This is a genomic window from Actinophytocola oryzae, from assembly GCF_004364325.1.
Taxonomy (GTDB): Bacteria; Actinomycetota; Actinomycetes; order Mycobacteriales; family Pseudonocardiaceae; genus Actinophytocola; species Actinophytocola oryzae.
On record NZ_SOCP01000024.1, the window covers coordinates 1 to 114,667 of the forward strand.

The following is a 114,667-nucleotide window of genomic DNA, read 5'->3' on the forward strand; positions in this document are numbered from 1 at the left end:
CTCCAGGGACGCCGTCTCATGACAGTCCTCGCAGGACAAGCGAAGCAAGCGTTCCCCGGAGGTCCCGGCCATGAACGAAGGTAGTCCTATCAGCGAGGAGGACGTGCGGGGCGGGTTGCGTGACGCCGTCGCGGACGAGCCGGCACTGGACTTCGACCCCGACGCGCTGGTCGCCACCGCCCGGGCGCAGGTCAAGCGGCGCCGCTCGTTCGTCGGGGCGGGCCTGGCGACGGCGGCGGTCGTCGTCGCGGCCGTCGCGATCCCGGTCGCGCTCGGCCGTGTCGGTACGACGCAGGTCGGACAGCAGCCACCCGCCACGAGCACCTCAGCGAGGCCGTCCACGACGGCGTCGACGCAGTGGCCGCCCTCGGAAGTCTCGACGGTCGACCACTCCGAGGCCGACCTGCGCGAACGCAGTCAGGAGATGGCCACCCACTTGCGCGCGGCCGTGCCCGCGGCGATCGGCAACGCGTCTGAGTTCGAGTACGGCCAGTTCGGCGGGGAGGCCGCTGGCGACTTCTACGACGGCCAGAACTACGTCGACGCGCCGGTCACCTTCACCATCGACGACGTCCGGTACTCGATCTTCCTCACCGTCTGGGCACCCGGCGCTCCCCAGGTGTCCCCCGACACCGTGTGCGGGACGGGCTACACCTACTGCAAGCCGGGCGGCGTGCGTGAGGGCGGCCAGCTCGTGGTCAGGGCCGAGGACCTCGGCGAGGAGGTCATCACGACCGTCTACCACTTCAGGAAGTCCGGCGCCGTGGTGCAGGTCGCCGCCTACAACTACGACATGACCGGCAACTCGCTGCCCAAGTACATGCCGGACACCCCCGTCACGATCGACCAGCTGACGGCGCTCGCGACCGACCCGGAGCTGGGACTCTAGGCTTGGTCGCGTGACGTCCAAGCCCACCATCCCCAACGTCCTCGCCGGCCGCTACGCCTCGGTGGCACTCGCCGAGCTGTGGTCGCCGGAGCACAAGATCGTCCTGGAGCGGCGGCTGTGGCTCGCCGTGCTGCGTGCGCAGGCCGAGCTGGGCATCGACGTCCCCGACGGGGTGGTCGCCGACTACGAACGGGTGATCGACCAGGTCGACCTGGCGTCGATCGCGGCCCGCGAACGGGTGACCCTGCACGACGTCAAGGCCCGCATCGAGGAGTTCAACGCGCTCGCCGGGCACGAGCACGTGCACAAGGGCATGACCTCCCGCGACCTCACGGAGAACGTCGAGCAGCTGCAGATCCGCAGGTCGCTGGAGCACCTCCGGGACCGCGTGGTGGCGGTGCTCGCGCGGCTGGCCGCGTTGGCGGCCGAGCACGGCGAGCTGGTGATGGCGGGCCGTTCGCACAACGTGGCCGCGCAGGCCACGACACTCGGCAAGCGGTTCGCCTCGGCGGCCGACGAGCTGCTGGTGGCGTTCGACCGGCTGGACGACCTGGTCGACCGGTACCCGCTGCGTGGCATCCAGGGTCCGGTCGGAACCGCTCAGGACATGCTGGACCTGCTGGGCGGCGACGAGTCGAGGCTGGACACGCTGCAGCGGACCATCGCGGGCTACCTCGGGTTCTCCCGTGTCTTCGACAGCGTCGGCCAGGTGTACCCGCGGTCGCTGGACTACGACGTGGTGACCGCGCTCGTGCAGGTGGCCGCCGCCCCGTCGAGCCTGGCGAAGACGATCCGCCTGATGGTGGGCCACGAGCTGGCGACGGAGGGCTTCCGTGCCGGCCAGGTGGGCTCGTCGGCCATGCCGCACAAGATGAACACCCGGTCGAGTGAACGCGTCAACGGCTTCGCGGTGATCCTCCGCGGTTACGCGTCGATGGTCGGCGAGCTGGCGGGCGACCAGTGGAACGAGGGTGACGTGTCGTGCTCGGTGGTCCGCCGGGTGGCGCTGCCCGACGCGTTCTTCGCGCTGGACGGCCTGATCGAGACGTTCTTGACCGTGCTGGACTCGTTCGGCGCCTACCCGGCCGTGATCGCGCGGGAGCTGGACCGCTACCTCCCGTTCCTCGCCACGACGAAGGTCCTGATGGCGTCGGTGCAGGCGGGGATCGGCCGCGAGACGGCCCACGAGGCGATCAAGGAGCACGCGGTCGCGGTGGCACTGGCCATGCGTGAGCAGGGCGTGGAACGCAACGACCTGCTGGACCGCTTCGCCGCCGACGCCCGGATCCCGCTGGACCGCGCGGCGCTCGACGCGCTGCTTGCCGACCGACTCCCGTTCACCGGTGTGGCGAGTGCCCAGGTCGCGGCCGTGGTGAAGCGGGTGTCGGACGTGGTGGCGCGGTTCCCGGACGCGGCGAGGTACGTCCCCGGTGCGATCCTCTGACCCCCGCGAGGCCGTTACCCTCGGGTGCGTGGCAACTGTCTCGGACCTGATGCTCTACCCGGTGAAGGGCTGCGCAGGCTCGCCGCTGACGCGTGCGCGGGTGCTGCCGACGGGCGTGCTGCACGACCGCTCGTTCATGTTCGTCCGCGAGTCGGACGGCGTGTTCCGCAGCCAGCGCACCACTCCCGGGATGTCGGTCGTCTACCCGGAGCTGTCGACGGACGCCGACAAGCTGACTCTGTCCGCCCCGGACACGACGGCCCTGGTACTGGACGTGCGCCAGGAGGGCCCGAGGCGGGAGGTGGAGATCCACCGCATCTGGCGTGGCGAGGCGGTCGACCAGGGCGACGAGGCCGCCGACTGGGCGAGCACCCTGCTGGGGGAGCCGGTCCGGCTGGTGCGGGTGGCGCCGGACCACGAGCGCGCCGTGGACGAGTGGCACGGGGTCGTCACGTTCACCGATTCGACACCACTGCACCTGACGTCGGTGTCCTCACTGGACGACCTCAACGCCAGGATCAGGCGGAAGGGCGCCGACCCGGTGCCGATGGCGCGCTTCCGGTCGAACATCGTGATCGAGGGCTGGGACACCCCCTACACCGAGGACTCGCTGCGGGACTTCGTCATCGGCACGGCCCGCCTGCGTTGGGTCAAGCCGGACATCCGCTGCAAGGTCACGATGGTGGACCAGCTGACCGGGCACTCGGCGGGCCCGGAACCCCTCCGCACGCTGGCCGACTACCGGCGGGAGCCCGAGGGCGGCGTGAGCTTCGGCATCAAGGTCGCGGTGACCGCGCCCGGCGAGATCCAGGTGGGTGACGAGCTGGTGGTCGGGTGATCCGGCCGTCACCTCGCGAACAGGAGCACTACCTGGTCGCCGACCTTGCCGCCGAGCTCGCGTGCCGCTGAGCCGCGGTTCACCGCCAGTGCCACCCTGGCGCCCGAGTCGACGTAGATGACCAGCCCGTCGCCGGTCGAGTCGGCGAAGGTGCGCCCGACGGTCGCCGTCACGGAACGGCCGTTGAGGTTGGCGTGTGCCGTCGTGCCTGGCTCGGCGCCGCTCGCGTCGAGGTCGGCGCCCGTCGCGGCCAGCTGGAGGTTGCCGAACGTGTCGACGTACCGGATCTCGGTCGTGAGCCTGCCCTGCGTCACGGACGTCGACGGTTCCGGAAGCCGCACCAGGGTGGCCGGGTCCACTTCGGGGCCGAACCTGGCGGCGGGGACCCCCTCGGCGAGGTGCGCGGCCGCAGGCGCGAACACGTCCCGGCCGTGGAACGTCGCGGACACCGTCGGCAGGCGGTACGCGGGCTCGGTCAGCTCGTAGGCCGCCCGGAGGCCGCCGAGCGCCTCCGCCGCGGCCACCAGCAACCCGTTGTCCGGCCCGACCAGCGCACCTTCTGCCGCGACGAGCACGAGACCCCGCCGGTCGGTCCCCACCCCCGGGTCCACCACCGCGAGGTGCACCGCGGGCGGCAGGTACGGGACGGCCTGTGCGAGCACGGCGGCTCCGCGTCGCACGTCCTGCGGCGGCACCGTGTGGCTGAGGTGGATGACCCGAGGCCCCGGCGCGATCCGCGCGACGACCCCTTCACACACGCCGACGAACCCGTCATCGATCCCGTAGTCGGTCGTGAACGAGATCCAGTCGTAGCTCATCGGCAAACTCTACGGTCGGGCAGACCGGAAAATGTCCCTCGTCGGTGGCAGGCGTGAATTCCGGGTGAAAGCGTGGCGTAGTTCGGCAACACGTCACCCACAGGTCGGCTCGGTGTCACCAACGCATGTCGTCATGGGTGACGTGTCCGCCCGACTGATGGTGTCGCTCTCCGGCATCAACGCATGGACCCTGGAACGCAGCGCCGACCTGAGCAGGGAACTGGCCGCCCGTGGTGTGCCGCTGTCGATGTTGTTCGCCCCCAGGATCGCCGGGGTCGACCAGCAGGCGGTGGTGCTGAACTGGATCCGTGAGCAGCAGGCAGCGGGCAACGCCCTGCTGCAGCACGGCTACGACCACGCGGCAGATCCCCGGACCCGCACGATCCGCAGACGCGCGGAGTTCGCCTCCCTCCCCGCCTACGAGGCGAAGCTCCGCCTGACCGCGTCCGCCACCGCGATGGAACGCCTGAACCTGACCTCGGCCGCCTTCGCCCCGCCCCGGTGGGTGGCGTCGCCTGGCACGATGCTGGCGTTGCGCCACAAGGGTTTCACGCTGTGCGCGGACCTGGTGGGCATCCGCGACCTCCGCACCGAGACCGTCCACAGAGGACGTGTGCAGGGCTTCGGCGTCGGCGAGCGAGCTGAGCCGTGGTGGTGCTTCGCCCTGGTGATGGGTGCCGCCCGCGCGGCACGCAGGGGCCAGCTCGTCCGCCTGGCCGTCGACACGGCCGACCTCGCCAGGTCGGGACCGCGTCAGGCCCTGCTGGACGCGGTGGACATCGCCCTGCACCACGGCGCGACCGCGCTCACCTACCCGGAGCTGCTGGCTCCCCGGACCGCCCGCGCCGCGTGACGGTCAGCGGCGTTTGCCGTGCAGCAGGGTGATCAGCTTGGCCACGGTCGCGTCGGTCTTGGCCGAGCGGTTGAACGTGGTCAGCACCAGCGGGGCGCGGAAACGCTGCCTCGCTATGGCCTTCGTCCTGGCGAACTCCTTGAGGCCCTCCTGGCCGTGGATCCGACCGAAGCCCGACTCGCCGATGCCGCCGAACGGCAGCGACGGGATGCCCGCGAACGAGATCACGCCGTTGACCGAGGTCATGCCGGACCGCAGCCTGCGGGCCAGCTCCATCCCCCGCCGTTTCGAGAAGACCGTCGACGCCAGCCCGTACTTCGAGTCGTTGGCCTTCTCGACCGCCTCGTCCATGTCGGCGACCTTCGCGATCGTCAGCGTCGGGCCGAACGTCTCCTCACGCACCGCGGCCGAGTCCTCGGGGACGTCCACCAACACGGTCGGCTGCACGAAGCGGTCACCCACCGCGTCCTCGCCGCCCACCAGGGCCCTGCCGCCCCTGGCCAGGGCGTCCTTGATATGCCTGCGGATGACGGCCAACTGGCCCGGCATGGTGATCGGGCCGATCTGCGCCTCGGCGTCGCCGCCCGCGCGGACGTCACCGGCGATCTTCACGACCTTCGCCACGAAGTCGTCGTACACCCGCTCGTGCACGTACACGCGCTCCACGCCGACACACGTCTGACCCGCGTTCGACATGCCGCCCCACACGGCCGCGTCCGCCGCCTCGTCGAGATCGGCGTCGACGTCCACCAGCAGTGCGTCCTTGCCGCCCGCCTCGATCAGGACCGGGGTCAGCGTCTCGGCGCACGCGGCCATGATCTTCTTGCCCGTGGCGGGCGAGCCGGTGAACGCGAGCTTGTCCACACCCGACCGGCACAGCGCCGCACCCGTCTGGCCGTAGCCCGTGACCAGCTGGAACACCGGGTGCTCCGGCACGGCCTCCGCGAAGCTGTCGACCAGCCAGCGCCCCACCCCCGGGGTGTACTCGCTCGGCTTGAACACCACGGCGTTGCCCGCGGCCAGCGCGTACGCGATCGAGCCCATCGGGGTGAAGACCGGGTAGTTCCACGGGCCGATCACGCCGACCACGCCGAGCGGCTGGAACTCGACCGACGCGGCCTGGTTCGCCATCAGCATCCCGGCGGGCCTGCGCTTGCGGCCGAGCACCTTGGCCGCGTTCTTCGCCGCCCACGCCGTGTGGTCGATGGCCAGCACGATCTCCAGCATGGCGTCGGCGTGCGGCTTGCCCGTCTCGGCGTGCACGACCTCCGCGAGCTGCGCGGCCCGGCGCGTGATCACACCCTTCCAGCGCTGCAGCCGCTCGGCCCGGCCCGCGAACCCGAGGCCCGCCCACCACAGCGCCGCCTCGCGAGCCCGTGACACGGCCGAGGCCACGTCCTCGTCCGAGTTGACGGGGTAGGTGCCGACGACCTCGTCGGTGGCCGGGTTCAGCGAGTCGAACGTGTCCTGCTTCGCTTGGACGGCGGTCATCACTGGCCTCCCTGGTGGCGAGTTCCGCCGCTCACGCTACCCGCCAGTAGCGATTGCCGGTACTAGCCTGGGCCCGTGCAGATCGTTCATCACGGCCATTCCTGCGTGCTGCTGTCGACCGACACCGCGCGCCTGCTCTTCGACCCTGGCGCGTTCTCGACCGGCTTCGAGTCGGCCCGCGAGCTGGACGCCATCCTGATCACCCACCAGCACTTCGACCACCTGGACGGGTCCCGCCTGCCCGCCCTGGTCGAGGCCAACCCCGGCGCGGCGCTCGTCGTCGACGAGGACAGCGTGCCGGAGCTGGAGAAGGTCGGTCTCACCCCGACGTCGGTCGCCCGGCCGGGTGACACGTTCACCTTCGGTGGCACCTCGGTCTCCGTCGTCGGCGGCAGGCACGCGACCATCCACGAGGACACCCCGACGCCTGCCAACGCGGGCTACATCGTGGACGACGGCGCCTTCTACCACCCCGGCGACGCGTTGTTCGTGCCGGAACAGCGGATCGACGTGCTCGGCCTGCCGATGGCCGCGCCGTGGATGAAGACCAGCGAGGCGGTCGACTTCCTGCGTGCGGTCAGGCCCAGGGTCGCGGTGCCGATCCACGAGGCCCTGCTGTCCGAGGTCGGCTTCCAGGTGCAGCAGAGCTTCGTGACCGGACTGGCGGCCGACCCGGAGTTCCTGGCGCTGCCCCGGGACGTGCCGACCCTGGTCTGACCGTTTGTCCACACTTGTGGACAACTCTGTGGATGGGTCGAACGCGTGTTCGGGACGAGTTCATCCACAGGTGTGGACAAACCTGTGGATGAATCGAACATCAGTTCTCAGCGGAGCAGGGCTCGGCCCCTGACCAGGTCGGCGGTCCTCTCCGCGACCATGATCGTCGGGGCGTTGGTGTTGCCCCGGGGGACCGTCGGCATGACCGACGCGTCCACGACTCGCAGACCGTCGACCCCGTGCACCTTCAACGTCGGATCGACCACGCTGAGTTCCCCTTCGCCCATCGCGCACGTCCCGACCGGGTGATACAGCGTCTGCGTGTGTGCCCGAGCGTGCTCGACCATGTCCGCGGCCGGCAGGAACAGCTCGGTCAGGTACTTCGCGAGTGGTCCGACCGCCGCGATCTCCTGGAGCGTGTGCAGGGCCGACACCATCGCGTCGAGGTCCTCTGGCGCCGAGAAGTACGCGGGGTCGATCTCCGGGCGCCAGCGCGGGTCCGCCGAGCGCAGCAGGACCCTGCCGCGCGACTGCACGTCCACCAGCGTCGCGCCCGCCGTGAAGCCCGCGGCCGTCGGCTCACGCATGCCGTTGTCGTAGAACAGGCTCGGCGCGACGTGGACCTGCATGTCCGGGCCTGCCAGGCCGTCGCGGGTGTGGAAGAACCCGCCGGACTCGCCGATGTTCGACGCGAACGGGCCGCGCCCGGTCGCCTGCCAGCGGAGCAGCCGCGACGGCGTCAGTACCGACACGAGGTCGGTGGTGTCCCTGGTGCGCCAGAGCAGCGGCGCGGCCGGGTGGTCGTGCAGGTTCTCGCCGACGCCGGGCAGGTGCGCGACCACGTCGATGTCGAGCGAGCGCAGGTGGTTCGCCGGGCCGACACCGGACAGCATGAGGATCTGCGGCGAGTTGATGGCGCCGCCGCACAGCAGGACCTCGGTCGCGCCGACCTCGTGGTCGGCGCCGCCCCGCGAGTAGGCGACCCCCGAAGCGCGGGTTCCGTCGAACAGGATGCGGTTGACCAGCGCGGACGTCCGGACGGTCAGGTTCGAGCGGCGGAGCGCGGGCCGGAGGTAGGCGTCCGCGGTCGACCAGCGCCTGCCGCGCCTGCACGTCACCTGGTAGAGGCCCGCGCCCTCCTGGGTGACGCCGTTGAAGTCGTCGTTCGGTTTCATGCCCCACGTGACCGCCGAGTCCACCCACGCCTGCGACAGCGGGTGGGTGTACCGGCGGTCCTCCACGTGCAGCGGGCCGTCGGTGCCGTGCAGTGGCCCCGCCAGGCGCGAGTTGGCCTCCGAACGGATGAAGTACGGCAGCACCTCGTCGTACGACCAGCCCTGCGGCCACGCGTCGTAGTCCGCGCGGTTGCCCCGGATGTAGATCATCGCGTTCATCGACGAGCAGCCGCCGAGCACCTTCGCCCTCGGCCAGTACGTGCGGCGGTCGCCGAGGTGCTTCTGCTCGACCGTCTCGTAGTTCCAGTCGTGGCGGGTCTTGAACAGCGTGGAGAAGGCGGCCGGGATGTGGATCTCGTCGGCGTCGTCCTCGCCGCCCGCCTCCAGCAGCAGCACCCGGGCCGACTCGTCCTCGCTCAGCCGGTTCGCCAGCACGCAGCCCGCGCTGCCGGCACCGATGACGACGTAGTCGAAGCTCTCGGCCATCCCCCGAGGGTGCCACCCCGGCTACAGCTTGGCGAGAACCTCTTTCTCCTCGGCGAGCGAGAGACCCGCCTTGCGCTCGCGGTCGAGGCCCAGCTCGCGCTCGCGCTCGAGTGCGTCGTTGACCACGTCGGCGAAGGGCCGCACGGGCATGCCCGCCGCCAGCGAGGGCGCGGGGTCGTGGGTCTTCATGCCGTCGTGGCCTTCCGGCAGCCACAGCGGCAGGGAGCGCGGCCCGGCCCACGGGTTGACGCCCGCGGCCTCCAGCTGCTCGTTCGACGCCGCGACCAGCTCGCCGTCGAAGCCGACGACCTCGGCGATCTCCTCGATCATGGCGCGCACCGGCCGGATCGGGCCGGACGCGTCGTAGGTGCCGCCGATGCCCTTCTCCCCGGCGTCGACGATCCAGCTCGCGAAGTCCCTGACGTCGATGATCTGCATGGGTCCGTCCGCGGCGGGCACGACGACACGGCCGCCGCGTGCGAACCGCCCCGGCCAGTAACCGAACCGGTCACTGCGGTCCCACGACCCGGTGATGAGGCCGGGGCGCACCACGAACGCACGGTCACCCATCGCGGCACGCACGGCGTTCTCGCTCGCGACCTTGATGCCGCCGTAGAGCGCGACGCCTGCCTCGCCCTCGGCCATCATCTCCTCGCGGGTGACCTGGCGTTCGAGTGCGGGGACGAGTGGCCCGGTCGCCGGCGTCTGGCCGGTCGTGACCAGGTCGGAGTAGACGTTGATCGTGGACACGAAGGTCCAGTGGGCGGCGGTCCCGCCGAAGGTGTCGAGCGCCCGGCGCACCCAGGGGTGCGACAGCGGCGACACGTCGACCACGGCGTCGAAGGTCTCGCCCGCCAGCGGGGCGAGCCCGTCCTCGGCGTCCCGGTCGACACGGACGAGCGTCGTGCCCTCGGGGATGGCGCCGGACTCGCCGCGTGCGGCGCACACCACCTCATGCCCGCGCCGCACGGCCTCGGCGGCGACGGCATACCCGACGAAGATCGTTCCACCCAGCACAAGAAGGCTCATGGGCCCACCCTGGCCCGCGATCGACCAGGACCGCCACGATTCTCGCGCTGGGCGAACGATCTCCCCAGATCAGACGCGACGGAGGACGAAGTCCGTCACCGTCTCACCCGCGATGAACCTGTCTATGCGGCCGTCGACCACGTACGTGCCGTACGGCGTCACCGCCGCCGTGGTGGGGGCTGGATCCGGCAGCGGCTTCGTCCGCACCGGCACTGCCCTGTTGCCCACCAACCGCAGTTCGTGCACCGCGGTAGCGCTGCCCGGAAGCCGGCTCAGCGTGTTGGTCACCACGACGAGCGTGCCGTCCGGACGCAGTGCCAGGCCATCCGCGCCCACCAGCGGCGGCGCGGCCAGCTCGGTCAGGCGCCCACGCGACAGGCGGTACAGCTTGCCTGTCGTGTAGTTGCCCACCACCAGGTAGCCACCCGGGTGCCACACGATCCCGTTCGCGCCGGGTGACGGCGTCAACCGACGATCGCTCACCAGTGTGGTCACGTTCCCGGACAGGGAGACCTCGTAGACCGCGCCAGCGCCGGTGTCGGTCACGTACGCGTTGCCTGCCGGGTCCAGGACCACGTCGTTCACCGCGTGGCCGTCGCCGGACAGGTCGACCAGCTGTTCACGCACACCGGTGCGCAGGTCGTACGTGGCCAGGAAGCTCGTACCGGGTGCGAACGGGCTGCCGCTCGTGGCCACGATCCGGTGCCTGGCGGCATCCACCTTCAGGCCGACGAAGCCCGGCAGGTCCGGCTCGGACACCACCGTCCTCCGCACCCCGTCGCGGCCCACCGCCGAGATCAGGCCGGGTTGCGTGAACGAGCCCACCAGCAGCGACTGCCTCGTCGGGTCCCACGCCACCCCCTCCGGGAACAGGTTCTCCGCCGCCACGGTCAGTACGGGCGGCAGGCCGTGCGTGGTCGCCTCGGCCGGCGCGGCGCCGACCAGACCGGCCACCAGCGCGGCCGTGATGAGTAGCGAACGCATCTCTCTCCTTCGTCGTGAGGGACGAGACGAATGCTGTCCGCGAACGAGGGGCCTACCCAGTCGTCCGCGTAACCATGGGTCTGTCAACCCCAGGCTGGGGGCACGCGATCACAGGCATACTCGAAGCCATGGATCGACGGTCGGAGCTGGGTGACTTCCTCCGGTCCCGGCGCGCCCGACGGCAACCCGAGGACCTCGGTCTCACCCCACTGGGTGGGCGCCGCCGGGTGCCCGGGCTACGCCGGGAGGAACTCGCGCAGGCCGCTGCCCTGTCCGTCGACTACTACGTGCGACTCGAGCAGGGACGACTCAGGAACCCGTCGGCCGAGATCGTGGACGCGGTCGCCTCCGCACTCGGGCTCGACACGGCCGAGCGGCGCTACCTGCACAACCTCGCCCGGCCGCAGCGCAGGAGCGCGCCTGCCGGGTCGTCGGCGGTGCGGACCACCCTCCAGACGCTCCTGGACAACACGACCGTGCCTGCCGCGATCTACACCAAGCGTGGCGACGTCCTGGCCTGGAACCCGTTGGCCGCGGCCCTGATCGTCGACTTCGGCGAGCTGCCGCCCGAGGAACGCAACATGCCGCGGCTCGTCTTCCTCGACGAGGAGGTCGCGTCGCGGTTCGTCGAGTGGGAGTGCAAGGCCCGCGACCTCGTCTCGCAGCTGCGGATGGAGTCCAGCCGGACCCCGAACGATGAGAGCCTCGCCACGCTCATCGGGGAGCTGACCATGCGCAGCCCCGACTTCGCGCGGCTCTGGGCGACCCACCCGGTACGGGAGAAGATCCGCGGCGGGCACCGCTACCGACACCCGATCGTGGGCGAGTTCTACCTCCGGTACGAGGCTTTCAGCACGCCGGACGCACCCGATGTGTCGTTCGTCGCGCAGGTGGCCGACCCTGGTAGCCCGGACGAGGAGGCCTTGCGTCTCCTTGCCTCGTGGACGGCGCAGGCCGGCTCGGTCGACCGGATGAACGCCCAGCTCAGCAGGTAGTCTGCGGTCGATACAAAGACCATTGACCCAGGAGCAGCCTGTCGTGGCCCGAGTCGTCGTCGACGTCATGCCCAAGCCCGAGATCCTCGACCCCCAGGGTCAGGCCGTGGCCAACGCTCTACCCCGGCTGGGATTCACCGGGATCACCGATGTCCGCCAGGGCAAGCACTTCGAGCTCGAGATCGACGACGGCGTCGACGACGAGACACTCGCCAGGATCGCCGAGGGGTTCCTGTCGAACCCGGTCGTCGAGGACTTCGTCGTGCGGAGGCTCTCGTGACCCGGGTCGGGGTGGTCACCTTCCCCGGCACGCTGGACGACACCGACGCGGCACGTGCCGTGCGTCACGCGGGCGGCGAGCCCGTCTCGCTGTGGCACAAGGACGCCGACCTGCGTGGTGTCGACGCGGTCGTCGTGCCCGGCGGGTTCTCCTACGGCGACTACCTGCGTGCCGGTGCCATCGCCCGGTTCGCGCCCGTGATGGACGAGGTGGTCGGTGCCGCGCACCGCGGCATGCCGGTGCTCGGCATCTGCAACGGGTTCCAGATCCTGTGCGAGGCCGGCCTGCTGCCCGGCGCGCTGCTGCGCAACGCGGGCCTGCACTTCGTGTGCCGCGACCAGCGCCTGCGCGTCGAGCGCACCGACACCGCGTGGACCGCCGGGTACACGGCCGGGCAGGAGATCGTCATCCCCGTCAAGAACATGGACGGGCGTTACGCCGCCGCCAAGTCCACTGTGGACGAGCTGGAGGGTGAGGGGCGGGTGGTCTTCCGGTACCTGGATGTCAACCCCAACGGCTCCCTCGGCGAGATCGCGGGGATCTCCTCGGCGGACGGCCGCATCGTCGGCCTCATGCCGCATCCCGAGCACGCGATCGACCCGCTCACCGGGCCGGGCGCCGACGGGCTCGCGATGTTCAGCTCCGCGCTGAAGGCGGTGGCGGCATGACGACGACCGCGCACGTCGACTCGGTCGAGTACGCCGAGGCGACGCCGGAGACCACACAGCCCTACCGCGAGCTGGGCCTCAAGGACGACGAGTACGCCAGGGTCCGCGAGATCCTCGGCCGCAGGCCGACCGACGCCGAGCTGGCCATGTACTCGGTCATGTGGTCGGAGCACTGCTCGTACAAGTCCTCGAAGGTGCACCTCAGCTACTTCGGTGAGACCACGACCGACGAGATGCGCTCGACCATGCTCGCAGGCATCGGCGAGAACGCGGGTGTGGTGGACATCGGCGACGGCTGGGCGGTGACGTTCAAGGTCGAGTCGCACAACCACCCGTCCTATGTGGAGCCGTACCAGGGTGCGGCGACCGGTGTCGGGGGGATCGTCCGCGACATCCTCGCCATGGGCGCGCGGCCCCTCGCGGTGATGGACCCGCTGCGGTTCGGTGCGGCCGACGCACCCGACACGCGGCGCGTGCTGCCCGGCGTGGTCGCGGGCGTCGGCGGGTACGGCAACTGCCTCGGTCTGCCCAACATCGGCGGCGAGGTCGTGTTCGACCCGACCTACCAGGGCAACCCGCTGGTCAACGCGCTGTGCGTCGGCGCGATGCGGGTCGAGGACCTGCACCTCGCGCACGCCTCCGGCACCGGCAACAAGGTCATCCTCTTCGGCGCGCGGACCGGTCTCGACGGCATTGGCGGCGTGTCCGTGCTGGCCTCGGACACGTTCGCCGGCGACGAGGGCGGCGGCAAGCGCAGGAAGCTGCCGAGCGTGCAGGTCGGCGACCCGTTCACCGAGAAGGTGCTGATCGAGTGCTGCCTGGAGCTGTTCCGGGAGGGCATCGTCGTCGGCATCCAGGACCTCGGCGGCGCCGGTCTCTCGTGCGCGACCTCGGAGCTGGCCTCGGCCGGTGACGGCGGCATGCACGTGTGGCTGGAGCGGGTTCCGTTGCGTGCCAAGGGAATGACGCCTGCGGAGATCCTGTCTTCCGAGTCGCAGGAACGCATGTGCGCGGTCGTCCGGCCTGCCGACGTCGACGCGTTCATGCGGGTGTGCCGCAAGTGGGACGTCATCGCGACGGAGATCGGCGAGGTCACCGACGGGGACCACCTGGTGATCACGTGGCACGGCGAGACGGTGGTCGACGTGCCGCCGCGCACGGTCGCGCACGAGGGGCCCGTCTACGAGCGGCCCGTCGAGCGGCCTTCCTTCCAGGACGAGGTGATCGCCGACCTCCCCGACGGACTTGCCCGTCCGTCCACTTCGGACGACCTGCGGGCGGAGATCCTGCGCATGGCCGGTTCGCCGAACCTCTCGTCGCGGCGGTGGGTGACCGAGCAGTACGACCGGTACGTCCGCGGTGGGACCGTGCTGGCGCAGCCGTCCGACTCGGGCATGATCCGCATCGACGAGGCCACGGGCCGCGGCGTCGCGATGTCCTGTGACTGCAACGGCCGGTACGTGTACCTCGACCCGTACACGGGTGCGCAGCTCGCGCTCGCCGAGGCGTACCGCAACGTCGCGGTGTCGGGTGCGCGGCCGGTCGCGGTGACCAACTGCCTCAACTTCGGCTCGCCGGAGGACCCGGGCGTGATGTGGCAGTTCCAGCAGGCCGTGCGCGGCCTCGCGGACGGCTGCGTGGCGCTGGGCATCCCGGTGACCGGCGGGAACGTGAGCTTCTACAACCAGACCGGCACGACGGCCATCCTGCCGACCCCGGTGGTCGGTGTGCTCGGCGTGATCGACGACGTGGCCGCGCGGATCCCCACGGGGCTCGGTGCCGAGGGCGACACGCTGGTGCTGCTCGGCGAGACCCGCGACGAGCTGGGTGGTTCCGAGTGGGCGCACGTGGTCCACGGCCACCTCGGCGGTCGTCCGCCCTCGGTCGACCTGGCCCGCGAGCAGGCCATCGCGGCCGTGCTGCGTGGCGGCGGCGTGTCCGCCGCACACGACCTGTCCGAGGGTGGGCTGGCGCAGGCGCTGGTCGAGGCGTCGCTGTTGTCCGGCCGAGGCTGCGACGTCGAGCTGACCGGTGACCCGTTCGTGGCACTGTTCAGCGAGTCGTCGGCACGCGTCCTCGTCTCGGTCCGGCACCCGGACGAGCTCACCGCCCGCTGCGACGAGGCCGGACTGCCGTGGCAGCGCGTCGGCCTGGCTGCGGACACGGCAAGCCTGCGCATCGAGGGCGTGGGTGAGCTGGCGCTCGACGAGCTGCGCGAGGTCTGGGAGGCCACCCTCCCCGCGCTGTTCGGCTAGACCCGCACGAGGCCCTGGTCCTCCACCTGCCAGCCGGGAGGTGGAGTGACCGGGCCCGTGAGGGTCAGGGTCGAGAAGTCGACGATCCCGTCGAAGCGGGTGTCGGCGAAGCCGGTCGTGCCCTCGAAGGTCGAGCCGTCGAACTTGACCTCCGAGTGGAAGACCGTGTGGCCGAAGTCCACGATCGAGTGAACCCGCATCTGCTTGAACCACGCGCCGTCACTGAACTCCATGTGGTGGAGCCACAGGCGGCCCCAGCTCTCGGTGTTCGTGAACCAGGTCGGCCCCCGGACCTCGCAGTGGTGGAACGAGTTCGACCGGTACAGCTTGAGCGCCCGCGCCCGCAGCTGTCCGATCACGCGGTACGAGAGATCGCAGTACTCGAGGGTCGCGCCCGTCAGGTCCAGGTCGTAGGCGTGGGCGTCCGGGTCGCCGACGCGCGGGAGCAGGTCGGCGAGCAGCCGCTGGGCCGTCATGCGGACCACCCGCCAGCGGTCGGCCATCGCCTCCGGCTCGCCGGCGTAGTCGTCGGTGGCGGCCCTGGCCTGGTGGTACTCCGGGTGCTCGAACGGGCGGCGCAGGTACGAGCAGATGACGTCGAGCACGTCCTGTGTGTAGGACGGGCGGCTGCGGGCCAGACCGGCCAGCGCGTGCATGGCACCGACGCGCACCTGGTCCGTCTCGTGGCCGAGCAGCTCGACCGCACGCAGGAAGCGTTCGTCCGCCGCCCGTTCGCGGTCGTGGGTCGCCCTCGCGGTCTCCAGCTCCTGGCGCTCGTGCTCGAGCAGCTGGCGTTCCTCGTCGACGCGGCGGCGCCGGTCGTTGAGCCACAGCGCGTAGAGGGCCACCACGGAGCCGGCGGCGAGTCCACCCGTCTTCAGCGCGTCCGCGCGGGACGCGACCGGTAGCAGCCAGCCCGTCACGCCCGCGAGCGCGCCGAACGCCAGCAGCATCGTCGCGACCAGGCGCGACGACAGCGCGAAGACGACGATGCCGCCGACGGCCGCCACGACTCCGAGCACGATGAGCGTGGTGGCCACCGGCGGCACCTCTCAGTTCAGCTGGCGAAGAAGGTGTAGATGCACCACTTGCCGTCCTCGACGAACGCACTCGTGCGACCGGAGGCCGTGGCGCCGTTGAGCGTGCCCTTCAGGTCGGCGCCGACGTAGGACGAGTCCGCCGTCGTGCCCGCCGGGTCCATCTCCAGCTTCGGGCTCTGCGTCGCGGCCTGCGTGATGTCGCCCTGGCTCGTGCTGTCCGAGCAGGAGAGCGCCGCGGCGCCCGCGCCGTCGCCCGCGTTCAGCTTGTCGAGGAACGACTGGACGAACTTCTCGCCGTCGGAGTCACCCGTCGCGCCGCCGCCGGGAGCGGGCGCCGACGAGGAGGTCTCCTCGGTCGACGAGCTGCCCGAGTCGGCCGGCCCGCTCGTGATGTCCTTCCAGCACCAGTCGCCGCCGTCCTTGACGACCGTGGCGTCGTAGTCGCCGTCGTCGCCGTCGACGACGATGTTCAGCGTCGCCACGACCTCGTCGTCGGACTTCTCGCGGGTGTCCTTCAGCTCGGCGCTGTCGATCTCGTCGATGTCCTTGGTCGCGCCCTTGACGCTCTCCGTCGCGTTCGAGCACTGGTAGCCCTCGAGCGTGCTCCGGTCCTTGTCGTCGGCGGCCGCGACGAGCTTGTTGATGAACGCGTCGGCGCCGCTGCTCTTCTCCTTGTCGCTCGTGCCGGGACCGGCCGTGTTGCTGTCGCCCTTGTCGTCAGACAGGAAGAAGCCGGGCGCGACGAACCCGGTGATGCCGACGCCCGCGAGGACGAGGACCACGATGGACACGATCGCGATGATCGGGCCCTTGTTCTTCTTCGGCGGCTGCGGCCCCCCGCCGAACCCGCCGTACTGGTTGTACCCGCCGCCGTACTGGACATTGGGGTCGTAGCCGCCGTACGGGGGCTGCTGCTGGTAACCCGCGCCGTACTGCGGCTGCTGTGGTTGCTGCGGCTGCTGGTAGCCGCCGCCGTACTGGGGCTGCTGTGGTTGCTGCTGCCCGTAGGGATCGGGCTGCTGCCCGTACGGTCCCTGCGGTGGGTAAGTCATGAGTCCCTCCCCGATCACTGTCCTGCCCGTCCGACGTGGTCGCGGGGACGTTCGGTTCCCTCGGAACTCACGCGATACTCACGCGGAGCTTAATTGGACGGAGGGGGCCCACGCTCCGGGGTGGAGCGAGGGCCCCCTCCGGGGCTGGACAGGACGGACCGGGCGGTCAGTCGTGGTTCGTCGCGAACACCACGAGCCTGTCGTAGGAGCCGTTGAAGCTGTTCCGGTCGAGCGGTGAGGAGCTGTACTGCCACACGGTGTGGACGCTCCAGTCGAACGGCAGCGCGCCGATCGAGGACGCGTACCGCGCCACCCACAGCGGGTTCGTGGTGCTGAAGCTCGAGCCGACGCACTGGTTCCACCAGTTCGTGGAGGTGTAGATGGCCGGGAACTTGCTCCACCGCGCCTTGTAGGTGTCGCTGAAGCTCTTGATCCACGCGGTCATGTCCGCAGGCGACAGGCCGTAGCAGCTCGCGCCGTACGGGTTGTACTCCACGTCCAGGGCACCGGGCAGCGTCCTGCCGTCGCCCGACCAGCCGCCCCCGTTGTCGGAGAAGTAGTTCGCCTGTGCGGCGCCGGACGAGCGGTCCGGCAGGGCGAAGTGGTACGCGCCCCTGATGAAGCCCTGGTCGTAGGAGCCGGTGTACTGCTGGGGGAAGTAGGGGTTGATGTAGCCGGTGCCCTCGGTGGCCTTCACCCAGACGAACCGTCTGCCCGCGTTCCAGTGGCCTGGCCAGTCCACGTTGCCCTGGTGGCCGCTGACGTCGATGCCCTCGACGGCGGCCTCGGCCCCGAGACTCGGTGGACTCCCGTCTCTGGGCATCTGGGCGGTGCCCTCGTGTCTCCGGATCTGCGAACCCATCTCGTGGTCGTACTTCTGTACGTACGCGTCGATCGCGGCCTGGTCACCGGCGGGGGGTGTGGTCGGGTCTGCCGAGGCAGGCCCGCCGAACCCCGCGGTCAACACCATGGTGGTCGCCACGACGGTGGCGCCCAAGAGGCCCCGTCGTCTCCCACGCCACATACTGTTCATGGGATGCCCTTTCCGAATAGCCCTCGCTTCTCGCAACACGGGCTGTAGCTGCCGAGATACAGATTGTGGGCGCCGGGTACCGATTTGTCACGTTGCTAAGTGAATTAGTAACAATAGATTTGGTAACGGTTAGTTTTCACATTGGCTCGAACGATCACCGTGGTCAGGCCGCGCTGTCACTCGGTTGACGGGTGTGACCAGTGCGAACAGTGCGCACCTGAACATGGACGCTCAGTGCCCCCGGCCGTATCCTGGCCCCTGCCACGCAGGGCGGGTGGTAAGCGAACTATGCCGGAAGGTGTGAACGGTGGCAGGCCCGAAAGGCTCGGATCGCGGCTCGCTGGTGGCGGCGTGGGCCAAGGTGCTCTCGAACACGGGATACGTGGCCACCGACCGCGCGGAGTTCCACGACCGGGTCTGCGAGCTCGTCGACGTGCTCACCGTCGCCCTCGAGGCCGACGCGTTCGACCCGCGGCCGGTCGAGCAGGTCGGCGCCGACCTCGTCGCGCTGCGGCTCATCGCACCGGAGACGCTGGCCGGCACCGTCGAGCTGATCGGTACCTACCTCGGGCCGCACCCGAGGGTGCCGACGATCCAGGCCGCCGTCACCGCCGGTTTCGTCCGTGCCGCACAGGCGCGGATCCTCCACGAGCAGGAGACGCTGCACCGGTCCGCGCTGGACGCCCGCGACGGCGCGGAGAGCGCGCGACGGGTCAGTGAGGCACGGTTCCGGGCGATGTTCACCGACGCCGCGATCGGCATCGGCATCTCCGACACCAGGGGCAGGCTGGTCGAGGTCAACAGTGCGATGGCCACCATGCTCGACTACGTGCCGGAGGCCATGCTCGGCCGCTACCTGATCGACTTCGTGCACCCTGACGACCCGCCGGACATGCTCCGCTACTTCCAGGAGATGGTGGCCGGGCAGCGCGACAACTACCGGATCGAGCGGCGGTTCCTGCGGCGCGACGGCTCGGCGCTGCCGACCAACGTGACCGTGTCGCTCGTGCGTGACGAGCACGGCAGGCCGCAGTACCTCGTCGGCATGGTCGAGGACACCACCGAGCGGCACGAGCTGTCCGAGCAGCTGCGCCACCAGGCCAACCACGACCACCTCACCGGCCTCGGCAACCGGGCTCTGTTCACCGAACGCCTGCACGCGGCCTTCGGCGGCACGCCGGGTCAGCGCGTCGGCCTGTGTTACCTCGACCTGGACGGCTTCAAGGCCGTCAACGACACCCTCGGCCACGTCATCGGCGACCAGCTGCTCATCGAGGTCGGCCGCAGGCTCGACGGGCTGGTGTCCGCCCCGGGGCGGATGGTGGCGCGGATGGGCGGCGACGAGTTCGTCGTGCTGGTCGAGCACTCCAACGGCCTCGACGAGCTGGTGGCGCTCGCCGAGCGGATCCTCGCCGCCGTCGCGGTGCCCGTGCACGTCGCCGGGCACCGGCTGTCCACCTCGGCGAGCATCGGGCTGGTCGAGCGGTCGGTGTTCGACGCCTCGCCCGCGGAGACCATGCGGGACGCGGACGTCACGCTGCACTGGGCCAAGGTCGACGGGAAGAACCGCTGGGCGGCCTACGACCCGGAGCGCAACGCCCGCGAGATCGCCAGGATCACGCTGTCGACCGCCATGCCCGCTGCGCTGGAGCGCGAGGAGTTCTACGTCGACTACCAGCCGATCGTGTCACTCGCGGACGGCAAGCTGCTCGGCGTCGAGGCACTCGTGCGCTGGACGCACCCCGAGTTCGGCAGGCTGGGTCCCGACCGGTTCATCGGTCTAGCCGAGGAGACCGGCCTGATCGTGCCGCTCGGCCGGTGGGTGCTGGAGACCTCGTGCAGGCAGGCCATGAAGTGGCGGGCCATGGGCGCGTCGCCGACGGTGAACGTGAACCTGGCCGCGCGGCAGGTGGCGGAGCCGGGGCTGGTCGACGAGATCGCCGGGATCATCGAGGACGTGGGCATCCCGCCGACGTCGCTGCAGCTGGAGCTGACCGAGAGCGCGATCATGGGCACCACGGGCGAACCGCTCGAGGCGCTGCGCAGGCTCGTCGACCTCGGCGTGCGGATCGCCATCGACGACTTCGGCACCGGCTACTCGAACCTCGCCTACCTGCGCCACCTGCCTGTCCACTCGCTGAAGATCGCCGGGTCGTTCGTCGAGGGCCTGCGGGCGGGACAACTGGAGTCGGTGGACGCGCAGATCGTCACGGCCCTGGTCTCGCTCGCCCACACGCTTCGGCTGGACGTGATCGCCGAGGGTGTCGAGACCAGCGAGCAGGCCGACCTGCTCCGCCGCATCGGCGCCGACTCGGCACAGGGCTGGCTGTACGCGAAGCCGGGTCCGCCCGAGGACGTCGAGCGCTGGTTGACGTGACCACTGATCTTGTGTGAGTTGAACCAGAACTGGCAACGATCCGTGAATTGTTCATAGTTTCGTTCGGTTGCCAGTGGGAACCAGTCCACAACCAACCGCATCAGAGCTAGAGTCGTCGCAATCGCACAGCCGAGGGAGGACGGACCGTGTACCTGGCAGATGGTGGTGGCGGGGGTACGACTACGCCAACCCCGCAGTTCACGGGCACGCAGACCCTGCACGTCGAGCCGTCCGCGATCCCGGACGCGTTGAAGGCGTTCACGAGCGCCTACGACCGCGTCACGCGCAAGATCCAGGATCTCGAGAGCCTCCCCATCAGGGACTGGGCGGCGGACCCGGTCAGCAGTGAGACCGCCCTGGAGTTCCAGCAGCGCAGCAACACCGGCGGCGCGGACTCCGCGATCACGTGCCTGAAGGGCTACCAGGCACAGCTGAAGGCCGCGATCGACTCGCTGGAGGGCGCGCACGAGCAGTACGTGCTCGTCGAGGGCGACAACGCCACTCAATGGGGCCAGTACCACCAGGACTGATCCACTTTTCTCGGAGGGGACTCCATGGGTCACAGATGGCGGGGTTACGAGCACCCCGAGCTGTACGACATGATCAACGAAGGGCCGGGCGCACAGGCGTCCGACCCGCAGACGACCTACTGGCAGAACCTCGCCACCGAGCTGACCCAGGTCGACGAGGAGCTGAACTCCAAGCTCACCAGCCTCGGCTCCCGCTGGGAGGGCAAGGCGGCCGAGAGCGCGCAGACGGGCCTCACCCCGCTCGCGTCGTGGGCCAGTGACGCCGAGACCGGCGCCTCGGTGATGAAGGTGTCGTCGGAGGACCAGGGGCAGTTCGTCTCCGACGCGCGGGCGAGCATGCCCGAGCCGGTCCCCGTCACCACACCCGCGCCTTCCGGGTGGGACGTCGCCGCCGCGGCGGGTGCCGCATTGCTCGGCAACCCGGGTCCCGCGCTGGACGTGGCCAACCAGGCCAACGACCACGAGGCGGAGGAAGCGGCCAAGAACGAGGCCGAGCAGAAGGCCGTCGAGACCATGCAGACCTACGAGTCGAGCAGCACCTGGAACAGGACGACGCTCGGCACGTTCGTCCCGCCGCCGGACGTGGTCGTGTCGACCCCGGCGCCGCAGGGCAGCGCGACCGGCGTGATCTTCGGTGCGCCGACCGTGCGCGCCGTGAGCGGCGACAACTCGGGCGGCACCAAGCCGGGTGGCAAGTCGAACACCGGCGGCCCGGGCGGCTCGGTGCCGCCGCCGAACGTCAACGGCGGCCAGGGCAACGGAAACGGCAACGGCGGCAACGGAGGTGGCAACGGCGGAGGCGGCGACGGCCAGGTCCAGCCGCCGAACGTCCGCCCCGGCGAGCCGGGGACCACCACCCCGTCCGACGTGCTCACCCCGCTGCCGACCAACCCGGGCAACGGCCCGCTGCCGACGCCGGGTCCCGGCCCGAACCCGCTCCCACCCAACCCGAACCCCAACCCGTTCCCGCCAGGTGGTGGCGGTCCGTTCCCGCCGTTCGGCGGGGGCGACCCCAGCAACGCGGGCGACATCGCACGGCGTCCGCTGCCGCCGCTCAAGCCCGGTCTGCTGCCGGTCGAGAGCACGCCGTTCGGTCGTCCGGGTGGACCGGGTGGGCTGCCCGGCGGCACCCCGGGCGGTCCCGGTGGCTTCGGCGCCTTCGACGGCGAGCGTGCCCCGTCCCAGATCGGCCGGGGTGGGGTTCTCGGCGGCGCACCCGGTGAGGGCGGCGTGGTCCGCAGCGGTCCGGGTGCGGCAGGTGCCGCTGGTGCGCGTGGCGCCAACGGCGTGCACGGCCCGGTCGGTGCCGGCGGCCGTCGCGCGGACGGCGAGGAGGACGACGAGCACTACTCGCCGGACTACCTCCTGGAGGAGGACGACGTGTTCGGCGACGACCGGCGCGTCTCGCCGACGGTGATCGGCGAGTAGGCTCGGTAGTTCGGAAAGCGTAGGTCGGGGAGTCGCTTCGGCGGCTCCCCGACTGCGTGTCTGGGGGTAGGGTGACGCTTGTGACCAGCACTTTCTCGCTTGGGGACCGGGAAGCACCGCCGATCACCGTCTCGGCGCTGGAGTTCGATGTCCTGTGGGAGCACCTCCGTCTCGGCGACATGCCGCTGGTGGTGAAGGTCCCGTCGCCCGGTAAGACACACGAGGAGCGCGCGCTGCTGGAGGCACGTGTGTGGGCCGACCTCGAGGAGCGCGGGCTCGGCAGGCCGGTCGAGGTGGACCCGGACATCGAGGAGATCCTCGGCATCCTGGCCAGGCCGGCGCGGGAGGTCGACGCGCGGGTCCACGTCGGGCGGCAGGTGCGGGTGCTCGGGGCGATCACCGGCGAGGCGGCCGCCGTCGCGGAGCTGTCGGAGGACACGGTGACGCTGCGGCGCGCGTCCGTGCCGAGCATGCCTGCCGCCGTGCTGGCCGCGCTGCCCCCGGTCCCTGCGGGGCCAGGCAGGTCGGTCACGCTGCCGACGGCGGACTTCGAGCACGCCGCCCAGAACGCGGGCCGCACGCGTGAGGGCTTCGGCGAGGCCCTGCTCGCGACGGGCCTGCGTGCCGACGACGCCGAGGCGCTGGTCGAGATGATCAAGGACGTGGCGCACACGGGGAACTTCGGCGCCGCGGCCCGCGACCACCTCGGCCGCCGAAGACGTGGCGAGCGTGTCGTGTCGTTCTTCGACACCGAGGACGGCAGGTACGTCCAGGTCCGCCGCCCCGCGGACGACGGTTCGATGTGGACGACGATCTCCCCGGCGGACCTGAGGAAGCTGACCCACCACGTGACCGAGCTGCTCGACGAGGTCGTCGCCGAGGTGGCGCGTTGAGCACTGCAGCCGTCGATCCGCGTGAGATGCGGGATGCGGTGGCCGCTGTGCTGCCGTGGACCGGCACACCGCAGCGGCCCGTGCTCGCCAAGGCCGTGCGGCTGAGCCTGCGGACACTGGCGCAGGTGGCGCCGGGCCGCAGCGTCGAGGTGCGGGTGCCGCCGTTCGCGGCGGTCCAGTGCGTCGAGGGGCCCCGCCACACGCGTGGCACGCCGCCGAACGTGGTGGAGACCGACCCCCGCACGTGGCTCGAGCTGGCCGCGGGAAGTCTGGAGTGGACGGAAGCACTGGCGTCCGGCCGAATCACGGCGTCGGGCAACCGTGCCGACCTCGGCGCGCTGCTTCCCTTGGTACGCCTCTAGAACAGGCGCCCGAGCGTGTTGTCGTAGACCGACTTGCCCGCCTCGACGAGGTCACCCGTGCCGCCGATCACCACATCGCCGACGTCGTTCAGCAGCTCCCTGCCGGTGCCCGCCAGCTCGTTCCACGCCGCGTCCCAGTCGCCGTGCAGTGCCTCGCCACTCGCGTCCACCAGGCCGACGCCGACGTCCGACACGAGATCGCCCATCCGGTCCTCCTGGCCGGGCCCCGCGGTGACGGCGTCGTAGTCGCCGGTCGCGATGTCGGCCAGGTTGGACAGCGACTCGTCCGAGTAGTAGACGAGGTGCGCGGAGACCAGGTCCGACTCGTCCGGCACCGCGAACTGGTTGGCGCCGAAGGACTCGTCGTACGGCCCCACCGACGAGCCGTCCGAGGTGAACCAGCTCCCGCTCGTCGCCTGCACGATCGGGTCGTGCTCGGACACGCCCGCCCACACGTGCCCGGCACCCGGCGACAGCTGGTCCACGGAGGACGCGCCGACACCCGGCGAGCCGAGGAACGCGATGTCGTCGGCCGCAAGACCGTCCATGGCCGCGTAGCCGACCGCCACGCTGCCGTAGCTGTGGCCGAGGACCGTGACGTGCTGGCCCACCGACGCCGCGGCGCGGTAGCCGTCCACATCGGCCTTCAGCGATGCCGCGCCGTCGATCGCGTCGTCCGTCGTGGCCACGGTCGTGTCCCACGTCGGCGCGTCGTAGCCGAGCCAGGCGATGGTCGAGTTGCCCGGCTCGATCCGGTCCATCGACGCACGCAGCGCCTGCGCCTCGTGGTTGGGGAAGCCGTAGTCCAGCGTGGTCAGCGTGCCCGGCACCAGGACCGCGACGTTCGTGGCGGTGTCGGGGTCGCCGTACGCGATGGCGAGGGTGCCCTCGCGGAGGCCGGGTCCGTCGACGTCGTAGGACAGCACGTAGGTGTCGTACCCGGACCTCGTCGCCTCGGCGACCCGCGCCGACGCGGACGTCGCGTTGTCCACGCGGCGGCTCGCGTCCAGCCGCTCGTCGAGCAGGTCGGCGAGCCCGGGGTCCTCCCGCAGCGCGCCCTCGTCGGACGGGTCGAGGCCGAGTGCGAGTGCCCGCTCGGTGATCCGTTCGTTCAGGTCGGACAGCTCGCCGGAGTACGTGGCCAGGTCGGACTCGACGCGCCGCCTGTTCGCCCGGTCCAGCACCGGCGCGGGCAGCCCGCGCAGGCGGCCGAGGGTGTCGAACCGGGACGCGAGCAGCTCGTCGCGTGTCTCCTGCGACAGCGACCGCCACCACTCGGCCACGCGCCCCGGGTCCGCGCCGGGAGGCGGAATCGTCACACCGGCGGGCATCGTGCCTGGTCGCCCCGCGACGGTGGTGAACACGGGCTCGAATCCACGCAACACTGTCGCGTATGAGCGCAGTACGTCCTCGTAGGAGCTCCGCAACCCGGTCAGCACCTCGGTCACCTCGGCCGTCGGCGCGCCGCTGCGGTAGGCCCGTATCGCCTGGTCGGCCGCGCCACGCATGGTCCGGTACGCCGACGCCACCGCCTCGACCACCGACATCGCGTCGGTCAGCCGCCCTGTCGCGGTCGACAGGGCGGTCCGCGACACCGTCACCCGGCGCGCGAACTCGACCGCGGCGTCCCCTGCCCACGACGACACGGCAGGCAGCTCGACCGACTCCAGCGCCGTGCGGGCCGCCGACAGCGGCTCCAGCGTCGCGAGCACCCGGCCGGCATCCCCGCTCGCCAGCTTCGCGTAGAGCTCCTCTGGGTCGCTCACGGCCGGAAGTCCTCCGCCCGCGTGTAGGAGTCCGCGTTCGCCACCAGGCCGTTCGCCGTGTCGGTCACCCACGACGAGCCGAGCCGCAGGTCGTCGGCGTGTCTGCCCGCGTAGTCGGCGAAGGCCGCGGCCAGCTCGTACGCGGCGTCGACCTCGCCTAGCGAGCCCGGCACCAGCTGGGCCGTCGAGAGCTGTCTCGCCGCCTGTTCGACGGCGTCCGCGCCCACGTGGAAGCCACTGGACGCCGTGCGCAACGCCTCGGGATCAACCTCGTAACCGTCGGCCACCGTCCGACCGTAACCTGAGAGGGAGGCGCATAGGGTTGCTGGTTCGAGACTCTGTGCATAGGGGAAGGAAAGCAACAATCGTGTGGACGGCCACCAGGTGGACCGCCGTGTTCGCCGAGCAGGCCGGCCTGTTCCGTACCGCGGTCGCCACCGCAGATCTGGCCGCCGACGTGCCCTCCTGTCCGGGGTGGACGTTCAACGACCTGTCACTGCACGTCGCCCGGTTCCTGCACACCGCGACCCGGTACCTGACGAGCGGCAGCATCGTCGAGCTGCGGCCCGTGCCGGTGCGCAGGGACGTCGACCCGCTCAAGTACCTCGACGAGCAGCTGGCGGCCGCGAACCAGGTACTGCGGAACACGTCCGGCAACCGTCCGGTCTGGACGTTCTCGCCTGCCGCGCCCGACCTCGCGTGGGTGTGGCACCGCAGGGTCGCCCACGAGCTGAACCTCCGGCGCTGGGATGCCCAGGCCGCGTTGCGCACGCTCACCCCGACCGACCGCGAGCAGGCGGCGGACGCCATCGACGAGCTGCTCGGCACGCTGCTCGCCGCGCGGCTGCGTGGCGACTCGGCACCGGCCTCGCTCTCCGCCGCCGACGGCAAGGGCACCGCGGTCGTGTCCTGCACGGACGGTGCGCAGTCCTGGCATGTCCGGTTCGCGCCGGGAGTTGTGCCGGAGGTGCGGTCCGCGGCGCCGGACGAACAGGCCGACGCCCGACTGTCCAATCGCACCGCGAACGTGCTCTACCAGCTGTGGAGCCGCATGCAACTCACCGGATCGGGTGACCTCGCCGTGTTGCGCGCACTGAGAATGAGCTGACCGCCACGTCTTCGTGATGCGGGCTCACCGCCCTGGACGACCTACACTGGGTGATACCTGACGTCGTCCCCGCAGGGAGTGCGCTTCGGTGGTCACCGAACAGACCGTCAACGACCAGTTCGACCAACCGGAATCCGAACCCCGCGAAGAGTGCGGTGTCTTCGGGGTGTGGGCCAAGGGCGAGGAGGTCGCCAAGCTCAGCTACTTCGGCCTCTACGCCTTACAGCACCGAGGGCAGGAGGCCGCGGGCATCTCGGTGTCCGACGGCGAGAAGATCGTGGTCTTCAAGGACCTCGGCCTGGTCTCGCAGGTGTTCGACGAGCAGGTCCTCGTCTCGCTGCAGGGGCACATCGCCGTCGGTCACTGCCGCTACTCCACCACCGGCTCGACCACGTGGGAGAACGCGCAGCCGACCTTCAGCACCACCGCCACCGGCAGTGGTCTGTCCCTCGGCCACAACGGCAACCTCGTGAACACGGCCGAGCTGCGGGACAGGGCACGGGCACTGGGCATCGCCATGAACAACGGCGCCACCAGCGACTCCGACCTGCTGACCGGTCTGCTGGCCGGGTCCGCGGCCGACCAGGGCATCGAGCAGGCCGCCATGAAGCTGCTCCCGGACGTCCAGGGCGCGTACTGCCTCGTCTTCGCCGACGAGACGACCCTGTACGCGGCCCGTGACCCGCACGGGGTCCGCCCGCTCGTGCTCGGCCGCCTCGAGCGTGGCTGGGTGGTCGCGTCCGAGACGGCCGCGCTGGACATCGTGGGCGCGTCGTTCGTGCGCGAGGTGGAGCCGGGCGAGCTGATCGCCATCGACGAGCACGGCCTGCGCTCGTCCCGGTTCGCCAACCCGGAGCCGAAGGGCTGCGTGTTCGAGTACGTGTACCTGGCGCGGCCGGACACGCACATCGCGGGCCGGTCCGTGCACGCCACCCGCGTCGACATCGGCAGGAGGCTCGCCGAGGAGGCACCGGTCGAGGCCGACCTGGTCATCCCGGTGCCCGAGTCGGGCACGCCGGCCGCCATCGGCTACGCCCAGGGCTCCGGCATCCCGTACGGGTCCGGCCTGGTCAAGAACGCCTACGTCGGCAGGACCTTCATCCAGCCGTCGCAGACGATCAGGCAGCTGGGCATCCGGCTGAAGCTCAACCCGCTGCGCGACGTGATCCGGGGCAAGCGCCTGGTGGTGGTGGACGACTCGATCGTCCGCGGCAACACCCAGCGTGCGCTGGTCCGCATGCTGCGTGAGGCGGGCGCGGTCGAGGTGCACGTGCGGATCGCGTCCCCGCCCGTGCGGTGGCCGTGCTTCTACGGCATCGACTTCGCCTCCCGCGCCGAGCTGGTGGCCAACGGCCTCGACCTGGACGGCATCCGCCGCTCGATCGGCTCGGACTCGCTGGCCTACGTGTCGCTGGACGGCCTGGTGGCGGCCAGCGAGCAGCCGAGGAGCCGGCTGTGCACGGCCTGCTTCGACGGTGACTACCCGATCCCGCTTCCCGAGGAGACGCGGATCGGCAAGTACCTGCTGGAGGGGTTGGAGCGGGGGGTAGCGGGCTCCGCCGCTCCTGTCGTGCCGGCGGGGTACGGTGCTTCGGACGCTCTCCAGCGCCCATGACACCCCACCGCAAGTACCGGAGCCATGACCGAATCCAGCGCTAGTCCTGATACCCCGCACGCCACCTACGCGGCGGCGGGGGTGAACATCGAGGCGGGTGAGGAGGCGGTCGAGCGGCTCAGGCCGTTCGCCGAGAAGGCGACGCGGCCGGAGGTGCTCGGCGGCATCGGCGGGTTCGCCGGGCTGTTCAAGCTGCGGCTCGACCGCTGGCGGGAGCCGGTCCTCGCGTCGTCGACCGACGGCGTCGGCACCAAGATCGCGGTCGCCCAGGCGCTCGACGTGCACGACACGGTCGGCATCGACCTCGTCGCCATGGTCGTCGACGACCTCGTCGTGTGCGGGGCCGAGCCGCTGTTCCTGCAGGACTACATCGCGGTCGGCACAGTCGTGCCGGAGCGGATCGCCGCGCTGGTCAAGGGCATCGCCGAGGGCTGTGTCCAGGCGGGCTGCGCGCTGCTCGGCGGCGAGACGGCCGAGCACCCCGGGCTCATGACCGACGGCGCCTACGACCTGTCCGCCACCGGCGTCGGCGTGGTCGAGGCCGACTCCGTGCTCGGGCCGGAGCGGGTGCGGCCGGGTGACGTGATCATCGGCATGGCCTCGTCCGGCCTGCACTCCAACGGGTACTCGCTGGCCAGGCACGTCCTGCTGGACATCGGCAGGATGGCGCTCGCCGGGCACGTCGAGGAGTTCGGCCGCACGCTCGGCGAGGAACTGCTCGAGCCGACCCGCATCTACGCCAGGGACTGCCTCGCGGCCGCCGCCGAGGCCGAGATCAGGACCTTCGCGCACATCACCGGCGGCGGCATGGCCGCGAACGTCGCGCGGGTGATCCCGCGTGGACTCCGTGCGGTGCTCGACCGGGGAACGTGGACTCCTGCGCCGGTTTTTTCCCTCATCGCGCAACGCGGACGCGTCGAGCGCGTCGAGATGGACAAGACGTTCAACATGGGCGTCGGCATGGTGGCCGTCGTGGCACCGGAGGACGCCGACCGCGCGCTGGCCGTCCTGACCGCGAGGCACGTGCCGGCCTGGGTGCTCGGCGAGGTGAACCCCGCGGGTGAGGACGGGGTACGAGCCGAGATGGTGGGCAACCACCCTCGGTTCTGAGGCAACCCGGCCGTTTGCTCCTCCGTATGACGGGAAGACCGAGAGGAACGAGGCGGCGTGCAGGACCGCGACGCGGAGTTCGGGGAGTACCTCGACAGCCGGGCGTCGGTGATGCGCCGGACCGCGTACCTGCTGTGCGGAGGTGACTGGCATCGGGCGGAGGATCTCGTGCAGACCACACTGACGAAGATCTACGTCGCCTGGCCACGCATCCGCCGGGACGGCAGCGTCGACGCCTACTCCCGCAAGATCATGGTGCGCACGGCCATCGACGAGTCACGCAAGGCCTACCGCAGGCGCGAGTCGGTGGTCGACGACCTGCCCGAGCCGTCCTCGATCCCGCCGGTCGGCGTCGAGGACGCAGTCGACGTGCGGCGTGCGCTCGCGCAGCTGCCTGCCGGTCAGCGCGCGGTCGTCGTGCTGCGGTACTGGGAGGACCTGTCGGTCACCGAGACCGCCGCCGCGCTCGGCAAGAGCGAGGGCACGATCAAGAGCCAGTCCGCGAAGGGCCTGGCCACGCTGCGCAGGCTGCTGGGCGCCGAGGACCTCGCCGAGGCGGGTGACGGCGGATGAGCGAGGACATCAAGGATCTCCTCGGCCGCGCCTTCGGCCAGGAGCCGCCGTTGGGCATCGACCGCGACGAGGTCCTCGAGCAGGGGCGCAAGCGTTTGCGTCGGCGGCGCCTCTTCGAGGCGGGCGGCGTGGTGGCCGCCGTCGTGGTTGCTGCCGTCGGCGCCGCGACGCTGACCAACCTGAGCGGCTCCGAGCCGGACCGGATGCCGCCTGCCGCGAGCAGCACGCAGTCCGCGCCACCGGGACCGCAGCTGCCGATGTCACCCTCGGAGACCCCGGAGGTCCCGAGGACCGCGGTGACGACGACCGAGGGACCGCCGCCCTCGGCCCCTGTCGAAGGCATGGTCGACAAGCTGACCCAGCAGCTCTACGCGTCGGGCATCGTGCCCGAGGAGTCGCTCAGGGCGTCGTCCGACAAGTCCGAAGCCCCCCGCTTCCGGGCAGTGGGCGAGACGTACGTCTTCGAGACGGACCTCGTCCTGCCGACGAGGCAGGGCTACCTGCGAGTCGTCGTGGAGCGCGCCGGTGCCTCGACCCTCACCTGTGGCGACGCGCCCCGCCCGTTCCTCAACTGCACGGTCTGGCACCTCGCGCCCAACGACGTCGTCGTGTCCCATGTGAGGGCCGCGGACGGTGAGAGGCGCACCAACGCGATGACCATCTCGCCGCACGGCTTCCGGCTGTCGGCCACGGCGACCAACATCACCGCCGTGGACCGTGCGGGCGGGGTGAGCCCGACCGACGACCCACCGGTCCTGAGCGACGACGAGATCTGCATGCTGCTCACCAAGGTCGGCGGCAGTGGCTGACCTGGAGATCTCGCAGCGGTTCGTGGTACCGGACGCGGAGCTGAGCGAGCGGTTCTCCCGCTCGTCGGGTCCTGGCGGCCAGGGTGTGAACACCACGGACAGCCGGGTGGAGCTGTCCTGGGACATCGCGTCGTCGCCCTCGATCCCGGAGTGGCTGCGGGAGCGCCTGCTGGCCCGACTCGCCAGCCGGCTGGCGGGCGGCGTGCTCACCGTCGCGGTCAGCACCCAGCGTGCGCAGCTGGCCAACCGCGCGGAGGCCCGCACGCGGATGGCGACGCTCCTGCGGGCCGCTGCGGCGCCGCCGCCACCGCAACGCCGGGCCACCAAGCCGAGCCGGGGCTCGAAGGAGCGCAGGCTGGCGGCCAAGAAGCGGCGCAGCCAGACCAAGCAGCACCGCAGGGTCCGCGGCGACGAGTGACGTCCCGACGCTAGGAGACCCAGTAGTAGCGGCGTTCCGGACGCCCGGTGCCGTAGCGCAGCCGCACCCCTGCCTGGCCCGTCGCCACGAAGTGCTCGAGGTAGCGGCGCGCGCTCACCCGTGAGATGTCGGTGCACGCCGCGCACCCGGCGGCCGAGATGTCCTCGGTGGACGTCCTGAGCACGCGCTCCACGACCGAGGCCGTCTCGCCACTGAGCCCCTTCGGCAGCTGGGTCGCGCCGCCGGGCCTGCCACCGAACACCTGGTCCACATCGGACTGACCGGCCTCCGACAGCGCGGCGAGCCGCTCGTGCAGCACGGCGAAGTGCTTGAGCTGGTCGTACAGCGCGGCGTAGGTGAACGGCTTGATCAGGTAGTGCAGCACCCCGCCGCGCATGGCCGCCCGGACGGTCTCCACGTCCGTCGCCGCGCTGATCACGATCACGTCCGTCTCGGCGCCGCTCGACGCGCGGAGCGCACGCAGCACGGACACGCCGTCCATGTCCGGCAGGTAGATGTCGAGCAGCACGAGGTCGGGCCGCAGGTGCTCGACCGCCTGCAACGCGTCGGCGCCGGTGTGCGCGATGCCGGCCACCTCGTAGCCCGGCGTCTTCGCGACGTAGCCACTGTGGACCTTCGCGACCATGAAGTCGTCGTCGACGATCAGTACCCGGATCATGTCGGAACCCCAAGCCGTGCCGTGAAGACAGCGCCGTGCACCTCGACCGAGCCGCCGTGGCGGCGGCACGCCTGACGGGTCAGCGCGAGGCCGAGCCCACGCTGACCGCCCTCCTCCGCGGCCTTCGTGGTGAAGCCGTGGCGGAAGACCTCCTCCACGATGTCCGGCGCGACACCGGGTCCCGAGTCCGTGACCACCACCCGCACCTCGTCGCCCGTGCGCTGGATGTCCACCTCGATCCAGCCGGCGCCGGGAAGCGCGTCGACCGCGTTGTCCACCAGGTTGCCGATCACCGTCACGAGATCCGCCGACAGCGACTCGTCGACCTCCGCGAGCCTGCTCGACGGGGTGAGCCGCAGCCCGACGTTGTGCTCGGCCGCCACACTCGCCTTCGCGATCAGCAGTGCCGCGACCGCGGCGTCGCCGATGCGTTCGCTCACCTCGGCGTGCCACGCCTCGCGGGTGTGGCTCACCCAGTCCACGTACCGCCGCACCTCGTCGTACTCGCCCAGCTCGATCAGGCCCGCGATCGTGTGCAGCCGGTTGGTGAACTCGTGTGCCTGCGCCCGCAACGCGTCGGTGGTGCCTCGGTTGGTGTCCAGCTCCTGTTGGAGCGTCACGAAGTCCGTGCGGTCCCGCAGCGTGACGACCGAGCCGACCGCGGCGTCGCCCGCCGTGATCGGCATCCGGTTCATGATCAGCACGCGTCCCCTGCGGAGCGCGATCTCGTCGGCGCCGTCCCCCGCGCGGCCGGTCAGCACGTCAACGAGCCGGTCGTTCAGGTCCAGCTCGTCGACGTGGCGGCCGACCACGTCCTCCGGAAGCGACAGGAGTCTCCTGGCCTGGTCGTTGACGAGGGTGATCCGCTTCGCGGCGTCGATGCCGACGACGCCCTCGCGGATGCCGTGCAGCATGGCCTCGCGGTGCTCGACCAGCCCGGCGATCTCGCGGGGCTCGAGGCCGAACGTCTGGCGTTTCACGCGTCCGGCCAGCAGCAGCGAGCCGACCACGCCGACCACCGTCGCGATGCCGAGGATGAACAGTGCCTCGGCCGGCGAGTTCACGATGCCCTCGAGGAACGTCGGGGTGTCGACGCCCGCCGCGACGATGCCGATCACGCTGCCCCGGTCGCTGATCACCGGAACGTGCGCCACGAGGGAGTCCCCGACCACGCCGACCCACGAGCGGCCGTCGCGGATCATGGAGTCGCCGATCGGCAGCCTCGTGTTGACCGCGCCGGGGTCCGGCGAGGTCAGGATGGTGAGGTCGGGCCGGGTGATCACCACGAAGTCGGCGCCGGACAGGTTCCGCGCGCTCGTCGCGAACGTCGGCAGCTGGTGGTAGCGCGCCGTGTTCGCGAGCGCCGCCCGGACGGACGCCGTCGCGGCGACGTCCTCGGCGACCGACAGCATCCTGCGGCCCTCGTTGTTCTTGAAGCTGTTGTTCGACTGGATGGCCGAGAACACGGTCACGGCGGCGAGGAGCACGACGACCATCAGCAGCTGCCAGCCGAGCAGCTGCCTGGACAGTGGCGCGTTGTTCATCCGCTTCCCTCGCTTGACCACAACGACCAGAACGAACCCTGTGCGACAAAGAACGACAGAACGGTAACCCCGGGGGACCATGAGCAGGCAAACCCGGGCGGTCTCAACGGAGAGGCTCGACGAGCATGAGCGGAGCTCGCGGAGCGAATCATGGATATTCAGGCCAGCACCGCGCCCGCGTAGGGCGCTGGTGCAGCGGAGCCTGCGGAGCGTTCCGGCGCAGCGGAGCGGGCGAGGGGCTGGCATGAGCATGAAACCCTGGATAGCCGCGATCGGGGCGTTGGCCCTGGTCCTGGTGGTCCCGCCACTGGTGTCCGCCGGTGGGAGTGACGACCCCGGCGCACAGGTCCGCGGGCTGCGGATCCTCGTGCCCAACACACCGGGCGGCGGCTACGACATCACCGCGCGAACGGCCGCGAAGGCCATGGAGGACGCGGAGCTGACCCGCAGCGTCGAGGTGTTCAACCTGCCGGGCGCGGGTGGCACCGTCGGCCTCGGCAGGCTGGTCAACGAGGCGGGCAACGACAAGCTGGTCATGTCGATGGGCCTGGGCGTCGTCGGCAGCGTCCACACGAACAACTCGCCGTCGTCGCTGGCCGACACCACGCCGATCGCGCGGCTCATCCAGGAGCCGGACATCGTCGTGGTGGCAGAGGACTCGCCCTACCGGGACATCGAGCAGCTGATCAGCGCGTGGAAGGCCGACCCGGGCGGCGTCGCGGTCGGCGGCGGGTCGTCGCCAGGCGGCCCGGACCACCTCGCGCCGATGCTGTTCGCCAAGGCCATCGGCCTCGCGCCGAAGGACGTCAACTACGTGGCCTACGACGGCGGCGGCGAGCTGCTCGCGTCCGTGCTCGGCGGCAAGATCGCGTTCGGGGTCTCCGGCATCAGCGAGTACCGCGACCAGATCGAGTCCGGTGATCTGCGGGTACTGGCGGTGACCAGCACGAAGCGGATCGACGGCGTGGACGCGCCGACGCTGCAGGAGTCCGACGTGGACGTCGACTTCACGAACTGGCGAGGGATCGTCGCGCCACCGGGCATCTCCCAGAACGACACCGACAAGCTCGTGAAGCTGTTCACCGACCTGCAGGACACCTCCGAGTGGCAGGACGCGCTCGAGACGAACGGCTGGACGCCCGCGTTCATGTCCGGCAAGGAGTTCGGCGACTTCCTCGCCGACGAGAACGACCGGGTCGCTTCGGTCCTCGCGGATTTGGGGCTGTAGATGACGACCGTCGAGAAGACAGAGGAGAAGCCGTCCTGGAAGGACCGCTCCGAGCTGGGTGTCTGCGCGTTGCTCGCGCTGCTCGGCGTGCTGGTGCTGTCCGACGCGATCCGCATCCCCACCGACTTCGCGCAGCGTGGCCCCGTCGGGCCGAAGGCCGTGCCGGTCGTGGTCGGGGTGCTGCTGCTGGTGACGGCCGCGCTGCTGGTCCGCGACGTGCTGCGTGGCGGTCGGGGCGAGGCCGAGGCGGGCGAGGACGTCGACCTGACCGCGCCGAGCGACTGGCGCACGGTGTTGTTGCTGTCGGCCGCCTTCCTCGCCAACGCGGCGCTGATCGGCGTCGTCGGGTTCCCGATCTCCGGCGCCGTCCTGTTCTGGGGTGCGGCGTACGCCCTCGGCAGCAGGAACTTCGTCCGTGACCCGCTGATCGCGGCGGCCATGTCGATCGTGACCTTCGTGCTGTTCGACAGCCTGCTCGGGGTGCCGCTGCCCGGCGGTCCGCTGATGGAGGTGTTCTGACGTGGACTCGCTGACCAACCTCATCGACGGTTTCGGTACCGCGCTGACGTTCCAGCACCTGCTGCTCGCGGCCGTCGGCGTGCTGCTCGGCACGTTCATCGGCGTGCTGCCCGGCATCGGCCCCGCCATGGCGGTGGCGCTGCTGCTGCCTGTGACCTACGGCCTCGACCCGACCGCCGCGTTCATCATGTTCGCGGGCATCTACTACGGCGGCATGTTCGGCGGCTCGACCACGTCGATCCTGCTGAACACGCCGGGTGAGACCGCGTCGGTGATGACCGCCATCGAGGGCAACCAGATGGCGAAACAGGGCCGCGGTGCACAGGCGCTCGCGTCGGCTGCCATCGGTCACTTCATCGGCGCGATGATCGGCACCATCGGCCTGGTCCTGCTGGCCCCGCTCATCGCGAGCCTGGCGGTGGACATCGGCGCCCCGGACTACTTCGCGATCATGGTCCTCGCCTTCATCGCGGTGACGTCCGTGCTCGGCAAGTCCCGTGTCCGGGGCTTCGCGTCCCTGCTGATCGGTCTGACCATCGGGTTGGTGGGCCTGGACAAGCTGACCGGCCAGTCCCGCCTGACGTTCGGCTCACTGGAGCTGGCGGACGGCATCGACGTCGTGATCGTGGCGGTGGGCCTGTTCGCGGTGGGTGAGTCGCTGTGGATCGCGTCGCGCCTGCGCCACGACCAGGGGACCCCGATCCCGGTGGGCCGTCCGTGGCTGTCGCGCGCGGACCTGCGGCGCACGTGGAAACCGTGGCTGCGCGGCCCGCTGATCGGCTTCCCGTTCGGCGCGATTCCCGCTGGTGGTGCGGAGATCCCGACGTTCCTGTCGTACGTGGCCGAGAAGAACCTGTCGAAGCACAAGGACGAGTGGGGCAAGGGTGCGATCGAGGGCGTGGCGGGCCCGGAGTCCACCGCGTCGGCGTCCGCGTCCGGCACCCTGGTGACGATGCTGTCCCTCGGCCTGCCGACCACGGCGACGGCCGCGGTGATGCTGGCGGCGTTCCAGCAGTACGGCATCCAGCCCGGCCCGCTGCTGTTCGAGCGCGAGCCCGCACTGGTGTGGGGCCTGATCGCGAGCCTGTTCGTCGGGACGGTGTTGTTGCTGGTGTTGAACCTGCCGCTGGCGCCGGTGTGGGCGAAGCTGCTGAAGGTGCCGAGGCCGTACCTGTACGCGGGAATCCTGTTCTTCGCGTCGGTGGGTGCCTACGCGGTCAGTGGCCAGGTGACGGACCTGATCATCCTGTACGTGATCGGCGTGCTCGGTTTCGCGATGCGCAGGTACGGTCTGCCGGTCCTCCCGGCGATCATCGGCGTGATCCTCGGCCCGGCGGCGGAGCTGCAGATGCGCCGGGCACTGCAGATCTCCGACGGTTCCCTGACGGGCCTGGTGAACACGGTCTTCTCGGTGACGGTGTACGTGATCGTGCTGGTGATCCTGGCGTGGCCGCTGATCCGCCGCCTGACCCGCAAGCCGACGCCGAGCGAGCCGTCCGAAAAGGAGCCAGTGGGCTGATGGGTGCCCGCGTCGGCCTCCGGCCCCCGGAATCAAGCCTACGGCAATTCACCGACAACGAGGACGCGACAACGCTCGGTTATCCACAACCGGGGTGGTTGTCCACAGGTGACTCATTCTCACGCCGTCCGCGTCGGTGGTCGTGGTTACGCTGGATTCCGGGGGCGGAGGCCGTCCGCCATTCACCCGTTCGAGTGCACGTTCCGCCGACTGGGCCGTAGCCGAGACCTGGCGCAACCCCCGTGGATGTCGCGCGTCCTAACCGGCGAGCAAATCATCTTTTCTGGGGGAAGAAATGCGGATCAAGGCTGTCCTGACTGGATTAACACTGCTTTTGTTACTTTCCGGCTGCCGGGTTACCGGAAATACGGTTCCTGAATACTCGCCGGCTACCGGTTATCCGGAGACACACGTGGTGGCGCCGTCGTCGCCCTGACCACCAGGCTCGGGCGGACCACCAGGCGAGCAGCGCTCGCCGTCTCGCCGCGGACGCGCGTTATCAGTGCCTCCGCGGCGAGGCGGCCCATCTCGTGGCGGGGCTGGTCGATCGTCGTCAGGCTGATGTGCCGCAACGCGGCCAGCCACGTGTTGTCGTAACCCACGACCGAAACGTCCTCGGGCACCCGAAGTCCCAGCTCCGTCAACGCCGACAGCACACCGACCGCGTTCAGGTCGTTCGCCGCTATCACCGCGGTGAACGGCTCCTTCAGCGCACGGATGGCCGCCGCGCCCGCCGCCTCGGTGTACTCACCACGCACCACCCTCGGCGCCAGCCCGTGGCGGTCCATCGCCACGCGGTAGCCCGTGCGCCGGGGCGTGGACTGCGAGCCGTTGCCGCCGTCGATGTGGACGATCTCCCTGTGGCCCAACGAAACCAGGTGATCCACCGCCAGCGCCGAGCCCGTCCTCCCGTCGTCGTTCACCGTGTCCACCGCGGACGAACGCGACGACCGGGACACCAGCACCAGCGGGCCCTCCCCGGCGGCCGCGTCGATGGCCGGCGTCGGCACCACCGGCCCGAGCAACGCGATCCCCGCCGGGCGGAACGACGCCAGCGACGCCAACGCCTGCCGCTCCCTGCCCGGCTCCCGCCCGCCAGTGTTGATCACCAGCTCGAAGCCCGCGCCGCGTGCGTACAGGTCCAGCCCGTCGACCACCTCGGCCCAGAACGGGTTGTGGAGGTCCGACACCATCACCCCGAGCACGTGCGACGTCCGCGACGCCAGTGACCGCGCCATCGCGTGCGGCGAGTAACCCAGCTCGGCCGCCGCCGCCAGCACGGCCGCCCGGCGGGCCGCGCTCACCTTCGGCGAGCCGCGCATGACCAGGGACACCAGCGCCCGGGACACGCCCGCCCGCGCCGCGACGTCCTCCATCGTGGGTCGGGCCACGCGGTGACCTCCTTGACACGGTGTGACGGCGATAACAGGATAGGCGGATTGGAGCGCTCTAACGCAAGGATGCGAAATGCGTATCGGGGTCGCGGGAGTCGGTCGGATCGGGACCATGCACGCGGCGAACCTGACCGCGTTGCCGCAGGTGGACGAGGTCCTCCTGTACGACCCCGTGCCCGGCCGCGCCGAGGTCGCGGCCACCGCCGACGGCGCCCGCGCGGTGTCCGACCTGGACGAACTGCTCAGTGCGAGCGACGGCGTCCTCGTCGCCACCCCGACCGACACGCACCCGGCGCTCGTCCGCGCGTGCCTCGCCGCCGGCACCCCCGTGCTCTGCGAGAAACCCATCGCCGCCGACCTCGCCGCCATGCGTGCGCTGGTCGACGAGATAGAGGCGACCAACGTCCCCGTCCTCGTGGGGTTCCAGCGGCGCTTCGACCCGGCGATGGTCGAGCTGCGCCGCCGCGTCGTCACCGGCGAGCTGGGTGCGATCTACCACGTCCGCACCACCGGCTTCGACGCGTCACCTCCCGACTTCGCCTACCTGCCCAGCTCCGGCGGCATCTTCCGCGACCTGCTCATCCACGACCTCGACGCGATCCCGTGGCTGGTCGGCGAACCGGTCGTCGAGGTCTACGCCTCCGGCTCCGTGCAGGTCAACGAGGCGTTCGCGCAGGCGGACGACGTCGACAACGCCGTGGTGCTGCTGCGCTTCGCGGGCGGCACGCACGCGGTCATCAGCGGCGGCAGGCACGACCCGCTCGGCTACGACCACCGCATCGAGGTCCTCGGCGCGCGTGACTCCGTCGCCGTCGGGCTCGACGGGCGCACCCCGCTCCACACCGACCTGAACAGCAACGACAACGCCTACCCCGGCTTCCCGGAGCGGTTCCGGCACGCGTACCGCAACGAGATGCTGGTGTTCACCGAGGTCCTCGCGGGCCGCGCGGACAACCCGTCTCCCGCCCGCGACAGCCTCGTCAGCCTCGGGCTCGCCGATGCCTGTGAGAAGTCCCGAAGAACCGGGCAACCCGTACGGAGTGACCAGTGAACAGGGTGGCCGGCGCCCCCATCTCGTGGGGCGTCTGTGAAGTGCCGGGCTGGGGCCGAGTCCTGCCCGTGGAGACCGTGCTCGCCGAGATGGCAGGCCTCGGGCTCACCGCGACGGAGCTTGGTCCACCCGGCTACCTGCCGACCACCGCGCCCGAGCTGCGTGGTGCGCTCGCCGAGCACGACCTCGGCCTGGTCGGCGGCTTCTACGCGACGCCGCTCCACCTGACGTCCACGGTGGACGACGTGGTGGACCTCATCGCGGGCGCCGGTGGCGAGGTGCTCGTCCTCGCCGCCGCCACCGGGCTCGACGGCTACGACGAACGGCCCGCGCTGTCCGACCGGGAATGGGCCGCGCTCGTGGCGAACGCGAGCCACATCGCCGAACGCGCGGCGGCGGCGGGGCTGCGGACCGTGCTGCACCCGCATGTCGGCACGCACGTCGAGACCAGGGCCGAGGTCGAACGGTTCGTCCACGACTCCGACCTGCCCCTGTGTGTCGACACCGGACACCTGCTGATCGGCGGCACCGACCCCGTCGACCTCGTGCGCAGGCATCCCCACCGCGTCGGGCACGTGCACCTCAAGGACGTCCGCGCCGACCTCGCCGAGCGGGTCCGCCAGGGCGCCGTCACCTACACCGAGGCCGTCGCGCTCGGCATCTACGTACCGCTGGGTGCCGGCGACGTCGACCTCGACGCGCTGCTGAGGACGTTGCGGGACAACGACTACGACGGCTGGTACGTACTCGAGCAGGACACGGCGCTGCGCGATGACCGGCTGGCGGACGGCCGACCACGCGAGCACACTCGCCAGAGCCTCGAGCACCTAGCCAAACTCTGGGCGTAGACAGGAGAAAAGAGACAACGATGTCCACAACCTCCGCCCGGTCGTGGCGCGTGTTATGGGTGGCGACGGCCGCTCTCGCGCTCGCCGCGTGCACCGGGCCGTCAGCGGACACGGGACCGGAGCCCGGCGCCAAACCGGCGCAGGGCGTCGACACCTCCGCACCGCTGGACTTCGCCGTGATCACCCACGGCAGCGAGGGCGACGCCTTCTGGAGCGTGGTCAAGAACGGCGCCGAGGACGCGGGCCGGGACCTCGGCGTGAAGGTCACCTACAACGGCGACGGTGAGCCTGCCCAGCAGGCCAAGCTCATCGACAACGCCGTGGCACAGGGCAAGACCGGTCTCGTCGTCTCGATGGCCAACCCGGACGCCCTGAAGGACTCCATCCAGGCCGCGGTCCGCGCGGGCATCCCGGTCATCACGATCAACTCCGGCGCCGACGAGAGCAAGGCGTTCGGCGCCATCGCCCACGTCGGCCAGGACGAGACGGTCGCAGGCAAGGCCGCCGGCGAGAAGCTCAAGGACGAGGGCAAGAAGAAGGTCCTCTGCGTCATCCACGAGGCGGCCAACTCCGGGCTGAACGACCGGTGCCAGGGCGCGAAGGACGGCTTCGGCGGCAACGTCACCAACCTCCAGGTCGACATCTCGAACCCGACCGACACCGAGTCCCGCATCAGGGGCGCGCTGCAGACCGACCCGTCCATCGACGGCGTGCTGACGCTGAACTCGCAGGTCGCCGACCTCGCGGTCTCCGCGGCGTCGGCCGCGGGCTCGAAGGCCGTGGTCGCCACGTTCGACCTCAACTCCGACGTGGTGAGTTCGATCAAGGCGGGCCGGATCATCTTCGCCGTCGATCAGCAGCAGTACGAGCAGGGCTACCTGCCGATCGTGATGCTGAAGCTCTACCGGGACAACGGCAACACCCTCGGTGGTGGCCAGCCGGTCTTCACCGGCCCCGGCTTCGTCGACAAGTCCAACGCGGACCAGGTCGGCAAGTACACCGAGCGAGGGACGAGGTGAGCGAGATGACGACCGTTGACGCTCCCGTCGACGAGCGGGTGGCACCCAACTCGCTGGCGAACCGGCTCGTGACGCGCCCGGAGATCGGCGCGCTGATCGGCGCGCTCGTGGTGTTCGTGTTCTTCTCGGTCGTGGCCGACAAGTTCCTGACACTGGGTGGCGTCGCCACCTGGCTGGACGACTCGGCGACGCTCGGCATCATGGCCGTCGCCGTGGCCCTGCTGATGATCGGCGGCGAGTTCGACCTGTCGGCCGGCGTGATGACCGGCTCGACCGCCCTGGTCACGGCCATGCTCGCCACCAAGGCGGGCCTGAACGTGTGGCTCGCGATGCTGCTGTCGCTGGTGTTCGCGCTGGCCGTCGGCGCCCTGAACGGCTGGCTGGTGATCAGGACCGGGCTGCCGAGCTTCATCGTCACGCTCGGCACCTTCCTGGCGTTGCAGGGACTCAACCTGGGTGTCACGCGATGGGTGACGAACACCGTGCAGGTGTCCGGGATGCGCCGCACGGGCGGTTACGAGTCCAGTGGTTTCGTGTTCGCGTCCACGTTCGACATCGGGGACACGGCGTTCCGGATCTCGATCGTGTGGTGGATCGGGTTCGCCGCCCTGGCCGCGTGGGTGCTGATCCGCACGAAGTTCGGCAACTGGATCTTCGCGGTCGGCGGCTCGGCACCCAGCGCGCGGGCGGTCGGCGTGCCGGTCGCACGCACTAAGATCCTGCTGTTCATGACGACCGCCGCGGCGGGCTGGCTCGTCGGCACGATCAACATCCTGCGCTACACGACCGCGCAGGCCAACGAGGGCATCGGCCTGGAGTTCCAGTACATCATCGCCGCGGTGATCGGCGGCTGTCTGCTGACCGGCGGCTTCGGCTCGGCCATCGGCGCCGCGATCGGCGCGTTGATCTTCGGCATGGCCCGCCAGGGCATCGTGTTCGCGAACTGGAACTCCGACTGGTTCATGCTCTTCCTCGGCATCATGCTGCTGGCGGCGGTGCTGGTGAACAACACCTTCCGCCGGCGAGCGGAAAGGGTGCGTCGATGACTGCTCTCATCGAGGTAGAAGGCATCGGCAAGAGCTACGGCAGTGTGATCGCGCTGCGGGACGTGTCCACCGTCGTCAACGCGGGCGAGGTGACCTGCGTGCTCGGCGACAACGGCGCGGGCAAGTCGACGCTCATCAAGATCCTCTCCGGGGTGCACCAGCACGACGCCGGGCGGTTCCTCGTCGAGGGTGAACCGGTGCGGTTCGACTCGCCGCGCGACGCGCTCGACAGGGGCATCGCGACCGTCCACCAGGACCTGGCGATCGTCCCGCTGATGAGCGTGTGGCGGAACTTCTTCCTCGGCGCCGAGCCGACGGTCGGGTTCGGACCGTTCCAGATGCTCGACCGCAGGAAGGGCCGGGACACGGCGCGGTCGGCGCTCGCGGATATGGGCATCGACCTGCGTGACGTCGAGCAGCCGGTCGGCACGCTCTCCGGCGGCGAGCGGCAGTGCGTGGCCATCGCGCGGGCCATCCACTTCGGCGCCAAGGTGATCATCCTCGACGAGCCCACCGCCGCCCTGGGCGTCAAGCAGTCCGGTGTGGTGCTGCGGTACGTCGCGCAGGCGCGGGACCGAGGGCTGGGCGTCGTGCTGATCACCCACAACCCCCGCCACGCCTACCCCGTCGGCACGCGGTTCCTGTTGCTCAAGCGGGGTGTGAGCCTCGGATCGTACGAGAAGTCGGAGATCTCCATCGAGGAGCTGACCCGGCAGATGGCGGGCGGCGCCGAGCTGGAGGCGCTGGAGCACGAGTTGCGGGAGGTCGCTGAGTAGATGCGTGCCACAGAGCGGCTCACGACGGCACAGGCTCTGGTCCGCTGGCTCGTCGCCCAGCGGACGGAGCCTGCGGACGGTCGGGAGGCGCCGCTCTTCGGTGGCGTCTTCGCGATCTTCGGGCACGGGAACGTGCTCGGCATGGGCACGGCCCTCGCCGAGCACCCCGAGCTGCCGGTCTGGCGTGGGCAGAACGAGCAGGGCATGGCGCTGGCGGCCGTCGGGCTGGCGAAGGCCACGGACCGGCGGCAGGTCGGCGTGGCCACGTCGTCGATCGGGCCCGGCGCGTTGAACATGGTCACCGCGGCGGGTGTGGCGCACGCCAACCGCCTGCCGCTGCTGCTCCTGCCGGGGGACACGTTCGTCAGCCGTGCGCCGGACCCCGTGTTGCAGCAGGTGGAGCACTTCGGCGACGGCACCGCCTCGGTGAACGACGCGTTCCGTGCCGTCAGCCGCTACTTCGACCGGATCACCCGGCCGGAGCAGCTGCTGTCGGCGCTGCCGCAGGTCGCCCGCGTGCTGACCGACCCCGCCGAGTGCGGGCCGGTGACGTTGGCGCTGCCGCAGGACGTGCAGGCGGAGGCGTTCGACTTCCCGTCGTCGCTGTTCGAGCCGGTCGTGCACCGGCTGTTGCGGCCCCGGCCGGACTCGGCGGTCCTGGCGCACGCGGCCAACCTGCTGCGGGCCAGCAGGCGGCCACTGATGGTCCTGGGCGGCGGCGTGCGGTACTCGGGGGCCGTCGACGCGGCGCTTGCGTTCGCGGAGCGGCACGGCGTGCCGGTCACGGAGACGACCGCGGGTCGCACGCTCGTGCGGCACGACCACCCCCTGCACGCCGGACCGCTGGGGATCACGGGCTCGGCGTCGGCGAACGCGATGGCCGCGGCCGCCGACCTCGTCCTGGCCGTCGGCACCCGGCTGCAGGACTTCACGACGGCGTCCTGGTCGGTGTTCGCGGACGACGTGCGCCTGGTGTCGGTCAACACGGCCCGCTTCGACGCCGTGAAGCACGGCGGCCTGGCCGTGGTCGGCGACGCACGCGAGACGCTCGGTGAGCTGTCGGTCGAGACCTGGCCGGTCGACCCGGACTGGACGGGCCGGGCGGCGGTGGAACGGGAGCGCTGGGACGCCTACATCGACGGTCTCCGTGCGCCGGGTGCCGAGCTGCCCACGTACGCCCAGGTGGTGGGGGTCGTGAACGACGCGGCCGAGCCGGGTGACTACGTGATGACCGCGTCGGGCGGGCTGCCCGGCGAGCTGATCGGCGGCTGGCGGGCCGTCGGCGACAGCCCGGGGATGGACGTCGAGTACGGGTTCTCGTGCATGGGCTACGAGCTGGCCGGCGCGTGGGGTGCGGCGATGGCCCGTCCGTCCGGCGTGGTCACCACACTGCTCGGCGACGGCTCGTACCTGATGCTGAACTCCGAGCTGTACTCGGCCGCGTTCGCGAGCCACGGGTTCGTGGCCGTGGTGTGCGACAACGACGGGTACGCCGTGATCGACCGCCTGCAACGCGGCAACGGCGGGTCGGCGTTCAACAACATGTACGCCGACTGCCGTTCACCGCTCGAGCAACCGCCTAGAGTGGACTTCGCAGCGCACGCCGCAGCACTGGGCTGCGCCGTGCATCCGGTCGACGGGCTCGACGGACTGGCCGCCGCGTACGCACGGGCCCGCACGGACGCGCGAGCCGGTAGGCCCGCGGTCGTGGTGATCCGCACGCACCCTTCGTCGTGGACGGACGCCGGTGCCTGGTGGGAGGTGGGCGTGCCCGAGGTCTCGACACGGGTCGAGATCGCGGACGCACGCGCGGCGCTGGACAAGGCCAAGGTCGGCCAGGTCCGGTACCTCACGCATCCCTGAGGCCCTGGTGGCTGAGGGCGCCCGCCCACTGGAGGGCGCCCTGCAGGACATCAGCGACGGTATACGTCGTCGTCGTAATCGTCGTCGTCGAAGGCCTCGTCGCCGTTGCCGCCCTCAGAGGACCCGCCACCGCCGGACAGCTCTCGCTGCAGCGCCTCGAAGTCCGTCTGCTGAGTGCTGTATTTGAGCTCTCGGGCTACCTTGGTCTGCTTAGCCTTTGCCCGGCCGCGCCCCATGGCTCGACCCCCTCGCACAGTTGCGGGGCGGCCGGGGGAAACGGCGGCCCCGCTGATCTCGACAACTGGTTCCTGTTAACTACCGTACCGTGCCGATGGGGTCCAGCGCGAAGGGGCACGGCGTTCGAGTGCCGACTGATCGCGTTCGGCGGAACCGTGAAACCATGCGCGGGTGCCTCGACCGTTCGTCGCCTACCTGAGGGTGTACGAACCGTTGTCCGCATTCGACTCGGACGTGGCCGACCGTATCCGAGAATCGGTGCAAAACGGTCAAATCAACTACTCGACGGTAGCCGACCGAGAGCGGGATCTGTGGTTCAGATCACAGCTGTCCCAGCCTGCCACGCTGCTGCCGGGCGAGCTGGCCAACGGCCAGGCGTCGCCGCGGGCGCTGCGTGACGCGATGGTCCTGGACCCGTCCGTCGTGCCCGGCTGCGTGGTGACGGAGCCGCTGGTCTGCCCGCTGGACGTACGGGCCCGCGCGGCGGCGGCCCTGGTCGGTTTCCTCACGACATCCCACCCGACGCTGCTGTCCGGGGCGCTGACGGCCCGCCCGGACACGGTCAGGGAGAAGGCGGCCAGGGTCCTGGCGGAGTTGCCGAGCGGCGCCGTCCACATCGTGTCCACGACCTGGACCGTGCCGCTGCCGTGGTTCACAATCGTCGACCCGGCCCAGCGGCATCTGGTGCTGGCGCCCCAGGCCGACCCGACCCGCCAGGTCTGCTGGCGAGCCACGATCGCCGACGCCCAGGCCCGCGTCGGCAAGGCCCACGGGCTGGCGTCGAAGGCGATGGGTGAGCGGGGGCCGACCAAGGTCCTGGAGGACACGGGGCGGTGGCTGGAGCACTTCGACCCGTCGTCGGCGGTGGAGCTGGACTACGGCGGGCTGGTCCAGCTGATGACCGACGAGCAGATCGAGGGGGACACGTCCGCCGAGGACGTGAACGCGATCGTGTCGGCCCTGGAGCGTGAGGACGTGGAGGAGATCGCGTCCCGCTTCGAACGCCTGCGCGACTTCTGGGGCACGCTGGCGGCCAGAGAACGCAACAACTAGCGGGGCTCGTCGCCGCGTTCGGCGGCCAGCAGGGTGTCCACCGAGGCGCTTCCGGCCTTGTAGCGGGCGCCGATCTCGTCGTTCAGGGCGTCGACCACCTTCTGGACCTCGCGGCGGCGCCTGGACACCGACTCCTCCTCCGCCGCGTACGTGCGCAGGGCCAGGTCGAGGCGCTCGTCGGGCAGGGTGGAGACGTCCGACAGGTCGGCGTCGGAGACCAGTGCCTCCACGTGCCGCCGGTGGGCCTCCGCCCGAGACGGTTCCAGCGGCTGGTGACGGCCGGACCCGGACGGCGAGGCGCGGCCGACGTTGTCCGCGAGGATCTCCGCGAGGCGTTCGACCACCGAGCTGGAGCCGCCCTCCAGGCGCCGCTTCTGCTCGGCCTTCACGATGTCGATCCGGCCGTGGAGCAGGCGTCGCAGGTACGACAGGTCGGTCTCCTCCTGCGCGGCGTCGTCCCGGCGGCTCCTGACCTCGGCCAGGTCGAGTCGTGCCAGGTCACGCACGTAGTCCGGGGCCAGCACCCGGTCGATACGCCTTCGTCCCCCAGGACGGACTTCGATCACGGTGCACATCCTCCGGTACCGGGCCCCCAACCGCCAACCACGGCGTGTCAGTTGCTTTGCGCGACGCTCAACAGCGTACGAACTTCCTCGGACGACATCGGCGGCCGCTGCGCGATTCTGGCCAGACCGGCGGCACGCGCGACCAGCTGCGCGTTGTCCCGGACGCGCTCGCCCCTCGCGTAGGACACGGTGTCCTCCATGCCGACCCGCAGGTGCCCGCCCGCCGACAGCGACGCCAGCATCACCGGCAACGACGTCCTGCCGATCCCGGTGGCCGAGAACGTCGAGCCCTCCGGCATCAGGCGCAGCGCCGCGACGAGGGTCGACACGTCACCCGGCATCCCGCCGGGCACGCCCATGACCAGGTCGACGTGCACGTGACCGCCGGCAGGCAGGTCGTGCTCGTCGAGCAGGCGCCGCAGCGACGAGAGGTGCCCGAGGTCGAAGATCTCGTACTCCGGCACGATCCCGCGCTCGCGCATCCGCCTGTGCAGCTCGACCACGAACTCCCAGCGGTTCATGAAAACGTCGTCGCCGAAGTTGACCGAGCCCATCGTGCAGCTCGCCGAGTCCGGCATCGCCTCGAGCACGCGCAGGCGGTCCTCCTCGGGGTCGGTCACCGCGCCACCCGTCGACAGCTGCACGACCAGCGACGTCGACGACCGCAGCGCCGCCACCGTCTCCTTCAGCCTGCCGAGGTCCAGCGTCGGCCGGGTGTCGTCGCCCCGGATGTGGACGTGGATCATGGCCGCGCCGACCCGCTCGCAGTCCTGTGCGGTCCTGACCAGCTCGTCGAGCGTGACCGGGAGGTTCGGGACGTCGGACTTGGACGACTCCGCGCCGGTGGGCGCGACGGTGATGAGCGTGCCGGTGGACATGCCCGCGATCGTAATCAGCCGCGCAGCCGCCGGGCAGCCTCCCGGCCAAGACCCGGCGTGGCCTCGGGGACGGCGTCCGGGTCGATGGCGGCCTGCACGACGCGGTCCTCCGCGCCGACCAGCAGCTCGGCGTCCAGCGGCACCGAGTACTTCACCAGCGCCAGCGCGATCGGCCCCAGCTCGTGGTGCCGGATCACCGAGCCGACCCGCCCGACCGTCCGCCCGCCTGCCTCCCCTTCCTTCACCTGCACCACGGGGTCACCGGTCTCCGGCAGCACCTCCGGCGAGCCGTCGAGGTGCAGCAGCAGCATCCGCCGGGGCGGCCTGCCGACGTTGTGCACCTTCGACACCGTCTCCTGGCCGCGGTAGCAGCCCTTCGCGACGTGCGCGGCGACGTGCACCCAGCCCACCTCGTGCGGGATCGTGCGGTCGTCGGTGTCGAGGTTCATGCGGGCCCGCGCGGCCTCGACGCGGAAGGCCTCGTAACCCCAGCTGCCCATCGGCCGGGCGCCTGCCGCGGTCAGCCGGGACCACCAGTTCGTCAGCTCGGCACGCGGCACCAGCAGGTCGACACCGAGCGCGCCGCGCCGCACGACCACGTCCTCGGCGGCGGCGACCTCGTGCTGATCGGGTGCAGGCAGCCCGACCGAGGTCAACAGGTCGTCGGTGGTGGGCCCGAGCAGCGTCAGCACCGCACGCTCGGCCGTCGCGTCACGCAGCTCCACCTTCGACCAGAACACCATCGACCGGAGGTACTCCAGCAACGTCTGCCTGCCGCCGCGTGCTCCGGTCGCCCGTGCGCCGGGGTCGGTGTCGAGCCAGACGGTCTCGTCGAGGTGCGCGACCTCCATGTGCGTGTCGACACGGCCCTGGCTGTCGAGCACGAGTGCCTCGGTGGCCGCGCCGTCGGGCAGGTCGGTCATGTGCTGGGAGATGACGAGGTGCAGCCAGGAGAGGCGTTCCGGCCCGGTCACCGCGATCACCTCGCGGTTGGTGCGGTCGACGACCGCGACCTTGCGTGCCGCGGCCCGCTGCTCGGCGAACGGGTCGCCGTAGTGCCATGGCACGCCGGCGTCCGGCGAGCCGTCAGGCGCGGGAATCGCGGTCATCGGCTATCTCCTTCTGTGTCAACTGTCGCTCTCGCTCCTCCGCTGACGACGCCGTCTTCCCTCCTGCGCGCGGAGGCCCAGGGCTCGTTCCTCGCCGGGCCTCCGTGCTCGTCAGTCCAGACGGCGCCCGCTCCGTCGCTCCGCTCCCGGCACTTCTCACACAGCCCGGACAGGGCGAGGTGGCTGGCATCCAGTGCGAACCCGAAGCGGGAGCGCAGTGTTCCGCGCAGCTCGTCCATCAGCTCGCACGGCGCCTCGATCACGGTGTCACACCGGTGGCAGACGAGGTGGACGTGCTGGTGCTCGTGGACGGAGTAGTTGGGCGCGCCGTGGCCGAGGTGCGTGTGCCGCACGATGCCGAGGTCCTCGAGCAGCTCGAGCGTGCGGTAGATGGTGGTGATGTTGACGCTCGGGGTCGACCGCTGGACGTGCTGGCAGACCTGTTCCGGGGTGGCGTGCTCGAGGTCGAGCAGCGCGTCGAGCACGAGCTGACGCTGCGGTGTCATTCGCATACCGCGCTCGTGCAGTGTGCTTTTCAGCTCCTGGATGTTGGTTGCCACACCATGAATCGTAGGCTCTTCGTATGCGCGTGCTGGTGATGCTGGACGGAACCGTCGTCGACCCCGGGACCCCGGTGATCCGGGTGGACGACCTGGGGATCACCCGAGGCGACGGTGTCTTCGAGACGATCCTGGTGGTCGACGGGAAGCCCCGCGAACTGGGACCGCACCTCGACCGGCTGGACCGGTCGGCAGCCATGCTCCAGCTCCCGCCGCCGTCCCGGCCCGACTGGGAGCACTGCGTCCAGGCCGTGCTGGACAACTGGCGGGGCGGCGCGGAGATGGCGCTGAAGATGATCTACACCCGAGGTCCGGAGTTCGGCGACGGCACGCCGACCGGCTATGCCATGGGCCTCGAGATCGGCGAGAAGGTGTTGCGGGCACGGCAGACCGGCGTCGCGGCGATCACGCTCGACCGCGGGTACGACCCGGAGATCGTGTCGCGGGCACCGTGGCTGCTGCTGGGTGCGAAGTCGTTGTCGTACGCGGTGAACATGGCGGCCACCCGGCACGCGGAGTCGGTCGGCGCTTCCGAGGTCATCTTCATCGCGGCGGACGGCTCGGTGCTGGAAGGACCGACGTCCTCGGTGGTGCTGGTGAACGGGCGGACCCTGCGGACCACGCCGCCGTCGAGCGGGATCCTGAAGGGGACGACCCAGGGCGCGCTGTTCCGCGCGGCGGAGCGGGCCGGCTGGGTGACCAAGGTCGAGCCGGTCACCCTGGCCGAGCTGCGTGAGGCGGACGCCCTGTTCATGGCGTCCAGCGTCCGCAAGATCACCCGTGTGCACACGCTGGACGGCACCGCGCTGGCCGACACGACAGACCTGCGCGAGGAACTGAACGCCCTGTACGAGTCGGAGTACTGACCGCTTCAGCCGGGGTATCGCGGGATCGTCGCCGCCTGTAGGTGGCGGGTGAGCTTGTCGCACGCGTCCTCGAGGGCGGCCGTGAGACGACGACACGTGTCCGGGTGGTCGAAAATCAGCCGGAGGGCGTCGCCGTCGTACTCTATTCCACGATTGGGTGGAGGTTCATCCGTGGTCGACCACCGCGCCGATCCGAAGGCGCTCCGGTTCCTCATCGGCCATGATCTCAAGACGTCGCGGGAGCGTGCCCGGGTCACGCAGGAACAGGCGGCCAAGGCGATCGGCTGTAGCCAGGGGAAGGTCAACCACCTCGAGTCCGGGCGGAACCAGCAGCAGCCCGAGGAGGTGACGAGACTTCTTCGCTTGTACGGCGCCGATGTCGAGCACGTGGACCGGATGGCCTCCCTCGCGGGCAGGGCTGACCAGGACACGTGGTGGGCGCCGTTCAGCGAGGTACTCCCCAACTGGTTCAGGACCTTTGTCGGCCTGGAGGGCCTCGCCATCACGGAGTTCTACTACAAAACGTTGCTGCTGCCCGGGCAGCTTCAAATACCGGAATACGCCGAGGCGCTGCTCGTGGACAATCTTCGAGTCCCGCCGGCAGAAGTCCCGCATGTCGTGCAGGCCCGAATGGCGCGGCAGAGGGTGCAGAGTGATGAGAGTCCGCTGCGGTTCCGCGCGGTGATCGAGCAGTACGTACTCGACCGGATCGTCGGCAGCTCAAAGATCATGCGAGCGCAGCTTGAGTGCCTACTCGCGTTGATGGCGCGAGACAACGTCGAGTTGCACGTGATGCCGGCCGAGGTGGCAGTGCACGACGGCCTCGACGGTGAGTTCCTGCTGCTGGACTTCGACGAGGCGCAGAGCATCGGCTACATCGAGTACCAGAACGGCGCCGTCTATGTGCAAGATCAAGATCAGGTCGGCCTGTATAATTTGGCTGCGGATCGACTCTGTGCGGCGGCGTTGTCCGAGGCCGATTCCGTGTCATTCATCGAGAACCGGCTCTCCGCGTTGGAGGCATGAAATGACCCCGCAATGGCGGAAGTCGAGCTTCAGCAGCAACGGCGAGGCCTGCGTCGAGATTGCACCGGCTCTCGAGCAGGTGCTGGTACGGGACAGCAAGTGCCCCGACGCCGGCATGATCGAGCTGCCGGTCCCCGCCTGGGCCACCTTCGTCCGGTTAACCAGCCACTCGGCGTAGGTACGCCGACGTGTGGGGCTGCAGTGGCTGGCCCATCATCGCGCGTTCCTCGACGTAGGCCAGGTCGCCGTTGTTGACCAGGCCGTACAGCCGCTTCGCGCCGTTGACCTCCTTGGCCGACTCCGTGCGCATGACGACGTCCGTCGCCAGCTCCCACGACGTCTGCGTGCGGTTCTCGCCGTAGAAGATCTCGATGATGCCTGTCGGGTGGGCCAGGAGCAGCTCGATCTTGTCGTCCGGCTGCGGTCGCCACCAGCCGACCTCGCGGGCCGCTGGCCTGATGACCTTGCCGTCCGCATCCACCAGCCAGGCGCGGCTCTCGTAGTACACGAAGGGCCTGCCGTCGTGGGCGAAGACCACCTGCTGGCTGAAGTGCTGCGCCTCGATGGTCGGGTACACGACCTCACCCTCACCGCGCCACACGCCGATCAGCGGCAGCAGGGGCAGCAGCGCGTCGTGGAGGTTCGCGCCCTCGCGCAGGTTCGCCGTGTCGTTCGGGATCGGGAGGTCCGGCCACTGGGGGACGTTGCGCTCCCGGGTGCTGTTGGCGCGTTCGGCCGCCGCACGCAGGGCCGCGTCGCCGCTGCCGGGCACCGGTGGCCCGTCGGGAGTGGTCATGAGTGTCGCCCCGCGATGCGGGTGGCCAGCAGGCCCAGCGTGACGGTGCCCGCCAGTGCGGCGGCGATCAGCAACGAGGTGACGAACAATTCCACCCGTGGAGGATATGGCAACGCGGGGCGGCCCATTGACATGGCCGCCCCGCGTCTGGTTACGAGCCTTCTCAGCCGACGGACACGGCTACCGGGTGCAGACCCGGGCCGGCCGCGGTCACCTTCGTCTCGCCGTTGCCGCCGCGGTGGAGGGCGCGGACCGTCCACTCGCCCGGCGCGGCGAAGAACCGGAAGTCACCGTCCGAGGACGACACGACCTCGGCGGTGAACTCGCCGCTCGAGTCGAGGAGACGCACGTACGCACCGCCCACCGCGACGCCGTCGGCGGTCACCTTGCCGCTCAGCACGATCTCCTTGGCGAGGTCCACCCCGGCGGGCAGCGTGGCGCCCTGCTCCGGCGCGCCGCAACCGTCGTTGGCCATTCCCGTCTCCTTCTCTGGGCCTGCGGTTCGCTCCGCAGGCTCCGACTACTTCGTGCCTGGGCCGATCTCGACCGGCACACCCACCAGCGACCCGTACTCGGTCCACGAGCCGTCGTAGTTCTTGACATCCGGGTAGCCGAGCAGCTCGTGCAGCGCGAACCACGTGTGCGAGCTGCGCTCACCGATGCGGCAGTAGGCGATGGTGGCCTTGGACTCGTCGATCCCCGCGTCCTTGTACAGCTCGCGCAGCTCGTCCTCGGAACGGAACGTGCCGTCCTCGTTGGCCGTCTTGCTCCACGGCACGTTGATGGCCGACGGGATGTGGCCGCCGCGCTGCGCCTGCTCCTGCGGGAGGTGCGCGGGTGCGAGCAGCTTGCCGGAGAACTCGTCCGGCGACCGCACGTCGACCAGGTTCTTCGCGTTGATCGCGTCGACGACCTCGTCGCGGAACGCGCGGATCGCCAGGTCCTGCTCCTGCGCCTTGTAGCCCGTCTCGTCGCGGGTCACGGCGTCCTTGGACAGCGGGCGCCCGTCCAGCTCCCACTTCTTGCGGCCGCCGTCGAGCAGCTGCACCGACTGGTGGCCGTACAGCCTGAAGTACCAGTACGCGTACGCGGCGAACCAGTTGTTGTTGCCGCCGTAGAGGACCACCTTGTCGTCGTTGCCGATGCCCTTGGCGGACAGCAGCTTCTCGAAGCCCTCGCGGTCGACGAAGTCGCGGCGCACCGGGTCCTGCAGCTCGGTCTTCCAGTCGATCTTCACCGCGCCGGGGATGTGGCCGCCGTCGTAGGCGGAGGTGTCCTCGTCGACCTCGACGAACACCACCCCGGGGCTCTCCAGGTTCTCTTCGGCCCAGTCGGCGGTGACCAGCACGTCTTCGCGGCTCATTGGAGCGCTCTCTCCTTCGTTGGGGTGAATCGGCGGATCAAGAGGTAGGTCTCGCAGCCGAGGCAGAACGCGAACGCCGCGTTGAGGAACGCCGCGGCCAGCGCCAACGCCGTCGCGACGATGCCGAGCGGGGTCACGTCGAACGCGTAGCCCAGCACGCCGAGGACGGCGAACCCGAAGCCGACGCCCTGCGCGAACCGCAGCGGGGCGGTGTCCTCCCGCTCGTCCGTCGGCCCGAGCCGGGGAGCGACGAGCGCGCGGTACACGACCGAGTAGGGCGCGGCCCGGAAGCCGGCGAACGCACCGATGGCGAACACCACGGCCTGCGCGGCGAGCAGCGGCCACCAGCCGGTGACCAGTACGACCGCCAGGACGACGGTGGTGACCCACGCCGCGAAGCGCGGACCTCGGGGATCGACCCCGGTCAAGCCACCGGACATGGGCACCTCCTGACTGAGGGGCATGCGAAGCGAACGCACGGCTGGAGAGGGAGAACCAGCGCGGGCGGAGGCCCCGTCACGGGGCAGGGTCCACCCGGTCAGTCAGCTGCTGGACACAGGCTCGAGTCGACGCGGCAGTAGTCCACCGCGCGGCGCCTGGTCAGCATCGAGTACACGCCTAGCACAGTACCGCCGCCTCCCCTGGTGGTGGACGGTCTGCCCACTTACTGGGACGGCCCGAGATGGGGTCGCAGCGCCGCGAGCAGCTCGTCCCGCGCGGGTACTCCGCCGACCCGCAGGATCTCCCTGCCGGTGCCGTCGACCGCGATGGTGGTCGGGGTGCGCAGGACCGACAGCTCGCGTGCCAGGTCAGGCCGCTCTGTCAGGTCCAGCTCGGCGTGGTGGAGGCCGTCGGTGCGGGTGGCGAGGTCGGACAGCAGTACCCGCGTGTGCCTGCACGGCGCGCAGAACGTGGTCGACAGCTGCACCAGCGTCACTCCAGCCGGGCGCACCAGAGCCGCGACCTCCGGGGGGAGCGCACTCTCGCGGGTGGCCCGCACCCGCCCGTCGCGTGCCTTCATGGTGACGCCGACCGCGCTCGCGAGCACGAGCGTGCCGACCAGGACGAGCACCCCGACCATGCGACTCCCACGAGCTACGAGCTGCCGAGCACCACGTCACTGGCGGTGCCCTTGACCGACAGTACGCCCGGCTCGACGGTCACGGCCGTGGGTGTGACGGTGAACGGGAGCTTGCCGGGGTCGAGGGTGAAGTTGAGTGCCTGCTTGACCGCGGCGTCCAGCGTGGGCGGCAGCTGACCCGTGCCGAGCACCGAGTTGGACAGCTCGATGCGGCTCGGCGTGAAGGTCATCTTGGCGCCCTCGACCAGCGAGATGATGCCGTAGGTGCAGGCCTCGGTCTCCTCGCCGCCGATCTCGATGGTCGCGCAGATCCGCGCACCCGCGGTGGTGTCCTCTATCTCCGCCTCGGCCGCGCGCTCGGCGGCCTCCTGCTCGGCGTCGGTGCGGTCGTCCGGGTCGGTGAGCACGTCCTGCTCGGTGACCGGGTCGATCTTGACGTTGGTGATCGACCGGATCGCCGTGTTCTCGTTGTTCGCGATGGCCCGGTTGACGTCCGAGGCCTTGACCTTGACCTGGCCCTCGACCTCGCGGACCTTGACCTCCTTCAGCGAGCCGGAGACCAGCTCGCCGAGCGGCGCCTGCACGTCCCGCATCTCGATGTGCACCTCTAGGTCGCGGAGGGTGTCCTCGACGGGCACACCCCTGGCATCGATCGTGACGTGGGAGTACTCGCCGGAGATCGCCTGCGCGAGGAAGGAGAAGCCGCCGACCTTCACCGCGGGGTCGTCGGAGAGGTCGAACTGGTCACGTGCCCGCTTCGACACCTGGTACTCGAAGATCGCCGCGGCGCTGAAGTCCGCGACGACCAGCAGCCCGACCAGGACCACGAGCGCGATGACGAGCCTGCGCACCCTCCTCGACCGGCGTTTGCGAGGCGCGGGTCGGGGCGGCGTGTCTGTCGTCGTCATGGGTCCAATGATCCTCGGTGGGGTCCGCGGGCCTGTCAGGGGTACTCACGAGCGATAATTACGTTACGTTCATGTTTCCGTGGTCCCAGGAGTCACACTGGTTGCCAAGGATCACTCGATCGTTGGTGCAGACGTGTGACGCATACGTCACGACCAGGACATTCGCTCGCCACACCGGTTATTCTCCCGAAAAGCCACGGAGCGTATCCAGAGAGGCGGGCCTCATGAGCCTCGACCTGCTACTGCTTACCGCGGACCCGACGCCGGGCTCGGTCGTGCCATCCCTGATGTTGCTGCCCCACCACGTGCGCACCCAGGCGCCCGAGGTCACCGCCCTGCTCGAGGCGGGCTCACGGGACGTGGTCCTCGTCGACGCGCGTACCGATCTCGCCGCGGCCAAGAGCCTCTGCCGGCTCCTGACCTCGGGTGGGGACAGCGCCCCTGTCGTCGCCATCGTCAACGAGGGCGGCCTCGTCGCCGTTAACTCGGAGTGGCGGGTCGATGACATCCTCCTACCGACCGCCGGACCCGCCGAGGTGGATGCGCGGCTGCGGCTGCTGACCTCCAGGGGCCCCGCCGGCGCCCCCGGCGCGGACGGTGCCCTGCGGCTGGGTGAGCTGGTCATCGACGAGGCGACCTACATGGCCCGCCTTCGCGGTCGGCCGCTCGACCTGACCTACAAGGAGTTCGAGCTCCTGAAGTACCTGGCGCAGCACGCCGGGCGCGTCTTCACGCGTGCGCAGCTGCTGCAGGAGGTCTGGGGCTACGACTTCTTCGGCGGCACCCGCACCGTGGACGTCCACGTGCGGCGGCTGCGTGCCAAGCTCGGCACCGAGCACGAGCAGATGATCGGCACCGTGCGCAACGTGGGCTACAAGTTCGTCCAGCCCCCGAAGTCCGCCCTCGGCGAGGAGATCGCGGAAGAGCCGGTCGACGCCCAGTTCTGACCTGAGACGGTAACGTCGGGCTCGTGGAGATCACCTGGCGAGACGAGCCCGACGATTCCGTGCTGCCGCTGCTCCTCGCGGCCCGCGAGGCCGACGGCACGCCGGAGGTCGGGCCGGGTGGGCCGCTGCCACGCGAGTTCCGCGGCGGCAGGCACCTCCTCGCCACCGACGGCGGGACCCTCGTCGGCTACGCGCACGTCGACCCGGCGGGTGACGCATTCGGCAACCAGATCGTCGAGCTGTTCGTCCACCCCGCGCACCGGGGCAACGGTATCGGCACGGCGCTGGTCGACGAGGTGCTGACCGTCGACGGCCCGTTGCGGCTGTGGTCGCACCGGGACCACCCGGCCGCCGCGCGAATCGCCGAACGGAAAAGCCTCGGCCGCGTCCGCGAACTGCTTCTCATGCGGCTCGGCAACGACATTCCGCTACCGGAACCGGTCTGGCGTGACGGCGTCCGTGTCCGCGCTTTCGTTCCAGGGCAGGACGAGGCGGCGATGGTCGCGGTCAACAAACGGGCATTCGACTGGCACCCGGAACAGGGAATGCTCACCGTCGCCGACGTTGTCGCGGCCGAGCGGGAATCCTGGTTCGACGCCGACGGCTTCTTTCTCGCGGTGGACGAAAAAGACGACGTCATCGGTTTCCACTGGACGAAGGTGCACGGCGACGGCACCGGCGAGGTGTACGTCGTGGGCGTGGACCCCGACGCGCAGGGCGGCGGGCTCGGCCGGGCACTCACCCTGGTCGGCCTGCACCACCTCAAGGCGCGCGGCGTTCCCGAGACAATCCTCTACGTCGAGTCCGACAACGGGCCTGCTGTCGCGGTGTACACCCGTTTGGGTTTCACCCTCGCGTACACCAACGTCGCCTACCAGCGGTAATACCTTCATCACGGTGGTCGGAAGCAACAAAGGTCACAATCTGGTCTTGTTCACCTGGTGTTCACCCCAACACCCGGGGCTGTCCATTCCCGCTCCCTAGCGTCCGCGCTGCACGCCTTGAGGCTGTCGCGCCACTCGGTCGTGCGAGCAGTTCAGTGACATCGAGTTGCCCCGAGAGGATCCAGTGAAGCGCATCCGCTACGGCCGTATCACGGCCATCGTCACTGCCGGCGCCCTGGCGCTGACGGCCTGTGGGAACGACCCGGCGTCGGACTCCGGGAGTAACGACAGCGCCGGCGGCGACACCGCCGCCGCCAGCGACCTGGCCGGCACCCTCGCAGGCTCAGGCGCCACCTCGCAGGAGTCCGCGCAGAACGCGTGGATCGCGAAGTTCGGCGAGGCCAACCCCGACGTCGACCTGTCGTACGACCCGGTCGGCTCCGGCGGTGGGCGCAAGGCCTTCCTCGACGGCGGTGCCGCGTTCGCAGGCTCCGACTCCGCGATGAAGGACGAGGAGCGCACCAGCGCCAAGGAGCGCTGCGGTGGCGGCGACGCCTACGAGCTGCCGCTCTACATCAGCCCGATCGCGGTGGTGTACAACCTCCCGAGCCTCAAGGACCTGCAGCTGTCCCCGTCGACCGTCGCGAAGATCTTCGACGGCAAGATCTCCAAGTGGAACGACGCGGCCATCGCGGCGGACAACCCCGGCGCGACGCTGCCCGACACGGGCATCACGCCGATCAACCGCTCGGACGAGTCGGGCACCACGCAGAACTTCACCGACTACCTGTCGAAGACGGCGAAGGCCGACTGGCCCTACCCGGCGACCGGCAACTGGCCCAAGCAGGGCACGCAGTCCGCGCAGGGCACCTCCGGTGTCGTGCAGGCCGTGCAGGGTGGCGAGGGCACCATCGCCTACGCCGACCACAGCCAGGCGGGCACCCTGGGTGTCGCCAAGATCAAGGTCGGCGAGAAGTTCGTCGAGCCGACGGCCGAGGGCGCTGCCAAGGTCGTCGAGGAGTCCCCGAAGGTGTCGGGTCTGCCGGAGCACGACCTGGCCCTCGACCTGAAGCGTGACACCACGACCGACGGTTCCTACCCGCTGCTGCTGGTGTCCTACATCATCGTGTGCTCGAAGTACGACGACGCCGAGCAGGGCAAGCTCGTTAAGGCCTACGTCAGCTACATCGCGTCGGCCGACGGCCAGAAGGTGGCCGCGGACGAGGCAGGCTCCGCGCCGATCTCGGACTCGCTGCGCACCGAGGTCGAAGCGGCCCTCACCTCCATCGCCTAGTAGTACGGTCCACTTAGGTCCGGTGGGTGGCCACGGTGCCGCCCGCCGGACCTAGGTCCGTCCCCCTCCTGTTGACGGAGATCGCACAGTGACCACAACGGAAGAGCCCAGGCTCCAAGAGAAGCCGGCGGTCAATCGTCCACCACAGCGTCCAGGCGACCGGGTCTTCTCGGCGAGCGCGAAGTACGCGGGTGTCCTCATCCTCGTCGTGCTCGCGGCGGTCGCGATCTTCCTGATCGTCGAGGGCTGGCCGGCGATCTCGACGTCGAGCGAGCGGCTGACGGCCAGCATCAACTGGCTCGAGGGCAAGTCCGTCCTCGGTTACGTCGGCCCGCTGGTGTTCGGCACGATCCTCGCCGCGCTGATCGCGCTCGTCATCGCGACGCCGATCGCCATCGGGGTCGCGTTGTTCATCTCGCACTACGCGCCGAGACGAGTCGCTTCCGGACTCGGGTACGTCATCGACCTGCTCGCCGCGATCCCCAGCGTCGTCTACGGCCTGTGGGGCGCGCTCTGGCTGATGCCGAAGGTCCACCCGTTCTTCGACTGGCTCACCACCTACTTCGGCTGGATCCCGCTGTTCGCCGGGCCCGCGGCCAACCCGCCACGCACGATCCTCACGGCGGGCATCGTCCTCGCGGTCATGATCCTGCCGATCATCACGGCGGTGTCGCGGGAGATCTTCCTCCAGACGCCGACGCTGCACGAGGAGGCGGCGCTCGCGCTGGGCGCCACGCGCTGGGAGATGGTCCGCATTGCGGTCCTGCCCTTCGCACGGTCCGGCATCATCTCCGCCACCATGCTCGGCCTCGGCCGCGCGCTCGGCGAGACGATGGCCGTCGCCATGGTGCTCTCGCCGGGGCTCATGTACTCGATCTTCATCCTCAAGGCGGGCCAGCAGCAGAACATCGCCGCGAACATCGCGCTGAAGTTCCCCGAGGCCTCCGGGCTCGGCGTCAACGTGCTGATCTTCACCGGTCTGGTGCTGTTCGTGATCACCCTTCTCGTCAACATGTTCGCGCGGTGGATCGTCAGCCGCCGGGCGGAGTTCTCGGGGGCCAACTGAGATGACGACATCACTGGACACCCCGCTCCTCCCCGTGAGCCTCACCGCGGGGAAGCTGCCCAGGTACACCCCGCTCGCGGTGCTCGTCGTGTCGTTCGTGGTCGTCGGTGGCCTGCTGTCGCTGCTCGGCTCGTTCAGCGTCGCGTTGACCGTGGTGCTCGGCGCCATCGTGTTCGCGGTCGCCCTGGTGCTCATCTCGCGGATGGTCGAGGGCGGCAGGGCCGCGAAGGACCGCCTCGCCACGACGCTGATGTACTCGGCGTTCATCCTGGCGCTGATCCCGCTGGTCAGCCTGCTGTGGACGGTGATCTCGAACGGCGTCCAGCGGTTCGACCTCTACTTCCTCAACACGACCATGCGCGGCGTCTACGGCGGCATGGACGCGGGTGGCGCCTACCACGCGATCATCGGCACGCTGGAGATCACCGCGTTCGCGACGGTCATCTCCGTGCCGATCGGCCTGCTCACCGCCGTCTACCTCGTCGAGTACGGGCCAACGCGGCTCGGCAAGCTGATCACGTTCTTCGTCGACGTCATGACCGGCATCCCGTCGATCGTCGCAGGCCTGTTCGCCTACGCGCTCTTCGCCCTGTTCTTCGGGCCCGGGGTGCGGATGGGGGTGGTCGGCTCGGTCGCGCTGGCGGTGCTGATGATCCCGGTGGTCGTGCGTGCGTCCGAGGAGATGCTCAAGCTCGTGCCGAACGAGCTGCGCGAGGCCGCGTACGCGCTCGGCGTGCCGAAGTGGCTGACCATCGTGAAGGTCGTGCTGAGAACCGCGGCGGCAGGCATCGTCACCGGCATCACGCTGTCCATCGCGCGTGTCATCGGCGAGACCGCGCCGCTGCTGCTCGCCGCCGGGTACACGAACTCGCTGAACGGGGACCTGTTCGACGGCCGGATGATGACCCTGCCGGTGTACGTGTTCCGCTCCTACAGCCAGGGACTCGTGCCGAAGGGCATCACGGACATCAACTACCAGCGGGCGTGGGCCGCGGCACTGACGCTGATCATCATCGTGATGCTGCTGAACCTCGTAGCCCGTCTCATCTCACGGTTCTTCGCGCCCAAGACCGGCCGCCGGTAAGGACAAGGAAACATGGCCAAGCGACTGGACATTTCGGACCTCAACATCTACTACAGCGACTTCCTCGCGGTCGAGGGCGTGTCCATGGCGGTCGAGCCGCGTGCGGTGACGGCCTTCATCGGACCGTCCGGCTGTGGCAAGTCGACGGTGCTGCGGTCCCTCAACCGCATGCACGAGGTGATCCCGGGCGCGCGCATCGAGGGCAAGATCGCCCTCGACGGCGAGGACCTGTACGGCCGCGAGGTCGACCCGGTGCGGGTGCGCCGGTCGATCGGGATGGTGTTCCAGCGGCCCAACCCGTTCCCCACCATGTCGATCGCCGCCAACGTGATCGCGGGCATGCGGCTGAACAACAAGCGCATGTCGAAGTCCGCCGCGGAGGAGATCGTCGAGCAGTCCCTGCGCGGCGCGAACCTGTGGAACGAGGTCAAGGACCGGCTGGCGCGGCCGGGCTCGTCGCTGTCGGGTGGGCAGCAGCAGCGTCTGTGCATCGCTCGTGCCATCGCCGTGCAGCCGGACGTCCTGCTGATGGACGAGCCGTGCTCCGCGCTCGACCCGATCTCCACGCTCGCGATCGAGGACCTCATCGGCGAGCTGAAGCAGGACTACACGATCGTCATCGTCACGCACAACATGCAGCAGGCGGCACGCGTGAGCGACCAGACGGCGTTCTTCAACCTCGCGGGCGTCGGGCAGCCGGGCAAGCTCATCGAGATGGACGCGACGGAGAAGATCTTCTCCAACCCGAGCCAGAAGGCCACTGAGGACTACATCTCCGGAAGGTTTGGCTGAGCGGAGCTTGCTGATCACGCCGGTTTCGCGAACGGGAACCTTCCGTCTGGGGCATACGTCACAATAGTGTCCCAGGTGGAAGGGGTGTTCCTCATGCTTGACGCGGGTGGCGGCGGCGGGGTCCCGTCGATGTCGGGGTTGAAGGAAGCGGCGCTGGCCGGTGCCTTCACCGTCAACGAGACGGGCGGCAAGGCGATGCTGGCCGCGATCCGCGACATGGCCGCCTGGGTCGACGACAACATGGCCGACCTCAACACCACGCACCGGGCGCTGCCGCTGGGCAGGAGCAACGGCGCGAACCTGATGAAGCCCTACATGCAGCAGGTCTTCACCGACGACCAGGGCTTCGTGACCAGGCTGAAGGAGTTCCGCGCGTCGCTGGTCGACGCCGAGGCCGCCATCACCGAGGCGATGCGGCAGTACGGTACGACCGAGAGTGACATCACGGGGACGTTCCGTGCGGTCTAGCCCGGTCGTGGCCACCGCCGTCGCCCTGTTCGCCCTGCTCGCCGGCTGCACGGAGCAGACCTCCGGTGACCCGTCCGCGAGCGGTGAGCCGACGGGCACGTCCGAGCAGCCGACCGACGAGCCGACGACCACCCCCAGCGAGAGCGGCGGCGGGGTGGCCGACCTCCAGCCGTGCGACATCCTCGAGCCCGCCGACGTCCAGGGGCTCCAGCTCACCGGTGGCGAGGAGAAGGAGGTCAGCGGGGCGCGGGTGTGCCGGTACCGGTACGAGGGCGCCACGCTGAACGACTCCTTCACGGTCTCCGTCGAGCTGTTCGACGGCATCGGCCTCGACGACCTCAACGTCGACGACATCCAGCCGATGAAGGTCGGCGGCCACGACGGTGCCTCGTTCACCGACCCGGGCGGCGGCTGCGGCGTGAGCATCGGCGTGACCGACACCTCGCGCGTCGACAACACCGCCGTCGGCGGCGAGAACCAGGAACTGGCCTGCCGGCTCGCGACGCAGCTGGCCACGGCCGTCGAGAAGCGACTGCCATGAGGAGGGCGTGATGGCATCCCGCAACCCTCGCCACCATGACCGCACGCAGGACCCGAACAGCTCGACCTACATCGACCGGCGGTCCACCACCGAGACCGGCCAGCAGGTCCGCACCGACACCGAGCACCGGATCACCCGCGAGGACGAGCAGGGCTGGTGGCTCCAGCAGCTGATCAACAAGTTCACGCACGAGGGCCGGGTGCAGGACACCTACAACCAGGAGATGGCCTCCCGCGCCACGACCCTCGCGCAGGGCATCGACACCCGCGACGGCCCGATCTCCAGCTGCACCAACTACATGGGCGTCCCGCACGAGAAGCTCAAGGCCATGGTCAACGAGGACGCCTCCCCCGACGACGTCGGCTCGTCGGGTGACCTGTGGATCGACGCGGGCAACGCCATGGTCCGCTTCCAGGAGGGCGTCGCCTCGGCCATCAACAACAGCGAGGCGGACTGGCAGGGCGCGGCGGGCAACTCGGCCAGAGGGTTCATGGCGGAGGTCGGCAACTGGGTCGGCGCCGCGGGCCAGGGCGCGCAGCTGGCGGGCACGCAGACCAACCTCCAGGCGTCCGCGCTCGCCGACGCCAAGCGCAACATGCCGGAGCCGGTCGACTTCGACCTGGACGCGGCCCGCGCCGACCTCCTGACGACCACGAACCCCGTGACGTTCGCGTCGAAGCTCGGCACGTACATGAACCAGTACAACGAGCAGCAGGCCGCGCACGAGGAGGCGGCGGGTGTGGTCGGCCAGTACGACAGCGGCCTTGCCGGCGCCAGCACCATGCCCGCGTTCGGCCCGCCGCCGCAGCTGTCCGACGGGGGCGGTGACGTCAACGTCCAGCGGTCCCAGATCGACCGCACGGACAACGAGAACCTGTACGACAACGACGACGACTCGTCCGGTTCGAACAACATCCGGGACACGAGTCTGCCGCCGGGGCACACCGACATCCCGTCGACCAACCCCAACGACCCGAACGATCCGAACAACCCCGGTAAACCCAACGACCCGAACGATCCCGACAACCCGGGAAACCCGAACGACCCAGGGTCGGGCAACGGCAACGGCAACGGGAACGGGAACGGTTCCGGGAACGGGGACGGCTCGGGCAACGGCGACGGCAACGGGAACGGCTCGGGGTCGGGCAACGGCTCCGGCAACGGTTCCGGGAACGGCAGCACCAACCCGAGCGGTGACCTGCCTGGACTGCCGGGACCCGGACAGTTCCCCACACCGGGTACCAGCGGTGGCGGCAACCCCGGCGGGACCGGCGGCGGCCAGAACGCCAACTTCCCCGGCGGCACGCCGCTGCCCATCGGCGGCCTGCCAGGGGCGACCGGCGTCGGGGACCTCGAACGCGGCCGTGGCTTCGGCGGCGGCCGTGGGTTCGGACCCGGCGGTGGCCTCGGCTCGGGAGGTGTGCCCGGCTCGTCGGGTTCCTACGGCTCCGGCGGCAACCAGCTCGGCCGTGGACCGGGTGCCGGGATGGGACCGGGCTCGGCGGCCGCGGCTGAGGGCGGCGCACTCGGCCGAGGTGGCGCCGCGGGTGGCCGAGGCGGTTCCGGCGGGATGATGCCGCACGGCAGGCGCGGCGAGGACGAGGAGGACGGCGAGCACCAGCGCGCGTCGTACCTCGTCGAGGGCGACCCCGACGCCGTGTTCGGCACCGACGAGATGACAGCGCCACCGGTGATCGGTGAGTGATGGCGGGCTTCACACTGTCCCTGCCCGCCGCGGACGTCCTGGCGCAGACCCTGGAGGTCAACCTCCGGCAGTTCCCCTTCGAGATCCCGTACTTCGGTGAGTACGAGCGGGACCGGCGGCGCATCGCCGCCGAGGTGTTCGTCGACCTGCGCAGGCAGGGCCTCGTCCATGGCGCCGACATCGACCCGGAGCTGGTCCGCGCGCTGCGGACGCTGTCGGAGTACGTGATCACCGTCGGGGTGATGGGAACGGTGGAGAAGACCAGGAAGGTCTACGCGCGGGCCGCCGCGGCCGGGGAGCACGGCGTGCTGGCCGTCATGGAGGGCGACACCCTGCGGGTGGAGCCGATCCGGCCCACCGCGCTCGCCGTGTCGCTCGTCGGTCTGCTGCCCGCGTTGGAGTCCGCACCCGGCCAGTCGGTCACGATCACGCTGCCGGGCACCGCGGACCGGCCCGAAGCCGACGAGATCATGGCGCCGGTCTACCGCACGCAGAACAGCGACCAACAGCAGCTGCGGCTGGCGGAGAGCTATCTGAGCAGACCGAGGACGGGCACCGGCCTGTTCACCGTGTCGGGCAGGGACCGTCGCACCGGGCTCGAGCGGCAGGGCGGTCAGGTCACATGGATCGACACCGACGCGGGCCGCTACCTCGCGGTGGTGCGGCCACCCGGTGAGGACGGCCGGGTCCGCGGCACGTACAGCCCCGCCGACCCAGCGCGCCTGACCCAGCAGCTCGGTGAGCTGATCGAGTCGATCGCCCCACGTCGCTGAGTGACGCTCAGAGCTCGTCGTCGTCGGCGTAGCCGGGCATGCGGCCGGTCACCACGAAGACGACCCGCTTGGCCACCGACACGGCGTGGTCGGCGAAGCGCTCGTAGAAACGGCCGAGCAGCGTCACGTCCACCGCGGCGGCGACGCCGTGTGGCCAGTCCTTCTCCATGATCACCGAGAACAGGTGGCGGTGGAGGTCGTCCATCTCGTCGTCCGCCTCCTCGAGGGAGCGGGCCTTCTCGACGTCCTGGTTCAGGATCACGCTCTCGGCGGAGCGTGCCAGCTCGACCGCGACCCGGCCCATCTCGGCGAAGTACGGACGCACCTGCTCCGGCAGCACCGGGTTCGGGTGACGGCGGCGGGCGGCCTTGGCCACGTGGAGTGCCAGGTCACCCATGCGCTCGAGGCTCTCCGCCGCGTGGATGGCGGCCAGCACGGTGCGGAGGTCGGTCGCGACCGGGGCCTGCAGCGCCAGCAGTGCGTAGGCGTGCTCCTCGCACGCCGAACGGGCGTCGTCGATCTTCGCGTCGTCGCCGATCACCTGTTCCGCGAGGCCGAGGTCGGCCTCCAGCAGCGCCCTAGTGGCGAGTTCCATGGCGGTACCCGCCATGGCGCACATGTTCGCCAGCTCGTCGGCAAGCTGGCCCAGTTCGACTTGGTAGGCCTCACGCATGGCGACAGCCTACGGCCGCCTACGCACAGGTACGGCATTCCCCGGTGAATCCCAGATGAACCCGCAACCACCAAACGGGGGCTCAGGCGCAGGACACGTCGCCCGCGTTGACGGTGGACAGGTTGTCCGGTACGTCGACCGGCGGGCCACCCGTGGTCGGCGACTGGACCGTGCCGTCGAAGTCCGGGCCGATGACGAGGATGAGCGCACCAGCGACGGACGCGTCCTCGACCAGCGTCGCGCCTGGCACGGCCGCCTTGAGCGTCTGGGCCTGCGCCTCGCGGGACTTGCTGTACCTGATGATGGTCTTGTCGGTCGGCTCCTGCGCCGCGTCGACACGCACCACGTCGAAGCCGAGGTCGGCGAGCTGGTCGCCGGTGTCGCCCGCGATGCCGCCGGTCTCGTTGCCGCCGTTGAGGACCTGGATCTTGACGCCCTTGGGGTCCACGAGCGTGGGCGGCGGCGCGACCACGCCGTTCTTCGCCTGCGCCTGGGTCTGCGTCCTCGAGTCGTCCTTCTTGGGTGCCTCGCCGGGCAGCGGCACGTCCTGGCGGATGGCCTCGAACAACGCGTTGGAGTCGTCGACCCGCAGGTCCTCGTTGTGGCGCGCGTTCTCGATGCCGACGGTCGGGACGGTGATGAACGTGACCCGGCCCGCCTCGACGCCCTGCATGGACTGGCCGAGCGTGAACAGCTGGTCCACACCGATGTTGTCACCGAACGTGGCCTTCGAGAACGCGTCGACGAACTTGGTGAGCTTGCCGGGGCTCAGCAGCACCTCGGTCGACATCGCCTTGCGCAGCAGGGACGACAGGAACCGCTGCTGGCGGATGATGCGGCCGTAGTCGGAGGTCGCGTCGCCCTCGACGTGGCGGGCACGCACGAAGTTCAGCGCCTGGTCGCCGGTCAGCTTGACGTTCTTGCCCGCCTCGGGCACGACCATGCCGAGCACGTCGTCCTTCATGGGCCGTTCGACACAGACCTGGACGCCCTGGACGGCGTCGACCATGTCCTTGAAACCGTGGAAGTCGATGCCGACGAAGTGGTTGATCGCGAGCCCGGACAGGTTCTGGACCAGCTTCGTCACACACATCGGGCCGCCCGTCTGGTAGGCGGTGTTGAGCTTGACGCGTTTCGCCTCGGGGTGCTGTTCACCCGTATAACTTCCGGTCTTTGGATCCCACCCCTCGCAGGCCGGCCGGTTCACCTCGAGGTCACGGGGAAAAGAGACAACCACCACGCGTTCTCGATCTTTTGGCACGTGGGCGATCATCACGGTGTCCGAGCGGGCGCCTTCGACGGACTTCTCGTCGCCGACCCCGTCCTGGGCGGTCGCACCGGCGCGGGTGTCGGAGCCGACGAGTAAGAAGTTCTCGTCGCCGAGCTGCGCGGCGCGGTCCTGGATGGAGTCGGAGTCGGGGTCGAGCGCGTCGACCTGCTGGGAGCCGGACTCGATGTAGGTCTTGATGCCCCACGCGGTCGCGGTCGACAGGAAGATCAGGCCCGCGAAGAAGATGCTGAACGCCTTGCCCGCGTACTTGCCCTTGCGCCAGCGGCGCTTCTTCTTGGCCTTCTTCGGGTCGTCGTCCTCGTCGTCCTCCTCGTCCCTCGGGTCGAGGTTGGGGACGACCATCGCCATGGACTGCTGTGCCTCGAGCTCGTCGAGACGGTCCATCTCGTCGTCGCGTTCCCACGGGCGGAGCTTGCGGCGCTTGGCCTTCTTCTCGCGCTCCTCGGCCTTGATCTCGTCGTGGACGGCGGAGAACCTGGCGAGGGTGTGGTCGATCGTGCGCCGCTTCTGCACGTCGTCGCCGATGGCCTCCATCTCGGTGGTCATCGAGATGGGGTCGTCGTCGGGGCGCGGCGGCATCATCGGGACGGCGGGCACGCCGCTGGCGCGACGCGGCTTCGGCGCCGGCGCGTCCTGCGGCAGGTGCGTCTCCTGCGGCTCCTCGCTGGCACGGAAGTCGTCGACCGGGAAGAGGTCGGACTCCGGTTCGGGCTGGGGCGCGGAGTCGATGGGGAACCGCTCGCGCGCGGGTTCCGGCTGGGGTGCGCCCGCCCTTCCCGCACGCCTGCGGGCGGCGCCCTCCGGGCGGCCCGGCATGTCGCGCGGGCCCGGGACCGGCGGGAAGTCACGTGGGCCGTCACCCGGCCTGGCGCGGCCCTCGGGCGGGAAGCCGTCCTCGGCGGGGGCGCCGAAGTGTGCGGACGCCTCGCCGACCCGGCGTCGCGGACCGGAGCCCTCGCCGGGTACCGGGTAGTGCGCCGACGCCTCGCCGACGCGACGGCCGGGCGCCTGGCGGCTCCTGCCGGGGTCGGGCGGGAAGCCGTTGGGGTCCTCCGGTGCGTGGCGACCCCGGGTGTCGGGCGGGAACCCGTCCTCCTGGGGGCCGAAGTGCGTGGACGCCTCGCCGACCCGGCGACGGGGGCCGGAGCCCTCGCCGGGAATCGGGTAGTGGGCCGACGCCTCGCCGACCCGGCGGCCGCCGCGCCCGGTGTCGGGCGGGAAGCCGTTGGGGTCGTCGCCGGGACCACCGAAGAAGGCGGACGCCTCGCCGGGCCTGCGGCCGGCGACCTCGGTGGGGAAGCCGTTGGGGTCCTCTGGCACGTGGCGGCCCCTGCCGGGTGCCTCCTGCGGGAAGCCGTCCTCCGGGGCACCTGCCCTGCGGCCACCGGGCATCTCCGGTGCGGGACGCCTGCGGCGCGGGGCCCCTCCGTCCGGCATGCGCTCGCCGGGACCGCGCCTGCCACGCCGACCGTTGCGGCCCGCGTTCACGTCCGGCGGGAAGCCACCTGCCTCCTCGGGGACGAACCCGCCCGGCGCGGGCAGGTGGCTCGACGCCTCGCCGGCACGGCGGGGACCGCGGTCGGGCCCGAACGCGTCCTGGAGGAAGCCGTTGCGGGGGCCGGAGGCCTCGCCGACGCGACGGCCGCGGCGGGTGTCGTCCGGCGGGAAGCCCTCACCCTGCGGCGGGGCGGCACGGTGACCGCCACCCCTGCGGGGGGCCTCCTCGTCCGGCGGGAAGCCGTTGCGGGGAGCTGAGGTCTCGCCGACGGGCCGGGGAGCGCGGCGCTGCCTGCGTACCGGGGGGACCGGGGGCTCGTCGGCCTGGAGGGCGGTGGTGTTCTGGAAGCCGTCGGCCGGGAAGCCGTTGTCGTGGACGAAGTTGTCGCCGGCCTGTTCCGACGAGACCGACTCACGCAGGGCGTCGCTCGGGATCGTGAAGTACGAGGAGGTGCCGCCAGGGCGCTTCGAGACACCCTCGTCACGGGGGAAGCCCGCGTCCGGCTGCTGGTGGCCGCGCTGCTGGGGCCGGTCCTGGGGGAAGCCGTCACCCCGGTCCAGCGGCGGCGCGGCGATCGGCTGGGGCGGTGGGAGCGCGGCGATCTGTCTGCCCTGGGGCCGACGCGGCGGCGGCTGTTCGTCCTGGCGGGCGCGGCGGCCCGGCATCAGTCCGTTCTGCCGCAGCTGTTCCGGGGTGAGTGCCGTGAGATCCGGCCGGGAGCCGGTGTGCCGCTGGACGAGGTCCGCGACGCTGACCCCCCCGGACTCGACGGACCTGCGGCGACGCCTGGGTTGCTCGTCAGGCGCGTCGGCATGGGCCGGAGCGGGAGGGGGCACGTCCTCGCGGCGGTGTCTCCTACCTGGCTCGTGCGGGTCGCGGGTGCCGCCGTGGCGTGGGTCGTCGGGCACCCGGTCTCCTCTCGGTCTGGTAGGACCACTTTCGTGGCGCTTCCGTTATGAAGACGTTGCGCGTCGCGGGTTGGTTGCGAACCCACTGTGTGCTCGTCGAGCGTAGATAGTACGTACGGATGGCACCCAAGACGACTGCCAAGCCAAATTTGCTCACTACCGGTGGGCAAGTGGTCCCGACCGCTTAGCCCGATCGGGGTATTACAACCGCCGGCCCTCAATGTTATCGAACCGATGCAAGAGGGCAGTCAAGGGTGACCGTAACTAGCCACGCGGCCGACGTTTCCCGGCGGCTCCGGACAGGCGCACCTGCCCGCCGACGCGGTAGGCGACCGAGTTCCGCCCCGACTGCTTCGCCGTGTACAGCAGGCCGTCGGCGAGGCGAAGCTGCTGTTCAGGGCTCGTGAGCCCGCTGGCGCCGGACTCGTGTGCGACACCGATGCTGACCGTCACGGAGAGGCCGCGCACGATCGTGGTCCACGGGAACTGCTCGACCCGCGCCCGCGCCGCCTCTGCTACCGCCCAGGCCGCCGCGGCCTCGAGCTGCGGCAACATCAGCACGAACTCCTCGCCCCCGTAACGCGCGCAGAACGCCTCCTCCGGAAGACCTGTCTGCAGCAGCTCGACCACCTGCTGCAGCACGCGGTCGCCGACCAGGTGCCCGAACGTGTCGTTCACCCGCTTGAACCAGTCGAGGTCGACCAGCGCGACGGCGAACGCGCCGCGGTACCCGGCCTCCAGCAGCCGCTGGTCGAGGTAGCGGCGGTTGTAGCTGGCGGTCAGCGAGTCGCGGATGCTCTGTTCACGGGCCTCCGCGTGTTCGCGGCGCAGCCGTGCGACCTCCTGGCGGAACTGTTCGGGCACCTGCGGCGCCTTCTCCGCCGTGGCCAGGTCGAGCGCGTGCCGCAGGTGCTCGTAGGCCTGCCGCCACTCGCCACGCGATGCCAGAAGTGAGGCGATGGACTGGTGCAGTTCGACGAGGCTGGCCTCTTCCAGCTCCACCGGGTTGACCGGGTGCTGCATGGGCACCGTCGCGTCGCCGGGGCGGCGTTCTCCCCGCCAGCCGGCCACTCCTTGGTCGAGTAAAGCCACCGCGCTCACCTCCCTACGTACGGTGTTTTTCGTCGTAGGTCGTGTCCGTCTTGAGATGTTGGGGGGCGGCTGGCCCGGATTTCCCTCTACCGGTGTACAGGGTGACCGTAAAATGACGCTCCGTCACCCTCCGGTGGGACAAGGAGCGAACCCGTAGGCTTTCCCGTCGAGGATGACCACGCGCTGTGAGCCGATCTGCGAGCCGAGCAACGCGCCGTCCTGCCGGATGCTGACCGACACGCCGAGCACGTAGACCTCGCCGCGCGGATGCGTCGCGCCCTTGCCCTCGCCGGGCGGCACCCAGTCCGGGTCCATCCGCAGCGTCGACATCGCCGGGTCCACGTTCAGGGTGAGGTCGCCGAGGTCACACAGTTCGTTGGTGAAGTCGGGATGCTGGCTGCGCTGCAGGAACTGGCGCTGCGTCGAAGGCCCCTCTGCGGCGGCCGCGTTGAGTTCCTTGAAGTAGTCCACGACCAGCTGGCGGTCGTGCGCGGGTGAGGCGGCGGCGACCGGCGTGCCGTCGACGGAGGTCGTGCAGCCGGCGACCACGAGCACACAGGCAAGGGTGACGACGGCGAGCACAGCTCGGCGCATGTTCGGTATCCCCCCGGAGGGACTCGGGTTCGCGACCCAGGCTAGCCGGGATCACGTCGGTTCGATGCGGTATCCAAACCCTCTTACGGTGTGAATCATCGGAGGGTTCCGAAGTTTTCTGCGCAACTGCGCGATCACGACATCGAGGACGTTCGACGCGGGATCGACCAGCGGGTCCCACACCTCGCGAATCAGCTCCGTGCGGCCGACCGGCTGGCGCTGCCGGGCCACGAGCTGGCGCAGCACGTCGAACTCCTTGCCGGTCAACGTGAGCAGCACCCCGGCGCGTCGCACCTCGTGCCTGCCGCTGTCCAGCTCGAGGTCGCCGCAACGCAGCACGGGCGGCAGCCCGGACCCCGCGCGCCTGCAGAGCCGCCTGACCCTCGCCTCCAGCTCCTCGACGGCGAACGGCTTGACGAGGTAGTCGTCGCCCGCGTCGAGACCGGCGATGCGGTCGGCGACGGAGTCACGCGCGGTCAGGAACAGCACCGGCACCGACGGCCTGCGGAGCCGCACGTAGCGCAGCGCGTCCCCGGACGGCAGCATCCGGTCGAACACCGCGCAGTCGTAGGAGCTCACCGACAGTGCCTCGTCCGCGGCGGGCAGGTCGCCTGCCGCGTCCACGGCGAACCCGGCGGACCGCAGTGCCGCGGCGATCGCGACGCGGAGGTTCTCGTCGTCCTCGACCACCAGCACCCGCACACGGAGAAGTTACCGGGTCACCGCCAGGACATCCGCCGCGGTGAGCGTGCGCAGCTCCGCGGTGTCCGGCATCCGGCCGAGCAGCCGGAGCCGCTGTGACTGGACCTTGCGCACCCCCTCGAACAGCCGCCGGGCGTCGCGGGCGTTGCCGAAGTTCGGGTCGTCGGCGATGCGGGCGAAGTAGTCCCGCAGCACCGGCGCGGTGTCCTCCTCCAACTGGTAGTCGCCGCCGTTGACCATGCGCGTGATGATCTGGACCAGCTCGTCCGGCGAGTAGTTCTCGAACTCGATGGTCTTGGAGAACCTGGAGCCCAGTCCGGGGTTCGCGTCGAGGAACTCCCGCATCTCGGCCGTGTAGCCGGCCACGATCACCGCCACCTCGTCGCGGTGGTCCTCCATGAGCTTCACGAGCGTGTCGATGGCCTCCTGGCCGAAGTCGCCGCCGGAGCCCGCCTGCCTGGACAGCGTGTACGCCTCGTCGATGAACAGCACGCCGCCGAGCGACTCCTCGAACACGACGGACGTCTTCTCCGCGGTGTGACCGATGTACTGACCGACGAGGTCCCGGCGCGACACCTCCCGGAACTGGCCCTTCGTCAGTACGCCGAGGGACTTCAGCAGCTGTCCGTAGGTGCGGGCGACGGTGGTCTTACCGGTACCGGGCGCTCCCGCGAAGATCAGGTGGTGGCTGACCGTGCCGACGGACAGCCCCGCGCGCTTGCGCCACTCGTTGACCTGGATCTCGTCGACGACCGCGTGCACCTCCGACTTCACGCCGGGGAGCCCGACCATGGCGTCGAGGTCGGCGAGCAGGTCGTCGAGACCGGTGTCGCCGCTGGAGGTGGCCCGCCTGGCAGGCTCGGTGACCGTCGGCGTCGCGCCGTCGGCCACGAGGATGCCGGGCGGGGCGGAGTTCTCCACCTGGCACTCGACGATCGCGCCGGCGCACCCCGCCGCGAACGAGATGCCGACCCCGCCGACGTCGTGGACCCGGCACCTGCGGACTTCCGGTCTGCTCTGCTGGGCGACCGCGATGCCCTCGTGCCCTGTCCGCGCCACGTCGCACTTCTCGATGACGGGCCGCGCGTACTGGTAGACGTAGATGCCGCGCTGCCCGCAGTCGGTGATCACACAGCCACGCAGCTCCGGGTCGGCGCCGAGGCCGATCACGACGCCGTCGCCCGCCACGTTGGAGACCGTGGTCTCCTCGATCCGACCCGACGAGCTCTCCACGACGACGCCCTGCTCGGCACCGTCCACGACGCACCTGGCGACGGTGAACCTGCGGCAGCCCCGGACGGCGACGGCGGGTCCCTGCGAGGCGGCGAGCGTGCAGCGCTCCAGTGTCAGCTCCACGTCCTCGGCCTGCACGGCCGCCGCGGTCGACCGCAGCGTCAGCCCGTGCAGTGTGAGCGAGCCGCCGGAGACCGCGAGCACCGGCCAGTCACCGCCGGTGCCGTCGAGGACGACCTCGCCGCCCTCGTGGGCGCGAATGGTCAGGCGGCGGTCGGCCAGCTCGAACGTCTCGGCGTACGTGCCTGCCGCCACGGCGATCACACCGTCGTCCGGTGCGCTGCCGAGCGCGTCGCCGATGGTCGGGTAGGCGCCGTGCCTGCCGGGCGCCACCAACAGCGTGCGCGAGCCGACCATGGTCATCAGCCGGCCCTCTCGATCAGCCAGCCCCGGTCGGCCGCCTTGACCCCGGCCTGGAACCGGCTGCGTGCGCCGAGCCGGTTCATGATGTCGGCGACCATCCGCCGCACGGTCCGCACCGAGACGCCGAGCCGCGCCGCGGCGGACTCGTCGGTGCTGCCAGAGGACAGCAGGCCGAGCAGCTCCTTCTCCCGCGCGGACAGCTCCGTGGCGTCGGGCAGCTCGGTCGGGCTCATCGGCACCGCGGTCAGCCAGACCCGTTCGAACAGCTCGGTCGTCGTGGTGACCACGGACGAGAGCCGGAACACCGCCGTGCTCTGCGCACGGCCACCAGCCGTGCGGTCCACCGGCAGCACCACGACCGAACCGTCGATCACGAGTGCGTCCGTCGGCACCTCGGCCACCGACCGGGTGTCCGCGCCGGACAGTGCCAGCGTGCCGAGCCGGGTCGCGAGTACCGGTGCGGTGCGTGCGGTGTCCGGCACGATCACCCGGTAACGCACGCCGCGCCGCAGGTTCTCGTGGTCGATGCGGCGCGGCCCGCCGATCGGGTCGCGTGCCGCGACGGACAGTGTGGACATCACGAGCACCTCGCGGGTCGCCGACGCGAGCAACGCCTCGACGCCGGCACTGGACGGACCGCGGGTGGCGTGTCCGGAAAGGACGGTGACTGGGTTCTCCGCTAACACGGTCATGGCAGGAACACTCCGATCGGAAGCGAGGCGGCGACACCGGAGAGCTGGCCGCCGTCGAGCCGCGCGAGGCGCACGCCCAACGGCGCGAGCCGGTTCGTCATGTGGCCCGCCGCGGCGTCGACGGCGGCCTCGGTCGTCGCGGCGAGGCGGAGGGTCGCGTGTGCCATCGGTTCGCCGCGCCGCTCGGTCCGTGCGCCGAGCGTGAGCGTCGAGGCCACGCCGGGCACGCCGGCGAGCAGGCTGCTGACCATGCCCCTGGCCTGGGTGCCGGTCAGCGCACCCCAGCCGGTGAGCCGGTAGGTGGCCTGGCTGACCGGGCCGGTGCGCCAGAACCGCCAGTCCTCGCGGACCTCCGTGCGACCGCCGGTGACGTGTGCCAGGCCCGCGATGGCGGACAGCGCCTGCTCCTCGGTGAGCGGCTGGGCGGGCACTCCCGCCCGGTCGAGTGCGCGTCGGACGCGGCGCATCGCGTTGCGCAGGGCCAGGGTGAGCTCGGCGTCGACCGGGGTGTCGACCGTCCTGGCGGCGTGCACGGCCACCAGCAGGCGGCGGGGCATGTCCTGGCGGATGCCGACGTGGAGCACGAGCTGCACACCGAAGAGGTGATCGCCCGCGGCCGGGAGCAGCGCGGCGGGCATGGGCAGGCGGCCGAGCAGCTCCGGTGTGAGGTCGCGGGGCTTGAGCGTCGCGGTCAGGCCGCCCTGGTGGCTGATGGCCATGGCGGGACCCTGGCTGGTCTCGACCGTCCGGGGCGTCGCGCCGGGCAGCAGGTTCTCCAGCAGCGCGAGCGTCGTCCCGGGGACGCCGCCGGACGTCGGCAGGTCACGGCGGCGGGGCCTCGCGAAGAACGAGGCCGCGAGACCGACCAGCTCGTACAGCCAGCGACCGCCTGCCCGGACCGTCGTCATGGCCAGCAGGACCGCGGCGCCTGCCGAGGTGAGCGAGAGGACCGGCCACGGCTGCCGCACGGTCAGCAGCACGCCCAACGCGGCGACCTGCCAGCAGATCACCTGCATCGGTGACAGCTTCCGGACGTACTCGCGGGTGTTGGCGGTCCAGGTGTGCCTCGGCGGGGTTGGGGCTGCCGGCGCGACGGGGGTGGGGCGCGCCGGCAGGATCGGGGGGCTGAGCAACAGCGGTCGGGTGTGGAGATCGGTCTCGGGGGCCGCCTGGACGAGCGGCCGTGCAGCGGCACGCGCGGCGGCAGCAGCGCCGATGCGCAAGGGTGGAGCCACTTTCACCGGTGTGGCCGCCGTGGGGCTCGCGGGCTGGTTCGCGCCACGCTGGGCGGCGAGTGCGTTTCCTCGTGGTGTCGCGTCCACAGTCACCTCCTGTCGCCGGCCGACGGTATGGACCGGTGACGGGGACCGGTCCCGGCCGGGCCCGTCCTGTTCCGGCCACGTTCCTCTTGGTGCTCTGGTTGACGGCTACGGTTCTGTCCGAGCGGAGCTCGCGGGGCGAGCCTCGTTCTTGGTGGACCACGATCAACCACGGCACATTAGGTTTCGATGACATGCGGGTGTTGGTGGTCGAGGACGACGAGGACCTGCGGATCTCCGTCTCCATCGAGCTGGCGTCCACCGGGCTCGAGGTGCTGTCCGCACCCGACCTGGTGACCGCGGACGCCGTGCTGCGCGAGGACGGCTTCGACTGCGTGGTCTTCGACCGGATGCTCCCCGACGGCGACGCCCTCGACTACGTGCAGCACCGCCGCCGTGCGGGCTGGGCCGTGCCGGTCCTCTTCCTCACCGCACGCGACTCGGTCGCCGACCGCGTGGCGGGCTTCGCCGCGGGCGGTGACGACTACCTCGTGAAGCCGTTCTCCGTCGCCGAGATGGCCGCGCGTGTGCGCACGCTGTGCCGCCGGTCGGACGGCAGGCCGTCCGTGCTGCGCCACGCCGACCTCGAGGTCGACTGCGCACGCAGGGCCGTGCGCCGGGACGGTGTGCTGCTCACCTTGTCGGACAAGGAGTTCGCGGTCCTCGAGTACCTGGCGATCCGGCCCGACCAGGTGGTCTCCCGCTCGGACCTCATCGAGCACTGCTGGGACGCGTCGGCCGATCCCATGTCCAACGTGGTCGACGTGGTGGTGAAGCGACTGCGCCGCAAACTGGGCCAACCGGAGCTGATTCACACGATTCGCGGGCGTGGCTACCGCCTCGGGGCATACGGTCCCCTCTCGTGAAGGGATCGTCCGCCGACCGGCTGCGGCGGCTGCGATGGGTACTGACCCTGATGTTCACGGTCATGAACGCCATCGGCCTCGTGGTCTTCGCGTGGCTCGTGATCAAGGCGGACAGGGACAGCGGCGAGAAGCAGATGGACCTGGAGCTGTCGCGGGTCACGTCGACGGTGTCCAGGCTGGTCGGTGCGGACGGTCAGGCCGTGGTCACCGCGCTCGTCGGCCAGGACGAGATCTACCAGCAGTGCCCGCAGTTCGCCGTGCTGCCAGGCGGTGCGGGCGACTTCGACCCGCTGTACTCGGCACGCGAGTGCGTCCGGATGGACCCGGCCGTGCTCGGTGGGCTGGCGCAGGACGCGGCGCGGGCCGGGCGGGAGCTGTACGGCTACAAGCGCGCCGAGGACGGCCGGATGGTGCGGGTCCGGGCGCAGCCGTTCCGGGGCCAGTCCGCCTACCTCGGCGCGGTCGTCGCGGTGAGCGACGCGGAGCCCATGCTGGCCGAGCACGACAACCTGGTGCTGTGGGTGGTGCTCGGGGCGACCGTGTTGACGGGCAGCCTGGCACTGGCAGGCCATCTGCTGTCGGCACGGGCGATCCGGCCCGCGGTCGCGGCGCTGGAACAGCAGGAGGTGCTGCTCGCCGAGACCGCGCACGACCTCCGCACGCCGGTCGCGGCCCTGCGTGCGCTCGCGGAGACGGCACTGCGCAACCCGACCCAGCGCGGCGACCTCCTGCCCCGCACGGTCCGGCTCGCGTCCCGCATGGGCAGCATCATCGACGGCCTGCTCGTCCGCGCCAGGCTGGCGGCCGGGGTGGAACGCCTTGCCGTGCAACCGGTCTGGCTGGACCAGCTCGTGTCGGGGGTGGTCGAGGAGACACCGACGGACGGCTCGAACGTCACGCTGACCGCCGCGCCGTGCAAGGTGATGGTCGATCCGACGCTGCTGCAGCGGGCCATCGGCAACCTCCTGGACAACGCACTGCGCTACGGGCGCCAGCCCAACGAGCCGGCCATCGTGCACATCACCGTGGCCAACGGCCGGGTCACCGTGGCAGACCACGGCCCCGGCGTGGACGGCGACTTCGCCGACGACGCCTTCGACCGGTTCCGCACGGGCAGCGGCTCCTCCGGTCTCGGCCTCTCGATCGTGCGTTGGGTGGCGTGGGCACACGGTGGCACGCTGTCGGTCTACAACGCCGAGGACGCGGGCGCGATCTTCGAGCTGGCGCTGCCTCCGGTGCCGTGAATAGTTGCGCAGTCAATGTCGCTGACCGGAAGTTGCCATCGCCAAAGGATGGACGTTCCCAACCCGATACTTTTACGGTGTGGCCATGACCGACAAGGCGGCGCTCGTGAGGACCTGGCGTGCTCGCGTGCCGGTGGTGGCTGTCGTCATCGCCTGTGTCGCCGGAGTGGTCGCCGCGGTCACCGGTGCGGCCAACCCCGTCTCCGCCGTGCAGTTCCTCCTGCCGGGCCACTGGGTCTACAACGTGTCGCTGCAGTCGGTGTTCCACGTGGACGGATCGACCGGCGACGTCGACGCACGGGCCTCGGTGCCCGGCGGGCCGGGTGACCAGGTCTTCCAGGGTGACACCAGCGGTTACGTGGTCGGCGACTCCCGCATCACCGAGTTCGGCAAGTCGAGCCTGGCGGTCGAGGGGACCACCACGCCGCCCGCGCGGGAGATGCCGGTCGGTGTCGAGATCGCGGGCGGGCCCTACCTGGTCTACCGGGAGAGCGGCAAGATCGTCCGCCTCGGGGACGAGCACCTCGTGCTCTCGCTCGGCGGTCCGGTCGGTACGCCCGTCGCGACCGGCAACGGCACGCTGTGGCTGCCCCGCACGAAGGCGGGCCTGCTCTGCCGGCTGCCCGCCGACGCCGACCAGGTCTCCTGCCCGGTGCTGCTGCCCAAGAGCCACGTCGGCGCCCTGTCCGTGGTCAGCGACCGGCTCGTCTTCGTCGACACCAGGACCGACACGCTCCAGGTCGTCGAGGACGACGGCCTCGGCGAGCCGAAGGACCTCGGCGTCGACCTCACCGCGGACGCGCAGCTCGCGGGCACGGACGTCGCGGGCCGCCTCGCGATCCTCGACGGCGACCACATGCTCCTCGTCGACGCCGGTCTCGGCACCGCCGGGCTGGAGCGGGCCGACCCCGTGGACGTCGACCTCGGCGAGGGGGAGTACTCCGGACCGGTCGCCGCGGGCTCGGTCGTCGCCGTCGTCAACCGCACGACCGGCAAGCTCCTCACCTACGACAGCGAGGGCAAGCACAAGCAGACCAAGGACCTGCCCGCAGGCCAGGGCGACCCGCGCCTGACCCGCGGCGAGGACGACCGCATCTACGTCGACGGCGCGGGAGGCGAGCACGTCGTGGTCATCGACCGGGACGGCGGCTTCGCCGACGTCCCGATCCAGGGCGAGGGCGGCAAGGACGGGACACCGACCCCGACCGGCGGGAGGGACCCGGAGGCCCCGGTCGGGACGCCGGAGCACAGCACCGAGCAGCCCGACCAGGACCCGCCGCCGCGAGAAGACCCGCCGCCCACGACACAACTGCCGCCGCCCACGACCCAGAAGCCGCCGCCCGTGACGGAGCAGGAGACGCCGCCGCCCTCGGTACCGCCGAGCCCGCCAGGCGCACCGACCGGTGTCGGCGCGACGGCAGGTGACGGGGTCGCGACGGTCACCTGGGGTCCCGCCCCGGACAACCGCGCCGCGATCACGGCCTACCGGATCACCTGGGCGGGCGGCGGGACCACTGTGGCGGGCACGGCACGGACCGCCACAGTCAACGGGCTCACCAACGGCACCTCGTACGTGTTCACCGTGTCCGCGGTCAACGGCGTCGGTACCGGGCCAGGCGCGTCCGCCAACCCGGTCACCCCCGTCGCGCCGCCGCGACCCGCGGGCCAGGCGACCCAGCTGCAGGTCCTGCTCAACGGAGACGGCGCACTGTTCGACTGGGACGCGCCCGCCGACATGGGCACGGGCACGTTCACGCACTTCATCGCGACCATGACCGGCGCGCCCGACCAGACGGTGACCGGCCCCGCCGCAGGCTTCGACTTCGACCCGTCGCAGCCCGGCACGCTGACGTTCACGGTCAGGGTCGTCACCACCACCCCGGACGGGCAGCAGCTCGTCGGCCCCGTGGCGACGACGACCAAGGCGGTCAGCGGCGGCTCGGTGACCGTGAGCCGCGGCCCGGCTACCGAGGAGTGGTGTGGGGAGACCGACGCCTGTGCGTGGATGCACGTGGTGCTGAACAGCATGCGGCCCAACACCACCTACCACCTGCAGCCGTACTCGGACGACCCCGGCTACAGCAACCCGGGCGGCGAGTGCACGACCGACGCGAACGGCTACTGCGACACCGATCAGTTTGCCTATGCGGGGGTCGGCCACACTGTGTGGATCGTCGTGACCGATCCGGGCGGCGTCGACACCCGTTCGAACGACTTAGTCTGGGAGGCCGGGTGACTCACCCCTCCGCTGGTCAGGTGTACGAGCTGATCGCGGCGAACGTGCAGGGCGTGATTCGGGGGAAGCCACAGCTGGTGCGGCTCGCGGTCGCGGGTCTGCTCGCCGAGGGACACCTGCTGATCGAGGACGTGCCCGGTCTCGGCAAGACGACGCTCGCCCGCTGCCTCGCGCGCAGCATCGGCGGCACGTACAGCCGCATCCAGTTCACCCCCGACCTGCTCCCCGGTGACGTGACCGGCGTGCAGATCTACCGGCAGGGCAGCGAGACGTTCGACTTCCGACCCGGCGGCATCTTCGCGAACGTCGTCCTGGCCGACGAGATCAACCGCGGCACGCCGAAGACCCAGTCGGCGCTGCTCGAGGTGATGTCCGAGCGCACGGTGACCGTCGACTCGGTCCGCCACGAGGTGCCGAGGCCGTTCCTCGTGGTCGCCACGCAGAACCCCATCGAGATGGAGGGCACCTACCGGCTGCCGGAGGCGCAGCTGGACAGGTTCCTCATGCGGCTGTCGGTCGGCTACCCGAACCTCGAGTCGGAGGTCCTGGTGATCATGAGCGACTGCGCGGGCGTCGGTCCGGACGAGCTGTCGCCGGTCGTCGACATCGCGACGCTGCGCCAGGCCGTGGCACAGGTACGTGCCGCGCACATCGACCCCGCCGTCGTCGAGTACGCGGCCCGGCTCACCGCCGCGACCCGCACGCACGTCGCGCTGCGGTACGGCGCCAGCCCGCGCGGCAGTATCGCCCTGGTGCGTGCCGCCCAGGCCGTCGCCGCGACCTACGGCCGCGACTACGTGACCCCCGACGACATCAAGGAGGTGGCGAAGCCGGTACTCGAACACCGGCTGATCCTCACCTCCGACGCCGAGCTGAACCAGCGGAGGACGAGCGACGTCGTCGACGAGGTACTGGCCGCGGTCCCCGGGCCCGTGGTCGGCTCGCCGGTCGCGTAGTGCCTCGGTTAACCGGCCGGGGCTGGGCGGTCCTGCTCGCGGCGGTCTTCGCGTACGTGGTGGGCGTGCTGGTCGGTTTCCCGGTACTCAGAGCACTCGGTGGCGCGGGTGTCGGCGTCGTCGCCGCCGCCCTCGTCGTCACGGCCCGGCGGCCCCGCGTGACGGTGAGCCGCGAGGTCTACCCCGACCGCGTGCAGCGTGGCCGTCCCGCGTTCGCCCGGCTGCGTGTGCACAACGACAGCACCCGTCGCCACGGCGGCTTCACCGCGGGCGACCGTGTCGACGGCGGCTACCAGGCCGTCGCGGTCCGCCCGCTGGCACCCGGCGCGGACGCGGTCTACCACTACGAGCTGCCGACCGTCCGCCGCGGCCGCATCCAGGTCGGTCCGCTGACGCTGGAGCGCGTCGATCCCCTCGGGCTCGGCCGCAGCCGCCTCACCAGCGGTGAGCTCGCCACGATGTGGGTGCACCCCAAGACCTACCCGGTGCACGCGCTGGTCGCCGGCCACCCCCGCCACCACCACGAGGGCCGCACCAGCGACGACTCCCCGCACGGCACCCTCGACCTGCGGGACGTCCGCGAGTACGTGCCCGGCGACGAGGTCCGCCACCTGCACTGGAAGGCGACGGCACGCACCGGCCGCCTGATGGTCCGCGACTACGTCGACCCCAACCAGCCGCGTTTCACCGCCCTGCTGGACACCCGGTCGGCCCTGCTGCCGCCGGAGGTGTTCGAGGAGGCCGTCGACCTGACCGCGTCGCTGGTCAGCGCGGCCGCCGCGGCAGGCTACTGGTGCCGTCTGGTGACCACGGGCGGCGTGGACCTGAAGCTGCGCGGCGGCGGGGCCTCGGCGCGCCAGATGCTGGACGAGCTGTGCGAGCTGGCGCCGCTGACCGGCACCGCGCCGCTCGTCCCCGTGCCACTGACCCGCACCGGCGACCGGGGCGGCTCGCTCGTGGTGGTGCTCGCCGCCGCCTACCGCGAGGACCTGAACTCGGTGGCCGCGCTGCGCCCGCACTACGCCTCGACCGTGGTGATCACCCTCGCGGGCGGCACGGCGACCGGCGTCGACGTCGCCGTGCCGGGTGTCCAGGTGATCAGGGCGCCGAACGCGAGAGGCGCGACCCGCCGCTGGAACGTGGCGGTGGCCGGATGACCTCTCGTGCCGCCACCGTCGCCGTGCTCCTCGCCTCGGCCGGTCCGGGTCTGTTCTTCGCCCCGGTCTTCGGTCTCGGCCCTCTGGTCCTCCCGCTCGCCCTCGTCGCGGCGACCGGCCTCGTCGTGGTCGAGGCGTGCCGGCGCTGGCAGGCGCTCGTGCCGTGGCGGGCCGTGCTCGTGCTGGTCGTCGGGCTCCTCGCGCTCGTGCTCGCGCTCCTGTTCCCCACCACCGTCGGCGGCCTGCCCACCGGCGAGACCGTCCGCGCGCTCGCGGCGGGGCTCACGGACTCCTGGCAGCTCACCCTGCAGTCGACGTGGCCCGCCCGCGCCGATCCCGAGCTGCTGCTGTTCGTCCCGCTGGCCGCGCTCGCGTCGGTCGTGCTCGGCGTCGAGCTGTTGGGGCGGTCCCGGTGGCCGCTCGTCGCGCTCCTGCCGGGGCTGGCGCTGCTCGGGCTGAGCCAGGCGTACGTCGCGCTGACCGGGCTCACCGCCATGCTCGCCGCGTTCGGGTTCGCGGTTGTCGCGGCCGTGCTGCTCACCGCGACCTCGGTCGAGACGGTGCCACGCGGCACCGGGAGACCCGTCGTCGCGGCACTGGTCATGGTCCCGACGCTCGTGTTGGGTGGCGCGGGCGTGCTGCTCGGCTCGGCGGTGGGCCCGGCCGACCGGCAGGTGTTCTCCCTGCGGGACACGCGTTTCGCGCCGCTGCCGCCCGACCGGGTGGCGAGCCCGCTCGACGAGCTGCCCGACCGTGTCCGCAACCCGGACCAGGAGGTGTTCACCTACTCGACGAACGCCCCGGTCGACCGGTGGCGGCTCGTCGTCCTCGACCGTTTCGACGGCACCAACTGGACGCCCAGTGTCCAGCCGCGCAGGCTCGGCACCGAGCTGCCGCCCGCGGCGTCCGTCACGGTCCTGCCGGTCGAACAGAGCGCGCACGTCGAGTACGCCGACCCCGAAAGGCCGTGGCTGCCGAGCCAGGCGCTGCCCGCGTCGGTCACCGGCCTCGCGCCGCTGGTCGACGAGACGTCCGGGACGCTGCTCCTGTCCGGGGGTGCGGGGCCGGTGAGCTACGACCTGTCGTGGTGGGAACCGGACGTCGCGGCCGACGTCCTGGGCAGGGCGGCCGTCGACTCGACGGCACGCACCGGTTTCGGCGACCTCGGCAATGTGCCGGACGGCATCGTCACGCTGGCACGGGATGCGGTGCGGGACACCAGGCCCGCGTTCCAGACGGCGCTGGTGCTCGAGCGGTTCCTTCGCGAGAACTACAGCCTCGCGACCGGCGACGACCTGCCGAGCGGCAACGGCTGGCCGCAGCTGTCGGCGTTCCTGACCGACACCAGGCGCGGCACGACGGCACAGTTCGCGGCGGCCTACGTGGTGCTGGCCCGCATCATCGGCCTGCCGGCCAGGATCGCCGTCGGCTACCGGGCGAGCGGCGCAGGCCGGGACGTCGTCGTGCACAACCGTGACGTACTGGCGTGGCCGGAGGTCGCGGTGGAGGGCGTGGGCTGGGTGCCGCTCGACCCGGCGGGTGTGCCGAGCGGCAAGGGCGGCAAGGGCGACGGCCTTGCCGAGGTGACGGCACGGGCGCGTGACAACCTGCCGGAACCGGACGAGGTGCGTGACCCCGAGCTGCCGGAGGACTCGTCGGCCGACGCCGATACCGACTCGGGTGGCGGGTTCTCGTTCCCCTTCGTCCCTGTCTCGGTGGCCGTGGCGGCACTGCTGGTGGCGTGGCTGCTCGGTGCGCCGCTGGCCAGGGTCGTCCGCGGTCGGGTCCGGCGCCGTGGGCCGGGGGCGCGAGCGGTGGCGGGTGCGTGGGCGGAGGCGCGGGACCGGTTGCGGGCACACGGTGTCCCGTGCTCGGCCGGGATGACGGTGCGGGACCTGGCGGGCGCCTCCGGTGCGCTGGACCGGTCGGTGGTGACGGGCCTGCACGACCTGGCCCGCTCGGTGGACGTGGCGCTGTGGTCGCGAACGGGCCCGTCCGAGGCGACGGTCGGTGAGGCGTGGTCCGCGGTGGGCGAGGTCCGCAGGGGACTGGCCCGCTGCCCGTGGCCTGCCAGGGTGCGTGCGGCACTCGACCTGCGCACACTGCTCCGGCCGTGGCGCTGACGACTCAGCTGATCTGGTCGAGGGCCGCGCGCCAGGCACTCTCCTCCGGCTGCGGCGCGACGTACTCGTGGGCGACGATGTGCGCGAGGAACTCCGGCTCCGGTGCGATCCCGTGCGTCCGCACGTAGTACTCCAGGGCGGCACCCCAGATCCACGTGCCGTCCGTGAGCGTCGACATCGGCACCACCCGCCCGTTCGCGGGCGTGATCCGGTCGAGGTCGGACCCCCAGATGCGGACGATCATCCTGCCGCCACCGAGGAAGTCCGCGATCCTCGCGCGCTCCGCCGGGTCGGTGACGATCGGCCGCCCCGGCGCGAACGTCCACTCGCCGTCGGCGTCGCGCCCGTCGAAGAGCGTGGCGACCCGCATCAGTTCCCCTTCCCCGCCGAGACGTTCCTCGGCTCGTAGGTGCGCCAGTCACCCGGCTGCGTGCCCGGTGGCTCGTTGTACACCTCGAGGGTGCCGGAGGACAGCGTCGGGAAGTCGCCCGCGACGGTGTCGCCCCTGACGTGGACGGGCACGCCGAGCAGGTCGGCGAGCCGCTGGACGAAGTGGGCGTCCACGTGTCCGTCGCGGACCTGGAGGCGGGCCGGGCCACCCGCCCAGTCGCCGCTCGCGGTGACGAGGTCGGCGAGCTCGTCCGGCCAGAGCCGCTCGGCGCCGGTGTAGAGCGACGGACCGGTCCGCATGAGCGTCAGCTCGCCGAGGTCCTCGACCGGCGCGGGCTCCTGGACGGGACCGAACCGCACGTCCTCCCCGTCGGGCCACCACTGGCCCTGCCGTATCGCGGACCAGTGCGGATACGGCGACGGTGGCGTGCCATGCGACGACGTGTCGTCGGGCGCGGCCTGCTCGGTGACCCTCGGGTGGTAGGCGATCATCCGTCCGTTGGGCGGCACGACCGGGATCAGCGTCCCTGCCTGGTTCATCGTCGCCGTGCTCACGAACAACCCGTTCGCGGTCAGCCCGACGTAGTCCGACGGGGCGTGCACAGTGACCCCGAGCAGGTCGGCGAGCTGCTGTGCGAACCCGTTCTCGAGCTGTCCCGTCTCGCAGGCCAGCAGCCGGATGTCCTCGCCCTGCCAGTTCGGGTCGGCCCTGATGAGCGCGGCGAGGTCCGCAGCACTGAGCCGGTCGTCGCCGATGCGGACGAAGTCGGGGCCGCCGTGCATGTCGATCGTGTACTGACCCGGTTCCACCGGCACCTGGTTCGCCATGTCGAGCAGTTTCTGGTCGCTGCTGGCGTAGAAGGCGCGGCCGGCGGGGGTGGCGACGCTGTCGTCGAGGTAGGACTGGAGATCACCCGCCGGTTGGGTCGCGTCCTGGCCGCCACGCAGGCCCTCGGGTTTCCGTGCCGCCAGCAGTTCGTGGTCGGTCGGCATCGGGGTGCCGGTCTGCTTCATCTCCTGGTACGCCTGCCACAGCCGGTTGAGGTCGTACTGCGCCTGGCGCATGGGGCGGGCGTCGCCGGTGCGGTTCCAGTGCGCGGTGAAGACACGCACCCGCTGGGTGAGCCTGGCCAGCCGGTCCAGACCCACCAGCCGGGGCCCGGTCAGCGACCAGGGCCTCGGCTCGTGGAACATCAGCTCCCGCTCGTGGGCGATGAGCGCGTCGATGTGGTCGGGGAACGTCGTGTCGCTGGGGTTGAGCACCGGCGGCACCCGAGGCGCGGGCGGCGGGTTGTTCGGTGTGGTCTGCCCGTTGGCGGCCGCGGTGATCTCGCGGGTCCAGAAGTCGACGAGGAACGCCCTGCGTGCCTCGGCTTCCAGCTGCTCGACGGGCCGCTCCTTGGCCCGGTCGGCGAAGATCGTCTCGTCGACGGCCACCTGTTCGCTGCGGCGGAACAGGTAACGCAGCCCGAAGGAGGCCGCGACCGTCGACGCCACCGCGCCGATGACCACGATTCCGGTGGTGCCCTGGTTGAACAGCAGTGCCGCGCCGACCATGAGGCCTTCCATCGTGACGGCCTGCATGGCGTGCAGCTTCATGAACGCCTGCCAGCGCTGGTGCCCCCTCGGCCGGTTCGTCGCGGGTGTTGGCGCGGGCGGCGTGGCGGCCCGCATGTGCGCGACCCGGCTGGCGAGCGTGGCGTTGACCCGGCCTGCGGCGGCCTCCACCGCGTCGACCTGAGCGGTGAGGTCGGCCATCATCTGGTTGAGGACCCGTTGCTCCAACGCCACCTGCTCGGCCATCTTGTTGCCGAAGTCGTGGTGGACCTGGGCGATGATCTCGCCGTACTCGTTGGTGATGAACCGGCGGTCGATGAAGGCGTTGATGATCGTGCCGAGCACGGCCCGCACGCCGCCGGTGAGCACCGAGTCGATCGCGGCGTTGATAGTGGCCTGGGTCGCCTGCGCACTCTGGTTGCTGTTGGTCTGCTGGTGACCGCCGCCAGGCAGCTGCGGGTGAGCGGGATTGCCGGGCTGCGCAGGGTTGACGGGATGGCCGGGGTTGACCGGGTTCGCCGGGTTGGCCGGGTTGACGGGATTCGCGGGGTTGGCGGGGTTGCTCGGGGTTTTCGGTGCGGCGGGCCCGTTCAGCCCCGGCAGGAGCTTGCTGCCCGCGTCACTGGCGGCACGCGCGATGTCGCCGCCCTGTCCCGCGGAGTTGTTGGCCGCGTACCGGTGCGTGCGGGTCTCGTTGATGTCCGCGGGGTTGACCGGGGACGCCGTCGGTGCCGTGCCGGTCGGGTTGGTCCCCGCGATGTTGTCGATCCGGTCGAGCAAGGCGGACAGCTGCGCGACGAACATCGTGTCGAAGTCGGCGGCCACCTGGTCCTTCTCGCGGCCGACCTGGTCGAGCAACGCCCACTCACGCTGGACGAGACTGTTGCGCAGGTACCGCTCGACGACGGGACCGACCAGGGTGGCGAAGGCCGCGACACCCCAGTGGGCCACGGCGTTCCAGAACGGGAGCCCGGCCAGGGTGAGCGCGGTGGCCGCAGCCGCACCGATGACCGCCGGGCCGCCCCGCGCCACCACCCGTACGGGGTAGGACTGGTACTTGGCCGGGTAGGTCGAGTCGGGAGCAGGCTCGACGGGCGCCAGGCTGGGCACGTTGGCAGCGCGGACACGGGCGAGCAGCGGGTTGAGCAGCTCGGCACGCCGCTTGGCAGCCTCGTAGGCCCTGATCTTGGCGGCGATCCCGTGCCCGGAGTCCACGTTCTTCTTGTCGAGCCTGCCGTACCAGCGCTTGATGATCGTCCCGGAGACCGAGCCGGCGACCGCGGCCGCCGCGACACCCGCACCCACTATCGGCGCACCGCCAAAGGTGGCGATCATGCTGCCTGCCGCGATACCGGGCAACACCTCGGCGGGCAGGTGCAGCAGGAGGAACGCCTTCCACTTGGGATACCCGTCCGGCGGCTTGGCCCAGGCGGGCCGCCGGTCCCCGGGCTTGACGTGCCGGTCGACGACGTCCCCGACCTCGGTGACGGCCCGCCGCTGGGGCGAGACGTCGTCGTCGGGATGCACCCCGAGGTGCTCGACGAGCGCCCGCATCTCACGAGCGATGCGGTGCCGCCGAACCAGCCGGAGCCGAGAGGTTTCCTGCCTGGCCCGGTCGAGGTTGTTGACCTCGGCCTGCCGCCCGTGGTCCGCGACGGAGGGTTCGGTGTGACTGCCGGGATGGCTGTTGGCGTCCAACACGTTCGTGGTGGTCTGCGTGCCGGCGACGAGGGCACGTGCCTGCGCGAGCGCGTTGGCCACGGCTCGCTCGACCTGATCGGGCTCCAGCTGTGCGGAGATCCGCATCTCCACCTCGTTGTTCCCGACGATCTCGACCTCGGCGACGTCGTCGGAGTTGAGCGTGGAGGCGAAGACCCGAGCCCGGAACGACGGCCCGACGCGTGGCGCGACCTCGAACCGGTTCCACCCCAGATCCGTGACCCGGACCCCGGCATCCCGCCCAGCGGTGAGCATGGCCCGCTGCGCCCGCAACTTGACCAGCAGGTGGTTGAACGCGGCGGTCGGCTTCACCCCGAACTTGGAGTGCGGCACCGCCTTGACGCTCTGCACCCGACTCCGAGGCCCCGGCGCGGGCGTCGGCTGGTTCTGGGGCCCGGGAGCGGGAGGTGACTGAACCGGCCGAGTGGGCTGGCTCTGGTTGTTGGCGTTCGGTGCGGGTGGCTGGACGGGTTGTGTTGGCTGGGTGGGCGTGTTGGTCGGCTGCGGTTGGTTCTTCGGCGTCGGTTGGGGAGCCGGCCGAACCGGCGAGGTGGACTGGTTGGCCGGTCCGGGCGACGTGACAGGCGGCCCTGGCTGGGTGGGCTGGGTCGACGGTTGGACTGGCTGGGTGGCTTGGTTCGACGTGGGTGGCGGACCAGTCGGGGTGGCCTGGTTCGGCAGCGTCGGCTGGGACTGAGTCGGCTGGGTCGGTGGCTGAACCGGCTGGGTAGGCCCATTCGGCGAGTTGGGCTGAGTGGACGCGTTGGTGGTGTTCGCCGGGTTCGGTGTCGTCGGCGTCGACTGAGTGGGTTGTGTCGACGGCTGAACGTGCTGGGTGGGCTGGTTCGGCGGCGTCGACGGCTGGACCGGTGGAGCGGGCGTGTTGACGGGTCGCTGCTGGTTGGCCGGTCCCGGTCCAGGCTGGTTCGACTGGTTGTTCGGCGGGGCGGGTCGAGTGCGCGGAATGGGCCGTGGCGGCGCAGGCCGGGGCGGGGTAGCCGGGTTCGTCGGAGGCGTGTGGGGTGGTGTTGGTGCAGTGGGTTGGGTCGGCGGCTGAACCTGTTGGGCGGCGTGGTTCGGCGGCGTTGATGGTTGGGCCGGCGGAGTGGGTTGCGTGCGCCGAAGGGGCCTCGGAGGCGCTGGTCGAGGTTGGGTTGACGGGTTCGGTGTGGCCGGTTGCGACGGGGACGGCGGCACAGCCTGAGGAGGAGGTTGGACGTGCTGGGTGGATTGCTTCGCCGGGGTTGGTTGTTGGGCTGCGGGAGTGGGCTGGGCAGGCCCCGTTGGTGTGGGTTGCGTAGGGGGATTCGTCGGGGTCGGTTGGGCTGATGTTGCTGTGGTGGGTTGGGTGGGAGGTTGGACGTGCTGGGCGGGTTGGACCCGTCGGATGGGCCTTGGCGGCGCGGGTCGAGGCTGGGTGGAAGGACTCGGCGAGGGCTGAGCAGGCGGTTGGTTCTGCTGAACAGGGGTGTTGGCGGGCGGCGGCTGGTTCGACGCCGGTGGCTGGGCTGGCGGGACGGGTTGAGCCCGTGGAACGGGTCGCGGCTGAGTCGGCTGCGCGGGATGGGACTGCGTGTTCGTGGGTCCGGCTGGTGCGGCCGGACCAGCACTGGCAGGCGTCGCCGGCTGGGTTGCCGTGATGGGCTGGTTCTGAGGTGCACCCGGTTGCGAAGGGCTCACCGGCGGAGTGGCCGGTGCGTTCTGAGTCGTCGGCGGAAGCTGAGCAGGGCCGGGCTGGGTATGGCTTGCCGGAGCCGAACCCGGGGTTGGACTGGAGCCCGGCGTGGTGGGTGCCGTGCCTGGGCCGGCCGGTGCCGAATTGCTCCCAGGCCCAGGATTGGCCGCGTCCGGGTTGCTCCCGGACCCGGGAGCGTTGCTGGAGCCCTGGCCGCTTGCCGGGCCCGGCTTGTTCCCGGCAGGCGGTCCGCCGGGTGGCGCCGAGGGCGTGGATCCGTTCGACGGACCCGAGTCCGGCGTCGGACTCGGTGGCCCGCCCCTCAGCAGAGGTGGCGGCTCAGTCGGCCGCCGGAGCGGGGCCTGGGGGTCGTCGGCGAAATGGCCCGGTTCGTCGTGGTAGCCGTCCGGGTGGTAGACGCGTTTGCCCGCGTTGGTCGGCACGTCCGGCATCAGCCCCGCGCAGTTCGGGCAGTACCAGGCCGCCTTCACACCCTCCCCCCGGAGGAACTGGACGTCGGTGACGAAGTCGTCGAAGGCGGCGTCGTCCCTGGCGTGCAGCCCCAGGTTCACCGCGTGGACCTCCGCGTGCGACAACGGATCCGCCTCGTACGGCAGGTCGTGGTACTCGTCCTCGATCGGCCTGCCCGAGTGGTCGAACTTGGCGTACCCGTTGGGTTTGCGCAGTGCGTCCAGGCGTTCCTGGAGCTTGGGGTGGGTCGCCACCCTCTGCGGCCCGTTGACCGCCTCGAACACCTCGCCGGTCACCGTGTCGATCGCCAGCGCCACCAGGTTGCCCGTGAGGTTCCGCTTGACGTGCTCGCCTTGCTCCATCTCGTGGTTCAGCGGCACGTCCGGCTGTTGACGCGGCCTCGTCTCGAACGGCGCCGCGGGCCGTGACGGGGGGTTGTTGCCCTCGAACCGGGTCTCGTCCTCGAACCGCTGGGAGTTCCAGTACTGCTCCACCCTGGTCTCGGCCAGGCTGCGCAGCTTCTCCTGCACGGGGACGCCGTCGATCGCCGTGATCCGGCCCGACTCGTCCCTGGTCAGCCGGTCCTCGGTGAAGCGGCCGATGGAGTGCGGCCTCGACTGCAACGGCGCCATCGGCGTCTCGTCCGGCTGCGGACTCCGCTCCGACGGCGGTGTCCCCGGCGGCGTGCCACCCGGGGGCGCAGAGTCGTCGTTCGACTCGGACGGTGTCGGCGGCCTCCCGACCCTCGTGCGTGTCGGCTTCGGCGCCGCGGGTTTCGGCGCGCTGTCGTCAGCGGGGGTGGCGGCAGTCGCTGCCGCGGCCTGGGTCGCGACCACGGCCCCGGAGGACGTGATGACGGACCGGGGCGCCTCGTCCTTGCTGTCCTTTGTGGACTCCCCGGTGGTCGCGGGAGCCGTGTCACCGGATCGCTGCGTGACGGCAGGCGCGGCTGCGTTCGCCGGGGTGGCGTTGCCCTGCGGCGTGGTCGTGGCGGGCTTGCTCGGGGTGGCGTTCGCGGGCTGGTTGTTCGCCGTGGAGCCGCCCGCCTGCCCGGACTGGCCCGACGACGTCGTGTGCGTCGGGGCGTTGCCACTCGTCTGCGCCGAAGCGTTGCCGGTCGCCTGCGCGGGGCTCGCGGTGGCCTGGGTCGTGGTGGTGTGGACGGGGCCGGAACCCACGGGAGTCGCGCCTGTCGTCCCGGTGGGCTGGCCGCCCATGGCCGACTGCGAGACGGTCTGCGTGCCGGGATCGCTCCTGACGGTCGTGGTGTCGGTCGTCCCCGACTGCGTCGTGTCGCCATGGCCTCCCGACTGCGTGCCACTCTGCTGCGAACCGCCGGTGTCGCCACTCGCCTGGTCGCCGGAGGCGTTGACGTCACCGCCGGTGTGCGCACCACCAGCGTCGGTGCCACCGGACTGCGTCCCACCGGTGTGCGTCGTGCCCGTGTCACCGCCGGTCTGGGTCCCGCCGACATCGCCGCCACTCTGCGTTCCGCTGGTACCACCGGTGTCGCCTCCGGTCTGACTGGCGCCGGTGTCACCGCCGGTCTGGGTCCCTCCGGTGTCACCACCCGTCTGGCCACTACCGGCGTCGCCACCGGCCTGGCTGCCACTGGTGTCGCCACCGGCCTGCCCACCACCGGTATCGCCACCGGTCTGGGTGTTGCCGCCGGCTTGGTTGCCTCCGGTGTCGCCCCCGGTCTGGGCTCCACCCGTGTCGCCACCGGCCTGGCTCCCGCCTGCGTCGCCGCCACTCTGCGTTCCGCCTGCGTCGCCACCGGTCCCGCCGGCCTGGCTCCCGCCTGCGTCGCCGGCAGTGCCGCCGGTCTGGGTCCCGCCTGCGTCGCCACCGGTCCCGCCGGTCTGGGTCCCGCCTGCGTCGCCGGCAGTGCTGCCGGTCTGGGTGTCACCGCCGGTCGCCCCGGCCTGAGTTCCCCCGGTATCGCCACCCGTACCGGCCTGGGTGTCGCCGCCGGTCCCGCCAGCCTGTCCGCCGGTGTCACCGGCTTGGGTCCCGCCGGTCTCCCCGCCTGTACCGCCAGTCCCGCCCACCTGGCTGTCGCCCCCGGTACCGCCCTGCCCCACCCCGGAGTCGGACGACCCACCAGGCCCAGCCGGAGTCCCACCCGGCGGCGTCGACGACGAACCGTCCCCACCCCCCGCCGGAGTCCCACCCGGCGTGTCCACCCCAGGCAACGGACCAGGATCAGCAACCGGCGGAGTGTTCCCCGCGAAACGGTCCGCCCAGCTCTCGACGAGCGCCTCACCACCAGGATTCCGCTGCTGCACCGCGTCGATGACCATCGACCTCGGCGCGCCCACGAGACCCGACGACAACCCGTACTGGTTCACCGCATCCGCGTAGCCGCGCAGGTCGGTCAACGCGTCGAGGTCGTCGTAGTTGTCGACGATGTACCCCGCCGCCGGGGACGTCAGCGCGTTGTTCCCCGCCGACCCGATGCCGGCTGCCAGGTTCCGCGCGATGGGCGTCGGCAGCACCGCCCCCAGCCCGCGCTGGGTCGCCTCCGTCAGCGGCTCCGCGAGCTTGCCGACACCCTCACCGAGCACACCACCGACCGCGCCGGTGACGGCCGCCCTGAGCGTCTGGTGGAGGTCGAGCCCGTCGCGGGTCCCCATCGCGATACTGGTCAGCTGGGTGGCCAGGTCGACGACCGTCTCGTCGATCGCCTCCTTGCCCACCTCGACACCGAGACGCGCGAGCATCGGTATCCCGCGGGCCAGCGCACCGGCCAGCGTCCTGCCGACCATCCCGGCGAGCATCGACGTGATGCGCCCGGCCACGGCACGCGCGAGGCCCTGGGCGAGGAAGCCGCCGCCCGGAATGGCCGACAGCGCCGCGAACAACACGATGTTGACGGCCAGCTCGACCAGGATGTTGATCCGCGCCTCACGGATCTGGTTGCCGTAGTCGTGGACGCCGTCCGCGAGCACGTTCATGTTCTCGGCGATCAGCCGGAAGGCGTCGGGCAGCTGGCGCAGGATGTACGCGAACTGCGCACCGGCGGTGTCCAGCCACACCGTCTCCGACACGTTCGCCTGCGTCTCGAGCGAAGTGGCGGTGGACTCCAGGATCCTGGCCACGCCACGCCACTCGGCCGCCAGGTCCCACGCGTCCTGCTCGTCGTCAGGCGGCCACAGCTGGTCCCATGACTTGTCCTTGACGCTCTCCCAGAACCCGACCGGGTCCGTCGGCTCCGGCATCGCCATGGCGGACCGGCCTCAGAACTCGAACTCTTGGCCGGCTCGCATGTCCGTGTCGGTGTAGAGCGGCGGGGCCTTGGTGCCGGCCTCCGACACCTTGTTCAGCCGGTTCAGCATCGTGTGGATGTAGGTGCGGATCTGTGCGGCGGTCGGGTTGTACTGCGCCGCCACCGGCCTGCCGAGCGGGCCGTTGCCGAGCCTGCTCTCCAGGTCGAGGATCCTCGGGTTGAACGAGTTCCACTCCGTGCGCGCGTCGGACGAGACCGTCTCGATCTCGCTCATCATCCGCGCGGCGGGCGCCGGGTACATGTCGATGCCGGAGCCGTCGATGTCGATGCCGACGTCCTCACCGTGCCCTGGTGGTGGGTTCACGAGCGGCCCTCCAGCTTCTGGGCGTCACCGAGCAGCCGCATGACCGGGTCGAACACCGGGTCGACGTCCTCGCCGCCCCTGGTCTGCGGCAGTGTCTTCTCGGCGATCGTGGTCGCCGCCTTCTCCGCCTCCGCCGCCGCCTCACGCACCGCCGCGACGACCTTGGCCGCCAGCTCGGTGGCGTTGCGCTCGCGGTAGATCCGGGGGTCGATCTCCAGCTCCAGCAGCCGGCCGCGCCCGCCGACCACGGCGGTGACGAGCCCGTCGTCGGAGTAGCCGGTGCCGCGGATGTCGTCGATGCCGTCGCGGATCGCCATGACCTGTTCGGCGAGGCGTTGGTACTCGGCGAAACGGCCGGTCAGCTCTGTGGTCGATCTCTCCACGTCGGACCTCCCCGGTGTCGCGTCGGAGATCCAGGATGACCCGCCACGCTCCCGGCGCCCGCCGCCTGACCGGTTCCGGCCACGGCGACGTCCCGCGCGGTGGGGCACCGGAGTATCCACTGGCATGAGAGGGGTTCTCGCGGCGCTCGTGGTCGTGGCCACGCTGTGCCTGCCGGTGGTCCCGGCCGCTGCCGCACCGCCGGAGGGCGCGTGCCGTGGCGACCCCGAGTCCGCGCGGGACGTCGTCACCCAGCTGCCGTGGGCACAGCAGCTCCTCGATCTGGACCGCACGTGGCCGCACAGCACCGGCGCGGGCGTCACGGTCGCCGTCGTCGACTCCGGAGTGGACGCCGACCACCCGCAGCTCCGGGGAAAGGTGCTGCCCGGCGCGGACTTCTTCCTCGTCGGCGACCTGCCAGGCAACTTCGACTGCGTGTCGCACGGCACCGCCGTCGCCTCGATCATCGCCGCGTCGGCACAGCAGGGCGTCGGCTTCCGGGGTGTCGCACCGGACGCGCGCATCCTGCCCGTGCGCATCACCGACCGCGAGCTGAACGACACCGGCAACGCCACCCCGATCAACCCCGGCATCGTCGCCGACGGCATCCGCTACGCCGCGGACAGCGGTGCCTCGGTGATCAACCTGTCCCTGTCCGGGTACGGGGACTTCCCCGCCATCCGCGACGCCGTCGCGTACGCGCGGTCGAAGGACGCGCTGCTGGTCGCGGCGGTCGGCAACCGGGACGACCAGGGCGCCGTGCCGTCCTTCCCCGCCTCCTACGACGGGGTGCTCGGTGTCGGCTCGGTCGACATCGACGGCCTCCGCGCGCAGGGCTCGCAGGTCGGCCCGTACGTGGACCTGGTGGCGCCCGGCCAGGACGTGCTCGCCGCGTCGCGGGTCGCGGGCCACCACTACTGGGCAGGCACGAGCTTCGCGGCTCCGTTCGTCTCCGGGATCGCCGCGCTGGTCAGGGCCGCCTACCCCCGGCTGTCCGCACCGGAGGTCGCCGCGCGGCTGATCGCGACCGCGGACCCGGCGCCGGGCGGCCGGAACAGCCTCGAGTACGGCGCGGGCCTCGTCGACCCGTACCGGGCGGTCACCGAGCGCCTGACCGACCGTGAGCCGCTCGCCGAGCCGGGGGTGTCACCGAAGCCGCCGGACACCTCGGCGCTGCGCGAGTCGGCGTGGTGGGCGGACATGGGTGCAGGCGCGAAGATCGGCGCGGGCATGGTGGTCGTGGCGATCGTCGGCGCGGCGATCCTGGCGGTCGCGCTGCCGAGGGCCCGTCGCAGGCGCTGGGCCGCCGCCCGTCGCCCGGCCCTGCCCGACACCCCGGGTCGCGTGGAGACACCGGACCAGGTCTTCCTGTTCCCCACCGGGGGAAGAACGCCCTAGACACGGAAACGGCCCCGGGACACCGGTCCCGGGGCCGTTTCCGGCGCACGTCACGCCTGGATGGCGGTGCGTGCCCGCTGCACCGCGCCACGCAGCTCCTGCTCGGCGTTCTCGACGGCCTGCATCAGGTTCTGCAGGAAGAGCTCGTTCTCCTCGCCGTACTTGCTGAAGTCCGCGTTGCGGAACTGGTTGGCGTCACCGGCCTCGTCGGCCCAACCCATGGCCATGGTGTTGGTGGTGAAGCTCATCCAGTCGCCTCGGTTGGTCGCCAGGCTGTTCTGCGCGGTGAGGATGGCCTGCCGCAGGTCCTGCAGGTGCTCGAACTTGACTGAGATCGCATCGGGGTTCACGTGGTCGGCTCCCTCGGTCAGTGGCCGTTGATGGCGTTGATGAGCGTGTACGCGTCGTCGTCGGCCTGGATGCTGACGTTGTGGGCCGTGTTCGTGCCCTCCGAGATGCTGCCCGCGTCCTGGGCGTTGACGCCGATGTAGCCGGAGATCTCCTGGTGCTTCTGGTCGAACGCCAGCTTGGCGCGACCGCCCCACACCGCCTTCACCATGTCCGCGATGCCGGTCATCTGCTTCTCGTAGTCCATGATCGACGTCTGGACGTCGGCGGACCGGCTGACAGCCGTCGTCATCGCGGTCTGTTCGACGTGGATGTTGTCGAAGGCCATGCTCACTCCCTCACAAGTGCACCTGTGCCTGTGTCGTCCCGGACAGCGACGACCTGCCAGCACGCTAGGTCGCGCGCGCGACCCGGAGACCGGCTCCGGCACCTTCCTGCCACGGCGAACACCGCGCCGGGACCGCCGGTCAGGATCGGACGCGTACGAATCCGCCCTGAGGAGGTCGCCGTGGGGACCGTGGTCGTGCGACGTCCGCTGCGCAGACCCGCGCCGGAGATGCCCGCGGGCGAGCTGGTCCTCGACCCGCCGCCGGAGATCCCGCCGCCGGCGGGCAGGCAGTGGCAGCAGGTGCTCATGGTGCTGCCGATGGTCCTCATGATGGGCGCGATGATCCTGCTGTTCAGCACGGGTTTCGGCGGCAACGGCGGCGCGTTCGTGACGATCCGCTTCGTCGTGTTCGGCATGTTCGGCGTCGCCATGCTGCTGATGGTCGGCGCCGCGCTCATGCAGGGCGGCGGCCCGAGCAAGCGGGAGATGGGTTACGCCCGCAGGATGTACCTGCGTTCCCTCGCCCAGCACCGGGTTCGGGTCGGCCGCACGGCACGACGGCAGCGCGAGGCGCTGTGGTACCTGCACCCGGACCCGACGGTACTGTGGTCGGTCGCCGCGAGCTTCCGGCTGTGGGAGCGGCGGCGCGGTGACCCGGACTTCGGCGTCGCACGCATCGGCGTCGGCGCCCAGACCCTTGCCACGGAGCTGATCGCGCCGGACACCAAGCCGATGGAGCAGCTGGAACCGTTGTCGGCGCTGGCGTTGCGGCGGTTCATCACCACCTACTCGTCGGTGCCCGACCTGCCGCTCGCGATGGCGGTCAACGGGTTCAGCCGCGTGTACCTGCGTGGCGGCGACCGCGTCGACGGGCTCGTGCGTGCGATGTTGTGCCAGCTCGCGACGCTGCAGTCCCCCGACGACCTGCGCATCGCCGTGTGCGTCAGCCCCGAGCGGCGCGGTGAGTGGGAGTGGCTGAAGTGGCTGCCGCACGCGCTGCACCCGGAACGCTCCGACGCGCTCGGTCCGCTGCGGCTCGTCGCCCCGACGATCACCATGCTCGAGGCGGTGCTGGAGGACCTGCTCGGCGACCGCCCGAGGTTCGACCCGGAGGACGGCGTCACCCGCGTCGGCGGCCCGCACCTGGTCGTGGTGCTCGACGGCGGCGAGACCGCGGGCTCGGACCACCTGATGGCGGGGAACGGCGTCGAGGGCGCCACGGTCGTCGACCTCACGACCCCGCCGCCGCGCGCACCCGACCGGTCGGCGGTCGTGCTGCACGTGGCGGGCGACGGCACGCTCACCAGCTCCACCGCCGACGGCGAGATCGACCTCGGCCGCGCCGACACGCTGCCGACGGCCAGCGCGGAGGCACTCGCCCGCCAGCTCGCGCCGCTGCGGCTCACCGAGGGCGCACGCGGTGAGCAGCCGCTCACGGCCGAGCTGGGCCTCGAGGAGCTGCTCGACCTCGGCGACCCGTACGCGTTCGACCCGCTCGACACGTGGGTGCCGCGCCCCAACCGCGACCGGCTGCGCGTGCTGTTCGGCATCCGGCCGGACGGCACCCCCATCGAGCTGGACCTCAAGGAGTCCGCACAGGACGGCATGGGTCCCCACGGCCTGCTGATCGGCGCCACGGGGTCCGGCAAGAGCGAGCTGCTGCGCACCCTCGTGCTCGCACTCGCCATCACGCACCCGCCGAACTCGCTGAACTTCGCGCTCATCGACTTCAAGGGCGGCGCCACGTTCACCCGGCTGGACCGCCTCCCGCACACCAGCGCCGTGATCACGAACCTCGTCGACGAGCTGCCACTGGTCGACCGCATGGCCGACGCCATCAACGGCGAGCTGATCCGCCGCCAGGAGCTGCTGCGCGCGGCGGGCAACTTCGCCTCGCTGCGCGACTACGAGAAGGCCCGCGCGGCGGGTGCCCCGCTGCCCGAGGTGCCGACGCTGTTCGTCGTGGTCGACGAGTTCTCCGAGCTGCTCTCCGCCCGCCCGGACTTCATCGACAACTTCGTCCAGATAGGACGCGTCGGCCGGTCGCTCGGCGTGCACCTCCTCCTCGCCAGCCAACGACTCGAGGAGGGGCGGCTGCGCGGGTTGGACACGCACCTGTCCTACCGGATCGGCCTGCGGACCTTCTCCGACATGGACTCCCGCACGGTGCTGGGCGTGTCCGACGCGTTCTCCCTTCCCCGCGCCCCTGGACACGGCTTCCTGCGGTACGGCGACGAGCCGATGGCGCGGTTCCGGTCCGCGTACGTGTCCGGTGTGCACCGTGCCGACCAGCCGCACGACACGCAGGTGAGCGGGCCGGAACCGTTGGGGCTCAACGTGTACTCGACCACCTACGTGGCGCCCGCGGTCGCCGAGGAAGAAGACGACGCCGACGCCGACGCGGTCGACGACGACGCGATCGGCGAGAGCCTGCTGGACATCCTCGTCGAGCGGATCGCCGGCCGGGGTGTGCCCGCACACCAGGTGTGGCTGCCGCCGCTTTCCGTACCGCCGACCGTGGACCAGGTGCTCGGCGACCTGGTGGCCGACCCGGTCCGCGGGTTGCGGCCCGCCGAGTCGGAGCACAACGGCGCGCTGCGTGCCGTGTTCGGCGTCGTGGACCGGCCGCTCGACCAGCGCCGCGACCAGCTCGTGCTGGACCTGTCCGGCGCGGCGGGCCACGGTGTCGTCGTCGGCGGCCCGCAGTCGGGCAAGAGCACCGCGCTGCGGGCGATGATCACGAGCCTCGCACTGACCAACACCCCGCGCGAGGTGCAGTTCTACTGTCTCGACTTCGGTGGCGGCGCACTCGCCTCACTGCGCGACCTGCCGCACGTCGGCGGCGTGGCCGGACGGCAGAACGCGGGCGCGGTACGCAGGACCATCGCCGAGGTGGCCACGGTGCTCGCGGAGCGGGAGCGGCGGTTCGCCGAGCTCGACGTGGACGGCATGCCCGCCTACCGGGCGCTGCGCGAGCAGGGCGGGGTGGACGACCCGCACGGCGACGTGTTCCTGGTGGTCGACGGCTGGCTGACGCTGCGCAAGGACTTCGAGGACCAGGAGGAGATCGTCGGCAGCATCGCGATGCGCGGCCTCGCCTACGGCGTCCACGTGATCGCGTCGTGCGCACGCTGGTTCGACCTGCGCCCCCAGGTCCGGGACCTGCTCGGCAGCCGCGTCGAGCTGCGGCTCGGCGACCCGATCGACACGATGATCGACCGCACCGGCGCGCTGCGGGTGCCGGAGAACGCACCGGGGCGGGGACTCGCCCCCTCCAAGCACCAGGCACTCACCGCGCTGCCCCGCGTCGACGGGCGGTCCACCGTCGACGACCTCGCCGCGGGCGTGGCGCAGCTCGTCGAGGCGGTCCGAGGCGCGTGGCGCGGGGGACCCGCACCACAGGTCCGGATGCTGCCCGGCCACCTCCCCTACGAGACGCTGCCCCCGGACGACCCCACCACCCGCAGGCTGTCGGTCGGCATCGCCGAGTCCGACCTCGCGCCGGTGCGGCTCAACCTGGACGCGGACGCGCACGTGCTGGCGCTCGGCGACGCCGAGTCCGGCAAGACCACGTTCATCCGGGCGCTCGTGCGGCGGATCGTGGACACCCACACCCCGGCACAGGCGCGGATCCTGCTCGTCGACCACCGCAGGAGCCTGCTCGGCGAGGTGCCCGCGGAGTACCTGCTCGGGTACGGCACCGACAACGCGTCGACCACCAAGCTCGTCGCCGCGACGGCCCAGGGCGTCCGGGGCAGGCTGCCCGGCCCGGAGGTCACGCCGGAGCAGCTGCGTGGCCGGAGCTGGTGGACCGGACCGGAGCTGTACGTGCTGGTCGACGACTACGACCTGGTGACGACGTCCGCCGCCAACCCGCTGCTGCCGCTCGCCGAGTTCCTCGCGCAGGGCAGGGACATCGGGCTGCACGTGGTCGTCACCCGGCGCATGGGTGGCGCGGGCCGCGCGTTGTTCGAGCAGTTCCTCACCCGGCTGCGCGATGTCGGCGCCATCGGCCTGCTGATGTCCGGCGACAAGAACGAGGGTCAGCTCATCGGCGGCCACAAGGCGGAGGCACTGCCGCCTGGACGGGCGAAGCTCGTCACCCGCCGTGGCGATCCGCAGCTCGTGCAGCTCGCGTGGCTGCCACCGACCGAGTGAGACGCAGTGAGTCCGGTCTACTGAGGAGGGAAAATGGCACCACCGACACCGATACCGATGCCGTCGGCCACACCGCCATCGTCGTCCGAGCCGTCGGAGCCACCCGCGGAGCCGTCACCGTCTCCAGGCCCCCCGGCGCCCGGTTCGGAGCCGGGCGCGGACCCGGGAGTTCCCGCGGACGGCGAGAGGATCCACGGGATCCCCGGCGTGATGGAGGGCACCGACATCAGGGGCCCGGGTCTGATGGCGATGGACGCCGAAGCGGACCTCCAACCGGGCATGGAAGAAGGCATCGCCTTCGTCGCCAAGGACCGCGACGCCATGACACGGCTGACCAAGTTCTTCGGTGACACCAACATCGGGTACGACGCGTACACCAACACGGCGCGCAACGCGGGCCACAGCTACCTCGCGTCCGATGATGCCGCCTCGGCCCGCATCAACGACATCACCCAGAACATCTACCGGTAGAGGGACACCATGCCCAATTACACAGAGATGTCCCTCGACCAGCAGGTCCCGATGCTCACCCAGGAGTCGCTCAACATCCGCCTTCTCTCGGCCAAGAGCGCGATGTGGCAGATGGCGGGCGCCGAGCTGGACGAGAGCGGCAGGATTCTCGGGCAGGAGACCGACAACCTCGAACCGGCCTGGACGGACGAGGCAGGCACCGGCTTCGTCGAGCACGCCCGCAACACAAGGCGGGTCGTCGACACCTGGGCGCAGAACATCACCGACGCCAAGCCGAACGTCACGCTCGACAGGATCGCGAGCCTCATCCCGAACGCGCTCTCCACCGCACAGGCCAACAAGGCGCTGTTCGACCAGTACTGGGGCCAGCTCGGTCTGAACCCGACCGGGCCCGGCATGAGCAGGGACGAGGCCGAGGCCCAGTACCGCAGGCCGAGCGGCCTTCTGATGAACCAGATCGCCGAGCTGTACACACAGGCCGGCACCGCGGTGGACCAGGCGACCAGCGGCGGCAACTACGAGGGCCTGAACACCGCGCTCGCCCAGGACGGCGGTAACCCGCGTGTGGGTGGCGGCGGCGGAGGGGGTGGCGGCGGCCTGACCGGCGGGGCACCGACGGGCACTCCCGCGGTCACCGCCGACCTCGGCGCCGCGAACGCGGGGATCGACCCCGCGACCGGCCTGCCCATCGACCCGGCGACGGGCCTCCCGATCGATCCCGCGACGGGCCTGCCGATCGACCCGGCGACCGGTCAGCCCGTCGACCCGACCGGCGCCGCCGCGCGTCTGGCCGGTGGTGGCGGTGGTGCCGACACGGCCGGGTTCGACGCGGCAGGCCTCGGTCCCGTCGGCGCGGCAGGCGGCGGGGCGAACCCGGAGCTGAGCGGTGGTCTCGGCAGCGCACCGGTCGTCCCGCCGACCCCGGTCGGCGTGGCCGGCCTGCCCGGTGGCACCGGCGGGGTCGGGACGATCCCGCCGATCCCACCCGTCGGCCCGATCGGGGGTGGCGGCGGTCCCGGAGGCGGCCCGGGCGGCGGCCCCATCGGTGGTCTCGGTGGTCTCGGTCCGGTCGGTGGTCTCGGTGGTCTCGGTCCCGTGGGTGGTCTCGGCAACGGCCGCCCGGGCGGCGGCGGCATCGGCGGCCTCGGCCCGGTCGGCGGTGGTGGCGCCAAGCTGCCGGGCGTGAGCCTCGGCGGCGGTGGCAGCACGATCCCCGCCGCCGGGACCCCGTTCCAGGCACCTGCCGGTACCGGCCCGAGCGGCGCGGCACCGGTGACACCGTCACTGGCCTCGACGGCAGGCGGCGGCTCGGCGGGCTCCGCCGGCGGCGGCATGCCGCCGATGATGCCGCCGATGGGCATGGGTGGGGCCGGTGCGGGTGGCGGCCCGGGTGCCGGCCCGACGTCCCGGCAGGGCGGCAACAACAAGAACCGCCGCAGGGAGGTCGTCACCCCCGGCCTGCCGGTCATGTTGAGCGGCAAGGCGGGCCAGCCGGACATGGGCGCGTTCGCGGGCCGAGGTCGGCGGCAGGTGGCCGAGTCCGACGTGCCCACCACCGTCCAGCTCATCGACGAGGATCTCTGGCAGGTGGAACAGAAGCCCGTCGCCGACGAGCGGGTGGTCCGCAGGGCGCACTGACAGCACGCACGAAACGGGCCCCGAGAAGTCTCGGGGCCCTTCGTCGTGGTCTACCTCTGCAGCGCGGCCTCGTGGCTGAGTCCCGAGCCCGTCGGGATGCGCGCCACCAGCCCGGCGGGCATGCGAACCGGCGTGATGCCGTCGTAGCCGAGGACCTTCAGCACGTCGACCGAGGCGAGCGGGTAGGCCATGCCCTGGTCGGTCACGACGAGGTAGGTCCCCCTCGGGGTGTCCGGCGACGGCGCGGCCTCCACGACCGCGGCCCGTCCCGGCGGCACCAGGACCCGGTCCGCGAGCACCGCGCCCTGTGCGGTGCGCCTGGGTGTCGCCGCCATGGGGTCCACCTCGGGCATCACGGGCGAGAGCGTCATGGTCGGCTCCGCGGCCCTCGGCGTGAACGTCAGGCACACGGTGGCCCCGTCGTCGGCACGCACGAACTCGGGCCGTTCGGCGGGCGGGTCACCCGGTTTCTCCGGCCCGGCCGACGGTTGCGGCGCCCCACTCGCCTCGATCAACCCCATCGGCAGGGCCTTCGGCTCCGCGTTCGGGTACGCCGCGGCCGTCGCCTGGTAGGCGCGCTGGATGTCGTACTGCAGCTCGGTGATCGGCAGCAGCTGCCCGACCTCCGCGAGGTAGTACTGGACGCCCTCGGACGTGGACACGGCGAAGAGCTGTCCGGCCCGGACGTCCGGGCGCACGACCTGCGCGGGCTGCCCCATCCCCGCCACGGGGATCGGCGCGATCGGCCGGCCCGCCGGGATGGACTCGATGACCGCGGGGCTCACCCGCACCGCGGGCGTCGCCCGCAACGCGAGCCCGACCGCGAGTCCGTCCGGCTTGCTGACCAGGTGCCGGTAGCCACGCAGCAGCAGGTAGCGCTCCCCGGTCTCCGGCACGTCCGCGAGCACGGCCCGGTTCCCCATCGCCATGCCGCCGTGCGTCGGCTGCCCGACCATCAGCACGGACGTCGGCACGACCGTGCCCGTCAGGTCCGGCGCGGGCTGCGAGCACATCGTCCACCCGTCCCGGAGCAGGCCGTCCTGCGCGGGCAGGGCGTCCGGGGCGTCCGGGATGCCGATCCGGGGGCCACGCGGCACACCGGACAGCGAGTCCCGCGACACGCTGACGGTGGCCGCGTGGTCGTCGAGCGCGAGCAGCGCGGAGGTGTAGTTCTCGACCGGGTGCAGCCGCCCGTCCAGGTAGACGTAGCGCGTGCCGGTCTCCTCCTCGACGATGACCTTCTTGCCGTCCGCCCACGCCTGGTTGCCGCCCGGGTTGAGCACCCCGTACACGCCGACCGCGGCCAGCGCGATCACGGCGATGGCGATACCGCCGAACGCGGCGCTCACCGGCTTGCGGAAGGGCGGCTGCTCTGGGTCGGTCTCCCTGGTGACCAGCGCGGAGATGACCCGCTGGACCAGGAACTGGTAGGCGTGGAGCTGGTCGCGCTTGGAGGCCATGTCAGCCGCCCAGCCCGCGCACGTAGCCGTACAGGCCGAGCACCGAACACGTCACGGGCACGATGGCGAGCACGAGCAGCATCTCCAGGATCTCGGCGTAGCGGCCGAAGTAGGGGCTGGGCTCGCGGGTGCTGTGCAGGACACCCAGCAGCGCGGCCACGATGCCGGCGAGCAGCAGCACGGGGCCCGCCATCGCCAGGAGGTCGTCCCGGTCGGACATGAGCGGCCCGAGACCCAGGCAGACACCCCCGGCCAGACCGGCGACCAGCAGTGGCACCCGCTGCCGCACGATCGGGTAAAGCCTGGCCCGTAACAGGAAGCCGACGGTCAGGATCATCACGAGGATGAGGCCCGCCTCGCTACCGCTGGTGATCAGCAGTACTTCGCAGGGGACCACGACGGTGGCGAGGCCGCCGACCATGCCGGTGAGCAGCCCGTCGGCCCGCATCACCGCCGCGTAGACGGCGGCCCTGGCCGGCTGGGGGTCGTCCCTGAGCAGGTCGGCAGCGGCCTTGGGCAGGACGGGCATCGGCACCCGCGACAGCCGGATCGACAGGGGTGCCAGCACGGGGGAGAACGCGAGCCCGACGCCCGCGATGAGCGCGCCTGCCTCGTAGCCCTCGAGCGAGTCGAGGGTCGCGAGCCAGCCGCCGACCACGGTGAGCACTCCGACCGTTGCCGCGCCGACGAACAACGCGGCCCGGTCGACGACGCCCAGCAACGCCACCATGGCGGCGAGCAGTAGCCCCGCACCGGCCCCGAGCAGCTGCGGCGCACCGAGCGCGTCGAGCGCCCGGTCACCGGCGAAGGCGAGCCCGCCCCCGGCGAAGGCGAACGGCAGGGCGACGGCCGCGGCCATGGCCCCGGCACCGGTGTCGCCCGCGGCCCGCGCGAGGAGCAAAGCCGTGGCCAGCAACAGGGACGCGACGCCGATGGACCACCAAGCGGGCCCGCTCCACGGCGGTCCGGACCGGGCGACGGCGCCGAGCGCCAGCACGACCCCGAGCGCCCCGACGGCGAGCCCGGTGGCACGCGTGTGCTTCGGCCCCCAGGCGCCGCCGGTGCGGGCGGACCCCGTGGCGATGGCGTCGACGAGGTCGTCGTACTCCAGCTCGGGCCAGTCGGTGTGGGCGTGGGTGAGGTGCAGGACCTCGCCGTCCCGGACGCGCTGGGCGGCGAGCGTGCGAGCGGAGTCCAGTGTGGCGCCGTCCGCGCGACGCAGCACCCAGCCGCCGGCGAGGGCACCCAGGTCGGCGAGGTCCTCCCCGGCGTGCCTGAGTAGCCCGGGCAGCAGCTCGGCGAGGGGAGCACGCTCCGGAAGTGCGAGGTCGATCCGTCGCGCGGGCGCCGCGACGGTCACCCTGACGAGGCCAGTGGTGTTCATGGTCGAGTTCCTGACGTCCCGTGCGTCAGCTTCCTGCCGACGGTGCCACCCGTGTCGGTGGACCCCTTTACCATGACCGGGCAGGTGCATCCGGGGAACGGGCTCGGCAGCTAGCGGACACGCCGCGGGAGGGTGGCACTCGTGTTGGTTCCGGTAGGCCACGATCTGGGCGTCTTCCACGACGGTGCCGGCAGCCCGCCGGTGCACCAGGTGCGCGTGGGAGCCGAGCTGGTGGAGCTGTCGGTCGCCGAGTACGAGGAGTGGACGGCGGCGAGTTCGCCCGCGCTGGAGTCGAGAGGCCTGCTGGCGAGCACCGACGACCCGATCGCGTTCGCGTCCGCCCACCGCCTGCTGCCACTGGCGTTGGGCCTGGGCAACACGGTGGAGGAGCCGTGGTTGTTCTCGGCAGGCCTGTTGTACCAGCCATTGGTGGCGATGACCGGCCCGCTGTACGACCTGTGGCAGTGGGCGCACCTGTCACCGGACCTGTGGTCGGCGTGCCAAGAGGCGGCGGCGGTCGCCGTGGCCGCGGGAGTGACGACCACCGAGCAGACGGAACCGGCGGAGGTGCTGGCGGGTGCCCTGGAGACGGCACCCCACCTGCTGGCGTCGCGCGTGGCGTGCTTCGACGTACGGACAGAGGGCGTCTGATGACGGTGTTCCCGATAGGCCACTACATGGGCGAACGCCACCCGGAGAGCCTGCACTACGTGCGGGTGGGCCTCGAACACCAGACGATGACGACGGACGAGTTCGGCGTGTGGGTACTGTCCCACCAGGACAGTCCACAGTGGTCGGTTGAGGACGTGGTGCGACTGGCGTCCCAGGCGGAGCTGCCGAACGCCCCGGAGTCGGTCGAAAGACTGCTGTCAGCGGGCCTCCTGGCGCAGGCGACGACACCGGTGGACTTCACCCGCGCCTACCGTCTGTACCCACTGCAGGTGGGCCTGGGCAACACGCCGGAGAACCCGGACGAGTACGCGGTGGGCCTGCCGGACCAGGAGCCCGCGGTGCTGTCGGCGACGGCGTACGAGCTGTGGCAGTGGTCGGCGCTGGCCCCCACGCTGTGGCACACCTGCGAGATAAGGGCGAAGGTGTCGGAGAACCCGGCGGAGGACGAGGCGGCGGGCGTGCTGGCAGACCTGCGCCCGATCCTGGCGAACAGCTGCGGCTACCTGGATGTCCGCCGATGAACGACCTGACGAGGATCGACGACGGCCCGGTGGCGACGGTCTACGCGGGCCACAGGGCGGGCGTACCGGTAGCGGTGAAGGTGTTCCCCAAACGCTTCGACAAACGAACGATGTCAGCTTTCACGAAGGAACAGGCGAAGCTGGCCACGGTGAGAAGAACGACGTCGATCCTGATGGTGGACGGCGTGGAGGAGCTGCCGACAGGCGAGTCGGCGTTACGCATGGAGCTGTGCATCCAGACACTGGCGGCCCTGGTGGAACGAGTGGGCCCCCTGTCGCCGGTGGACGTGGCGGTACTGGGCAAAGCAATGGCGACGGCCCTGTCGGCGGCCCACAGCGTCGGGGTGGTGCACGGTGGCGTGTCCCCCAACAACGTCGTGTTCCGGGAGAACAACGAACCGGCCCTGAGCGACTTCGGCGTGACACTGCGTCAGGCGTTCACAAGGGACCCGTTACACGCGATCGAGTACTTCCCCCCGGAGACCCTGCGCACAGGCACGCTGAACGAACAGACGGACCTGTACGGCCTGGGAGCGGTGCTGCACTTCGCCCTGACGGCCCGCTCCCCCCACCCGGGCCGCCTGGGCGAACAACCAGGCGAACGAGTACTGAGAATCCTGGGCGAACCGGTCCCGGCGATCAACCGCAAGGACGTCCCGGTAGGACTGTCCACGCTGGTAGCGAGGTTGCTGGCGACAACCCCGGAGAACCGTCCCCGCGAGGCGGCCCAGGTAGCGGCCCAACTGACGGCCATGCTCCCGAACCAGCCACCCCCACCCCCGACGGAACACTGGGACGACTTCGACCAGCCACCACTCCCGGCACCCCCCGAAGCCCCACTGGACTTCGACGACTTCGCCCTGAACGTGCCCAACGCGCCGAGAAGCACATGGCCGACGCAGGCCCCGCCACCGCGCGCCCAGTCCCGCCCGTTCACCCCGACACCACCCCGACGGCCAGTGCCGAACACCACGTGGCCACCCCCAGGCCCCCTTCGGGATGTTCCGCAGCTACCTGCGGAGTCGGCGCCACCCAGTTTTGCCCAGGTACCAGATCGGCAGCCCTCTACAGAGCCGACACCTTCGCGGCCGGCGCCTGCCGAACCGTTTGCCCCCGGAACTCCCGCTTTGGTCGAAGATGCCCAGCGATCACCCAGGGAGCCGGAACCGTCCACACCGAACTCCGCCCCGACGCGGGACCCTCGGACGCTCACTGAACCGGCACACGCACCCCTGCAGCCCGTCGATCCGCCACTCAGCAGGGTTCCCGCTCCAGCCCAGGAACCCCCGCTTCCCGTGGAGGAACCTTCCCCACCCACACCACAGGTACTTGCCCCACCGCCGGATCCGCAGCCACTCCTCGAACCGACGCACCCATCGGAAGCGTCCGCCGCTCCGCCTGCCGCCACGGTTCCCAGCTCGGCCCAGGATGCCGCGCGTTCCCTTGCGAAGCCGGTGCCGTCCGCGCCACCGGTGCCTGCTCCGACTCCGGTTTCGCCGTCGTTCCCGCAACCGACGCTCCCCCCAGAGGAATCCGCCCGCCCCCCAGGTGACGCGCTCCCCGCCCGGGCCCAGGATGCCGCACCGGACTCCCGAAAGCGCGCCGAGCCAACGTCCTTGCCGGGCGTAACCCTGGGACCGGCAGCTCCCTCGGTCCAGGAAACCCCACGTCCCAACACAGAACCGAGACCCCGACCCTCCGATGAGGCCGTGGTCCTGCCCGCGCCAGCGGCGGACTCACGCCCCGCCGCGGCCCAGGAACCTCCACCTGTCGAACCAGCCGGGGTAGTGATCCCACCCGCCGACGAGCATGACCCCTCGACCCCGGAACCCCTACTCCCACTCGCACCCCCACTGGTGCCCGCAGAAGTCCCAGCCACAGTCGAGTTCTCGATGCCCCGCCGCGACGGGGTCGTGCTCGGCGGCGCCCGGCCCGGCGAGTTCGACGACGACTTCGGCAGCATGCGGCGCGCGACAGTCCTCGCAGGCCCGCCGCCCGACCAGCCCGGCCGCCGACACGTCCGCTACGACCTGCTGGCCGCTGGGGCACTCCTCCTCGCCCTACTCGCCCTGGTCCCACTCCTGCTCCTCCGCGGAGACCCGGACGAGATGTCCAGCACGCCCAGAGTGCCCTCCGCCGGCGGGTCCGACTCCGGTGGCGCGGTGACCGTCGAACTCGACCAGCCCACCGACCTGACCGACAAGGTCCAGCTCAACTGGAAGGCCACCCGCGACCTCGACTTCGCCGTGGTCGTCGCCGCCGAGGGAGAGACCACCCGGGTGCTCCTCGCCGAGCGGAACCACTCCATGACCATCGACGTGCAGCCCGGCCTCAAGTACTGCTTCCTCGTCCAGGCCTCCGACGGCGACCAGGTCTACGAAAGCGACCCGCAGCCCCTGCGTGGCGCCAGCTGCCGAAAGTAGGGTCAGCCGCCCGAGTGCATCATGTCGGCCCCGGCCGGGACGGTCGGGTCGTCGGGGTCGTCGAGCCAGCCGTACGGGAGCGTGACCTTGCCGCCCGACCCCTGCCGCCCCCGGGGCCCCTCGCCCGCCGCCGGGAACGGCACGTCGGGGTCGAGTTCGGCCAGGTGGATGTCCAGTTCGGCCAGCGACGACACCATGGCCAGCCGTCGGCGGATCTCCGCGCCGACCGGGAACCCCATGAAGTACCACGCCATGTGTTTGCGCAGGTCACGCATGCCCTTGTCCTCGCCGTCATGCTCGACGAGAAGCTCGGCGTGCCGCCGCAGGACCGCGGCCACCGCACCCAGGTTCGGCGCGGCGGGCATCGGCGTCCCGGCGAACGCGGCCTGCAACTCCCCGAACAGCCAGGGACGTCCGAGACACCCGCGCCCCACGACCACGCCGTCACAGCCGGTCTTCTCGACCATGGCCAGCGCGTCGGCCGCGGTGAAGATGTCGCCGTTGCCGAGCACGGGGATGGTCGTGACCGCCTCCTTCAGGCGGGCGATGTGGGTCCAGTCGGCCTGCCCCGAGTAGCGCTGGGCGGCGGTGCGTGCGTGCAGCGCCACCGCGACCGCCCCCTCCGCCTCGGCGATCCGTCCCGCGTCGAGGTAGGTGTGGTGCTCGTCGTCGATGCCGATGCGGAACTTCGCGGTCACCGGCAGGTCCCCGGCCGCCTCGACCGTCGCGCGGATGATGTTCGCGAACAGCCTGCGCTTGTACGGCAGCGCGGCGCCCCCGCCCTTGCGGGTGACCTTGACGACGGGGCAGCCCCAGTTCGTGTCGATGTGGTCGGCCAGCCCCTCGCCCACGATGATCCTGACGGCCTCGCGCATGGTCGCCGGGTCGACCCCGTAGAGCTGCACCGACCGGGGTGACTCGCTCGGGTCGAACGTCATCATGTGCCACGTCTTGGGATCGCGGATGACGAGCGCCCGCGCGGTGATCATCTCGCACACGTAGAGCCCGGCGCCGTACTCGCGGCACAACCGCCGGAACGCGACGTTCGTGATCCCGGCCATCGGCGCGAGCACGACCGGCGGATCGACCTGGTACGGACCGATTCGCAGGGCCTTCGCGACTGCTGCCATGGCTCCATTGTGAGCGGTGGTCGAGCGGGGAACCCGCCCGGGGCCGTCAGGGCGCCACGGCACGCTCGACGCACTCGCGCAGCAGGGCGCGGCGCAGGTCGTGGTCGGCGGAGGGTTCGTCACTGGTGGCGGCGTAGATGCCGCTGGCAGGTGACCAGGCGGACGCCGTGCCGTGGACGAGAGCCAGCAGGCTGACGGGGTCGCCGGACCGCAGCCGTCCTACCGCCTGGGCCTCGGCGATCACCCTGCGTTTCGGCTCGGTGTCGAAGTCCCTGATGACCAGGCCGGGTCCGCTACCGCTTCGTCCTCGACCTGTCCGACCTCGGCTAACCCGTGCGCGAGCGCCCCACCGGCCGGAACGCACTGAAGGCGTCCTTCATGACGCCCAGCGTTACGAAGGCGTCCTTCAGTGCAGTGGGCCGCCGCTACTCGAACAGGGCCTGGATGTCCTCCTTGGTGAGCGTCGGGCTGAAGATCTCGCCGTCGTCCATGACGTTCCTGAACAGCTCCGCCTTCCTGGACTGCAGAGCCATCACCTTCTCCTCGATGGTGTCCTTCGCGATCAGGCGGTAGACCATCACGTTGCGCGTCTGGCCGATGCGGTGCGTCCTGTCGACCGCCTGCGCCTCCGTCGCCGGGTTCCACCACGGGTCAAGCAGGAAGCAGTAGTCCGCCTCCGTCAGGTTCAGGCCGAAGCCGCCTGCCTTCAGGCTGATCAGGAACGCCGAGGCTCTGCCGTCCTTGAACGCGGAGATCACGTTCTGGCGGTTCCGCGTCTTGCCGTCCAGGTAGCAGTAGTCGATGCCTTCCGCGGCCAGCCGCGACTGCACCATCGAGAGGAAGCTCGTGAACTGGCTGAACACCAGGGCCCGGTGCCCACCCGCCACGACGTCCGCGAGCTGTTCCACCAGCGCGTCGATCTTCGCCGACGGCATCGCCGCGTGCTCCTCGTCCACCAACCCCGCGTGCAGGGCGAGCTGACGCAGTGACGTCAACGAGCGCAGGATCGTGAACCTGTTGCCGTTCATGTCGTCCAGCAGCCCGAGTACCTTCTGACGCTCCCGCTGCAGCACCGTCTGGTACAGCTTGCGGTGCCTGGGGGCCAGCTCCACCTCGAGGACCTGTTCCAGCTTCGGCGGCAGGTCGGCCGCCACCTGCTCCTTCGTCCGCCGCTTCATCAGGGGACGCACGCGCCGACGCAGCTGCGCCAGCAGTTCGGTGTCGTTGTCGCGTTCGATCGGGCGGGCGTAGTAGTCGCGGAAGCGGGTCGGGCTGGGGAACAGGCCCGGCGCCGTGATCGACAGCAGCGACCACAGCTCCATCACGTTGTTCTCCATGGGAGTGCCCGTGATCGCGAGCTTCACCGGCGCCGGGACCTTGCGCAGGCTCTGGTACACCTTCGACTGGTGGTTCTTCGTGTACTGCGCCTCGTCCATGATCAGCGCCGACCACGTCTGGTTCGCGTAGTTCTCCGCGTCGAGGCGCAGCAGCGTGTACGAGGTGATGACCACGTCGGCGTCCACGGGCAGCGGGGTGCCCCGGCGGGTCACGGTGGCCACGTTCAGCGTCGGGGCGAACTTCGCCGCCTCCGCCTTCCAGTTGGACACCACACTCGTGGGCGCCACGATCAGGAACGGGTGCTCCGCCCGCGCGTGGCAGATCAACGCGAGCGACTGGAGGGTCTTACCCAGGCCCATGTCGTCGGCGAGGATGCCGCCCAGCCGGTGTTCCCACAGGAACGTCAGCCAGCGGTAGCCGTCCACCTGGTACGGCCGCAGCTGGGCGGTCAGCGTCGACGGCACCTCCGCGGTGGCCGCGGTGGACACGGACAGCAGGCCGTTCACCTGCCGGTCCCACGCCTCCGCCTGCTCCTCCACCACACCGAGCGCGGCCAGCTCGTCCCACAGCGTCGCCTGGTAGCGGCTGAGCTTCAGCGTGCCGTCCGAGGCGTCCTGCAGCGCCCTGGCCTCCTCGATCAGCCGCCGCAACGCCTGCAGCTCCGGCTTCTCCAGCGAGAAGTACCCGCCGTCGGGCAGCAGCAGGTGGGACTGGTCCCTCGCGAGCGCCACGAACACGTCCAGGAACGGGACCTCGCGCCCCTCCGCCCGGATGGTGATGCCCAGGTCGAACCAGTCGTTGTCGCCGGGGATCGCACTCGTGGACACGCCGATCGTCACCGAGTCGCCCACCTCGCGGTAGTCGACCGACTCGCCGTCGACGGAGATGTCCACCTCGGGACGGTCCAGCAGGCGCGGTAACACCTCGGTGGTGAACAGCATCGTGTCTATGCCGCGGATCTCCGACGGCCACAGGGTGCCGTTCGAGCGGAGCCCGAACTGTTCCAGGGGAACGTCGGCCAGGTCCGCCAGCAGCGCCCGCTCCGCCCGTTCGTCACGGTAGGGGGCCACCTGGCCGCTCAGTGAGCTGCGTTCCGCCCTGCCCTCCACCTCGTACGCCCACTCCCAGCGCAGCGCCAGGCGGTGGCCCTCGCCATAGTCCGCGTGCAGTGCCAGCTTGGGGGCGGAGATCGCGAGCGGGGTGAACGAGTCGTCCGAGGACACCACCGGCGCCAGCCTGCGCAGCCGCGGGTAGTACTCGGCCGCGAACTTCCGCTGCTCCTTGAGGGGAATCTCCAGCCTGCGCCCGTGTGCCGTCAGCTGCCGCAACGCGGGAGGGGCCGGGTCCTTGAGACGTGCCAGGGCGAGGCGCCACTCGCGAGGCTCCCTGCTCAGCTCTCCGCGGTCCACGTGGACCACCCCGTGGTCGCCGATGAACGTCACCGGCACCGGGTCCGGGACGGAGGGGATCCGCAGCGCCGGGTCCAGCACCAGGTTCGCGCCCTTGCGGGTGGCGTCCAGCAGCAGCACGGCGTCGTCATGGCGTGCCACGTCACCAAGGCGGACGCGGCTGTGGATGAGCCGCAGACCCAGCTCGTCCGCCTCGGCGAGCATCGGCCACAGGCGCGGGCTGTCGAAGCCCGACAGGTCGATGAAGCGCTCGTCGTAGGAGCCCGACAGGCCGTACAGCTCACGCAGCAGCCGCACGTGGGCGGGTAGGAAATCGCCCTCGAGCCGCGTCCAGCTCAGGCCGCCCGCCACCCAGCCGGATCGGCCCGGACGAACCACGCGTGCGTACGCGCGAGGCTCGCCGGCCAGGGACAGCTCGATCGCCAGCGGGGTCGTGCCCTGGGCGTCCGCGGCCGGGGTCAGCAACGCGTTGAGCGACTGCTCCCACGTCACCTTGGTGCGGCGTGGCGCGCCTGCCACCCGGCCGGCCGCCGTGAGCACCAGCGCCACCACGTGCTTGCAGTCCAGCCCGACGGGACAGTCGCACTCGCCCTCCGCGAACCCGAGAGCCTGTCCGAAGCCGGACGCGAAGTAGGCCGTGGTCGAGTAGACCTCGCCGTGTGAGCCCTGCACGCGGCCACGCACGGCACACGCGGACTCGTCCCAGCGCATGCTGACGACCGCGTGCTTGCGTGCGTAGGCAAGCCCGCGTGCGTAGGACGACGGCCCGGCCGCCTCCTCGAGCCCGATGAGGTCGGCGCCGTCGAGCATGGCGTTCTTCATGGGGGACAAGCTAGCGAGTGACACCGACAGTTTCGGTTTGCCTCGCCAGTGGGGAGGCGAGGAGCCAGGTCACAGCCAGACACGAGACCGCACCGGCCGCCAGCAGTGCCACCCGTGTCCCGGCGACCGCGCCGAGCAGCCCGCCCGACACGGCCGCCGCCGGCATCACGCCCCACATCGTCAGTTCCATGGTCGCGCTGACCCGGCCGAGCAGCTGCGGTGGACACACCGTCTGCCGGATCGTCGCCGACACGACGTTCGTCAGGATGATGCAGAAGCTCGCGACGAAACCGCTGGCCACCCACCACACGAGTCCCCAGCCGGGCGTCGTGAACGCCTGCGCCAGGAACCCGAGCCCCATCAGCGCAGTCCCGTAGACCATCGCCCTGGGGCGGCCGATCCACGTCACCAGCCGCCGGGCCAGGCCGGACGACAGCAGCGCGCCGAGCAACCCCACCGTGCCGAGCAGGCCGATCACGCCGGCGGACAACCCGATGTCCCGGACGAGGAACACCGTGCTCACGGCCATCCCGGCGCCCTGGCCGAGCACGGTCGTCGCGGTCGACAGGGCGATCGGCCGCAACAGGGGACTGTGCCACACGTACCGCACACCCTCCGCGATCTCTCTACCCAGATGACGGTCAGGCGCACGGGTGACCGGCGGCTCGCGATGCCGGATCGCACGCACCCACAGTGCCGACCACAGGAAGGAGACCGCGTCGACCGCGAACACGAACGGCGCCGTCAACAGCTGCACCAGGAACCCGCCCAGGCTGGCACCCGCGAGCGCCGCGACCGAGGCGTTGCCCGCGAGCTTCGCGTTCGCGGGCACCAGTTCGTCCGGCGGGAGCAGACGTGGCAGGTACGTCTGGTGCGCGACCTCGAAGAACACCGTCTGGACGCCGACGAGGAACATCACCAGGTAGAGGTGCCACAGCGTGAGCGCACCGAACAACGCGGCGGCAGGCACCGTCAGCATCAGCACGGCACGCCCGAGGTCGGTCGACAGCAGCACCGGTCGGCACCGGACCCGGTCCACCCAGGCGCCGGCGAGCAGGCCGAACACCAGCCACCCCAGTGTCTCGCACGTCCTGACCAGCGCCACCTCGAACGTGGACGCGTCGAGGTACAGAACCGCGACGAGAGGGGCGGCGAGAAACGTCATACGGGTGCCGAGCTGGTTGACCGCGTCCGCCAGCCACAACCGCCGGAAGTCCATGACAACACCCTAGCAATCGCTAGGGGGTCGCATACTGGGTGCCATGGTGGATCCCGTTCTGCGTGCACTCGGCCATCCGACTCGGCTGCGGATGCTGTCGCTGATGTGGGCAGGCCCGCTCAGCGCCGCGAACCTGGCCGCCGAGCTGGGCATCTCGCACGGCCTGGCCAGCCAGCACCTCCGCACGCTCGACCGCGCGGGCCTGGTCGAGCTGACGGAGGTCCGGCCCAAACGCGGTGGCCGCGAACGCCTGTACCGGACGGTCAAGGGCACGCCGCTCTCCGACCGCACGGATGCGTCGCCCATGTTTACGGAAGCGTTCGTCAACAACATGCGAACGCGGCTGGCCATGCGGGTGCCCGACTCCGCCTCGGCCGTCACGGACGCGGAGCTGTGGCTCACCCCAGAGGTGTGGACCGAGTACCGCAAACGTTTGCTGGAGCTGATGTACGACCTGCACGAGTACGCGGTGCCACCACGCACACCCGGCGCGACACCGATCGGAGTCACCCTGATGGCGTTCGAAATGTTGCCGGGACCGGTCCCCGACAACCCGACCCATACTGAGTGACATGGACTTGCCGACGGTCGAGGAGGAGCGGTGACGTTCTATCCACAGCAGCTGCCCGCCTCGGT

The 114,667-nt window shown here is 70.9% G+C and carries 102 protein-coding genes and 1 pseudogene (1 of these 103 cut by a window edge); 59 read left to right on the forward strand and 44 right to left on the reverse strand.

The genetic code is table 11. The features are described 5' to 3' along the window. Window positions 1-70 precede the first annotated feature (70 nt). The 3 genes from CLV71_RS41420 to CLV71_RS41430 are packed head-to-tail and all read left to right on the forward strand — an operon-like array spanning window position 71 to window position 3,171. The gene (locus CLV71_RS41420) at window positions 71-889 is read left to right on the forward strand and encodes a hypothetical protein (RefSeq protein WP_133908437.1); all 819 of its coding nucleotides are present in this window, start codon (window positions 71-73) and stop codon (window positions 887-889) included. A gap of 10 nt (window positions 890-899) precedes the next feature. Continuing rightward, window positions 900-2,333 carry an adenylosuccinate lyase gene (gene purB, locus CLV71_RS41425; RefSeq protein ID WP_133908438.1) on the forward strand — a complete coding sequence of 478 codons (1,434 nt, stop codon included), beginning with the start codon at window positions 900-902 and terminating at the stop codon, window positions 2,331-2,333. 28 nt (window positions 2,334-2,361) lie between these two features. Next, a complete protein-coding gene (locus tag CLV71_RS41430) occupies window positions 2,362-3,171 on the forward strand; it encodes an MOSC domain-containing protein (protein ID WP_133908439.1) in 810 nt (269 codons plus the stop codon). 8 nt (window positions 3,172-3,179) lie between these two features. Here CLV71_RS41430 and CLV71_RS41435 read toward each other — a convergent pair whose 3' ends face one another. Further along, window positions 3,180-3,989, reverse strand: coding sequence for an SAM hydrolase/SAM-dependent halogenase family protein (locus CLV71_RS41435; protein ID WP_133908440.1), 810 nt, complete (start codon window positions 3,987-3,989; stop codon window positions 3,180-3,182). A 133-nt stretch (window positions 3,990-4,122) separates the two neighbouring features. Here CLV71_RS41435 and CLV71_RS41440 point away from each other — a divergent pair, with 133 nt between their 5' ends. Then, complete coding sequence (locus tag CLV71_RS41440) at window positions 4,123-4,842, forward strand: DUF2334 domain-containing protein (protein WP_243867307.1); 720 nt, start codon at window positions 4,123-4,125, stop codon at window positions 4,840-4,842. 3 nt (window positions 4,843-4,845) lie between these two features. Here the strand turns inward: CLV71_RS41440 and CLV71_RS41445 are convergent, their stop codons facing one another. Further along, window positions 4,846-6,333: an aldehyde dehydrogenase family protein gene (locus CLV71_RS41445; protein ID WP_133908441.1), complete on the reverse strand. Its 1,488-nt coding sequence runs from the start codon at window positions 6,331-6,333 to the stop codon at window positions 4,846-4,848. Between the two features lie 75 nt (window positions 6,334-6,408). Between CLV71_RS41445 and CLV71_RS41450 the strand changes: the two genes are divergently transcribed. Continuing rightward, entirely contained in the window at window positions 6,409-7,050 is a 642-nt protein-coding gene (locus tag CLV71_RS41450; protein ID WP_133908442.1) for an MBL fold metallo-hydrolase, read from the forward strand. Window positions 7,051-7,157: 107 nt separating this feature from the next. Here CLV71_RS41450 and CLV71_RS41455 read toward each other — a convergent pair whose 3' ends face one another. The 3 genes from CLV71_RS41455 to CLV71_RS41465 all read right to left on the reverse strand — a co-directional run bounded on the left by CLV71_RS41455 (window position 7,158) and on the right by CLV71_RS41465 (window position 10,724). Continuing rightward, a complete protein-coding gene (locus CLV71_RS41455; RefSeq protein ID WP_133908443.1) occupies window positions 7,158-8,711 on the reverse strand; it encodes a GMC family oxidoreductase in 1,554 nt (517 codons plus the stop codon). Between the two features lie 21 nt (window positions 8,712-8,732). Then, window positions 8,733-9,740, reverse strand: a complete 1,008-nt coding sequence (locus CLV71_RS41460) for a Rossmann-fold NAD(P)-binding domain-containing protein (RefSeq protein ID WP_133908444.1) — start codon at window positions 9,738-9,740, stop codon at window positions 8,733-8,735. A 69-nt stretch (window positions 9,741-9,809) separates the two neighbouring features. Then, window positions 9,810-10,724 carry an SMP-30/gluconolactonase/LRE family protein gene (locus CLV71_RS41465; protein ID WP_133908445.1) on the reverse strand — a complete coding sequence of 305 codons (915 nt, stop codon included), beginning with the start codon at window positions 10,722-10,724 and terminating at the stop codon, window positions 9,810-9,812. Between the two features lie 128 nt (window positions 10,725-10,852). Between CLV71_RS41465 and CLV71_RS41470 the strand changes: the two genes are divergently transcribed. From CLV71_RS41470 to purL, 4 genes are read left to right on the forward strand one after another with little or no spacing between them, the layout of a single operon-like run. Further along, a complete protein-coding gene (locus tag CLV71_RS41470) occupies window positions 10,853-11,719 on the forward strand; it encodes a helix-turn-helix transcriptional regulator (RefSeq protein ID WP_133908446.1) in 867 nt (288 codons plus the stop codon). Between the two features lie 43 nt (window positions 11,720-11,762). Then, window positions 11,763-11,999, forward strand: coding sequence for a phosphoribosylformylglycinamidine synthase subunit PurS (purS, locus tag CLV71_RS41475; RefSeq protein ID WP_133908447.1), 237 nt, complete (start codon window positions 11,763-11,765; stop codon window positions 11,997-11,999). Next, window positions 11,996-12,667, forward strand: coding sequence for a phosphoribosylformylglycinamidine synthase subunit PurQ (gene purQ, locus CLV71_RS41480; RefSeq protein WP_133908448.1), 672 nt, complete (start codon window positions 11,996-11,998; stop codon window positions 12,665-12,667). The genes purS and purQ overlap by 4 nt, the downstream gene beginning before the upstream one ends. Continuing rightward, complete coding sequence (gene purL / locus CLV71_RS41485) at window positions 12,664-14,922, forward strand: phosphoribosylformylglycinamidine synthase subunit PurL (protein ID WP_133908449.1); 2,259 nt, start codon at window positions 12,664-12,666, stop codon at window positions 14,920-14,922. The genes purQ and purL overlap by 4 nt, the downstream gene beginning before the upstream one ends. Here the strand turns inward: purL and CLV71_RS41490 are convergent. The 3 genes from CLV71_RS41490 to CLV71_RS41500 all read right to left on the reverse strand — a co-directional run bounded on the left by CLV71_RS41490 (window position 14,919) and on the right by CLV71_RS41500 (window position 18,038). Beyond that, a complete protein-coding gene (locus CLV71_RS41490) occupies window positions 14,919-15,962 on the reverse strand; it encodes a pentapeptide repeat-containing protein (RefSeq protein WP_133908450.1) in 1,044 nt (347 codons plus the stop codon). The genes purL and CLV71_RS41490 overlap by 4 nt on opposite strands. Window positions 15,963-15,979: 17 nt before the next feature. Further along, window positions 15,980-17,014, reverse strand: coding sequence for a hypothetical protein (locus tag CLV71_RS41495; RefSeq protein WP_133908451.1), 1,035 nt, complete (start codon window positions 17,012-17,014; stop codon window positions 15,980-15,982). Between the two features lie 166 nt (window positions 17,015-17,180). Next, window positions 17,181-18,038 (reverse strand): lysozyme, encoded by an 858-nt coding sequence (locus CLV71_RS41500; RefSeq protein WP_133908587.1) that lies wholly within the window; start codon window positions 18,036-18,038, stop codon window positions 17,181-17,183. A gap of 316 nt (window positions 18,039-18,354) precedes the next feature. On the opposite strand from CLV71_RS41500, the gene CLV71_RS41505 reads away from it, so the two are divergent. The 5 genes from CLV71_RS41505 to CLV71_RS41525 all read left to right on the forward strand — a co-directional run bounded on the left by CLV71_RS41505 (window position 18,355) and on the right by CLV71_RS41525 (window position 23,637). After that, window positions 18,355-20,424: a putative bifunctional diguanylate cyclase/phosphodiesterase gene (locus tag CLV71_RS41505; protein WP_133908452.1), complete on the forward strand. Its 2,070-nt coding sequence runs from the start codon at window positions 18,355-18,357 to the stop codon at window positions 20,422-20,424. 146 nt (window positions 20,425-20,570) lie between these two features. Further along, on the forward strand, window positions 20,571-20,954 hold the full coding sequence (locus CLV71_RS41510) for a hypothetical protein (RefSeq protein ID WP_133908453.1): 384 nt from the start codon (window positions 20,571-20,573) through the stop codon (window positions 20,952-20,954). Window positions 20,955-20,978: 24 nt separating this feature from the next. Beyond that, window positions 20,979-22,382 (forward strand): PPE domain-containing protein, encoded by a 1,404-nt coding sequence (locus CLV71_RS41515; RefSeq protein ID WP_133908454.1) that lies wholly within the window; start codon window positions 20,979-20,981, stop codon window positions 22,380-22,382. 80 nt (window positions 22,383-22,462) lie between these two features. Continuing rightward, window positions 22,463-23,275 carry an ESX secretion-associated protein EspG gene (locus CLV71_RS41520; RefSeq protein WP_133908455.1) on the forward strand — a complete coding sequence of 271 codons (813 nt, stop codon included), beginning with the start codon at window positions 22,463-22,465 and terminating at the stop codon, window positions 23,273-23,275. 26 nt (window positions 23,276-23,301) lie between these two features. Continuing rightward, window positions 23,302-23,637: a sterol carrier family protein gene (locus tag CLV71_RS41525; protein ID WP_133908588.1), complete on the forward strand. Its 336-nt coding sequence runs from the start codon at window positions 23,302-23,304 to the stop codon at window positions 23,635-23,637. On the opposite strand, the gene CLV71_RS41530 is transcribed toward CLV71_RS41525, so the two are convergent. Further along, on the reverse strand, window positions 23,634-25,403 hold the full coding sequence (locus CLV71_RS41530; RefSeq protein ID WP_133908456.1) for an alpha/beta hydrolase: 1,770 nt from the start codon (window positions 25,401-25,403) through the stop codon (window positions 23,634-23,636). The genes CLV71_RS41525 and CLV71_RS41530 overlap by 4 nt on opposite strands. Then, window positions 25,400-25,690, reverse strand: a complete 291-nt coding sequence (locus CLV71_RS41535; protein ID WP_133908457.1) for a hypothetical protein — start codon at window positions 25,688-25,690, stop codon at window positions 25,400-25,402. The genes CLV71_RS41530 and CLV71_RS41535 overlap by 4 nt, the downstream gene beginning before the upstream one ends. Before the next feature lie 80 nt (window positions 25,691-25,770). Here CLV71_RS41535 and CLV71_RS41540 point away from each other — a divergent pair, with 80 nt between their 5' ends. From CLV71_RS41540 to arfB, 6 genes are all read left to right on the forward strand, one after another. Then, window positions 25,771-26,511: a maleylpyruvate isomerase N-terminal domain-containing protein gene (locus tag CLV71_RS41540; RefSeq protein WP_243867309.1), complete on the forward strand. Its 741-nt coding sequence runs from the start codon at window positions 25,771-25,773 to the stop codon at window positions 26,509-26,511. 88 nt (window positions 26,512-26,599) lie between these two features. Continuing rightward, window positions 26,600-28,126, forward strand: coding sequence for an amidophosphoribosyltransferase (purF, locus tag CLV71_RS41545; protein WP_133908458.1), 1,527 nt, complete (start codon window positions 26,600-26,602; stop codon window positions 28,124-28,126). A 24-nt stretch (window positions 28,127-28,150) separates the two neighbouring features. Further along, window positions 28,151-29,236: a phosphoribosylformylglycinamidine cyclo-ligase gene (gene purM, locus CLV71_RS41550; protein WP_133908459.1), complete on the forward strand. Its 1,086-nt coding sequence runs from the start codon at window positions 28,151-28,153 to the stop codon at window positions 29,234-29,236. Between the two features lie 57 nt (window positions 29,237-29,293). Continuing rightward, window positions 29,294-29,809: a SigE family RNA polymerase sigma factor gene (locus CLV71_RS41555; RefSeq protein WP_133908460.1), complete on the forward strand. Its 516-nt coding sequence runs from the start codon at window positions 29,294-29,296 to the stop codon at window positions 29,807-29,809. After that, window positions 29,806-30,618: a hypothetical protein gene (locus CLV71_RS41560; RefSeq protein WP_133908461.1), complete on the forward strand. Its 813-nt coding sequence runs from the start codon at window positions 29,806-29,808 to the stop codon at window positions 30,616-30,618. Before CLV71_RS41555 ends, CLV71_RS41560 begins: the two co-directional genes overlap by 4 nt. After that, entirely contained in the window at window positions 30,611-31,036 is a 426-nt protein-coding gene (gene arfB, locus CLV71_RS41565; RefSeq protein WP_133908462.1) for an alternative ribosome rescue aminoacyl-tRNA hydrolase ArfB, read from the forward strand. The genes CLV71_RS41560 and arfB overlap by 8 nt, the downstream gene beginning before the upstream one ends. Window positions 31,037-31,046: 10 nt before the next feature. Here the strand turns inward: arfB and CLV71_RS41570 are convergent, their stop codons facing one another. Both CLV71_RS41570 and CLV71_RS41575 read right to left on the reverse strand, forming a co-directional pair. After that, the gene (locus tag CLV71_RS41570) at window positions 31,047-31,715 is read right to left on the reverse strand and encodes a response regulator (RefSeq protein WP_133908463.1); all 669 of its coding nucleotides are present in this window, start codon (window positions 31,713-31,715) and stop codon (window positions 31,047-31,049) included. Continuing rightward, window positions 31,712-33,259, reverse strand: a complete 1,548-nt coding sequence (locus CLV71_RS41575; protein WP_133908464.1) for a sensor histidine kinase — start codon at window positions 33,257-33,259, stop codon at window positions 31,712-31,714. The genes CLV71_RS41570 and CLV71_RS41575 overlap by 4 nt, the downstream gene beginning before the upstream one ends. A 244-nt stretch (window positions 33,260-33,503) precedes the next feature. Between CLV71_RS41575 and CLV71_RS41580 the strand changes: the two genes are divergently transcribed. Genes CLV71_RS41580 through CLV71_RS41590 form a run of 3 tightly spaced genes read left to right on the forward strand, consistent with a single transcriptional unit; the run spans window position 33,504 to window position 36,525 of the window. Then, window positions 33,504-34,487 carry a Bug family tripartite tricarboxylate transporter substrate binding protein gene (locus CLV71_RS41580; protein ID WP_133908465.1) on the forward strand — a complete coding sequence of 328 codons (984 nt, stop codon included), beginning with the start codon at window positions 33,504-33,506 and terminating at the stop codon, window positions 34,485-34,487. Continuing rightward, a complete protein-coding gene (locus CLV71_RS41585; RefSeq protein ID WP_133908466.1) occupies window positions 34,488-35,006 on the forward strand; it encodes a tripartite tricarboxylate transporter TctB family protein in 519 nt (172 codons plus the stop codon). It abuts the gene before it with no gap. Window position 35,007: 1 nt separating this feature from the next. Beyond that, window positions 35,008-36,525 (forward strand): tripartite tricarboxylate transporter permease, encoded by a 1,518-nt coding sequence (locus tag CLV71_RS41590; RefSeq protein ID WP_133908467.1) that lies wholly within the window; start codon window positions 35,008-35,010, stop codon window positions 36,523-36,525. A gap of 389 nt (window positions 36,526-36,914) precedes the next feature. On the opposite strand, the gene CLV71_RS41595 is transcribed toward CLV71_RS41590, so the two are convergent. Further along, window positions 36,915-37,916 (reverse strand): LacI family DNA-binding transcriptional regulator, encoded by a 1,002-nt coding sequence (locus CLV71_RS41595; protein WP_133908468.1) that lies wholly within the window; start codon window positions 37,914-37,916, stop codon window positions 36,915-36,917. Window positions 37,917-37,992: 76 nt separating this feature from the next. On the opposite strand from CLV71_RS41595, the gene CLV71_RS41600 reads away from it, so the two are divergent. The 6 genes from CLV71_RS41600 to iolD are packed head-to-tail and all read left to right on the forward strand — an operon-like array spanning window position 37,993 to window position 44,522. Next, on the forward strand, window positions 37,993-38,970 hold the full coding sequence (locus CLV71_RS41600) for a Gfo/Idh/MocA family oxidoreductase (RefSeq protein WP_133908469.1): 978 nt from the start codon (window positions 37,993-37,995) through the stop codon (window positions 38,968-38,970). Continuing rightward, on the forward strand, window positions 38,967-39,818 hold the full coding sequence (locus tag CLV71_RS41605; protein WP_243867312.1) for a TIM barrel protein: 852 nt from the start codon (window positions 38,967-38,969) through the stop codon (window positions 39,816-39,818). Before CLV71_RS41600 ends, CLV71_RS41605 begins: the two co-directional genes overlap by 4 nt. A gap of 20 nt (window positions 39,819-39,838) precedes the next feature. After that, entirely contained in the window at window positions 39,839-40,837 is a 999-nt protein-coding gene (locus CLV71_RS41610; RefSeq protein WP_133908470.1) for a sugar ABC transporter substrate-binding protein, read from the forward strand. 5 nt (window positions 40,838-40,842) lie between these two features. Continuing rightward, a complete protein-coding gene (locus CLV71_RS41615) occupies window positions 40,843-41,883 on the forward strand; it encodes an ABC transporter permease (RefSeq protein WP_133908471.1) in 1,041 nt (346 codons plus the stop codon). Beyond that, the gene (locus CLV71_RS41620) at window positions 41,880-42,659 is read left to right on the forward strand and encodes an ATP-binding cassette domain-containing protein (protein ID WP_133908472.1); all 780 of its coding nucleotides are present in this window, start codon (window positions 41,880-41,882) and stop codon (window positions 42,657-42,659) included. Before CLV71_RS41615 ends, CLV71_RS41620 begins: the two co-directional genes overlap by 4 nt. Continuing rightward, entirely contained in the window at window positions 42,660-44,522 is a 1,863-nt protein-coding gene (iolD, locus tag CLV71_RS41625; RefSeq protein ID WP_133908473.1) for a 3D-(3,5/4)-trihydroxycyclohexane-1,2-dione acylhydrolase (decyclizing), read from the forward strand. It abuts the gene before it with no gap. Window positions 44,523-44,572: 50 nt separating this feature from the next. Here iolD and CLV71_RS41630 read toward each other — a convergent pair whose 3' ends face one another. Beyond that, entirely contained in the window at window positions 44,573-44,758 is a 186-nt protein-coding gene (locus tag CLV71_RS41630; protein WP_133908474.1) for a DUF3073 domain-containing protein, read from the reverse strand. Between the two features lie 172 nt (window positions 44,759-44,930). Here CLV71_RS41630 and CLV71_RS41635 point away from each other — a divergent pair, with 172 nt between their 5' ends. Then, window positions 44,931-45,812 carry a DUF8083 family protein gene (locus tag CLV71_RS41635; protein WP_133908475.1) on the forward strand — a complete coding sequence of 294 codons (882 nt, stop codon included), beginning with the start codon at window positions 44,931-44,933 and terminating at the stop codon, window positions 45,810-45,812. On the opposite strand, the gene CLV71_RS41640 is transcribed toward CLV71_RS41635, so the two are convergent. The 4 genes from CLV71_RS41640 to CLV71_RS41655 are packed head-to-tail and all read right to left on the reverse strand — an operon-like array spanning window position 45,809 to window position 48,925. Continuing rightward, a complete protein-coding gene (locus CLV71_RS41640) occupies window positions 45,809-46,378 on the reverse strand; it encodes an RsiG family protein (protein ID WP_133908476.1) in 570 nt (189 codons plus the stop codon). The two genes, CLV71_RS41635 and CLV71_RS41640, sit on opposite strands and share 4 nt — an antisense overlap. A gap of 47 nt (window positions 46,379-46,425) precedes the next feature. Continuing rightward, on the reverse strand, window positions 46,426-47,256 hold the full coding sequence (locus tag CLV71_RS41645) for a beta-keto acid cleavage family enzyme (protein WP_133908477.1): 831 nt from the start codon (window positions 47,254-47,256) through the stop codon (window positions 46,426-46,428). 14 nt (window positions 47,257-47,270) lie between these two features. Further along, a complete protein-coding gene (gene ygfZ, locus CLV71_RS41650) occupies window positions 47,271-48,365 on the reverse strand; it encodes a CAF17-like 4Fe-4S cluster assembly/insertion protein YgfZ (RefSeq protein WP_133908478.1) in 1,095 nt (364 codons plus the stop codon). After that, the gene (locus CLV71_RS41655; RefSeq protein WP_481735130.1) at window positions 48,362-48,925 is read right to left on the reverse strand and encodes a Fur family transcriptional regulator; all 564 of its coding nucleotides are present in this window, start codon (window positions 48,923-48,925) and stop codon (window positions 48,362-48,364) included. Before CLV71_RS41655 ends, ygfZ begins: the two co-directional genes overlap by 4 nt. A 23-nt stretch (window positions 48,926-48,948) precedes the next feature. Here CLV71_RS41655 and CLV71_RS41660 point away from each other — a divergent pair, with 23 nt between their 5' ends. The 3 genes from CLV71_RS41660 to CLV71_RS41670 all read left to right on the forward strand — a co-directional run bounded on the left by CLV71_RS41660 (window position 48,949) and on the right by CLV71_RS41670 (window position 50,995). Continuing rightward, entirely contained in the window at window positions 48,949-49,791 is an 843-nt protein-coding gene (locus tag CLV71_RS41660; protein WP_133908479.1) for an aminodeoxychorismate lyase, read from the forward strand. A gap of 171 nt (window positions 49,792-49,962) precedes the next feature. Further along, window positions 49,963-50,817, forward strand: a complete 855-nt coding sequence (locus CLV71_RS41665; RefSeq protein WP_133908480.1) for a helix-turn-helix domain-containing protein — start codon at window positions 49,963-49,965, stop codon at window positions 50,815-50,817. 1 nt (window position 50,818) lies between these two features. Continuing rightward, complete coding sequence (locus tag CLV71_RS41670) at window positions 50,819-50,995, forward strand: DUF397 domain-containing protein (RefSeq protein ID WP_133908481.1); 177 nt, start codon at window positions 50,819-50,821, stop codon at window positions 50,993-50,995. Here CLV71_RS41670 and CLV71_RS41675 read toward each other — a convergent pair. The 6 genes from CLV71_RS41675 to CLV71_RS41700 form a co-directional block, all read right to left on the reverse strand. Then, complete coding sequence (locus tag CLV71_RS41675; protein WP_133908482.1) at window positions 50,975-51,613, reverse strand: heme-binding beta-barrel domain-containing protein; 639 nt, start codon at window positions 51,611-51,613, stop codon at window positions 50,975-50,977. The genes CLV71_RS41670 and CLV71_RS41675 overlap by 21 nt on opposite strands. A 163-nt stretch (window positions 51,614-51,776) precedes the next feature. Continuing rightward, window positions 51,777-52,088 (reverse strand): DUF1416 domain-containing protein, encoded by a 312-nt coding sequence (locus CLV71_RS41680; protein ID WP_133908483.1) that lies wholly within the window; start codon window positions 52,086-52,088, stop codon window positions 51,777-51,779. Window positions 52,089-52,133: 45 nt separating this feature from the next. Further along, the gene (locus CLV71_RS41685; RefSeq protein WP_133908484.1) at window positions 52,134-52,976 is read right to left on the reverse strand and encodes a sulfurtransferase; all 843 of its coding nucleotides are present in this window, start codon (window positions 52,974-52,976) and stop codon (window positions 52,134-52,136) included. After that, the gene (locus CLV71_RS41690) at window positions 52,973-53,416 is read right to left on the reverse strand and encodes a DUF4395 domain-containing protein (RefSeq protein ID WP_166664474.1); all 444 of its coding nucleotides are present in this window, start codon (window positions 53,414-53,416) and stop codon (window positions 52,973-52,975) included. The genes CLV71_RS41685 and CLV71_RS41690 overlap by 4 nt, the downstream gene beginning before the upstream one ends. Before the next feature lie 224 nt (window positions 53,417-53,640). Beyond that, a complete protein-coding gene (locus CLV71_RS41695) occupies window positions 53,641-54,057 on the reverse strand; it encodes a TlpA family protein disulfide reductase (protein ID WP_133908486.1) in 417 nt (138 codons plus the stop codon). A gap of 14 nt (window positions 54,058-54,071) precedes the next feature. After that, window positions 54,072-54,965, reverse strand: coding sequence for an LmeA family phospholipid-binding protein (locus tag CLV71_RS41700; RefSeq protein WP_133908487.1), 894 nt, complete (start codon window positions 54,963-54,965; stop codon window positions 54,072-54,074). Window positions 54,966-55,189: 224 nt separating this feature from the next. Here CLV71_RS41700 and CLV71_RS41705 point away from each other — a divergent pair, with 224 nt between their 5' ends. From CLV71_RS41705 to CLV71_RS41750, 10 genes are all read left to right on the forward strand, one after another. Then, window positions 55,190-55,912 carry a winged helix-turn-helix transcriptional regulator gene (locus CLV71_RS41705; RefSeq protein WP_133908488.1) on the forward strand — a complete coding sequence of 241 codons (723 nt, stop codon included), beginning with the start codon at window positions 55,190-55,192 and terminating at the stop codon, window positions 55,910-55,912. 23 nt (window positions 55,913-55,935) lie between these two features. Beyond that, window positions 55,936-56,796 carry a mycothiol synthase gene (mshD, locus tag CLV71_RS41710; protein ID WP_133908489.1) on the forward strand — a complete coding sequence of 287 codons (861 nt, stop codon included), beginning with the start codon at window positions 55,936-55,938 and terminating at the stop codon, window positions 56,794-56,796. Between the two features lie 184 nt (window positions 56,797-56,980). Continuing rightward, complete coding sequence (gene pstS / locus CLV71_RS41715; protein ID WP_133908490.1) at window positions 56,981-58,090, forward strand: phosphate ABC transporter substrate-binding protein PstS; 1,110 nt, start codon at window positions 56,981-56,983, stop codon at window positions 58,088-58,090. An 88-nt stretch (window positions 58,091-58,178) separates the two neighbouring features. Then, on the forward strand, window positions 58,179-59,156 hold the full coding sequence (pstC, locus tag CLV71_RS41720) for a phosphate ABC transporter permease subunit PstC (RefSeq protein ID WP_133908491.1): 978 nt from the start codon (window positions 58,179-58,181) through the stop codon (window positions 59,154-59,156). A gap of 1 nt (window position 59,157) precedes the next feature. Beyond that, a complete protein-coding gene (gene pstA / locus CLV71_RS41725) occupies window positions 59,158-60,240 on the forward strand; it encodes a phosphate ABC transporter permease PstA (protein ID WP_133908492.1) in 1,083 nt (360 codons plus the stop codon). A gap of 12 nt (window positions 60,241-60,252) precedes the next feature. Further along, a complete protein-coding gene (gene pstB, locus CLV71_RS41730) occupies window positions 60,253-61,032 on the forward strand; it encodes a phosphate ABC transporter ATP-binding protein PstB (protein WP_133908493.1) in 780 nt (259 codons plus the stop codon). Between the two features lie 84 nt (window positions 61,033-61,116). Then, the gene (locus tag CLV71_RS41735; protein WP_133908494.1) at window positions 61,117-61,500 is read left to right on the forward strand and encodes a hypothetical protein; all 384 of its coding nucleotides are present in this window, start codon (window positions 61,117-61,119) and stop codon (window positions 61,498-61,500) included. Next, window positions 61,490-62,041, forward strand: coding sequence for a DUF3558 domain-containing protein (locus tag CLV71_RS41740; protein WP_166664475.1), 552 nt, complete (start codon window positions 61,490-61,492; stop codon window positions 62,039-62,041). The genes CLV71_RS41735 and CLV71_RS41740 overlap by 11 nt, the downstream gene beginning before the upstream one ends. Window positions 62,042-62,051: 10 nt before the next feature. After that, complete coding sequence (locus tag CLV71_RS50305; RefSeq protein WP_133908496.1) at window positions 62,052-63,746, forward strand: hypothetical protein; 1,695 nt, start codon at window positions 62,052-62,054, stop codon at window positions 63,744-63,746. Next, a complete protein-coding gene (locus CLV71_RS41750) occupies window positions 63,746-64,519 on the forward strand; it encodes an ESX secretion-associated protein EspG (RefSeq protein ID WP_133908497.1) in 774 nt (257 codons plus the stop codon). The genes CLV71_RS50305 and CLV71_RS41750 overlap by 1 nt, the downstream gene beginning before the upstream one ends. Before the next feature lie 7 nt (window positions 64,520-64,526). Here the strand turns inward: CLV71_RS41750 and phoU are convergent, their stop codons facing one another. From phoU to CLV71_RS41790, 8 genes are all read right to left on the reverse strand, one after another. Further along, window positions 64,527-65,192: a phosphate signaling complex protein PhoU gene (gene phoU / locus CLV71_RS41755; RefSeq protein ID WP_133908498.1), complete on the reverse strand. Its 666-nt coding sequence runs from the start codon at window positions 65,190-65,192 to the stop codon at window positions 64,527-64,529. Between the two features lie 82 nt (window positions 65,193-65,274). Further along, a complete protein-coding gene (locus CLV71_RS41760) occupies window positions 65,275-68,889 on the reverse strand; it encodes an LCP family protein (RefSeq protein WP_133908499.1) in 3,615 nt (1,204 codons plus the stop codon). A 264-nt stretch (window positions 68,890-69,153) separates the two neighbouring features. Next, the gene (locus tag CLV71_RS41765) at window positions 69,154-69,912 is read right to left on the reverse strand and encodes a GGDEF domain-containing protein (RefSeq protein ID WP_133908592.1); all 759 of its coding nucleotides are present in this window, start codon (window positions 69,910-69,912) and stop codon (window positions 69,154-69,156) included. Between the two features lie 192 nt (window positions 69,913-70,104). Next, a complete protein-coding gene (locus CLV71_RS41770; RefSeq protein WP_133908500.1) occupies window positions 70,105-70,575 on the reverse strand; it encodes a hypothetical protein in 471 nt (156 codons plus the stop codon). A 51-nt stretch (window positions 70,576-70,626) separates the two neighbouring features. Beyond that, window positions 70,627-71,277 carry a response regulator transcription factor gene (locus CLV71_RS41775; protein ID WP_133908501.1) on the reverse strand — a complete coding sequence of 217 codons (651 nt, stop codon included), beginning with the start codon at window positions 71,275-71,277 and terminating at the stop codon, window positions 70,627-70,629. A gap of 9 nt (window positions 71,278-71,286) precedes the next feature. Further along, window positions 71,287-72,933 (reverse strand): right-handed parallel beta-helix repeat-containing protein, encoded by a 1,647-nt coding sequence (locus tag CLV71_RS41780; protein ID WP_133908502.1) that lies wholly within the window; start codon window positions 72,931-72,933, stop codon window positions 71,287-71,289. Further along, window positions 72,933-73,625, reverse strand: a complete 693-nt coding sequence (locus tag CLV71_RS41785) for a helix-turn-helix transcriptional regulator (RefSeq protein WP_133908503.1) — start codon at window positions 73,623-73,625, stop codon at window positions 72,933-72,935. Before CLV71_RS41785 ends, CLV71_RS41780 begins: the two co-directional genes overlap by 1 nt. Next, a complete protein-coding gene (locus tag CLV71_RS41790) occupies window positions 73,622-74,947 on the reverse strand; it encodes a type VII secretion protein EccE (RefSeq protein ID WP_208297995.1) in 1,326 nt (441 codons plus the stop codon). Before CLV71_RS41790 ends, CLV71_RS41785 begins: the two co-directional genes overlap by 4 nt. 191 nt (window positions 74,948-75,138) lie before the next feature. Between CLV71_RS41790 and CLV71_RS41795 the strand changes: the two genes are divergently transcribed. The 6 genes from CLV71_RS41795 (at window position 75,139) to CLV71_RS41820 (ending at window position 83,526) form a co-directional block, all read left to right on the forward strand. After that, complete coding sequence (locus CLV71_RS41795) at window positions 75,139-75,810, forward strand: response regulator transcription factor (RefSeq protein ID WP_208297996.1); 672 nt, start codon at window positions 75,139-75,141, stop codon at window positions 75,808-75,810. Beyond that, window positions 75,807-77,054 carry a sensor histidine kinase gene (locus CLV71_RS41800; protein ID WP_243867314.1) on the forward strand — a complete coding sequence of 416 codons (1,248 nt, stop codon included), beginning with the start codon at window positions 75,807-75,809 and terminating at the stop codon, window positions 77,052-77,054. The genes CLV71_RS41795 and CLV71_RS41800 overlap by 4 nt, the downstream gene beginning before the upstream one ends. Window positions 77,055-77,139: 85 nt before the next feature. After that, the gene (locus CLV71_RS41805; protein WP_133908505.1) at window positions 77,140-79,290 is read left to right on the forward strand and encodes a fibronectin type III domain-containing protein; all 2,151 of its coding nucleotides are present in this window, start codon (window positions 77,140-77,142) and stop codon (window positions 79,288-79,290) included. Next, window positions 79,287-80,246 (forward strand): AAA family ATPase, encoded by a 960-nt coding sequence (locus tag CLV71_RS41810; protein WP_133908506.1) that lies wholly within the window; start codon window positions 79,287-79,289, stop codon window positions 80,244-80,246. The genes CLV71_RS41805 and CLV71_RS41810 overlap by 4 nt, the downstream gene beginning before the upstream one ends. Next, window positions 80,246-81,403, forward strand: a complete 1,158-nt coding sequence (locus CLV71_RS41815) for a DUF58 domain-containing protein (protein ID WP_133908507.1) — start codon at window positions 80,246-80,248, stop codon at window positions 81,401-81,403. Before CLV71_RS41810 ends, CLV71_RS41815 begins: the two co-directional genes overlap by 1 nt. Next, window positions 81,400-83,526, forward strand: coding sequence for a transglutaminase family protein (locus CLV71_RS41820; RefSeq protein ID WP_133908508.1), 2,127 nt, complete (start codon window positions 81,400-81,402; stop codon window positions 83,524-83,526). Before CLV71_RS41815 ends, CLV71_RS41820 begins: the two co-directional genes overlap by 4 nt. Window positions 83,527-83,530: 4 nt before the next feature. Here CLV71_RS41820 and CLV71_RS41825 read toward each other — a convergent pair whose 3' ends face one another. From CLV71_RS41825 to CLV71_RS41850, 4 genes are read right to left on the reverse strand one after another with little or no spacing between them, the layout of a single operon-like run. Beyond that, window positions 83,531-83,896, reverse strand: coding sequence for a hypothetical protein (locus CLV71_RS41825; protein ID WP_133908509.1), 366 nt, complete (start codon window positions 83,894-83,896; stop codon window positions 83,531-83,533). Then, on the reverse strand, window positions 83,896-92,565 hold the full coding sequence (locus tag CLV71_RS48180; RefSeq protein WP_166664473.1) for a WXG100-like domain-containing protein: 8,670 nt from the start codon (window positions 92,563-92,565) through the stop codon (window positions 83,896-83,898). The genes CLV71_RS41825 and CLV71_RS48180 overlap by 1 nt, the downstream gene beginning before the upstream one ends. 12 nt (window positions 92,566-92,577) lie before the next feature. Beyond that, on the reverse strand, window positions 92,578-92,931 hold the full coding sequence (locus CLV71_RS41845) for a hypothetical protein (protein ID WP_133908512.1): 354 nt from the start codon (window positions 92,929-92,931) through the stop codon (window positions 92,578-92,580). Beyond that, complete coding sequence (locus CLV71_RS41850) at window positions 92,928-93,314, reverse strand: YbaB/EbfC family nucleoid-associated protein (protein ID WP_166664476.1); 387 nt, start codon at window positions 93,312-93,314, stop codon at window positions 92,928-92,930. The genes CLV71_RS41845 and CLV71_RS41850 overlap by 4 nt, the downstream gene beginning before the upstream one ends. Before the next feature lie 124 nt (window positions 93,315-93,438). Here CLV71_RS41850 and mycP point away from each other — a divergent pair, with 124 nt between their 5' ends. After that, window positions 93,439-94,710 (forward strand): type VII secretion-associated serine protease mycosin, encoded by a 1,272-nt coding sequence (gene mycP, locus CLV71_RS41855; protein WP_133908514.1) that lies wholly within the window; start codon window positions 93,439-93,441, stop codon window positions 94,708-94,710. 50 nt (window positions 94,711-94,760) lie between these two features. Here the strand turns inward: mycP and CLV71_RS41860 are convergent, their stop codons facing one another. Both CLV71_RS41860 and CLV71_RS41865 read right to left on the reverse strand, forming a co-directional pair. Beyond that, a complete protein-coding gene (locus tag CLV71_RS41860) occupies window positions 94,761-95,060 on the reverse strand; it encodes a hypothetical protein (protein WP_133908515.1) in 300 nt (99 codons plus the stop codon). Between the two features lie 17 nt (window positions 95,061-95,077). Continuing rightward, on the reverse strand, window positions 95,078-95,386 hold the full coding sequence (locus CLV71_RS41865; RefSeq protein ID WP_133908516.1) for a hypothetical protein: 309 nt from the start codon (window positions 95,384-95,386) through the stop codon (window positions 95,078-95,080). A 180-nt stretch (window positions 95,387-95,566) separates the two neighbouring features. On the opposite strand from CLV71_RS41865, the gene eccCa reads away from it, so the two are divergent. The 3 genes from eccCa to CLV71_RS41880 are packed head-to-tail and all read left to right on the forward strand — an operon-like array spanning window position 95,567 to window position 101,653. Next, on the forward strand, window positions 95,567-99,544 hold the full coding sequence (gene eccCa / locus CLV71_RS41870; protein WP_133908517.1) for a type VII secretion protein EccCa: 3,978 nt from the start codon (window positions 95,567-95,569) through the stop codon (window positions 99,542-99,544). A gap of 33 nt (window positions 99,545-99,577) precedes the next feature. Continuing rightward, window positions 99,578-100,015 (forward strand): hypothetical protein, encoded by a 438-nt coding sequence (locus CLV71_RS41875; protein WP_133908518.1) that lies wholly within the window; start codon window positions 99,578-99,580, stop codon window positions 100,013-100,015. Between the two features lie 9 nt (window positions 100,016-100,024). Beyond that, complete coding sequence (locus CLV71_RS41880; RefSeq protein WP_133908519.1) at window positions 100,025-101,653, forward strand: hypothetical protein; 1,629 nt, start codon at window positions 100,025-100,027, stop codon at window positions 101,651-101,653. A 50-nt stretch (window positions 101,654-101,703) separates the two neighbouring features. On the opposite strand, the gene eccB is transcribed toward CLV71_RS41880, so the two are convergent. Further along, on the reverse strand, window positions 101,704-103,113 hold the full coding sequence (gene eccB / locus CLV71_RS41885) for a type VII secretion protein EccB (RefSeq protein ID WP_133908520.1): 1,410 nt from the start codon (window positions 103,111-103,113) through the stop codon (window positions 101,704-101,706). A gap of 1 nt (window position 103,114) precedes the next feature. After that, window positions 103,115-104,497: a type VII secretion integral membrane protein EccD gene (gene eccD, locus CLV71_RS41890; RefSeq protein ID WP_133908521.1), complete on the reverse strand. Its 1,383-nt coding sequence runs from the start codon at window positions 104,495-104,497 to the stop codon at window positions 103,115-103,117. 141 nt (window positions 104,498-104,638) lie between these two features. Here eccD and CLV71_RS41895 point away from each other — a divergent pair, with 141 nt between their 5' ends. From CLV71_RS41895 to CLV71_RS49850, 4 genes and pseudogenes are all read left to right on the forward strand, one after another. Continuing rightward, window positions 104,639-105,148 carry a hypothetical protein gene (locus tag CLV71_RS41895; protein ID WP_133908522.1) on the forward strand — a complete coding sequence of 170 codons (510 nt, stop codon included), beginning with the start codon at window positions 104,639-104,641 and terminating at the stop codon, window positions 105,146-105,148. Then, on the forward strand, window positions 105,148-105,690 hold the full coding sequence (locus CLV71_RS41900; RefSeq protein ID WP_133908523.1) for a hypothetical protein: 543 nt from the start codon (window positions 105,148-105,150) through the stop codon (window positions 105,688-105,690). Before CLV71_RS41895 ends, CLV71_RS41900 begins: the two co-directional genes overlap by 1 nt. Then, window positions 105,687-106,397, forward strand: a pseudogene (locus CLV71_RS50815) (serine/threonine protein kinase); the annotation flags it as partial. The gene CLV71_RS41900 and the pseudogene CLV71_RS50815, both read left to right, overlap by 4 nt. A gap of 1,185 nt (window positions 106,398-107,582) precedes the next feature. Next, window positions 107,583-108,113, forward strand: a complete 531-nt coding sequence (locus CLV71_RS49850; protein WP_243867316.1) for a hypothetical protein — start codon at window positions 107,583-107,585, stop codon at window positions 108,111-108,113. Between the two features lie 2 nt (window positions 108,114-108,115). Here CLV71_RS49850 and dusB read toward each other — a convergent pair whose 3' ends face one another. The 4 genes from dusB to CLV71_RS41925 all read right to left on the reverse strand — a co-directional run bounded on the left by dusB (window position 108,116) and on the right by CLV71_RS41925 (window position 114,031). Beyond that, a complete protein-coding gene (gene dusB, locus CLV71_RS41910; RefSeq protein ID WP_133908525.1) occupies window positions 108,116-109,243 on the reverse strand; it encodes a tRNA dihydrouridine synthase DusB in 1,128 nt (375 codons plus the stop codon). Window positions 109,244-109,289: 46 nt separating this feature from the next. After that, complete coding sequence (locus CLV71_RS50310) at window positions 109,290-109,607, reverse strand: hypothetical protein (RefSeq protein WP_166664477.1); 318 nt, start codon at window positions 109,605-109,607, stop codon at window positions 109,290-109,292. A gap of 61 nt (window positions 109,608-109,668) precedes the next feature. Next, window positions 109,669-112,812 (reverse strand): DEAD/DEAH box helicase, encoded by a 3,144-nt coding sequence (locus tag CLV71_RS41920; RefSeq protein WP_133908527.1) that lies wholly within the window; start codon window positions 112,810-112,812, stop codon window positions 109,669-109,671. A 10-nt stretch (window positions 112,813-112,822) separates the two neighbouring features. After that, the gene (locus CLV71_RS41925) at window positions 112,823-114,031 is read right to left on the reverse strand and encodes an MFS transporter (protein ID WP_133908528.1); all 1,209 of its coding nucleotides are present in this window, start codon (window positions 114,029-114,031) and stop codon (window positions 112,823-112,825) included. Between the two features lie 43 nt (window positions 114,032-114,074). Between CLV71_RS41925 and CLV71_RS41930 the strand changes: the two genes are divergently transcribed. Continuing rightward, window positions 114,075-114,602 carry an ArsR/SmtB family transcription factor gene (locus CLV71_RS41930; RefSeq protein ID WP_133908529.1) on the forward strand — a complete coding sequence of 176 codons (528 nt, stop codon included), beginning with the start codon at window positions 114,075-114,077 and terminating at the stop codon, window positions 114,600-114,602. A gap of 30 nt (window positions 114,603-114,632) precedes the next feature. Beyond that, on the forward strand, window positions 114,633-114,667 hold the start of the coding sequence (locus CLV71_RS41935; protein WP_208297997.1) for an FHA domain-containing protein. It continues 751 nt past the right edge of the window; the window shows 35 of its 786 coding nt (coding positions 1-35); it begins with the start codon at window positions 114,633-114,635; its stop codon lies off the right edge, out of view.

What these genes read in the sequence shown, in the direction of transcription:
- CLV71_RS41930 (WP_133908529.1), top strand. Translation starts at nt 114,075, where the DNA reads ATGGTGGATCCCGTTCTGCGTGCACTCGGCCATCCGACTCGGCTGCGG.
- CLV71_RS41865 (WP_133908516.1), bottom strand. Translation starts at nt 95,386, where the DNA reads ATGGCCTTCGACAACATCCACGTCGAACAGACCGCGATGACGACGGCT.
- CLV71_RS41470 (WP_133908446.1), top strand. Translation starts at nt 10,853, where the DNA reads ATGGATCGACGGTCGGAGCTGGGTGACTTCCTCCGGTCCCGGCGCGCC.
- CLV71_RS41685 (WP_133908484.1), bottom strand. Translation starts at nt 52,976, where the DNA reads ATGAGCCGCGAAGACGTGCTGGTCACCGCCGACTGGGCCGAAGAGAAC.
- CLV71_RS41515 (WP_133908454.1), top strand. Translation starts at nt 20,979, where the DNA reads ATGGGTCACAGATGGCGGGGTTACGAGCACCCCGAGCTGTACGACATG.
- pstA (WP_133908492.1), top strand. Translation starts at nt 59,158, where the DNA reads ATGACGACATCACTGGACACCCCGCTCCTCCCCGTGAGCCTCACCGCG.
- CLV71_RS41875 (WP_133908518.1), top strand. Translation starts at nt 99,578, where the DNA reads ATGGCACCACCGACACCGATACCGATGCCGTCGGCCACACCGCCATCG.
- eccB (WP_133908520.1), bottom strand. Translation starts at nt 103,113, where the DNA reads ATGGCCTCCAAGCGCGACCAGCTCCACGCCTACCAGTTCCTGGTCCAG.
- CLV71_RS41645 (WP_133908477.1), bottom strand. Translation starts at nt 47,256, where the DNA reads ATGTCCACCGGCACGCTCATCACCGTCGCGCCCACCGGCGCGGAGTCG.
- CLV71_RS41610 (WP_133908470.1), top strand. Translation starts at nt 39,839, where the DNA reads ATGTCCACAACCTCCGCCCGGTCGTGGCGCGTGTTATGGGTGGCGACG.
- purM (WP_133908459.1), top strand. Translation starts at nt 28,151, where the DNA reads ATGACCGAATCCAGCGCTAGTCCTGATACCCCGCACGCCACCTACGCG.
- pstB (WP_133908493.1), top strand. Translation starts at nt 60,253, where the DNA reads ATGGCCAAGCGACTGGACATTTCGGACCTCAACATCTACTACAGCGAC.
- CLV71_RS41690 (WP_166664474.1), bottom strand. Translation starts at nt 53,416, where the DNA reads ATGTCCGGTGGCTTGACCGGGGTCGATCCCCGAGGTCCGCGCTTCGCG.
- CLV71_RS41600 (WP_133908469.1), top strand. Translation starts at nt 37,993, where the DNA reads ATGCGTATCGGGGTCGCGGGAGTCGGTCGGATCGGGACCATGCACGCG.
- CLV71_RS41420 (WP_133908437.1), top strand. Translation starts at nt 71, where the DNA reads ATGAACGAAGGTAGTCCTATCAGCGAGGAGGACGTGCGGGGCGGGTTG.
- CLV71_RS41795 (WP_208297996.1), top strand. Translation starts at nt 75,139, where the DNA reads ATGCGGGTGTTGGTGGTCGAGGACGACGAGGACCTGCGGATCTCCGTC.
- iolD (WP_133908473.1), top strand. Translation starts at nt 42,660, where the DNA reads ATGCGTGCCACAGAGCGGCTCACGACGGCACAGGCTCTGGTCCGCTGG.
- CLV71_RS41780 (WP_133908502.1), bottom strand. Translation starts at nt 72,933, where the DNA reads ATGACCATGGTCGGCTCGCGCACGCTGTTGGTGGCGCCCGGCAGGCAC.
- CLV71_RS41435 (WP_133908440.1), bottom strand. Translation starts at nt 3,989, where the DNA reads ATGAGCTACGACTGGATCTCGTTCACGACCGACTACGGGATCGATGAC.
- CLV71_RS41695 (WP_133908486.1), bottom strand. Translation starts at nt 54,057, where the DNA reads ATGGTCGGGGTGCTCGTCCTGGTCGGCACGCTCGTGCTCGCGAGCGCG.
- CLV71_RS41770 (WP_133908500.1), bottom strand. Translation starts at nt 70,575, where the DNA reads ATGCGCCGAGCTGTGCTCGCCGTCGTCACCCTTGCCTGTGTGCTCGTG.
- CLV71_RS50305 (WP_133908496.1), top strand. Translation starts at nt 62,052, where the DNA reads ATGGCATCCCGCAACCCTCGCCACCATGACCGCACGCAGGACCCGAAC.
- CLV71_RS41670 (WP_133908481.1), top strand. Translation starts at nt 50,819, where the DNA reads ATGACCCCGCAATGGCGGAAGTCGAGCTTCAGCAGCAACGGCGAGGCC.
- CLV71_RS41700 (WP_133908487.1), bottom strand. Translation starts at nt 54,965, where the DNA reads ATGACGACGACAGACACGCCGCCCCGACCCGCGCCTCGCAAACGCCGG.
- CLV71_RS41455 (WP_133908443.1), bottom strand. Translation starts at nt 8,711, where the DNA reads ATGGCCGAGAGCTTCGACTACGTCGTCATCGGTGCCGGCAGCGCGGGC.
- CLV71_RS41585 (WP_133908466.1), top strand. Translation starts at nt 34,488, where the DNA reads ATGACGACCGTCGAGAAGACAGAGGAGAAGCCGTCCTGGAAGGACCGC.
- CLV71_RS41825 (WP_133908509.1), bottom strand. Translation starts at nt 83,896, where the DNA reads ATGCGGGTCGCCACGCTCTTCGACGGGCGCGACGCCGACGGCGAGTGG.
- CLV71_RS41560 (WP_133908461.1), top strand. Translation starts at nt 29,806, where the DNA reads ATGAGCGAGGACATCAAGGATCTCCTCGGCCGCGCCTTCGGCCAGGAG.
- CLV71_RS41660 (WP_133908479.1), top strand. Translation starts at nt 48,949, where the DNA reads ATGCGCGTGCTGGTGATGCTGGACGGAACCGTCGTCGACCCCGGGACC.
- CLV71_RS41500 (WP_133908587.1), bottom strand. Translation starts at nt 18,038, where the DNA reads ATGTGGCGTGGGAGACGACGGGGCCTCTTGGGCGCCACCGTCGTGGCG.
- CLV71_RS41880 (WP_133908519.1), top strand. Translation starts at nt 100,025, where the DNA reads ATGCCCAATTACACAGAGATGTCCCTCGACCAGCAGGTCCCGATGCTC.
- CLV71_RS41575 (WP_133908464.1), bottom strand. Translation starts at nt 33,259, where the DNA reads ATGAACAACGCGCCACTGTCCAGGCAGCTGCTCGGCTGGCAGCTGCTG.
- CLV71_RS41805 (WP_133908505.1), top strand. Translation starts at nt 77,140, where the DNA reads ATGACCGACAAGGCGGCGCTCGTGAGGACCTGGCGTGCTCGCGTGCCG.
- phoU (WP_133908498.1), bottom strand. Translation starts at nt 65,192, where the DNA reads ATGCGTGAGGCCTACCAAGTCGAACTGGGCCAGCTTGCCGACGAGCTG.
- CLV71_RS41765 (WP_133908592.1), bottom strand. Translation starts at nt 69,912, where the DNA reads ATGCAGCACCCGGTCAACCCGGTGGAGCTGGAAGAGGCCAGCCTCGTC.
- CLV71_RS41465 (WP_133908445.1), bottom strand. Translation starts at nt 10,724, where the DNA reads ATGCGTTCGCTACTCATCACGGCCGCGCTGGTGGCCGGTCTGGTCGGC.
- CLV71_RS41460 (WP_133908444.1), bottom strand. Translation starts at nt 9,740, where the DNA reads ATGAGCCTTCTTGTGCTGGGTGGAACGATCTTCGTCGGGTATGCCGTC.
- CLV71_RS41525 (WP_133908588.1), top strand. Translation starts at nt 23,302, where the DNA reads ATGCGGGATGCGGTGGCCGCTGTGCTGCCGTGGACCGGCACACCGCAG.
- CLV71_RS41620 (WP_133908472.1), top strand. Translation starts at nt 41,880, where the DNA reads ATGACTGCTCTCATCGAGGTAGAAGGCATCGGCAAGAGCTACGGCAGT.
- CLV71_RS48180 (WP_166664473.1), bottom strand. Translation starts at nt 92,565, where the DNA reads ATGGCGATGCCGGAGCCGACGGACCCGGTCGGGTTCTGGGAGAGCGTC.
- CLV71_RS41680 (WP_133908483.1), bottom strand. Translation starts at nt 52,088, where the DNA reads ATGGCCAACGACGGTTGCGGCGCGCCGGAGCAGGGCGCCACGCTGCCC.
- CLV71_RS41570 (WP_133908463.1), bottom strand. Translation starts at nt 31,715, where the DNA reads ATGATCCGGGTACTGATCGTCGACGACGACTTCATGGTCGCGAAGGTC.
- CLV71_RS49850 (WP_243867316.1), top strand. Translation starts at nt 107,583, where the DNA reads ATGCCCCGCCGCGACGGGGTCGTGCTCGGCGGCGCCCGGCCCGGCGAG.
- dusB (WP_133908525.1), bottom strand. Translation starts at nt 109,243, where the DNA reads ATGGCAGCAGTCGCGAAGGCCCTGCGAATCGGTCCGTACCAGGTCGAT.
- CLV71_RS41495 (WP_133908451.1), bottom strand. Translation starts at nt 17,014, where the DNA reads ATGACTTACCCACCGCAGGGACCGTACGGGCAGCAGCCCGATCCCTAC.
- CLV71_RS41675 (WP_133908482.1), bottom strand. Translation starts at nt 51,613, where the DNA reads ATGACCACTCCCGACGGGCCACCGGTGCCCGGCAGCGGCGACGCGGCC.
- CLV71_RS41705 (WP_133908488.1), top strand. Translation starts at nt 55,190, where the DNA reads ATGAGCCTCGACCTGCTACTGCTTACCGCGGACCCGACGCCGGGCTCG.
- CLV71_RS41750 (WP_133908497.1), top strand. Translation starts at nt 63,746, where the DNA reads ATGGCGGGCTTCACACTGTCCCTGCCCGCCGCGGACGTCCTGGCGCAG.
- CLV71_RS41630 (WP_133908474.1), bottom strand. Translation starts at nt 44,758, where the DNA reads ATGGGGCGCGGCCGGGCAAAGGCTAAGCAGACCAAGGTAGCCCGAGAG.
- CLV71_RS41900 (WP_133908523.1), top strand. Translation starts at nt 105,148, where the DNA reads ATGACGGTGTTCCCGATAGGCCACTACATGGGCGAACGCCACCCGGAG.
- eccD (WP_133908521.1), bottom strand. Translation starts at nt 104,497, where the DNA reads ATGAACACCACTGGCCTCGTCAGGGTGACCGTCGCGGCGCCCGCGCGA.
- CLV71_RS41920 (WP_133908527.1), bottom strand. Translation starts at nt 112,812, where the DNA reads ATGAAGAACGCCATGCTCGACGGCGCCGACCTCATCGGGCTCGAGGAG.
- mycP (WP_133908514.1), top strand. Translation starts at nt 93,439, where the DNA reads ATGAGAGGGGTTCTCGCGGCGCTCGTGGTCGTGGCCACGCTGTGCCTG.
- ygfZ (WP_133908478.1), bottom strand. Translation starts at nt 48,365, where the DNA reads ATGACCGCGATTCCCGCGCCTGACGGCTCGCCGGACGCCGGCGTGCCA.
- CLV71_RS41820 (WP_133908508.1), top strand. Translation starts at nt 81,400, where the DNA reads ATGACCTCTCGTGCCGCCACCGTCGCCGTGCTCCTCGCCTCGGCCGGT.
- CLV71_RS41580 (WP_133908465.1), top strand. Translation starts at nt 33,504, where the DNA reads ATGAGCATGAAACCCTGGATAGCCGCGATCGGGGCGTTGGCCCTGGTC.
- CLV71_RS41615 (WP_133908471.1), top strand. Translation starts at nt 40,843, where the DNA reads ATGACGACCGTTGACGCTCCCGTCGACGAGCGGGTGGCACCCAACTCG.
- CLV71_RS41440 (WP_243867307.1), top strand. Translation starts at nt 4,123, where the DNA reads ATGGGTGACGTGTCCGCCCGACTGATGGTGTCGCTCTCCGGCATCAAC.
- CLV71_RS41925 (WP_133908528.1), bottom strand. Translation starts at nt 114,031, where the DNA reads ATGGACTTCCGGCGGTTGTGGCTGGCGGACGCGGTCAACCAGCTCGGC.
- CLV71_RS41445 (WP_133908441.1), bottom strand. Translation starts at nt 6,333, where the DNA reads ATGACCGCCGTCCAAGCGAAGCAGGACACGTTCGACTCGCTGAACCCG.
- purL (WP_133908449.1), top strand. Translation starts at nt 12,664, where the DNA reads ATGACGACGACCGCGCACGTCGACTCGGTCGAGTACGCCGAGGCGACG.
- CLV71_RS41785 (WP_133908503.1), bottom strand. Translation starts at nt 73,625, where the DNA reads ATGACCGTGTTAGCGGAGAACCCAGTCACCGTCCTTTCCGGACACGCC.